Origin of the sequence: Paenibacillus sp. P13VS, assembly GCF_015143645.1 — a bacterium.
Lineage (GTDB): Bacteria > Bacillota > Bacilli > Paenibacillales > Paenibacillaceae > Paenibacillus > Paenibacillus xylanilyticus_A.
Window position 1 is genome coordinate 1 of sequence record NZ_WYEV01000008.1, and the last position, 115,343, is coordinate 115,343.

Genomic DNA, 115,343 nt, shown 5'->3' on the forward strand with positions numbered 1-115,343 from the left:
ATTTCCCAGTATGTAAGACCCCTTGAAGACGACGAGGTAGATAGGCTGGGGGTGGAAGTGCAGTAATGCATGGAGCTGACCAGTACTAATCGGTCGAGGGCTTATCCAAATTGCAGGTTCTAGTCGCAAATTTCGTTTCGGATCTAGTTTTCAGAGAATAATCTCTGAACAATATTCCCTGATAGCTCAGTTGGTAGAGCACTCGACTGTTAATCGAGTTGTCACAGGTTCGAGTCCTGTTCGGGGAGCCATATGGAGAGGTGTCCGAGTTGGCCGAAGGAGCACGATTGGAAATCGTGTAGGCGCCACAAGCGTCTCGAGGGTTCGAATCCCTCTCTCTCCGCCATAGTAAGGCCCGTTGGTCAAGGGGTTAAGACACCTCCCTTTCACGGAGGTAACAGGGGTTCGAATCCCCTACGGGTCATTATTTTCACCTCAAAAAAGAGGTTGATTTTAACAAGTGTTTTATGTTAAGATCATAAATGTGTTGTTCGGAGGCTTAGCTCAGCTGGGAGAGCATCTGCCTTACAAGCAGAGGGTCGGGGGTTCGAGCCCCTCAGCCTCCACCATATCATTTTTATAACGACGCGGGGTGGAGCAGCCCGGTAGCTCGTCGGGCTCATAACCCGAAGGCCGCAGGTTCAAATCCTGCCCCCGCAATTATACTTTCTTCACAGAAAGTGACCTGGAACCGTGGTGTAGTTGGCCTAACATGCCTGCCTGTCACGCAGGAGATCGCGGGTTCGAATCCCGTCGGTTCCGCCATTTTTACCCTACATGAGGAATCTGTTCACTAAGTCTGTTATATGGCACCGACGCCCTGGATAAAGTGCAACATTCATGATTAGACTTTATTATGGCTCGGTAGCTCAGTCGGTAGAGCAGAGGACTGAAAATCCTCGTGTCGGCGGTTCGATTCCGTCCCGAGCCACCATTATTACTACAACTTAATACGCCGGTGTAGCTCAACTGGTAGAGCAACTGACTTGTAATCAGTAGGTTGGGGGTTCAAGTCCTCTCGCCGGCACCACTATGGAGGATTAGCGAAGTGGCCAAACGCATCAGACTGTAAATCTGCTCCCTTACGGGTTCGGTGGTTCGAATCCATCATCCTCCACCAGTTTTTAGGGGCATAGTTTAAAGGTAGAACAACGGTCTCCAAAACCGTTGGTGTGGGTTCAATTCCTGCTGCCCCTGCCAATTAAATTTCTAAGTGAATAATGAACATGGCGATTGTGGCGAAGTGGTTAACGCACCGGTTTGTGGATCCGGCATTCGGGGGTTCAATTCCCCTCAATCGCCCCATTATTTTTGGGGATTAGCCAAGCGGTAAGGCAACGGACTTTGACTCCGTCATGCATAGGTTCAAATCCTATATCCCCAGCCATTTGCGGACGTGGCTCAGCGGTAGAGCATCGCCTTGCCAAGGCGAGGGTCGCGGGTTCGATTCCCGTCGTCCGCTCCAAAAATATGGCGCCATAGCCAAGTGGTAAGGCACAGCTCTGCAAAAGCTTTATCCCCAGTTCGAATCTGGGTGGCGCCTCCAGTATATTTACTCAAAATATACTACAACATGATATGCCGGCGTGGCGGAATGGCAGACGCGCTCGACTCAAAATCGAGTGGGAAACCGTGGAGGTTCGAGTCCTCTCGCCGGTATAACGCATAACCCTGTGGATTGCTTAGACAATTCACAGGGTTATTTTTATTATTTTGGTGGTTTTCGCAATTGATGAATAGATCAATATATGAGGTTGACGTTTGAATAAATTAAATATATTGTAGATAAATAAAGTCTATAATATGGAACTGTATGGACTACTGTGATATCACTACACCGTATTGTTGAGATAACTTTTGTTGGTTTAAAAAGAGAAGATCCTTTCTGATAACTTTTAATTTTATTACATAGAACGGAGTGAAACGTAATGCTTGAGCAAAAAGTGTCTGAGGCAAACAATTCAGTTAATTATTCAGAACTATTATTTGATCTATCGATCTGGGAAGAGGCGTGGAAGCAGCGGCCGAGAAATCCAAGATATAAGAAGAAGAGTGCGCCATTCGAAACAGAAGAAGCATTTGATCGCTGGGCACGTGACTATCATCGTCAATCCTTTACAGAAGAAGGTAAGCAGCGTTCCGAGCGCATCATGAGCTGGATTGAGAATCAGGGTGTAGATTTTAGTGAGTTATCCATATTGGACATTGGTGCAGCTTCAGGCATTTTTACAATTCCTTTTGCAGAAAAGGGGGCTACTGTCACTGCAGTCGAACCTTCTGAACTGCTTATTTCTTTGATGAAAGAGACGATACCGAGCACATTAGCGTCCAAAATCGAGATTGTTCCTGAACGCTTTGAAGAAATATCGATTCAGGAGAAAGGCTGGGAACAGAAATATGACTTTGCCTTTGCATCCATGTGCCCCGCAATGTCTGATTGGGAAACCGTTGAACAGGCAATTCAAAGTGCACGCAAATACGTTTATATCAGTGCCATGGCCGGTCCGAGAGTGCATACGTTAATAGACGAGTTAAAAGAGGTACTTCATGTTAATCCGCCTTACCGTTCGGGAGATATGGGATACATACAGCAGCTGCTATTCTTGAAAGGTTACGCGTATACGTCTTTAATAACAAATGAAGTCAACAGCATTGAGATGCCTGTTCAGCAAGTTGTAGATCATCTACAGGAATGGCTAAACACCTATGGATTGCCTACGGATACAGACTCACTATACAAGGCTGAGCACTATATCCGAAGTGCCTATCCAGATGGCGTGGTTAACTTCCTACGTGGTGGCAGGTTCGGAAAAATACTAATTCAGCTGGACCAGCAGAATATGAAGATTGTTCGTAAGAAGGAAGCTAAGAAATAAAACAAGAAATAAAACAAGAAATAAAACAAGAAATAAAACCGAGCGTGAATCATTAAAAGGAGCAGATCATCTGCTCCTTTTTCATTTATCATTACAATCAATTATTTCATGGAAGAGCGAAGAGGCTTCTGTCTACGTTCCCGGTACTGACCTGGAGTAATTCCCTCCCATTTTCGAAACGAACGGATAAAGTTCTGCGGGTTATTGTAACGAAGCCGAGCAGCAATATCCTTAATGGTTAGCTCGGTTTCATCCAACCACTTTCGGGCCATCTTGAACCGATACTGTGACAAATATTCACTGAATGCGTAGCCTGTTTCTTTGCTAAACACAGTACTCAAATAGCTCGCATTATAATGGAGCCGACAAGCACACTCTTCGAGTGTTAGATCGGTATCGTATTCCTGATGGATGATGGCAATCATTCTTTCCGAGATCTGCTGATGCTGTGCATATTGCCTTTCTCTGAAAATGCCAACACCCGGCCTAATAATACGATGAATAAACCATTGCTCGATATCGGCAGCCGTTTGCAGAGCGAGCAGTTCGTTGATCAATGGGCTGTGCCCTGAAGAGATCTGTGCAAGTCGTATACCGGACTCCTGCATCATTTGTAATATATGCATCAATAATCGTGTTAAAGCAACCTGGTATTCTTCCTCGGTCCATTCCATATGATATACACGCTGAAGCAACTGTTGTAATAGTACGGAAGCTTCTGCCTCATCTGCAGATTGAATGGATTGCATAAGACGATATTCGAGTGACTCAGGGTAAGGTAGCGTCCACAAGGAAGAATAAATTGAAGCTTCTTCATTTTGTTTGACGCTAGCTCCTGGTATGGTCTGCTGCTGCAACATTTTCATAGCTTCAATATAAGCCAGGTGTATTTCTGAAAAGGAAGAGTATGGTTGACTGAAACGGATATTCAGCTGAAGATTCAAAACTTCACTCACTCGATGATGCAGCAGCTCAGTCATTTCGTAAAGTTCATTTGAAAATACAGAGTTGTCCATTTTGATAGAACCTATTACGGTTACTACAGTCTGTTCCACAATGATCGGAAGGAGTTGTCGATCCTTATCGATGGACTCCTCCACTATATTTTGAACGGCAAATAACAGGAGATCGAGATCGTGATGATCATATTTCGTTTGACTTGCCAAATCGGTCTTTAGGGTCAATACGGCTATTTGTTGCCACTGAATAAGATGATCTTTGTAACCTAGTTCGATCAAGTTTTGGTGCAGCATGCCGGGCGAGCACTTACCTAGAAATATATCTATCATATACTGAGTGCGTGTCTGCAAAACGTATTGATTTAATTTATACTCCATCTGGGACCGAGAAGCTGACAGCTGGTTAATATGGGTCTTGATCTGCTCGAATTCATTTTGAAGCGAAAAAAGGGATTGTGGCAGTTTCTTATTCGATAAAACTCTGTCAGTAATTCCTAGCTGCGATAGCAGGTTCCGTATGGGGATATGCAAACGCCTTGAACCTAACCATACGAAGAATATGGAGAGTAGAAGGAGTATTACGCCTACAGACAAAGTGTACAGTCCAATCTTGACATACTCTTGGGATAGGACATTCATGGGTGTAATTAAAATATAAGTCCAGCCCTTTAACGGTGTCTTGGCGAAGGTTAAGGAATATTCCGTATCAGCCATTCGAACCTCGTGGTATTCCTTTGAAGCAGCAGACGTATTCGGAGAGAGCAATTCGCTCAGGTCCATTTTAGATTCAATGTCTTCTATGTTCATTGCTGATAAGGGTTGTCCAATATACATAGGATCGGGGTGAACAAGAATGCGCTGTTCCCGGTTCACAATAATCAATTCTGAAGAAGACATATCCAGGTCAACGGATTCAGATACAATAGAATGATGCAATGAGCATGCAGGAATTCCACCAATTAAAGCTGAGTCAGCGGATGCATTCATAAGTGAGATGGATCTGCCGAGCACGATATGATAATTACATCCGGACGGGAAATCCTGTTCATTATGCTTAAATACAGATGATGGAATCAGCTGCCAGCCAGAGGTCAGGGTTTTGGACAACAAATCTCGCATGGGAAGAGCCAAAGGGAAGTCCGTGTTAAGATATAACCCCACATGATCGACCAGCCAATCCTGAGCTTCGTTAACTAGCGTAATATCCATTAAGGGCTCCCAGGATCGCATATGTTGAAATTCGGATTGAAGCTGGTTTGCTGTCGTTAATGTACCTGGAAGTGTGGCTGAAAGGGACTGAAGTGTAAGAGGAGACCGAGTCGCCTGATCCAGCATATAACTGATGGTGTTAAGCTTATGCTCGACGCTCGTCTGCATGTGTAAAAGAAGTTGTTTATTCGTTTGCATGCGATGCAGCTCCGTTTGATTCATGGAATACAGAATTGCCGCTATTCCGGCCAGCAGAATAGGCAAGGTACTGAGCAGAATGCCAAACAAAATCATTTTATGAAGATAACTGATGGACCGCACAGCCCCCACTCCTAACTTAAGAATTAGGATCAATACTGCTTCTATTTTAGTAAACGCTTACATTAATAACAACATTAATTTGTTTATATGGATAAAAAAGTATTTATGTTTGGGGTTTAGAAGAGCTTCTCATTCAACCGTACCTCATTCGGGGGAAACGAAATCCTTTTGTAAACGTACATAAGGCTTAAGGGAAGATCATATCAATGGCGATTGCAAGCTCAGATGAGGTTATGTCTCTCTAGTCGGATAAGGGGATATGAGGCATCCCAATCTCAAGCTCATTGTATGTCGACAGAGGTCTGATGTAAGGACAGACGGAGGTCCAACACCATCCCCGACCTGAGTCTAGGATGAAAAACCGTCCGCGGTCTGTTTTGAAAAGTCCCCGTTTCCCCTAGAATAAAGACATAAGGTTGAACAAGAAACAACAAACACAAACGAGCAAATAAACAAATCAAAATACAAACCGAAAGGGTGGTGAAAAAATTATGAGATGGAATAAGGGGAATGGCTGGGCGATTGTCCTGATTGCGCTGGGAGCTCTAATCCTTTTCGGAAAGTTAACTCCGCTTCTTGGACACCTGATGGGGTATCTGATTCCGATTCTGATGATTGCACTTGGTTACTACGGGGTTAAACGAGGAAATGTAATGCTGGGCTGGATCGTCTTGATCATCGGTATCTTGTCACTGATGGGTAAACTGGCTTGGTTGATCGGACCAATCATCGCCATCGGATTAATCATCTTCGGTGTCTCGATGCTCAGCAACAATCGCAGTCGTCGTGGCCGCTACTAAATGATCACGATCTTGAAAAGGAGGACAGAACATAATGAGTGTATTTCGTCGAATGCGGGATATTACCGTAGCTACATTAAATGAACATCTGGAGCAAAGTCAGGATCCAGTCAAACTGATTGATCAGTTTCTGGTCTCGACCCGCCAAGACATTGGCGAAGCCGAGAAGCTTCGTCATCAATATGCAAGCCATACTAGACAGATGAAGCAGCAAGCCGACCAGGCAGCAAGTATGGTGCACAAACGTGAAGAGCAGGCTTCAATGGCTCTGAAAGCAGGAGAAGAGCATCTTGCGAAACTTGCCCTGCAGGAGAAAATTCTCCATGAAGAAAAGATGGAACAATACAATGAACTGTATGCCCAGAGCAATGCAGCATTACAGGAACTTGATGAACAGATTGACCAGCTGAAAGTGGAGTATCAGAATGTGTACAGCAAACGTCAATATTACTACGCTCGTATGCAAACCATTCAATTGCAGCAACGAATGAATCAAAGAGGTCACTACAATAATCAGAATGTACCTCGAATGTTCAATCGCCTGGACGACCAAGTCTCTGATCTTGAATATGAGGCACAGAGTCTGAGAGACATTCGCCGCATGAGCCAGGATGGTTCAGGAACAGCAGGCAGCATGTCCTCCTCTACCTTGGATAAAGAGCTGGAGCGCCTGAAACAGAAGCTGAACAATGAAAGGAAGGAGTAGTCACATGAATAGATTATACCGCTCGACGCGTAACCGAAGGCTGACAGGTTTGATCGGCGGCATCTCTGAGAATCTTGGATTTAGTTCGATGCTGCTGCGTCTCATCTTCTTCATCAGTATTTTCGCTACGGGGGGTACATCATTGCTGATCTACTTCATCGCTGCATTAGTGGTGCCGAAGGAACCCTATCCTGCAGATCCATACGGATATGATTCCGTAACAGGATATAAGTAAACGAAAGGAGCAAGCACATGAGCAAATTATACCGCTCAACGCGTGACCGGATGCTAACAGGTTTGATCGGCGGGATATCCGAATCCATCGGAATGGACTCCACGCTGCTGCGGATCATCTTCGTCATCAGTATCTTTGTAACAGGCGGCACAGCGTTGTTAATCTACTTTATCGCAGCTTTGGTGGTACCGAAAGAACCGTTTCCACCTTATGACCCGTATGGTTACGGTCCCGGCCCTGGTGCAGGTCCTGGCAGAGGATACAACAGCTATGATCACGACCCGAACAGAGGACCTTTCCGGGGCAACAATCAAGGTCACGGTGGCTTCGGCCCGGGCCCAGGTTACAATAACAGACCACATTCGGGCCCACGTTCTTACGATAATAACAGCTATGGAGCAGGTGCACCTCAAGAGAGTGAACTGGATTCCATGATGAAAGATATTGAGAAAAAAGCATTGAAAAAAGAAGTTGAAGAGCTACGCCAAAAATTATCTCGTTACGAGAAGGGAGAAAAGTAAAATGGGAGTATTTAAACGGATTAAGGATATGACTAAAGCGTCGGTAAATGATATGTTGGATAAAGTGGAAGACCCGATTGTAATGTTGAACCAGTACTTGCGTGACATGGAGGCCGAGATTCATGAGGCTGAAGTAACAGTAGCCAAACAAATGGCAAATGAGCGTCGTATGAAGCAGCGTCTGGACGAAGCGGAGCGTACATCGGTACAACGCGAGTCCCAAGCTGAAGTTGCGCTGGCTAATGGTCAGGAAGAAGTAGCGCGCAAATTGCTGGAAGAGAAAATCTACTTTGATCAAAAAATTACGGAGTACAGTGAACTGCACGCACAATCTGAAGCACAAGCCAAAGACCTGCTGCAACAGCTTCATGACATGAAAGACGAGTTCTACAAAATGCGTAACAAACGCAATGAGCTCGTATCCCGTGCCCAAATGGCGAAAGCCAAAAAGCAAATGTCCTCCATCAACAGCCTGCATTCAATCGAAAGTGGTAGTGCATCGCTTGGATTCCATCGTATGGAAGAGAAAATCATGCAGCTGGAAGCTGAAGCAGACGTATCCCGTGCTCCTTACCGGAACACACAATCTACGTATACCAATCCTGTAGATGTTGAAAAACAGTTCAAAGTAGATCAACAACTGCAAGCCCTGAAAAACAAACTGGGCAACGGGTCCAAAAATGAAACAGGCGGCACTTCTAAAGAATAACTGTTCGCTCAGCAGACAATATGATATTCTATAAATCGTGAATAAAGAACGGTTTGTAGAACAAAGGTTAAGCCATACAGGTCAGTATCGCCTGGTATGGCTTTTCCAACGAATAGGGAAAATCAACTTGCAGAGGAGGTGCGGCAGAGATGAACAAAAAAGAACAATGGCTTGCATTTGCGATCATTATTATCGGTATAATCATGCTATTGAATCAGCATATTAATCTGCTGACAGCTGCCGCACTGATCCTGTTAACGATTGGAATGGTTCAGGTTCGTAAAGGAGATACGCACAAAGGTCACCGCTACTTGGCGATTGGTGGATGTCTTCTGCTGCTTGGGAACCTGATGATTGTATTTTTAATTGTACTGGCTTCACTGGCCTATTTTTATTCCAAAAACAAAAAGATGCATCTGCATGGCGATGTCATGCGCAAACAGAATTTTTTGGCCCGTTATTACTGGGACCAGGTGCCTTGGACGTTACGAAGCATGAGCTTATGGCACGCTATTGGTGAAGTTAATGCAGATCTGTCTCTCTCCATTCCGGAAGAAAAACAGACCATTGTATTGCTGCAAGGAGTTATGGGAAATGTTCGTTTGACACTGCCTGAGGATTACGGAGTAGAGATTGAGGCTTCGGTCATGTTTGGACGAATTAGTCTGAATGGGGAAAAAGACAGCGGCATGATGAACAAGTTGATATGGAGAACGCCTGGTTACGAAACCAGTGAACATAAAGCAAAATTTGTTATTTCTTATATTGTTGGCGACCTAAGCATTCTTAATCCGTAATAAATCAATAAGTGAAGAAAAGGAGGAGACCCGGTTGAAGACAAAACGACATACCGACATGGTAACCCGAAGTATGGGTGAAGGGATCCTCCTTGTTTTCATTGTGCTCGCTGTGATCTTATATGTGCTGTATACATATGGTTATCTTGCTCCGTTTGCTGGATGGAGGCATCTGATTCAGTCTGGCTTAGCGCTGGTTTTATTGCTGATAGGCATCGGAGCGTCTTTTGGCTTCTATCAGAGTTACCGGGTCAAACGCAGGCTTGAATTGCTGCGGGAAACCCTTCTACAATGGGAAAAGGGATCTCTATCGCGCACCGTACCCGATCTGGGGATCGACGATGTAGGCCGTTTAAGCGAACAGCTCGGGCGGATCGGCAAGAAGTGGGAAGATCAGGTTACCTCACTGCAACGACTATCGACCAACAATGCACAGCTCGCAGAGCAAGCCAGAATAACGGCAATTGTGGAAGAGCGGCAGCGATTGGCACGAGAGTTGCATGATGCCGTTTCTCAGCAGTTGTTTGCCATTTCGATGACTGCCACAGCGGTTGGACGAAAGATGGAGAAGGACTTTGCACGTGCCCAGCGGCAGGTGGCATTGATTGAGGAGATGGCTTCGGTAGCCCAATCCGAGATGCGCGCATTGCTTCTGCATTTGCGACCGGTTTATCTGGAAGGCAAACATTTAGAACAGGGCCTGAAAGATCTTGTCATGGAATTAAAAACCAAAGTACCCATGGACATTGTACTTGAGATGGATGAAGATATCCATTTGGTCAAAGGCATTGAGAATCATCTGTTCCGAATTATTCAGGAAGCGATGTCCAATACACTGCGCCATGCCAAGGCAGAAAAAATGGAGATTCGGCTGCAGCGCCGGACCGATGCAATTCGTGTGCTTATTCGTGATGATGGTCAGGGCTTCGATCTGGATGACCAAAAGCAGGCTTCCTATGGTCTGGCCAACATGCGGGAACGTGTTACGGAGATCGGGGGAGCCATTCAATTTGTAACGGCACCAGGTAAGGGAACACGAATTGAGATAACGATACCTTTGATGAGCGATGAAAGTGAGGAAGAACATGTCAATGGAACCGGAAGTAGAAACGGAGACGGAAACGTCGATCAAAGTGTTGCTCGTGGATGACCATGAAATGGTACGGATCGGCCTCGCGGCCGTGCTCGATACAGAGGACGGGATCGAGGTTGTGGGTGAAGCGGGAAGTGGCGAGGAAGGTATTCGACTGGCGCAGGAATATAAGCCGGACGTTGTTCTGATGGATCTAGTCATGGAAGGCATGGACGGGATCGAGGCTACACGGCAGCTGCTCAAAATGTATCCGGAATGCAAAGTCATCGTGCTAACCAGTTACCTGGATGATGAAAAAATGTATCCTGTTATTGAGGCAGGGGCCTTCAGCTATCTGTTAAAGACATCAAGAGCCAATGAAGTGGCAGATGCAATTCGTGCTGCGGCACGTGGACAATCGGTTCTGGAATCGCAGGTAGCCTCCAAAATGATGAATCGATTCCGGCAGCCACAGGCAGCAGCCCCGGCCCATGATGAGCTTACTGACCGGGAGATGGATGTGCTTCGTTTACTCGCGAAGGGCAAGTCCAATCAGGATATAGCCGATGATCTGATCATCGGTATCAAAACAGTGAAGTTCCATGTAACGAATATCCTGGCCAAACTTGGTGTGGACGACCGGACACAGGCAGCTATCTATGCCTATAAAAATGGTCTAGCAGAGTAAGAAGACTGTAATGGGAACGACTTTAATTAGTAAATTCATTAGCAAGAAAACGTACTTAACGAATTTGAATAGATAGATCGGCAAGTGGAAAGGTCTGCTCTACCATGCACATGGTGGAACGGGCCTTTTTTTGTGATGTCCAAAGAAGTTTAGCAAATGGGGAAAGGGGGCATGCTGTTGATAGATTCATAGAATGGAAGAGAGAGCGGAGGATAACCATGTTAAATCGTTGGATGTCTGCAGGTATAGTGGCTTTGGCACTTATTATTGTTATAGGTATGACGACGGCGTATGCAGAGAAAAGCGAGTCAGAAGGCGAGAAGCTGGAACAGTTGATACATACCTCGAACGCAGCGATGGACCAGGTTGAACGCATGATTATCAAATGGCAGGGACAAGGGATAGGGAGTGCAGAGGAACAAGCAGCACGTTTGTCGGAGCAATTGGGACTGCCGCGACCGGTTTTGGGAAGCCAGACAGGTCATGATGTGTATCGCAGTGAGATTCAGGCTGAAGGAAGTCGTGCAGGCATATTGGTAAATGCCGTCGTGACTGGAGAGAACGGATACTATGTTATTGTACAGTTGGCGGGGAATCATTCCACTGGATTAAGCGAACTCGTTTCTTTGCATGAACAGGTAGATCAGCTGCTTGCAAATTCTGAGGTGGAAGCGGCATGGAACCTTTCAGTTCAGGGCAGAGGAACAACCGATGTATCGGTTAGCAATCAACTAGAAGAGACAGAGGCTAAGCTGTCTGGCCAACTGAGTATGCATGCAGCTGAGCGTTATACGGATGACAACACTGCAAGCGTGTCCTACCGTGTCCCTGAACTCCCGACTGCCATCCAGAGTGGCTCGGATGTTCTGAACATGCAGATTGCTGTACATCAGGACCATGATAAGGAAAGCAATCGTGTTACGTTAGGTTTTCCGGTAATCACTATAGAGTATTGAAATGATATTAGGTGAATTTATAGGCTTGATCATGAATATTTATAGATCAATTTTTAGGGAAATGTTTGAAGGAATATGGGGCTCCTTTATCAGGAAAATTAGTGCAACCCTTCAGGCAATATGCTAAAATGGCATCACATCCAAGAGGAAGCTACTGGTAATTGTCGGTTGTATGTTGTGCATATATAACACCATTACATAGCTCGGGAAGAGCAGAGAAAAGAGTCTTCCCGGAAGGAAGAGGAGCCCATGGTCGAAAAACAAATGCGAGATGAAGTGCAGACGCCAGGCGCAGTATTTTTCATTTTTGGAGCAACGGGTGATTTGGCCCGCCGGAAGCTGTTTCCGGCAATCTATAGTCTTTACCGCGAAGGCAAGCTAGCCGAAGACTTTGCGGTTATTGGTGTAGCCAGACGTCCGAGGACACCAGAACAATTCCGGGAAGACATTCATGAATCCATTAAGGAGTTCTGCCGTTATCCGGCAGGTGAACCTGATGAGTGGAATGCGTTTGTCGAACATTTTGAGTATAAATCTCTTGATATTAATAACGTGGATGGCTTCAGAGAGTTACGGGATCAAACAGAAGGCCTGGAAGCAAAGTTTAACACGCCAGGCAACCGGCTGTTTTATCTGGCACTGGCTCCAGAGCTGTTCGGCAGTGTCTCTTATAGTTTACGTGATGGCGGAATGCTGGAGAGCCGAGGCTGGAACCGGCTTGTCATTGAGAAGCCGTTCGGGTATGATCTGCAGTCTGCCGAGCAGTTGAATGAGCAGATCCGTGAGGTGTTCCGTGAAGAGGAAATCTATCGGATTGACCATTATCTGGGCAAGGAAATGGTGCAAAATATTGAAGTGATCCGCTTTGGTAATGCATTTTTTGAGCCGCTCTGGAATAACAAACATATTGCGAATGTTCAAATCACACTTGGTGAGACCGTTGGTGTGGAGGAACGTGGGGGTTACTACGATCATTCCGGTGCGCTGCGGGATATGGGGCAGAATCATATGCTTCAGATGCTGACGATGATTGCCATGGAGCCGCCAAGCCGTTTATTTCCTGAAGATATCCGGGACGAGAAGGTTAAGGTGCTGCGTTCCTTGCGACCATTCACATCCGATGAAGAAGTGAGCCATAACGTTGTCCGTGGACAGTATACAGAAGGGGAGTACCGGGGCAAACAGCTTCCGGGGTATCGTCAGGAGGACAAGGTTAATCCAGAGTCAAATACCGAGACTTATTTTGCTGCACGTGTATTCGTGGATAACTTCCGCTGGGCGGGTGTCCCTTTCTACATTCGGACAGGCAAACGTCTGCCGGTGAAAACGACGGAGATTGTGGTTGAATTCAAGTCCATGCCGAACAATGTATATCTGGGCAAAAAATATAAACTGGAACCGAATCTGCTCGTTATTCGGGTGAATCCGATGGAAGGCATCTATATTAAAATCAATGCCAAGAAACCGGGCTCGGACTCCGAAATTCAGCCGCTCGCAATGGACTTCTGTCAGAGCTGCATGATCGGAATCAACTCGCCAGAAGCATACGAGCGTCTGCTGCATGATGCGGCAGAAGGGGATTCCACATACTTCACCCGCTGGGATGAAGTGGCGACCGCATGGTCTTTTGTCGACCGTATTGCTTCCGCATGGGCGGGGAATCATGGAGAACTGCATACGTATCCTGCAGGCACATGGGGACCGGAAGCGACAGGGAAGCTGCTGGAGCAGGATGGTTTCCACTGGTGGCCGGTGAATGGGCAGGACGAAGACAGTGTTATTTGGCAAGTGAACAACTAATCCAGTAAATCATGTGTGAAAAAGCCTTGGATGGGACGTGAGTGCGCGTTCTTCCGGGCTTTTTTTGCATAGGAGAGAGAAAGAATAATAAGGAAATAAATAAATAAATAAAAATAAGTTGTTGACAAAAAGTAAGTGAATAACTTATACTCAACTCAAGAGTTAAAGAAATTACGCAAAAGAAAAACGGACGAAAGAGTTCTAAGGAGTTCTTCGAACCGATAGATTATTCATGAGATGAAATTTGAACCAGGTGAAGGGGTTACGAACACATTCATGAAGGAACATTTTAGCATAATATCTTTAATCTAAGAATACTATTTTGTAACTATTTGAATGGAGGAAAAGGACATGTTGGATGTAGGACTTTTGTTGATTCGTTTGGTGATCGGTTTGTCGTTTATGGCTCATGGTGCACAGAAGTTGTTTGGTTGGTTCGGGGGTTATGGGATCAAGGGTACAGGCGGATGGTTTGAGTCCATGGGGATGAAGCCGGGCGCACTTGTTGCACTGCTGGCAGGTTTGGCGGAATTCGGTGGCGGCTTGCTGCTGGCTCTGGGTCTGCTGACTCCAGTAGGTGGCATTCTGATTGCACTGACCATGTTGATTGCGATTGTAAAAGTTCATGGTGCAAATGGATACTGGTCTACACAAAACGGTTTTGAGTATAATCTCGCGATCCTGGTGATCGGTGTGGCGTTGGCTCTGATCGGTGGAGGACAGTACGCACTTGATGCATTGATTTTCTAAGTAAGCTAGGAACGTGAATTAGGAGTACCTGGATGCCATTTTATTGGTTGAAAGGTGCTCTTTTTTTGTGATTGGAAAAGTGAAGAATCCTTTGCAGGTAATCGGTTATTTTCGGTAAAGATTATGGTACAATAGGAGAGTTGGGTAAGAAGCAGGTTAACGGTTTGTTAAAGCAGCACAGGAATAGGGAGGATGAACTCCGTTGTAAATGTGTAAAATTAAACCTAATGTGCAAAAATCGAAGAAAACAATCAACCGGTATTGCCGGATTGCATAAAAGATTGAGATTAGACCGGCCAGGCCGGTAATTAACGTTGAATGAACGGATGAAAGGGATAGAACCTATGAGCAAAGCAGATAACATTCTTCAACAGGAAGTGGACAAACGCCGGACGTTTGCCATTATCTCTCACCCGGATGCGGGTAAAACCACATTGACCGAGAAGCTGTTGCTGTTCGGGGGCGCGATTCGTCTCGCCGGTACGGTCAAAGCGCGGAAAGCAAGCAAGCACGCTACAAGTGACTGGATGGAAATCGAGAAACAGCGGGGGATCTCGGTTACATCTTCCGTGATGCAGTTCGATTATCTGGGTCATCGTGTAAACATTCTGGATACTCCGGGTCACCAGGACTTCAGTGAAGATACCTATCGTACACTGACAGCTGCAGATAGTGCAGTCATGCTGATTGACGTGGCCAAAGGTGTCGAGGCACAAACCATCAAGCTGTTCCAGGTTTGTGCGAAGCGCGGCATTCCGATCTTCACATTCATCAACAAGCTGGACCGTGAAGGACAAAGCCCGTTTGATCTGATGGAAGAGCTCGAAAACGTACTGGGTATTCGCTCCGTACCGATGAACTGGCCGATTGGTACAGGACGCGATCTGTGCGGCGTGTATGACCGGATGAAAAACCAGGTGGAATTGTTCCAAGGGGACGACCACTCTACGATTAAAGTGCAAAAAGTAGACGGCTACGAAGATCCGATTATCCGTGAGATGGCGGGAGAATATCTTCATGATCAGCTGTGTCAGGATCTGGAGCTTCTGGATGTAGCGGGAGATCCATTCGACATGGAGAAGGTACAGCGTGGTGAGCTGACTCCGGTATTCTTCGGCAGTGCCATCAACAACTTCGGTGTGCAGACATTCCTGGAGAACTTCCTGCAGCTCGCTCCTAAGCCGGAGCCGCGTCACAGTACCGCGGGTGAGATCGAACCGACGAATGAGAAATTCAGCGGATATGTATTCAAAATCCAGGCAAACATGAACCCGGCACACCGCGACCGTATCGCGTTCCTGCGGATCGTGTCTGGTAAATTCCAACGGGGGATGAGCGTTAAGCATAACCGTGTGGGGAAAGAGATTAAGCTGTCCCAACCACAGCAATTCCTGGCTCAGGACCGGGATATCGTAGAAGAGGCATATGCTGGCGATATCATCGGATTATTTGACCCGGGTATTTTCCGGATTGGCGATTCGCTTAGTCAGGGAAGTGAGGTTGTATTTGATGAAATGCCAACCTTCTCGCCAGAGATTTTTGCCAAAGTAACGGTCAAAAATGCATTGAAACATAAACAGTACCAAAAGGGTATCGACCAGTTGACGGAAGAAGGAACAATCCAGGTGTTCAACACGGTGAGTTTCGATGAAACACTGCTTGGTGTTGTAGGTCAGCTCCAGTTTGAGGTATTCGAATACCGGATGAAAGGCGAGTATGGGGTAGATGTACAGCTGCAGCGTATGCCTTATCAGTTTGCTCGCTGGATCGTGGATGAGAATCTGGATCCGAGCAAATTCCGGATTAACTCAACCCTGGTGAAGGATAAAAAGGGGAATTACGTTGTCCTGTTCGAGAATGAGTATGCGATGAGAACAGCAATGGACAAAAACCCGACTGCCCAATTCCTTGAGACAGCTCCATAAGTTTAGCTTAATATGAAGCCATTATAATAATGGCATTAATACAGCAACGGTAAAGATCCCTCCGCCTTCTGGCGGGGGGATCTGTTGCTTTGCACCTTACTTCGATGGCAGGTATGATCCAGCCGGATAAGGGAAAGCTTTCTTTTGCAGGCAGAACAAACGTGATGACGGTTACCGATCCCTTTCAATACCTCGATTAGCGAAGCGGTTGAACGGGGATGGTGTGCAGATGCTCCTGCGCGACTTGAATCAACTCATCCTGCTTCGCAGAATCAGTGTTCTTCCAGATCATTTCGAAAATGGCGCCAAGTCCGGGCAATGCGGCTTCCGGTCCATCGACAGAACCTTCAATCATCTCCCGGAGCTGATCATCACTCTTGTCATGAACTTTATGAACAATCGCTTCACGCAGGCTTAATGTAATTGGCATCGCAATTCCCTCCTCGTATATTCGGCTGCTCCTATACTGTTCCCTGGGAAGCGTGAGCGCATTCAAGTTTATCCGGCTTTGTGGTATACTACGAAGGATATTTAAGTAAGCATTGACATCTGAAAGGATGCGCAAGAGCTGAAGTGCAGCGGGAGGTTAAGACCCTAATGGCTAAGAAACAGTATGCCGTAATTGGCATGGGGCGGTTCGGATCAAGTGTGGCCAATGCGCTGAGTGGTATGGGATTCGACGTACTGGCAATTGATGCGGACGAGCAGCGGACTCAGGAAATGTCCAATGTGGTGACTCATGCTGTATCGGCAGATTCAACAGATGAAGAAGCGCTGCGTGCGCTGGGCATACGAAATTTCGACGTTGTCGTTGTGGCAATCGGTGAAGATATTCAGGCGAGCATTTTGACGACCCTGATTTTGAAAGATATGGGTGTTCCGGTTCTAATCGTCAAGGCACAGAATGAGCTGCACGGTAAAGTGCTGCAAAAGATTGGAGCAGACAAGGTCATCTACCCTGAGCGGGATATGGGGCTGCGTGTAGCCCATCATTTGACCTCTCCGAACATACTGGATTACATTGAGCTGTCTGAAGATTACAGCATATTGGAGATGAGAGCCTCCGAGCAGATGATCGGCAAAAACCTGTTGGAGCTCAACATTCGTGCACGCTTCGGTTGTAACGTCATGGCGATTCGCAGCGGGAATTCCATGAATATCTCTCCGTATGCGGAAGATCGGATTGAAGCTGGGGATGTATTGATCATAGTGGGCCACAAGGACCATTTGACGAAAATGGAGCTCGCCTATCCGAAGTGATGTCTCGGAGTCACCCGGAGTAAATTGAACGGCAGACGGGAAGGATGGAAAGATGGATATCGTATCACCGCAAAATACACGTGTGAAGGAATGGGCACAGCTGCTGGAGAAGAAGCACCGTACCCGTCAGCATAAATACATCATTGAAGGCATTCACCTGGTTCAGGAAGCGCTGCGTGCACAGGCTGATCTGGAATGCATCGTTTACGATGGCGAGCAAGGAGTACCTACAGAACTGGCTGGCCTCGAAGGACCCCTTCAACGTATAGAATGGATCAGCGTATCGCCTGCTGTGATTACCAAATGTACGGATACGATGACACCGCAGCCTGTTTTTGCCATTGTACGTAAAGGTCGTGAGCCGCTGGAAAGTCTGCTCTCTGGAGAGCAAGGGCTTGTTGTGGTGCTGGATGGGGTGCAGGACCCGGGGAATGTGGGAACGATCATCCGCAGTGCTGATGCAGCTGGAGCAGCCGGTGTGGTGCTAGGTGCAGGCTCTGCCGATGTGTATAATCCAAAGACGATTCGTTCAACGATGGGATCATTGTTTCATTTACCCATTGTGGAAGGGCAGCTCGAATCTATCCTTCCGCAAGCGAAAGCAGCAGGCGTGAAGCTCGTAAGTACCTCTTTGCAAGCAGAGTATTCATGTTATAGCTATGATTTTACTCAATCCGTTTGGCTAGTGATCGGCAATGAAGGCAAGGGGATATCTGAGTCTACGGCAAGGCTTGTGGATGATGCGATTACGATCCCGATGCAGGGACAAGCTGAATCGTTGAATGCCGCAATGGCCGCGACGATTCTGATGTTTGAAGCGATGAGACAGCGGATGGTTTAGTTTATAGATAGGTAAATATTAAGTACGATATAGGACAAGGATTTAAGAAAAACAAATTAAGCTTATTCCTACTTTTGTGAGAGATAGGGATAAGCTTTTTTCTTTTGAAATAGAAAGTTAATCGACCGATCAGAATAATGAATTGGATTAGAGAGAAGAAGCTCTATAGCTACCTGGAGAAGCTGGAACTTGAAATTAGGGAATCCAGTGATAGAGAATAGTGGGAAGAATCTGAACGCTGCGTGTAACCTTACTCTGACATTCTAATATGATTTGGATACAAAATATTGTTGAAAATGAGTGAGTGAAGGCGGAGGACATGTTCCTTCGCTTTTTTTGGTGTTTCTGAATTCATGCCCTCCCCTGTACGTTCAGCCGATATTGATGCGGAGTTGTACCGGTAACGGAACGGAATACTTTGCAGAAGTAGGAAGGCGTGGACATGCCTACACGATGACCAATTTCTGGCACGCTGTATGAATTACGGGCAAGTAATACGCAAGCATGACGAATACGGGTAGCTTGAGTATAGGCGACAATGGTCGTTCCCGTGGCCTTTTTGAATACATGAGACAGATGATAAAGAGACATGTGCAGTTCTGCAGCGAGATCTTTGAGTTGAAAGGGTTCATGGTAATGTTCCTCAATCCACTTCATGATGGCTTCAGCGTGAGGATGAAGGAGACTGTTGAAGGTTGGACGCACGGATTGGGAGAGGGCATGTTTGTCTTCTTCCCATATGTATTGAATCTGTACGAGCAGGTTCAGTAAAAAGAGCCGGGCAGCCTCCTCTTCTTTTTCTCCATGGAGTCCGTTGGGATGAATCTGCGCGAACTGTTCCATGAATTGCACCAGCATGGAAGAAGAAGGAAGAGTGAAAGGTGTAATAGGTGAAGGTTGTGCCAGAAGCTCCTGTACAAAATGATGAGTAGCTGTAAAATGACGCCAGGTTTCCTTCAGCACATCCAGATCATACATAAGTACACTACGGACAAAAGGATGCTCATCCGTAACCTGAATCTGTACCTGATGCAGCTGAAAAGGACGGAAAATCATCAGTGTACCCGGTTTAAGCGGAAAAGCTTGTCCTTCCGTAATTAACTGGCCATACCCATCATGAATGTAGGTCACTTCCATTTGGGCATGGGCATGAAATATTTCACGAAAAGTCGTGGTGGATGTACGTCGGCAAGCCAGATCGAATTGCTCCTTGTCTAACATGGACAATGCCTATTCCTCCCTCAACATGAGCACAAGATCCTTTTATTTTAACACAAGATACACGCATAAAAGCGCTTAATAATTGTGTATTGTGAAGGGAACAAGGGAGGTATGTTCAGATGTTAAAGGTAGCGATTATTGGAGCTGGAGCAATTAGTGGAGCACATATCTCAGCCTATTTGACCTTTCCCGATCGATGTCAGATTGTAGCTGTGGTTGATATGTACCCTGAGAAAGCACAGAAACGAATTAATGAACATGGACTGGAGAATGCACAGGCAGTAGCGGATTATAAAGAATTGCTGAGCCAGAATATTGATGTGGTCTCTGTCTGTACTCCGCCGTATACACATGCTTCCATTACGTGTGACTTTTTACTTGCCGGTGCTAACGTGCTGGTGGAAAAACCGATGGCTTCCTCACTGGAAGAAGCAGACCAGATGCTGAAAGCAGCTGAACAGAGCGGGAAACTTCTGTCGGTCGTGGCACAGAATCGGTTCACTACACCGATGATGAAGCTTAAGGGGGTGCTGGACAGTAAGCTGATGGGCCCGATCGTACACGTTCAGGTGGATTCATTCTGGTGGCGGGGTCATAACTATTATGATCTGTGGTGGCGCGGTACTTGGGAAAAGGAGGGCGGTGGCTGTACGCTTAATCATGCCGTACATCATATTGATGCCATGCTCTGGATGATGGGTCCACCCGTGGAGCTGCAGGCCATGATGGCTAATACGTCGCATGATAATGCGGAAGTGGAAGATGTGTCGATGGCCATGCTTCGGTTCCGTGAAGGGGCACTCGGCATGATCACGAGTTCCGTTGTACATCACGGAGAGGAGCAGCAGTTAATTTTTCAGGGAAAAGAAGCCCGGGTATCTGCACCGTGGAAAGTGGTTGCCTCAACGGCACGTAGTAATGGATTTCCAGAGCCAAATCCGGAGCTGGAACAGCAGATACAGCAGAAGGCTGACGCATTGCCGGATGTCCTTCACGTCGGTCACGCCGGTCAGGTCGAGAATGTGCTAAACGCCATCGAGATCGGATCACCGCTTTTGGTGGATGGACGGAGTGGGCGGAATACACTTGAACTGATTGTAGGCATATATAAGTCCGCGAGTACGGGGGAGAAAGTTACCTTTCCTCTGGAATCAGGCGATGCGTTCTACACACGCGAAGGTATAATGCAGCATGCGGTGCACTTTTATGAAAAGAAGACGGCAGTGGAGAACTTCGAGGATCTGAGCATTACGCTGGGGACCCAGTTGGAGTCAAAATGATTAAAGGAATGTATAACAAAAAGATGCCAATGTCTCAAGATAAAAATGAGGCGGCATCTTTTTTGCTAGACCACAATCTCACGCATATATGTTATCAAATTTATCATATAAATGGACGATAATTGGACTAACTACACTCCCTTGGACAATCCTATCCTACATATTGGAACAACCGAGATGACATGTAATGTAACTTTTACTGCAAGATTTACTGTGCTTTTGTAGGGATTTAACCCAAAATAATCCGGTTACCTGCCACTCTCCTCACGAAAAAGGGAAACGTATTTGCAATCGTAAGGGAACGTTATTGAGGGGTTGAACCAATTAGTGTAATAGTATTACAGCCATTTGTCCGCCCATCGCTCCACGGCACTTAATGCCCTTCCCAGCTCCGTCCCTTTGCGGGACAACATATATTCTGTCCGAACTGGTCGCTCTGTAACCACATGGCGCACGACCAGACCTTCTTCCTCCAGTTCTTTCATTCGTTCATTCAGTACGCGTTTGCTCAAGTCAGGGATATAAGCGTGAATTTCACTGAATCGTTTGGGCTCTTCCATCAACGCATGAATAATGAGGGCAACCCACTTCCGGCCAATGATCTGATAAGACTGTTCCACCTTTTCGCATATTTGCTTGGCATTCTCATCATCGCTCATAATTGTACTCCTTTGAATTAGTTATGCTTATTATAGCACTAGTATACTTATTGTAACCTGGATGTCTACAAGCGTTATGTATAAAATATCACATACCAATTGTTTATAATCTTACCACATAAAGCGTTAACAATAAACAAAAACCCTGTAAACACTGGTGTTCACACGTTAGACATGATTGTTGACGAATTGTGACGACAGGTGTAATATGGGTAACGTTAATTCAAATGGTTACAATTTATAACCTTGGTTTAAGGTTGTGGAGAGAAGGAATGTTCCATGGTTAAATTCGGGTATGGTATATAAACGGAGGCAAGGCGGGTCACGCACCCACTTATTCCGTCTTTTGTCATGCTTGGATTTGAACATTTTGCACCATCATATACTATACTGCACAGATCACAGGAGGCACTCCAATGGACGCAATGACATTTGTCCTGTTCGGGGCAACAGGCGATTTAGCCAAACGCAAGATTTACCCTGCATTATATAACTTGTACATTGATCAAAAAATGCCGAAATCCTTCTCCGTTATCGGTCTTGGACGGCGTGAATTGTCGGATGCTGACTTCCAGGCGAATGTCGAAAAGTCACTGCATGAATTCTCACGGCAAACGCCTGAAGAAGAATCCCAGGTACGTGATTTCATTGGGGCTTTCCGTTATTGTTCACTGAACAATACGAAGCTTGAAGATTACACGAAATTGCTGAAAATCGTCGAGCAGCGTGAACAGGAACTGAGCATTCCGGAAAATCGCATGTTCTACATGTCGGTTGCACCAGAATTCTTTGAGCCAATCGCACTGAATATTCAGGAAAGCGGCTTAGGTAACACCAAAGGCTGGAAGAAGCTGATTATTGAAAAACCATTCGGACACGATCTGCAATCTGCACGTGAACTGAATGAGAAACTCAGCAATACCTTTGCTGAGGAAGAAATTTATCGCATTGACCATTTCCTTGGCAAACCGATGGTGCAAAATATTGAAACCCTGACGTATGCCAACCCGGTTATTCAGGCATTGTGGTCCAACCGTTACATTGCCAATGTACAAATCACGGCTAGTGAAACAGTTGGTGTTGAAGAACGTGCTGCGTATTACGACCAAAGTGGTGCCGTTCGCGATATGTTCCAGAATCATATGCTTCAATTGCTGATGATGATTGCCCTGCATTTGCCAAAACGCTGCACACCGCAAGAAATTCAGTTTAAAAAGCAAAAAATTGCTGAAGCACTTCGACCACTGACCAAAGAAAACATCGCTTCTGAGGTGGTACGTGCTCAATACAGCGCAGGCGAGCTGCAAGGGAAATCCGTTGTCGGCTATCTGGACGAGCCTGGTATCCCGGCTGGTTCCCAGAACGATACGTATGTTGCGGCGAGATTGTGGATCGATGATCCATTCTGGAGCGATGTTCCATTCTACATTCGTACAGGTAAACGACTGGCTGAGAAATCCACACGCATCGTAGTTGAGTTTAAGGCGCCCCTCAAAACAGGTCATGAATCCGAAATTACGACCGAGCCTAACCTGCTGACGATTGAAATTGGTCCAGGGGAAAGCATCTCGCTTCAATTGAATGCGAAGAACCCATTGAACCATGGTGAAGTGGAGCCAATCAACATGACATTTGCTTCAGGCAAACGGAACATTCCGGAAGCTTACGAAAACCTGATCTTTGACGCTATGCGTGGAGATTCCACCTTCTTCGCTCACTGGAACGAAGTGGAGCTGGCATGGCAGTGGGTACAACCGATTCTGGAAGCCTTCCAAGATGGCAGTGTACCGCTGGATACGTACAGCGCAGGATCGCAAGGACCTGATTCCGCAGATCGTTTGATTGCAGAAGATGGCTATCGTTGGTGGTAAACATATTTAAGGCTAACTGATTATACCGTTCCAATTTTGCATAAGTCCTTCCGGCCAATGGCCGGAAGGCCGTAAAAATTTTTGATATAGATGTTGCTGAACATGGTTTGTTTTAAGCGGTGTAGTGCAGGTGACGGAATCGATTCTGCAGAAGCGAAGCTAAAAGCTTTCTGAAAGAAAGCTACTCCAGAAGCAAATACTTCGCCTTTGTATCCAAATTTCAACTATATATAGTGGAATTAAGAAATTAGGATACAACAGCGATCGGAAGAACGATCCGTAACCGGAACGGTTACCGCAGAATGCAAGCATGTTGGATACAGTATGAAAAAAATGCATTAATAATTGTTCATAACAGGAGGATTTATCATGAAACTTGGACTTATTGGATTGGGCAAAATGGGATTGAACCTGGGCAGAAACCTGATTGATCACAAGCATGAAGTGGTTGCTTTTGACTTGAATGCTGAAGCAGTTAACGAAATGAAAGAATACGGAGCAAAAGGCGTTTCTTCTTATAAAGAAATGGTTGAATCTCTGGAATCTCCACGTGTACTGTGGATCATGGTTCCTCACAATGTGGTTGATGCGGTACTGGCTGAAGTAAGCCCGCTGCTCTCCAAAGGCGATATCATTATTGAAGCAGGTAACTCCCACTACAAAGAGTCGATCCGTCGTTACGAGGAATTGAAACCATCCGGTATCCACTACATGGATGCAGGTACTTCCGGTGGTATGGAAGGCGCGCGTAACGGTGCATGTTACATGATCGGTGGAGACCCTGAAGCTTGGGCAATCGTTGAGCCGGCATTCAAAGACACTGCAGTAGAGAACGGTTATCTGTATGCAGGTAAAGCGGGTAGCGGTCACTTCCTCAAAATGGTGCACAACGGTATCGAGTACGGTATGATGGCATCCATCGGTGAAGGTTTTGACGTACTTGAGAAAAGTGACTTCGACTTCGACTTCGAAAAAGTGGCTCGCGTATGGAACAACGGTTCCGTTATTCGTTCTTGGCTGATGGAGCTGACTGAGCGTGCATTCTCCAAAGATGCGAACCTCGATGAAATCAAAGGTGTAATGCACTCTTCCGGTGAAGGACGCTGGACTGTGGAAACCGCATTTGACCTGCAAACTGCTACACCAGTTATCGCTTTGTCCTTGCTGATGCGTTATCGTTCCCTGGAGACAGATACATTTACAGGTAAAGTGGTAGCAGCACTGCGTAACGAATTTGGCGGCCACGCTGTAGAAAAAAAATAAGTTCATATATAACTGTTAACATATAAGGTTGTTCGGGTAATGAATATCATCGTGTTTATAAATTCATCAAGTGGAGGGAACATATCATGAAATTTTTCTTGGATACAGGGAATGTTGAGGAAATCAAACGGATTGAACGTCTTGGTCTGGTGGATGGAGTCACGACGAACCCGTCTTTGATTGCCAAAGAAGGCCGAGTATTTAAAGAAGTGATTCAGGAGATCTGTGGCGTTGTCAAAGGCCCGGTCAGTGCTGAAGTTGTCGGTCTCAAAGCCGAAGATATGTTGAAGGAAGCTTATGAAATTGCTGAATGGGCACCGAATGTAGTCATTAAACTACCGATGACCGAAGAAGGGCTGTATGCTTGTCATGAGCTTACGCAAAAAGGAATTAAAACCAATGTAACGCTGATCTTCTCGGCAGCACAAGGCCTGATGGCGGCAAAAGCAGGAGCGACTTACATCAGCCCATTCGTTGGCCGTCTGGATGATATTGCAGTGGATGGCATGAAGCTGATTCGTGATCTGCGTCTTATCCTGGATACGTACGATATGCCGTCCGAGATCATTGCAGCAAGCATCCGCAATATCAAACATGTTGAAGATGCCGCCCTTTCCGGTGCGCACATTGCGACGATTCCTGGATCGCTCCTGCCAACATTGTGGAAACATCCACTGACAGATAGTGGCATCGAGCGCTTCCTGAAGGATTGGGAAACTGTTCCTAAATAATGTTGCGAAAGATTTATGCATTGTTATAAAGCATATGGCATAAATGAATCAAAGCCTTCACCTTGCAGAGGAATCTGCAGGTGAGGGCTTTTTTTATTATGAAGAAAAAAGAATAGCTGGCCACTCTGAGCGAACCGCCCATTTAATAAACGGATGTTGTCGCTGTCACAGGGGTGCTGTCCTTCTTTTTCAGGACAACGGTGCATATGGATAACATATAACCCTAGAGCTCATCCCGCAGGGAGAGGGGGACACCCGATGAGAAAAAGATGGCGGAGCCGAAGACGACGGAAGCCGCCGAGCGGCAAACGCAAGATGTGGCTGATTATTTTACTGGTAGCGGTATTTTGCCTGATGCAGGGCTTTGCGTATGTCGATAAAAAAATGAAGCCTCCAATTATGCATTTGGCCAAAATACGGGTAAAGCAGATTGCTACGGAAGCGATCAACAAGGCCATAACGGCCCAGGTGGCGGAAGGTAAATCGACCGAAGGGCTGATTGACTGGAAAACCGATACTGCCGGTAAAGTGTCCGGTTTCATGCTAAACTATGATGAGCACATGCGCATTACGGCAAGTACGATGAACATTGTGCAGTCCACGTTACAGAACGTGCATATGTTAAAAGAGAAAATCCCCCTCGGCCAGGCTCTGGGTAGCCCGGTCCTGGCATCCTTTGGTCCGAATATTCCCGTTCGTATTGAGCCGCAGGGGGCTGTGAAGGTTGATCTGAACACCAGGCAGCAGAATGCCGGAATTAACATGATCCTAGTAGAGGTATACATTCATATTATTGCCGAAGTGGCCGTGGTGGTTCCCTTTGATATGGAGCCAGAGACGGTAGATACCGAAATACCAATATCCTACCTGCTCGTGGTCGGGGATGTGCCCATGTATTACTACGACAATCAGGGCAAGCCGGTAGGCAGTAACGGCAGCAGTGCACCATCCATTGCATTACCATCAGGCCAGGCTGGCGTATCCGGTGGTACTGGCGTGACACCGAACCCTTCCGGTCAGAATCAGCAGCAGACACCAGGCGGTCATATGCAGGGAGATGAGCTGGAGCTTGAGCCTGATCCTGATCTTACAGGAGAAAATGGTGGACTACCGCTTGAGACAGACGTGAATCATTGAATTGAAATGAGTTGAATCGAACTAAAGACGTTCAATCAACAAAAAACGGGATCCTCTCCTAAGAGGTCCCGTTTTTTTATTTGCTTTTCGCCTTGGCTTTCTTCTGCTCGCGTTCTTCCCGTTCCCAATGCTTCAAAAGCGGATAAGGGTCAAACGACCATTCCGTCAGTCCGGTATCCCGGTAGATTCCGTAATGCAAATGGGGAGGGAATTTCCCCTGTGTACCTGGTTTGCCATAACCGGAGCTGCCTACCCAGCCCAAAACTTGACCGGGGGTAACGACCTCACCTATGTGGGCATTCTTATCAAAACCGGATAGATGAGCGTAATAGTGATAGTGGTTGTTCAAATCACGGATACCAATCCGCCAGCCGCCAAAGGGATTCCAACCCTTAATCTCAACGACGCCGTAACAGGTGCTGCGCACGGGAAGCCCGTGGGGTGCGAAAATGTCTGTTCCCTCGTGGATACGATAACCGCCCCAGCTGCGTTTGGTCCCCCATGTGCTGCGATAGGAATAATTGGTGCCGAGCGGAACAGGAAACGCATGGGTGAATAAATCGATGCTGTCAAAATGCTCATATAATTTCGCAAACTGCTGAATGCGCTGAACAGCCCGGGTATTATGATAATACTCCCACAGGGCAATGCTGAAGTCATCCTGACGGGCTCCGAATCTCTGGATGACGTTCGCCATACTGTACAGCACATCCAAGTCGTTGTTGGCATCCGCCAGTCCGTCTCCCGATCCATCACGACCGTATCCATTAAAAAAAACGATGGAGCCCGGCTGTTGATCCGTCTCATCCGGGTTAAGCCAGCCTCTCCAGGCGGGAGATGTCATGAAAATCCCGGTCAGCCGCTCCGGGTGCTTGCGGTCTTTGGGATGAGCACGCGTCAGAGTTCGTTCATATTGGTCGATAGCTGCGAGTCTGAACCAGGGAATGCCGGTTATTTGTTCAATGCTCTCATATAAACTTCGGCGTGCTTTTAAAATCTCCGCTGGTTTCATTTCGGCAGGTTCCATTTTGGATGGCGCAGCCGAGGATTCACCATGAACATCAACAGGCAAGAATGGGAGAAGCAATGTGCCTGCAAGTAGGGTTTTCATCCAAAAAGAGTGAGTGAAGCGCATTTTGTTGCGATTTTGCACAGGGAAGCAGCCCCCTTTCCATTGAGATGATGCACAAGCGTGCCCGGTGAACCAAGCTATAACCTAGCGTTCTTCAAAAGCCCTTATTTTATCCGTGTAAGGGTGGATTGCACAAGATGTGACAAATGGGGGTTTTTCCAAGGCTTTCATGGTATAATATGTTCCGAGCAACAGCCTAACTTCATTAGAAAGAGGGTTTACGCATTGGCTAAACGTGTTAAGGAACCGAAACCGGACTGGATTCGGATTAAATTGACAACCGGCGATAACTATCAGGAAATGAAAACGATGATGCGTTCGAAAACGCTGCATACAGTATGTGAGGAAGCAAGATGCCCAAATATTTACGAATGCTGGGCCAATCGAACAGCTACTTTTATGATTTTGGGCGACATTTGCACACGGGCATGCCGCTTTTGCGCTGTGAATACCGGCTTGCCGACGGAACTTGATTTGCAGGAGCCAGAACGGGTCGCAGAAGCTGCGGAGCAAATGAACCTGCAGCACTGTGTTATTACCAGCGTCGCTCGTGATGACTTGAAGGATGGCGGAGCGACCATTTTTGCCGAGACGGTTAAGGCCGTTCGACGCCGCTTGCCTTTATGTAGTGTAGAAGTATTGATTCCGGACTTCCTGGGTGATCGGGATTCCCTGAAAATTGTTATGGATGCCAAACCTGACATTCTCAATCACAACATTGAGACCGTAGAGCGGCTATCGGACAAGGTCAGAGCCAAGGCCAAATACAAGCGTTCACTTGAATTGCTTGCTCGTGCCAAAGAAATGCAGCCCAACATTCCGACCAAATCCAGCATTATGCTGGGTGTAGGTGAGGAATATCAGGAAATTTTGCAAACCATGGATGATCTGCGTGCTGTGGATTGTGATATCATGACAATTGGTCAGTACCTGCAGCCATCCGAGAAACATCTGTTTGTTGAGAAATATTATCCGCCAGAAGAGTTCGCAGCATTGAAGCAGGAAGGATTGAAACGTGGATTCAGCCACGTTGAATCCGGACCGATGGTACGCAGTTCCTATCATGCACATGAACAGGTTAAATCTGCTGCAAAACATGCGGAACAGGCGGCAACACACGCATAATGGAGGACACTGGATTGGAAGAAGAAAAAAGCACTGAGCAGGTTCAGGACACGGTCCAGGATCAGCCTCAGGATAAACCGGAAGAAAAAGTACAGGAAAAGATCATCGTTCAGGTGAACGGTAAAAATTACGAAATAGTGCAGAACCATAAAGAGGGCTGGAACCCGGAAGTTTTCCGCGACCGGTACAGTGAAGTTCTGGAGCGTTACGATTACATTATCGGGGACTGGGGCTACAGTCAGCTGCGGCTCAAAGGCTTTTATCGTGATAATCATCCCAAAGCCACGAAAGATTCCACCATCTCAAGCATGGTGGATTATATCAATGAATATTGTAACTTTGGCTGTGCTTACTTTGTTCTTCAGAAGAGCAAAGAACAGCCCCAAGTCAAAACAAAAAGCGGCTCCTGAGAAGGGCCGCTTTTTTTGTGCATGTTTTTATAGCCGGGAGTATTCTTTGGTGAACACCAATCTGCTTGTTTTTGAACCAGGCTAGTCCAAAAAGGCAGTGCGAACCCGGTTCCAAAACGGATAGGGGCGATAACGGGCAAAGCTTACCTTGTGACTTGCAACCTGACAACGTACGGAGATCAGATCCTCCACCATGACATTGACATGATCGATGGTCAGCAGCAGCCTTTGGTCCTTACGCGAGAAGATGTCACAGTGATGGTGCTTGGGCAAAATAACCGGTGAACCCAGCGTCCGATAGACACGGTTATTGATTGAAGCAATTTCGGCAATTTGAATTGCCTCAATGGTTGGATGCACCATTGCACCACCCAGGGCCTTATTATAGGCTGTACTGCCTGAAGGGGTGGATACGCAGATCCCGTCACCCCGGAACATCTCGAAGGTCACGTCATTAATGTCGACTTGGGCTACGACCGTACCGTCCACACCTTTTAACGTAAATTCATTCAAGGCAATATAGGAGGTGTTACCCGATTTTTTACGAATCTCAAGCTCCAGCAGCGGGTATTCTACAATTCGGGGTTTGAGTCGTTCGGGATCCCCTTTTCCGCTCATCAATCGTACCAATTCCTGTAATTCATCCTTCTTCCAGTCGGCATAAAAACCGAGATGGCCTGTATGAACCCCAACAAAAGCAATGTCCGGGATCCGGTCGATGAAATTGTGAAATGCCTGCAGCATTGTACCATCGCCTCCGATGGAGATAACAATCTCCGGCGATTCTGCATCCAGCTTGAACCCTTCTTCTTTTGCCAGCGCATGAAACTGCTGACTCAGATCAATCGATAACTGGTCTCCGCGGTCTTGAACATAGTATCTCAAGATGAAAGCTCCTTTGTGGTCATTATATTACCGATGATAATCAATTCCAGAGCAGAACACAACGTTGGATTGATATTCATTCGAAATATAGGTACGCATTAGGGCTTATTTTTGGAACCGTCTTGGGAAAAGCAGGGCACGAAGCAGAGAAAAGAACAGCAGCAAAATCAGCACGCCGCCAAGGATCATGAATCCGAACCATATCATTTGTCCCGCATCTGGTGAGTATATAGCTGTAGCTACAGGTGAAGAGCTGGTCTCACTTATGGCGGGCCATGCGGACTGACCCATTAAAGGCACCCAAAGTAATAAAACAAGTACAGGTGCGATTAGAGCATGTATGGCTCTCGCAAACAGAAACGGCCCATATCGCATCGGTGTGTTGCTGAGTATGCTCATGATCTGGGCATGTACCGACAATCCTCCCCAGGACAACACAAATGCAGCAGCTGCTGCCTTATAAACAAGAGGGACGGCTGTACCTGCTCCTCCAGCTTCCTTGGCTCCAAGAGTCACTTCAAACAAACCACCTACAAGACTCTGTGATAAGGCAGGCGGCAAGTTCATGAAGGTCAGCAGCTGCTCTGTCATTTGATACAGCACACCAAGTGATCCGGTCTGTACAAGTAACTCCATCATGACAGAGAAGAATACAACAAGCCCACCTACGATAATAATAAGGCGAAGGGATGAGGAGACAGCCTGGCGCAGTAGTTCTCCAAATGCACGCCCATCTGCCATTCGTGCCTCATGCATGGCATGGATAGCCTGTATGAATCTGCCTCCCTTTGGCTTCACGGTTGAGCTTGAAGGCGTAGGGGATGGAGAAGATGAGCTAGCTGCCCTTCCATGGAATCGCATGAGCAGACCAACGATGAACGCAGCGGCATAGTGAGAAGCGACCAGAACCGGAGCAACGGCTACATTGTGAAAAAAACCAACGGATACCGCACCGATCATGAAGATGGGATCGGATGAAGTAGTGAACGCCACGAGCCGCTCACCCTCTTCCCGCGTGACCAGCTTTTGATCCCATAATTGAGCGGTTAATTTTGCTCCTGTCGGATAGCCGGAAGCGCAGCTGACCGCAAATACAAAACCTCCGCTTCCTGGAACACGAAACAGGGGGCGCATGAGTGGATTTAACAGGGTCCCGAGAAAATGGACGATGCCGAAACCGAGCAGCAGCTCAGAAAGAACCAGAAAGGGAAAAAGCGAAGGGAATAACACATCCCACCAGATGGAGAGCCCTCTCACACTTGCATGCCAGGTCTCTGCAGGGAACAGGACCATTAGAAAACAGAGAACGAGGAGAGCGAGTGTAATCAGAACATGGGTAAGTTTGTATGAAGCTGCCATGCATACCTCTCCTTTATATAATAATGGTCGTTATGTCTGCTGCAGTGAGTGTCGCTTGTGCCATCAATATATGAACCAAGGCGGACAAACAGTACAAATTAATATCCAGAAAGCGCTTGCAAAAATGGCTGTATTTTTAAACGATGTATGCTAAAATGATAAAAACGCCTGAACGTCACCTATTTGTCCAATAGGGTGAAATTCAAATCGGATGGAGTGATGATTATGAGTCTTGTCACCGGAATCCTGGTCTGTGCTTTTGTCTATGTGATACGTGCCTCGCTTGTACGCTCTGAAGAAGAGGACTGGCGAAGTTATTAATGGAATATATGGTGCGCCAATCTCGCGATTGGTGCTTTTTTTGTGTCTTCCGAAGTGAAGAGGCTCTAGAGGAAAAGGATCAAAGACATCTTGACTTGCCGATGTTAGATAGGACTTTTGGGATTTTTTTGATAGAATGAAGATAAAGGTGATGGCAACCTGATCTCAATTTTGTTTTCATATTTAAGCATTGATGTGTAAGATATGCCAAAATTCGACACGACTAGTGAGGGTTAGATGAATGAATCCCAATCTGAGTATTTATGAAAATCTGGGCGGAGAGCAGGGTGTTCGGGCATTAGTTGAAGCCTTTTACCCTATAGTCCAGCAAAACGAACAACTGGCTCCTCTATTTCCGGAAGATATACAGCCGGTTATGGACAAGCAATACATGTTTTTGTCGCAGTTTTTCGGTGGACCTGCGTTGTTCTCTGAAGCGTATGGTCATCCGATGATGCGTGCACGCCATATGCATTTTGAAGTGACCGTTGAACGGGCACACGCCTGGCTGGCATGCATGGATCAAGCGTTGACACAGATCGGTGTGGAAGAGCCGCTGCATTCTTTTATCCTGCAGCGTTTGTCGGGGCCGGCACATCATTTTGTGAATACGCCGTAACTCCGAATACAGGTAAAACGGGAGAGGGATGGAAACGAGTGGAATTAGAGCCTCTATATAAGGTGAAGGTCACATGTCATTATTGTGAAACCGAGTTTGAAACCTCCAGAGTCAGACCGAGCTTGAAGCGGCCCTATCGGACAGATTCCGATTTTTGTGCCTACTATAAGCTGGAGAATCCGGATTTCTATGTTGTGCGGATCTGCCCTGAATGCGGGTTTGCATCGACAGAGAACTCGACAGATAAACTGACGGACAAGCAGCGGCTTGCATTCAAGGAACAGATCGGTAATCGTTGGGAAAAACGGGATTACAGCGGTGCACGGACGCTGGACCAGGCACTGGCCACATACAAGCTCGGTCTATTCTGTGCCCAGGTGATCCAGGAGAAGGATCGCATTGTAGCAGGACTGCTGCACCATATCGCCTGGTTGTATCGTTACCGGGAAGATCATGAGCAGGAACGGCGCTTTCTGGAGTTTAGTCTGGAAGCTTATGTTAGAGTGTTCGAGCGGGAAGGCGCGGGCAGTAATGAAGCAAGGCTGCTTTACCTGCTGGGTGAGCTGAATCGCAGAGCAGGCCACTTCCACGAGGCCGTCAAATGGTTCGGGCGTGTCATTCACGATAAAAGGATCACGGATGCGGCCATGATTCGGGCATCCAGAGAGCAGTGGGCCCTGCTGAGGGAACAGATGATATCGGGCAAGATGGAACTGCCTGAAGAAATGATTGAAGCAGACAAAGAGGCTGCTAAGCGCAGCCCCATCTAATTAAACTTTGATTATTTGCGGACAGGTTTACTGGAGAGCAGATAATCACTGTCGTTATCAATAACGGTCATGCTTCCATTGCAACAAGGAAAGACCAGCAATTTCTTTTTGCCTTCACGAATGCGTACAAGCTCTCTCGGTTTGAGGGGCAGCAGCACATTGATTGCTTGGCAGAACGGGCATTGCTGTACATAAATGTCCCCCATGACAATATCATAGGGCCAGCTGTTTTCAAAAGGGATCATTCCTGCTCGCCTTCCGAAGGGGCTGGTTTCGATGCTTCTTCTTTGGCCAATTCGGCAATCTTCTGCAACAGGATGTGCTGGGGCATGTGCATCAGGTGCTCAAGCGGTACGCCAAGGGATTCTGCTAATTTGACGGCTGTGTCAGCCGATATTTGTAAAGGTTTCATCACATTTACCTCCTGAAAAAGTGGCTTAAACTATTTCTCTAGTATAGAGATAGAGCACTCATAAAACCAGTTTTTAATTGAAGTATTTTAGTTTAAATCCTTGAATTCCAAAAAGAGAGGTGCCTTATTAAATGAAAACACCATTAAAACCTGTATGGGATCTGGAGTCCATTTTTAGTGGAGGTTCTTCCTCCGAATCGTTCGCTGCGTACCTGGTAGAGCTGGAACAGGATGTACGCAAACTTCAAACCCTGTTGATTGAAACCGCTGCACCAAAGACACTTGAAGAAACTCATGCATTCGACGCCATTCTGGAATTACTGCAGAGCTGTTACATTCGTATTTCGGAAGGCTCTGCATTTGTATCTTGCCTTTCATCGCAAAATCAGCAGGATAAAAAGGCTACGCAGCTGCAAGGCTCTGTTAGTACGCTCGGGGCCATGCTGAACAGCAGCAAGTCCCGTTTTGACAACCTCCTTAGTCAGACAGCAGATGACGTATGGGAGAAGTGGATTGCTCGCGAAGATATCAAGCCTCTGGCATTTGTACTGAATGAGAGCCGGACACAGGCTCGTGAGAAGCTGTCCCCTGAACTTGAAGGACTTGCGCTGGATCTGGGTGTGGATGGTTATCATGGTTGGGGCAAGTTCTATAATACGATCGTAAGTAAAGTGAACATTCCGTTTGAACAAAACGGTGAAACGATCATGCTCTCCGCCGGACAGGCTGCCAACAAGCTGAGTGATAGTAATCGCAATGTGCGTGAAACGGTATTTGCGAGCTGGGAGAAGGCTTGGACGGATGTGGAGGACTTCTGTGCCGATACATTAAACCATCTAGCCGGATTCCGTCTGAAGTTATATGAGAACCGCGGCTGGGACGATATTCTCAAAGAACCATTAGCCATCAACCGGATGTCTCGCCAAACGCTCGATACGATGTGGGACGTTATCAACGGAGCCAAACCGGCACTCGTGAAGTATCTGGAACGTAAGGCGCAGCTGCTGGGTGTGGATAAACTCAGCTGGAGCGATATTGATGCACCTGTAGGCAAGTCGGGTGGCAAAGTGACTTATGATGAGGCGGCAATCAATATCGTTGAACAATTCGCCAAATTCAGCCCTAAGCTCTCGAAATTTGCTGAGATGGCATTTGAGAAGCGCTGGATTGAAGCGGAAGATCGCCCAGGCAAACGTCCAGGCGGATTCTGTACTTCTTTGCCGCTAAGCAAGGCTACCCGCATATTCATGACGTTCTCCGGAACGCCATCCAACGTTTCTACACTTGCGCATGAACTAGGTCATGGATACCATCAGCATATTATGGAAGAGCTGCCTGCACTGAATCAACGTTATGCCATGAATGTGGCAGAGACTGCATCCACTTTTGCCGAACTGATTGTTGCTGATGCGCTGGTACAGTCCGCGACGGATGAACAGGAGAAGCTTGCTCTGCTGGAAGATAAGATTCAGCGCAGCGTTGCCTTCTTCATGAATATTCATGCCCGTTTCCTGTTTGAGAATCGCTTCTATGAACAGCGCAAAAAAGGCTTGGTTAACGCAGATGAGTTATCCAAGTTGATGGTGGAGGCTCAGCAGGAAGCCTTCTGTGGTGTTCTTGCATCGGATCATCCTCACTTCTGGGCATCGAAGCTGCATTTCTATCTGACAGGTGTACCGTTCTACAATTTCCCTTACACCTTTGGCTACATGTTCAGTGCGGGCATCTACGCCAGAGCACAGCAGGAAGGTACGGCCTTTGCAGACAAATATGATGATTTGCTGCGGGATACCGGGCGAATGACGGTGGAAGAACTTGCACAGAAACATCTGGGTACAGATCTGACACAGCCTGACTTCTGGCAAAATGCTGCGAATCTGGTGATTGCCGATATTGAGCAATTTCTTGAAATGACGGCAACCGCGAAGTGACAAATACAGGGAGTAGTACCCAAGCATTTTGAATGAAATGCTTCGTATACTCGTTTGTGAGAAAGAGAGCTGCACCACATGTTAACCAGCATGTAGTGCAGCTCTCTTTGCTTATTCTAGTCGTAGACCTAGTTTATATAATTTGTCGGATTATCAAGAATTTACTCGTTTTAAAGCATTGGATTGGCAATTAATTGTGCAAATTATAGTAATAAATACCCAAGTTTGTTTCATTTTGTTGAATGAGTATATTTGTTGTCATATAATGAGTCGTAAGTCCTTGTTTTAAAGGATGAAGTGCATAAAGGAGGAGCAATAATGGTAAATATTGACCAGCTTTCATTAGCAAGACAGTTGGATTTGGTGTTTAAAGAACTTGATAAGGAACTGTCAGGGTTAGACTCGGGTGTAGTTTTTGTGCAAATACGCAATAATGTAATTGGAAAGTTCGGTATTCGACATAATCCGATTTCTGGACGGAATGGACAAATGGAAACAGAGGATCAGGGGTTAACTGGAAGTCAGCGCTCCTCATTCCGCGCTATGGCACTTGAGACTTTAAAGTTTAAGCAGAACTGGACGCATGGAGAAATTTCGTATGACTTTACCGTAAGACAAGGCGTGATTTTGGTGGACGCCACGATGGAATCCAATTACAACATGGCTAACCTTATGATTCGCTACCCTAGAACAAATACATACAAGGATTCAGGAATGGAGTCGACATCTTAATTGTGTAGACATGCACAAAAGCGGCGCTTCCGGAGAAGGCCGCTTTTTGGCTCTAAATCATCCAAGCATTAGTCCGAACTTAAGAACGACCAGACAATTGTTGCTCAGCGATTTGTACCAGACGTTTAGTAATGTATCCACCCAGAGAACCTGTCTCACGGGAAGTGTAGTTACCGTAGTAACCGTCTTGTGGAATTGTTACACCCAGCTCTTGCGCAGCTTCCATTTTCAATTGTTGCAATGCTGCGTTTGCTTGAGGAACAACCAGATTGTTGGAACGGCTTCCGCTACCTCTGTTTTGACCTCCGTACATGTGTGTCACCTCCTTATGGCTTGGTGATGTTAGTATGGTTAGAGAATGAGGAAATATACGTGATATGGCGTAAGGAAATAATTGGGATTTAATCGTGAGGAAACACATGAAAAAAGCCGATCCAGACAGGATCGGCCTCTTTGTTAATAAGGTAAATATTATAGGTGTGTTGTACTACCCGTACAAGATTGAAAGGGACTACTCCTTGGTAGGAGCAACAACCTCAATCCGGGTGAGAAGTTCAACGGGTTGTTCAGGTTCCAAACGAATTAACCCGGTTTGTTCATCCGTCAGAGGCAGGTTCGGGGCATCGGAGAGCCAGGTGTAGGGCTCAATGCACAGAAACTGATCGGATTCACCCTTGGTAAAGAGCACCCAGTGTTTAAAATACTGTTCATCTGCTGAGTACTTCAGCATATATCCATCCTGACGACGGAGCTGTGCAGTCGCTGCCTGACCTTCCGTAGCTTTGAGAATGGTATCCCAGTTGCGTCCCTGCATATTTACACCTTGATTTAAGGCGTCCCAATCTCCAAGAGGCTCAAGCTCACCCGTAGGCAGCTGTTCCTCGTTCTGAGCATAAACGCCAGAGACAGGTAGTTGAAGTGTCCAATCGGCAGGCTTGCCGTCTAGCAGGAACCATGTATGATATCCCATTCCAAACGGAGCGGGAGTCGAACCCAGGTTGGTAACACGAAGACGCTGGCTCAGCACGGAGTTTTGCAGCCTAAACGTCATTTCGAGCTTCAGAGGCACCGGAAATTGTTCCATCCAATGCTCTTCATTTGCAGTCAGCAATTCGGTTGTAATGGCACAGCCTTCTTCATCTTCTTCAATGTCGCTGACACACCAGGATTGGGTGCGATGGAGACCGTGAATATGGTTGTCATTTGCCGTATTCTGATCGAACTGGTATTTAACCCCTTCGTATTCGAAGCGCCCACGATGTATGCGTCCTGGCGGAACCAAAAGAGGTACACCGAAGTGATAAGGTTTCTGCAAATAAAATGCTAAATCATCTTCTTCTGGACTGCGGACGACATCACGATCCTGCACCAGATCACGAATCGAGATGATATTGTTTCCTAGACGCGGCAGCAGGGTGATCTCCAATTCACGGCTATGTAGGATATACGTGTCGTAACCATTCCATTGGCCTTTGGTCACTTGTTTCATATCGATGCTCCTTTTCCCACTTGAAATCTGTCTGCAAGCGGCTTATCATGCTCCGCTGCAGGCGTGTCATTGAGTACATGCCAGCAATCCCATACAGCCTTCCGAGGTAGGGCTAATACAGGATAAGCAATTCCATCATAACAGATTTCGGCTTGGCGGGTAAAAAAAGCTGATTCCATTTTTGACAATCTGCGTGAAGCGGATTAAGATGGAATGCAGAAGGAAATAACATATGAATTGAATCAAAGCGATGACAGGGACAAGTAAGTTAGGAGAAAACCCTTCAGAAAGCCGGTGGGTGATGCGAACCGGTGTGAACTCTTTACCGAATGGACCCTTGAGTGCCGATTGGAACAGGTGCCTTGCAGAAATGCAAAACTTACCTCAGTAGAATTGGACGTCTATTCCACGTTACGGGAAAATGAAGGTGTTTTTCGCATGATTGAAAAACACGAATAAGGGTGGCACCACGGTCTCACGTCCCTTGCGGATGTGAGGCTTTTTTGCGTCCGCGGAGAAGAAACAGGCGAACAAAACATGAGGAGGCGCGAGTGACTTATGAAAACTGTATTATCTGGAATCCAGCCGAGCGGTAAACTTACCCTGGGCAACTATATTGGTGCAATCAAGAATTTTGTGAAGCTGCAGCATGATTACCAATGCCATTTTATGGTGGTAGATCTCCACGCAGTAACCGTGGCTCAGGAGCCAGCTGCACTGCGTGAACAGTCTGAAGCCGTGGCTGCACTGTTTCTAGCAGCTGGGATCGATCCAACAAAATCAAATGTGTTCCTGCAATCCCATGTTCCTCAGCACGCTGAGCTTGGATGGTTGATGACGACACTGACATCGATGGGTGAACTGGAACGGATGACCCAGTTCAAAGATAAATCTTCAGGCAAGGACTCGGTTGGGGCGGGCTTGTTTGTATATCCTTCATTGATGGCAGCCGACATTTTGCTGTACAATGCGGACCTCGTTCCTGTAGGGGAGGATCAAAAACAGCATTTGGAACTCACCCGTGATCTGGCAGGCCGTTTCAATCATCGTTATGGAGAATACTTTACGATTCCGGATCCATATATTCCGCAGGTGGGCGCACGCGTGATGTCCCTGGACGATGCTTCCTCTAAAATGAGTAAAAGTAATCCAAATGCGGGCAGCTACATTGCCCTGTTGGACCCGCCGGATGTAATCCGCAAAAAAATTAGCCGTGCCACGACGGACTCCGGACGTGAAGTGGTTTACGACCCGGCCAACAAGCCAGAGGTCAGCAATCTGATGAGCATCTATGCAGAGTGTGCAGGCATTACGCTGAATGAAGTAGCAGAACGTTACGAGGGTAAAATGTATGGTCCGTTCAAAAAAGAGTTGGCCGAAGTGGTTGTCTCTGTTATTGAACCGTTACAGGAACGATATCGGGAAATTCGTGAATCTGGCGAATTGGCCGAGATTTTGGAGACTTCAGCACGTCGTGCTGAAACAGTCGCTGCCAAAACGCTTCATGATGTGAAAGAACGCATGGGGTTTGTTCCTAGACGTACAGTATAGGCCATCACGGACATCGTTCAACAATGTTAAAACTTCACGATATAAAGTGATGAAAAAAGAGAGGAGCCAACTGCTCCTCTCTTTTTTTGTTCAAATAGAAATCTGGAACCTTCTAGGTCAGGATGTCGATTCGGTTGTAGAACGCAATTCCTGGCGCTCTTTCTTGGCACGAATGACGAAACCCCAGCCGATATTGGCAATGGATAGGATGAACAGCAGCGAGGCTAACCAGCCGTTATAAGAAATCGATATGGCTGAAACCGTTAACAAAACAATCGACGAAAATGCGAACCATAAGGACAAACCTTTACTCATTGGGAAAAACCTCCATCACAAATTTAATGAATCTCCGTATAACTTGAAGCGTGCGAGCCATAATAATCTTGCAAGCTTGCAATACATTACAGACACAGATTGAAAGGAGATTTTAAATATGGCTCAAGGATCTCGTTCTAACAACTTGGTGGTACCTCAAGCAACTGCAGCACTGCAACAATTGAAAATGGAAGCTGCACAGGAACTGGGTGTAACAATCCCGCAAGACGGTTACTACGGTAACTACACTTCCCGTGAGACAGGATCTCTTGGTGGTTACATCACCAAACGTCTGGTACAAATCGCTGAGCAACAATTGTCTGGGTCTGGCAAATAATTTATCATAAAAAGCAAGCAACAAAACAAAGGCCCGGAGCGGAAACGCTCCGGGCTTTTCATCGCGCAACAGTTCCTTACTTGATTGTGCCTTTCCCGGTCCTTCTCGTCAAGACCGGGCGGATAAAAGTTTTTTATCCATTTTCTCATCGCTTAACCAGCCGACATACGTATCAATCGTTTCAAAATTGCGGTCCATCACGACCACGGCGACAAACGGATACTGCTTGCGGTGTCGATACCGCACATCCGCCCAGCGAACCTTGTACCCTGCAGGCAGCTCCTCTACCTCGGCAACCGCATAGGAGGTGAAGTAGAGAAAGGCATTTACCTCTGGTGATTTCCGTGAGGCGGCGACAGCCGCATGAGTGGAAGACGAGGCATGCAGATGCCAGGTCAGCTCTGCTCCATCCATTTTTCCGATTTCGTAACTGTTATCCGCAAAATGCTTCACTACATGCCAGCGGTTCCAGGATATCGTTGGAATGACGATATAGCGAAGCGCCGGTTTGTTGTTATCCAGCCTTTTCACTTTGGCTACAGCTTGGGCATGGGCAATGATTCTCCATACATAATAAAGCGCTATAACGATATACAGTGTGACAAACAACGGAGCAGGAGCGATCAGATCAAAGGCCCACAGCAGGATTGCCACTACGTGCGAAGCGAACAGAAACGGATCGAAAATATGAATGATATTCCAGGCAATCCATCGTTCCGAGAATGGCCTTGCTGCCTGGGTTCCATAGGTGTTGAACAGATCGGTAAACACGTGAACGCCCACAGCGACAGCTGTCCAGGTAGCGACGTGTCCAATGGGAACATCCGGGAAAATCAGTGCAATGACGCCCGTGATGAGCAGAACCCATAATAGAAGAAAGGGCGGCGAGTGGGACATACCCCGATGATTTCGAATGTACAATGAGTTGCTTTTGAGACGCAGCGCCGTATCAATGTCAGGGGCCTGCGAGCCAGCAATGGTACCCACCATCACCGCAGCCGCGAGCATGGGATTGGAAGCCACGACAGGATCGACATAAGCCAGACCTGCCAGACCAATACCCATGACAAAATGTGTAGAAGTATCCATAAACGTCTCCTTTGTGGTGTAGCTCGATTTCATCCTATTAATGATTCTCTATCTAGGTGATACCCATATATAGTGTATATTATCCGCCTGTCTTGAAGCAAAACAGCCAAAACCCGAAAAAGATGTCATAAGAAGTTCATTTCATCCAACATTTGTACGAGCATTGTCATACTCTTGGCGATTTACCTATGATAAACTTTATATCGGAGACAAAGAGAGAAACCTCCAAACCGAGAATTAAGGGGGGATTAACCAAGCGTGGACAATCAGTTGGGATACCAGGCTTCTTCCGATTCTGCAACATTGACCTCGCCTCCGACCAAGTCGGGATCGTGGAAAGACTTTATTCATATCACCAAACCGGGAATACTTCGGACCAATCTTATTGCTGTTTTTGGAGGGTTTTGGCTGGCATCCCAGTGGGATATCAACTGGGTAAAGATGCTGCTGACCCTACTTGGGACTGCGCTTGTTATGGCTTCTTCCTGCGTATTTAACAATTATTTTGATCGTGAACTTGATTTGAAAATGGAACGTACCCGCAACCGCTCCTTACCGACAGGAAGGCTAACACCGAAGGTGGTTTTGTCGTATGCCATTAGTTTAGGCGTGCTGGGCTTAACTGTTCTTTTTGCTTTTTCGGGTATACTTGCCGGATTATGCGGCATTTTTGGCATGTTTGTCTATGTTGTTATTTACACGCTTTGGTTAAAACGATCTTCAACATGGAGCACATCCATCGGTGGACTGTCAGGTGCCATGCCGCCAGTTATTGGCTATGTCGCTGTAACGGGACGTTTGGACCTGGGTGCTTGGCTGCTTCTTGCCATGTTGTTCCTGTGGCAGCCTCCGCATTTCTGGGCGCTCGCCATCCGCCGGGTAGAGGATTATCGGGCCGGTGGTTTTCCGCTGCTGCCCGTAGTGAAGGGCATTGAACGGACCAAGATTCAAATGATTCCTTATCTTGTTCTGCAGATTTTTGTTCCCATTCTAATGTATGCATACGGGTATGCTGGTATTTTTTATCTGACGGTGTCACTGGTGCTGTCTGTACTGTGGCTATATTATGCACTCAAAGGGTTTCGTGCGCAGGATACGGACGCCTGGGCCAAAAAGGTGTTTCTTTATTCCATTAATTATCTGTCTCTGAGCTTCATACTGATGATTCTGGATACGGTTCATAAATAATGGGATGGAGTGCGGTGAAGGTGCAAAATAACTTGGGCATCTGCATCAAGAACGGTTACAATAAGGAAGGGTCCCATCCAGAGTGGGGTTCTTCGTATACATATGCACTTTCAAGCAAAAGAAGTTACTTATTTCCTCATAACGTGACATCCCGGGCAAGAAACGATAGCCAAGTAATCCAAAGTAAGATATGTATGCGCCTTCATATCGTAATTACAAGAAAGGACGAGGATGATGCTGAAAAAGTACAAATGGACCTGGATGCTGCTGGGTCTCGCACTGATTATGGCTGTATACCTTATGTGGGGCACCGTCTTTGCCAGCAAGGAGAAATTACCCGAGATTCGGGAGATCCAATCCTTCTCCATGGAAAATGTGGATGGGACAACCGTTTCGCTCGACGATACCAAAGGCAAGGTTAGGCTGTTCTATTTTTATTTCACCAGTTGTCCTGATGTATGCCCAATTACGACGTTTACATTGTCCCAGGTGCAGGATTTGTTGAAGGAAGATGGCACATTCGGCAAGGATGCTTCCTTTGTTTCGATTTCATTTGATCCGGAAGTCGATACCAAGGAGAAAATTAAGGAATTCGCGGACCGTTTCCACGCGGATTATGACGGGTGGTATTTCCTGCGAGGGGATATGGACAAAACAAAGCAGCTCGCCAGGGATTCATTTCAGATTCTGATTGAAGGCGAGAGCAAGGATGATTTTGCACATATGAACATGATTGGTCTCGTAGACCAGAACAATCAGCTGCGCAAGGTGTATAATGCATTTAATACAGAAGATGTCGAGCCTGCAGTCATCGCAGAGGATATCCGCAATCTGATCAATGAATAATCTGTTCTAATTATATTTGAATCATATTAGTATCCGTAAAAAGGCTGCTTGCCGGTTGGAAAATAACCGGTAAGCAGCCTTTTGCAATGTTTTACGTTTAGAAAGACGGGTACTCGGGGTATTGAATATACTCTTCCAATCCGGCCTTCTCCAACTGGGCAATGATGTACTCATCAGGGGTTCCTTCCACACCCGCATAACCACGTCTGGTATACATTTGCACTGCATCGGGGAAGGCGTCCCGCAGCACACCTCTGATTTTTTTGCCCGAACTGTCATTATCCATAAACAGATATACTTCATCATAACCAACCTGTTTGCGCAGGGATTCCAGCTTGAGCGAATTCAGAGTGCCGAATGTACATAAAATGTTGATTTCCGGCCCAACGAGACGTTTTAGCTTGCTGCGATCATTCTTACCTTCCACAATGACATGAATAGGCATGATATTCACCTCTTGTTCGAGAGCTAGTGTCGACATTCCCCGGGAAATGTTGCAGCGAAAATCGACTGGATTATATATAGTTTAGCTGTAAATGGGGGAATGATGCAAAGCAAAGGTAAATACAAGCCATTTTAATAAAAAAAGGACTTACATCATGGATAACGTCTATCCCAGTACGCTATTCGGATCGGTCGAAGAGAGGGATGCCTCACGTCTGCTGGTGAAGTAAGGAAGGAGCAGAATACCGACCATTAATAGAATAAACGCGATAAAATACGGCGAGACACCTACACGCAGCTGACCTGCGGCGATGGGACCAATGAAGGATCCGATGGAGGTAGCTATGGATTGCAGTGAAAAAATACGACCCAGCTTGCTTCCGCCGCTTAAACGAATGAACAGGGTCGCCATGGCTGGAAAAGTGATCCCTTTGGACATGCCCAGTACAAAGAGTACAGCAGCCAGAGGGATGTCCGGGAAGGCAGCCAGCGTGAAGAAACAGAGAGACATTAGCAGGACCCCAGCAGTTAAACGCAGCTTGGGCGAATAGCGATTAAGAAAAAGCATGCTGAGCGTAAGCAGTGCCCCGATACTAATGACTGAAAACAATAACCCCGTAGACATCATGGACGAATGCCCTCCGCCCCGAAGAGGTAATTCAAAAAACAGAATCCCTTGTGCACAAGCAATAACCAGCGGCAACGCAAAATACCGCCAGGAGACTGGAATAAAAGTATTGGTATTGCCTCCGAGGTTAGCAGGCTTGGGAGGTACGGTTTCTTTCTCACGCTGAACATCGACAAGCCCCTTCGGCATGGATAACCAGGCAATCATGCCTGACAGAATGAGCAGGTATCCAAGACTCGCAAATGTAGCAGAGAACCCCAAAGCACCAACAATCAGTGCTCCGGCAGCCGGAGATACAACAGACGCCAGCGTGTGTACGACACCATGTCCGGACATATACTTGCCCTGAGTGACCGGGTTGGTCGACAGCTGTGCAAGCAGGGCAAGACAGGCCGGAGACAGAAAAGCGAGCACAAAGCCGCTGATGGAACGAAGTGCAAGCAGCTGCCATGGCGTGTGAATGTGGGCTTGCAGCAGCAGAATAATGCCTGCCCCCAGTAAACTGAACACGATATAACGCCGACTGCCATGTTTATCGATTTGTGTGCCGGCAATTAAATTGCCGGGAAGATGAGTCAAGGAGTAGATACCCATCATCCACCCGATGAAGGTGGGTGCAGCCCCGAGCGAGATGGCAAAGGGGGTCAGGATGGGATATTGGGCGTGCAGGTCAAAAACAGCAAGAAACAAAAATAGATAGAGCCAGATGGCCGTTTTCACAAAAGCCCCTCCTTGTTAAACGATGCATGTTCATGCCAGGTCGTCAAAATGCGTTCCCGATTTTTCATGCAAAACCTCATGGTACTACTTGTACGTTCAACTGGACGAACTTAGACCTTTATTTTTACGAGAGAGTGCTTAGCTGACAGCGGGTTCGGAAATCATGTATAATATTCGGGAAGTGTGATTTCTTAACTCTAATACGGAAGGTGTAATCATGAACATAGAAGTGATCAAAGAGTTTGTGATGCAGAACTGGCTGGTGATCGTCGTTGCACTGATCATTTTGTTCTTTGTTCTGAATGTGGTCAAAACCGTATTGAAATGGGCGATTGCCATCATCATTATTGCGGCTCTGTTGATATACAGCGGCATCTCCATCGATCAGATTAAACAGACAGTTTCGGATGTGCAGTCCAGTACGATGGACACATTGAAAAAGGAAGCGACCAATATCATGGTGAAGGAAGCCTCCAAGGCCACCTATGCCAAAGGACAGGATGGACAATTTACCATTACGAGTCCCAATGTGGAAATTAAGGGGACAGCCGGGTCGAACAAAGTCAATGTGACCTTGCGCGGAATTTCACTTGGCGAATGGAATCTCGACAATGAAACGATACGGACGTTTGTCGAACAGGCCAGAGGAAATGGAACTGTACCAGCTTCTTAGCAAAGGGGGAATGAATACGTGTTGCAGAATTGGCTGGACAGCCTGAAGGAATTCAATGGCATCACGATCATGCTGTTATTGATTGTGGCAGCTTCATTGCTTCAGGGATGGTCCAGAGGCGCTTCGCGTTCGGCAGGAAGACTATTTGGATTCCTGATGGATGGCATTATGGCGGTCATTGGCATTCTGCTGTCCATTGGTTTGACCCTTTGGCTGGCACCGTATGTGCAGCAGTGGTTGTCTGCGCATGCTTCAGCCATGCCGAATCGGGATCTGAACCGATGGGAGCAGATGTATTATACGTTGGTTACGGCGATTGCTGATTTTCCATTGATGCGGTTTGCCGTGTTGTTTGTGCTTAGCTATGGAATTATTCGTATGGTGCTTGGCTTGTTCTCTTCCCTTTTCTTCAGAAGGAGATATCATTCGGCAGAGCAAGAGAGTACTCCCAAGGGTATTATTAGCCGCTTCATGGGTGCAATCATAGGCGCGGTCATTGGATCTGCCCGCGGGATGATTGTCATCGCCGTTCTTTTCATGATTGTCAGCCTATATCCTGGAAGCATGTTTAGCCGATATGTAGAGGCTTCGCCGATCTACATGCAGGGAGCAAAGTCCGTTATTGAACCGTTATCCGGCAACCTGATCAAGGACAAGCTGCCAGTATTTACCCAAGCAGTTCAGAAGGAACTGGGCGGAATTTTGCAGCGGAAGTATGAGGTCATTGACCACAATATTCCTGCAGATATTGAATCTGCAGCCAGTGAAATTGTGAAAGGTCAAACGACGGATGAAGCGAAAGCACGGGCCTTGTATGATTGGGTTGGTTCCCGCATTCAATATGATTACGGGAAAGTGGATGATTATGAGCAAAAAGGCATATGGCATGAACAGACACCACAGAACACGTTTGATACGCGTAAAGGGGTATGCATTGATTACGCACGTCTTTATGCAGTCATGGCCCGTTCACAAGGTCTGGATGTTAAGGTCGTTACAGGACTTGGATACAACGGCCAGGGCGGATATGGCCCACATGCATGGAATGAAATTTATTTGAGTGATTCCCAGAGCTGGATTCCGCTTGATCCGACATGGGCGGTGAGCGGTGACTGGTTCAATCCTCCGAATTTTGCCGATACCCATCTGAAAGATCAGACAGCATAACATTACACCGGACAGGGTTCCGGATTATGACGACGTTGCCAGGTTATCATGCCGCGGCTGGACTTATAAGAGCGGTATGCATCAAGTCATGAAAGAGGTAGGATGAATGAACAATCATTCAAAAGAGAAGGATGAACTTACCGACAAACGGCGCTTCAGTTACCGGATGAACGTATTTTTCTTCGCTTCCTTTGTTATTTTTAGCGTTATTATTGTACGGCTGGCGTTTCTGCAATTCGTGGAAGGGCCTGAGCTCAGTCAGGAAGAGGCCAGTAACATAACCAAGGATGTGCCGCTCGCTCCGGTGAGAGGAACAATCTATGATTCAACTGGTGAGGTGAAACTCGCGTATTCCAAACCGATTCAGTCTCTATACCTGACGCTCTATAAAAACTATGGTGATGTAAACGGACAACCAAGTCCAAACTTCCCGGAAGCTCAGGATATTGCGACAAGGCTGCATGATGTATTCGAACAATACAAAACCAAGGAGTCGGAGTCTCTTACTGTAGATCAGATCATTGAAGCAATGGACCTGAATTCCCGCAAGGCGAATGGTTTCATGCCTCGACTTATCAAGAGCGATCTGTCGGAGGAAGAAGTGGCTTATTTCCTTCAGCATAAGGATGAATTCACGGGAATTCAGATAGTTGAAGAAAGTGTGCGTTATTATGATCCGGACACCGTGGCTGTTCAGACCATCGGATATTTGAAAAAATTCAAAAGTTCCAAAACGTTGAACAAATACAAAGAGGTTGATGAAGCCAACAAAACACAAACGGATCCTGGGCTGGTATATACGGAAAATGAGTTTGTTGGATTTGATGGACTTGAATTGCAATATCAAGATGTCCTGCGCGGTAAAAGCGGTTATAACTCTGTCGACGTGGATTTACGGAATTTGCCTGAAGGTGTGGCAGGCTCCACTCCACCTGAGAAGGGTTATGACCTGATTACGAGCATCAACAAAAACGTGCAGGTGAAGACAGAGCAGGCGATCACAGATCAACTGAGCTGGCTGCATACGCACCCAGTTTCCGGCAAGCTGCATCCTAATGCCAAGACAGGTTTTGCGGTAGCGATGGAAGTGGATACAGGGAAAATTGTTGCTTCTGCCAGTATGCCTGACTATGACACGAACGTATGGAAAACCGGTGGTATCAGCACTGAAGATTACGATAAAATCAAATATATTTACCAGAATGGTACGATTCGTGGCTTCCCGCCAGATGACTCCGGTAAACGGGCAGAATCCGTTGTATTGCTTGGTTCCACGATCAAACCTCTGAGTGTATTGATCGGTCTAAAGGAAGGTTTCTTTACTACTAATACCGTATATCCAGACAGGGGTTCTACAACTTTCGGTGGGGATAACCGCAGAGTACAGAACTCTTCCGGTCACGTATACGGTCTGTTGACTCCACATGATGCGATTCGTCATTCCTCAAACGTGTTTATGATTGATGAAATCGGTAAGAAGTTATACACGACGTATGGTGCAAAGGGCGTTGATGTATGGGATGAATACATGGAGCAATTCGGCCTTGGTGTACTTACAGAGGTAGATTTGCCTAATGAGCGGCCCGGTCTCAAAGAATACAAGGAAAGCTCCGAGAGTTCCTTGACCAAGTTGGTATATGCCTCCTTTGGTCAGCAAGGGAAATATACAACGATGCAGTTAGCACAGTACACTACAATGCTGGCCAACAAGGGTAAACGGATGCAGCCGCAATTGGTAAATGAGATCCGAGATTCCGAGGGTAATGTTGTTGAGAAAGTGAAACCAAAAGTGCTAAGTACGGTCGATTTCAATGACGCTTATTGGAAAGAGGTACAACGAGGCATGGCTACGGAGGTTACGGCATTTAGCGGCTTCCCTTATGATTTTGCGAGAAAAACAGGAACATCGACGCAGCTAGTCGGCGGGAAATTGGTCGACAACGGGGTATTTATCGCTTATGCGCCGCGGGAAAATCCAAAACTGGCTGTAGCCGTGGTTATCCCTGAAGGGGGCTTCGGTTCCAACAGTGCGGCTCCAGTTGCACGTGCGATCTTCGATGCGTATGACGAGGAGTTCGGCTTGGACGGTGTTCCGAAGAAAGATAAAACGGAAGAAACAGATGAAACAGCAGCGCAGTAAATTCATATGGTTAAAGAGAGGGCCCTTTGAGGGCCTTCTTTTTTTGTGTATGGAGCTAAGAGTGGACCAGACATTTACATATTCCCTGTAACTTCATAGGGAGTTAACACGTTTAATTAAATGACTGAATCAATATACAAATATTCCAGATCAACAACGGAGAAGGGGCTCTCTCTAGTTTACGAAAATGTAACCAAAATTAGGAAGACGTGTCAATCAACCTTTGATAGACTTATATAGGGAAAATATCTGAGCTGTACGTTAATTAATTTAGACTGTTAACCATTATTTATAGAGAACGGAGAGGCTTATACATGTTTAACCGATGGAGGAGCAAGAAAGCATCCGATGAAGACACAGCTGTCAACAAGCCGTCTGCAGCAAGAATCAACCTGTTCTTTTTCGCTGCATTTGTCATCTTCAGTATCCTTATTTTTCGATTAGCTTTTGTGCAGTTTGTCGAGGGACCTGAATTGACGTATATGGAAACGACACGTAATACAAAAGACATTCCGCTGGCACCTGTGCGTGGACCGATCTATGATGCCACGGGAAAAGTGGCGTTAGCATACTCTGAGCCTGTACAGTCTCTGTATGTATTGTTGTATGAAGATTATAGTAACGGTTCCCGGCAGGAAGAAGCTCAAAAACTGGCAGATGATCTTGCGGCAGTGTTCAAGGAGTTTAACCCTGGAGACAAGGAACAGCCGGATGCAGCAGAGATCATGAAACGCCTCGATCTGGATTACCAAAAGACACACGGGTACACACCAAGGTTGGTAAAATCCGATCTGAATACGAAAGAAATTGCTTATTTCATGGAGAAAAAGGCTGAATATCCAGGGGCTATGGTACTGGAGGAAAATGTAAGAAAGTATGACCCTGATCGGGTTGCTGTCCAGGTCATTGGCTACACTAGAGAGTTCAAGGGTCAACAAAATAACTTGGATAAGTATAAAGAAATTAGTAAGTCGCTGGCAACGGAAAGGGATCCGGGCCTTCGCTACACTCAGCAAGAAATGGTTGGAGTAGGAGGGCTGGAGTTTCAATATCAGGAGGAACTTCGTGGAAGAAGCGGCTATCAATCTATCGATATTAATGCTCGTAATCTTCCTGAAGGAACAATCATGCAGACTCCGCCTGAGAAAGGCTACAGCATCGTCTCCACAATCAATAAGGAAATTCAGCTAGCAGCTCAGGAAGCGATTACAGATGAACTGCGCAAGCTGCCCAAGGCCATTACGGGGTATGCAGTGGCGATGGAGGTAGATACCGGAAATGTGGTGGCCATGGCAAGCATGCCGGACTACGACCCGAATGATTGGGATTATGAGAAAATCAAATACGTGTATCGGAATGGGACAATCGCTTCCTTTCCGCCGAATGATTCCAAGCCTAGGCATGCCGAATCCGTGGTATTGCTAGGTTCCGTCATCAAACCTCTTAGTGTGCTTATCGGCCTGAAAGAAGGCTTGTTTACAGCAGGGCAGACTTATCACGATCAGGGATATGCGATTCTCGGGAAAGATGGGCGACAGGTGAGAAATTCCCACTCTGCTTATAATGGTCATATCACTGCAAGACGGGCCATTGAGAAGTCTTCCAATGCGTTTATGATTGATATGGTGGGCAAACGTTTGCTGAATAAATATGGTTCAGAAAAAGGAATCAAAGTTTGGGATGAATACATGAAAGACTTCGGCTTGGGTGTTTCTACAGGCGTGGATCTTCCGGGGGAGTACCTGGGTACACTTGAATACAACGAGGATCATGAATCGGCCTTGACACGTCTGGCGTTTGCCTCGTTTGGTCAACAAGCGAAGTACACGACACTTCAGCTCGCACAATATACCACGATGCTTGCCAATAAGGGTAAACGGATGGAGCCTCATTTGGTGAAAGAAATCCGTGACGCCGAAGGCAATGTCGTTAAAAAAATCAAACCTAAAGTTTTAAATGAAGTGGATTTTGCGGATGCATATTGGAATGAAGTACACCGCGGCATGGTCACCAAAGTAAGCTCGTTTGATGGATTCCCGTACGACTATGCCCGTAAAACAGGTACGTCCGAGCAGGGAACCGGACCGAATAAAAAGGAGAACGGTGTGTTTATCGCATTTGCACCGCGTGAGAATCCAAAACTGGCCATCGCGGTTGTTGTACCGGAAGGTGGATTCGGGTCTGTCAGTGCGTCGCCGATTGCACGCAAAATCTTCGATGCATACGATGAGGTCTACGGTCTGGATGGGACGCCAAAAGGGAAAAAGGGTCAGGAGAAGGACAAAGAGTAAAGCAAGATTTTTGAGGAGAGGTACCAAAGTAACGGAGATTAACACACATGTGCAGTGGGTTATTCCATATCATGATCCCGCAAAACAACCAGTGAAAAGGCTAATATACGTTACCGGACAGGCAAGGGAAATTATCCCTTGCCTTTTTATTTTGCATCGGATAAAATTTGCGCAAGGGAAACATTATTAGTCGTGTATAAATTTTAATACCTTGTACAAAAAAATTAGATGTGGACAATTATGTTAGGAGAGGGAAAGGAGAGGTTGGAATTGTTAATGGTGAAAATGAGGAGTATTCAAAGAGGGTTCATGACGCTATCAGCCCTTGTCTTGATTGTGGTTTTGACTGCGTGTTCCAGCACAGCTGAATCGGGAAGCACGGAAGGGAAGATGCAGGTTACAGCAACCACAGGCATGATTGCAGATGTAGCACGTGAGATCGGAGGGGCATACGTTGACGTTACCGGGCTAATGGGTCCAGGCGTAGACCCCCATCTGTACAAGGCTTCGCAAGGGGATATCCGCAAGCTGGAGCAAGCTGAAGTCATTTTTTATAACGGGCTGCACCTGGAAGGGAAAATGACTGATATTTTGGAGAAGATGTCCAAGAGCAAAACAGTAACTGCCGTCACAGACGGCATCCCAGTAGAAGAATTGCATTCGGGTCAGGAGACCGGAGGTACGGAATATGATCCACATGTCTGGTTTGATGTGAGCCACTGGATGCATGCAGCAGAAGCTGTACGCGATACACTTGTCGAGGCAGATCCGGATCATGCTGAGGCATATCAGGCTCAAGCGGAAGCGTATTTGGCAAAGCTTGAAGAGCTGGATAACGAAGTGCGCACAAAAATCCAGGAGATCCCTGAAGCGAGCCGGGTACTTGTGACCGCACACGATGCTTTTGGGTATTTTGGTGAGGCCTACGGCATGAAAGTGATGGGACTTCAGGGTATCAGCACAGCAGCCGAATATGGTGCGAAGGATGTCAGTGAACTTCGGGATTACCTCGTGGATAACAATATTAAGGCTGTATTTGTGGAATCGAGTGTGCCAGCAAAAGCGATGGAAGCCATTATTGCCGGAGCCGCTGAAAAAGGTCATACGGTCAGCATTGGCGGGGAACTCTTCTCGGATGCTATGGGTGCTGAAGGAACAGAAGAAGGTACCTATATTGGCATGATCCGTCACAATACCGAGATGATTGTAGAGGCGTTGAAATAATGATTTTATCCAGAAAGGAGTGGAAAAAGCATGAGCAAGACAACGTTATCTGAGAACATGCTTACGTCCGTGTATCCGAATGAATTGCAGGGAATGCAGCCTACAATGGCCCCTCTTAGTGTACGGGATCTGGCTGTAGCCTATCATAAAAAGCCAGTCCTCAGCGGGGTTTCCTTTGATATACCGGAAGGACAGCTCATCGGCATTCTCGGTCCAAACGGGGCCGGGAAGTCTACTCTAATCAAGGCTGTACTCGGACTGGTGCCGAAAATGCACGGTGAGGTGCGGATATTTGGTCAGTCCTACCGTGAGCAGCGGCGCCGGATCGGCTACGTTCCCCAGCGGGAATCAGTCGATTGGGATTTCCCAACCCATGCGCTGGATGTGGTGATGATGGGCAGGTACGGTCACCTGGGCTGGTTCCGTCGTCCAGGCAAGAAGGAGCGTGATCTGGCTGCACACTGCCTTGAGCAAGTGGGTATGGGAGACTATATGCATCGCCAGATTAGCCAGCTGTCCGGCGGACAGCAGCAGCGGGTCTTTTTGGCTCGTGCACTGGTTCAGGATGCAGATCTGTATTTCATGGATGAACCGTTTGCAGGCGTGGATGCCACGACGGAAAAGGCCATCATTTCTCTTTTGGAACAGTTGAAAAAGCAAGGGAAGACGGTACTTGTTGTTCATCACGATCTTGCGACGGTGGAGGAATATTTTGACCATGTGCTGCTGCTCAATGGGCGACTGGTTGCAGGCGGACCGACAAGCGAAGTGTTTGTACCGGATACGCTGCAGGAAACTTACGGAGGACGGATTGCGATGATCGGAAGCCGGACGGAGAAGGGCCAGGTGTAATGATGGGGAACTGGATCTTTTCCATTCTGTCTGACCCCAACACACGCTGGATTTTGCTTGGCTGTTTGTTGCTCGGGTTCAGTAGTGGCATTATTGGTTCATTTACCTTTTTGCGCCGCCAGAGTCTGATGGGCGATACATTGGCACATGCGGCATTGCCAGGGATCTGTATTGCTTTTATGTTAACGGAAACCAAGTCCGTAGGTCTCTTTCTGTTTGGTGCACTCGCTGCAGGAATCATTGCGACCTTCGGGATATCCTGGATTACCCGGTATTCACGGATTAAGCAGGATGCAGCGATGGGGATTGTGCTGACGGTATTCTTCGGCATCGGTGTAGTCATGCTGACCCGCATCCAGCATGGGGCTAGCGGAAGCCAAAGTGGGCTAGATAAATATTTGTTTGGTCAGGCGGCCTCGATGGTGATGACGGATGTATACGTCATGGGCGGTGTCTGTCTCGTTTTGCTCATTGCCTGTCTGGTCTGGTTCAAGGAATTCAAGCTTGTGAGCTTTGATCCCGGATTCGCCCGGGGCATGGGGCTGCCTGTAGCCATGCTGGAACAGCTGATCTTGCTGCTGACAGTCATCGCGGTTGTAGCGGGAATTCAGGCGGTCGGAGTTGTTCTTGTTGCTGCCTTGCTTGTGACTCCTGCGGCAGCAGCGCGCTGCTGGACCGATTCACTTGCACTTATGGTGCTGCTCGCAGGCATATTTGGTGCTCTGAGTGGTGCCACGGGTACCATCTTCAGTACGCTCGTTCCTAATCTGCCGACAGGACCCGTGACGGTCCTCGCGGCTACGGTATTGTTTGCCGGCTCGGCGCTGCTTGCTCCGCGTCGGGGGTTACTGGCTCGCCGTTTGCGAAGCATGCAGGCCAAATCGGCTTATCTTCGAGAAGAGCGTGCTACGCTTCAGACACTTTCCGCCCAAGGAACACAGCAGGAACGGAGGGAGCTGTAATGGCTACATTTTGGATCATATTAACGGCTGTATTGGTTTCGTCCGCATGTGCCATCCTTGGATGTTTCCTTATCTTGCGGCGAATGGCATTGGTTGGGGATGCCATCAGCCATGCTGTGCTTCCCGGGATTGCCATTGCTTTTCTATGGAGCGGTTCCAGGGATTCCTTATGGATGCTGCTTGGAGCCACTATTTTCGGTCTATTAACGGTATTCTTCATTCAAAGCCTGCAGGCCGGGGGACTGTCTTCCGATGCATCCATTGGCATTGTATTTACGGCACTGTTTGCCGTCGGTGTTATTCTGATCAGTCTGAACGCCCAGCATATCGATCTGGATCTGGACTGTGTGCTCTTTGGTGAGATTGCCTACGTACAGTGGGATACGTTAACACTTGGAGGTACGGATGTTGGGCCAAGGGCCGTTTGGATGCTGGGTATTACGCTCCTGGTCATCCTGATTGTTATCGGACTGTTCTATAAACAGTTCAAACTGTGCGCCTTCGATCCGGCGCTGGCAGCTGCCTGCGGTATTCCGGTCGTATTGTTCCATTACCTGCTCATGGGGCTTGTTTCCATGACATCCGTGGCTTCCTTTGAAAGTGTGGGGTCCATCCTCGTGGTAGGTATGTTGATTGTTCCTGCGGCGACAGCTTATCTGCTCACGGATCGATTGGGTAAAATGATTCTGTACAGCGTACTAGTAGGGGCCGCTTCCTCTGTTGGAGGCTATATGATGGCTTATGCATTGGATGCTTCCATTGCAGGCTGCATGGTGGCGGTAGCTGGAATTCTCTTTGTTTTGGCACTCTTGCTGTCTCCGAAACATGGCATTATCCTCCGCTACGCTCGTCGTAAATTCGCGACACGGTAAGAAATAGATAACAACCGTCTGCATACGCAGGCGGTTTTTGCTGTTTGGAAGGTGTGATATCGGGTATGACATCCATATAGATGAGGATTTCCCTTGATCTGCTCCAGCAGATAAGTGCATATGATCTTGTCTGCCTTCATATCGTTATTTGGATTGACCGTTATTTTGTTGCATCTGGATGATCTGTGGTAAAATGTCGTTAGCTGTGACGTCCGGAGCGTCCGCCCCTGCGGATACCGGGCGGTCTTTTTGTGAGAGAATCGATGGATAGAGAGAAGTAGAGAGATAACCGAGGAGGAATACTGCATGAGTGAACTTAAATACAAATTGCTGGCGCTGGATATGGACGGGACATTGCTCAACGATAATCATGAAATTACCCAGGAAACCGCCAAGTGGATACAGATCGCCATCCGGCGCGGGGTGCATGTGTGCCTGTCCACAGGAAGAGCCGTATTCCATGCAATGCCGTACGCTGTACAGCTTGGTCTGGAAACGCCGATGGTTACGGTGAATGGAAGTGAAGTCTGGAAAGCTCCACATGACCTGCACATTCGTCATCTGATGGACCCAGCTTTAATTCGTACCATGCAGGAGATTGGTGAGAAATATAACAGCTGGTACTGGGCATATTCGGTAGAGGAGCTGTTCAACCGTGAGCGTTGGACAGAGAATATTGAAGATCTGGAATGGCTGAAGTTTGGTTTCAATACGGAGGATGATGAAGTTCGTCATCAGATCATGATGGAACTGCAGCAGCTGGGAGGCCTTCAAATGACGAATTCCTCACCTGTTAATATCGAGATTAACCCGGCTGGCATTTCAAAAGCGAGTGGCGTGGCTGAGGTCTGCAAACTGCTGGGCATAGAAATGTCCGAAGTCGTCGCAGTGGGAGATAGCCTGAACGATCTGGCCGTGATCGAGGCGGTAGGTCTGGGTGTTGCCATGGGGAACGCACAGGAACAAGTGAAGGAAGCCGCTGACTTGATTGTGGCGAGCAACAATGAAGATGGAATTGTCGAAGTCATTCGTGAACACATTTTGAAGGGGGAATAACCTTTGCTTGCAACCGTTGGCTGGATTTTAATTGTGCTTTTGTTTGCAGTGGGAATGGCCGGAACGGTATACCCGATACTGCCTGGAGCTATAGCGATCTTTTTCGCGTTTCTGGTCTATGGCTGGTTCTTCAGCTTCGATCCGTTTGGTGTATGGTTCTGGATTTTCCAGATTCTAATCGTGGTGGTCCTGTTCGTAGCGGATTATGTGGTTAGTGCATGGGGGGTCAAGAAGTTCGGAGGCTCCAAGCTATCTACAACCCTGAGTACGATTGGTGTCATTATTGGTCCATTTGTCATCCCTGCATTCGGGTTGGTACTGGGACCGTTTATCGGTGCATTTATCGGGGAATTAATCGGCGGATCATCACCTTCCAAGGCTACAAAGGTTGGGTTTGGTTCCGTCGTTGGCCTGTTCACCAGTACGGTAATGAAAATTATTTTGCAAATTGTCATGATTGTTCTGTTTATTATCTGGGTAGCAAGATTCGCATAGACGTTCGGGATGGGCTTCAACCAGATGCACGTCCGTGTGGGGGAAAGAAGGGGAATTAGTTTGTCTAAGAAGGAAACATTCATTAAGGGTACGCTCATCCTGGCGGCCGCAGCACTCATTGCCAGAGTACTTGGTCTCGTGCAGCGGGTACCGCTGGAGCATATCCTTGGCGATATCGGTAACGCATCGTTTACCATCTCCAATACGGTATACTTAATGCTGTTAACCGTCGCAACAGCGGGAATTCCCAGCACGCTCAGCAAGATGGTGTCTGAACGCTACGCGCTGGGGCGCGCGGGAGAAGCACAGCAAATTTATAAGGCTGCCTTGATCTTTGCCGCGGTAGCCGGGGTTGTCATGTCAGCCTTACTGTGGTTTGCAGCGCCTTATTATGCAACGTATGTATCCAAGGTACCGGAGGCTGTTAGTGCGATTCGGGCTCTTGCTCCGGCGCTGCTGCTCTTCCCGGCTATTGCCATGATGCGTGGTTACTTCCAGGGACGCGGCAATATGACGGCAGGCGGTATATCTCAGATCGTAGAGCAGTTCGCCCGGGTGGGTACCGCCATTATCGTGGCATATGTCATGCTGCAATGGAATTATGATGACAGAACGATTGCTGCAGGAGCTTCATTCGGTGGGGTGCTAGGCAGTATCGGTGCGTTTGCAGTCATGCTCTACTTCACCTTGAAGCTGCGCCGTAGTGATCGTGCAGCCCAGCTGGAGGTTGTTCGTGCAGAGCAGCTGCCAATGCGAGGGATATACAGTGATATCTTCAAACTGTCGATTCCCATTGTGTTATCGTCCCTTGCGGTTCCGGCGATTAACTTTATCGATTCATCACTTGTGGTTCCGCTGCTCAGCGGCCGTATTGGGCTGGAAGAGGCAACAGGAGTGCTGGCGATCCTCGGTGCGAAGGCGCAAAGTATTGCGGGAATCCCGCCAATTCTGGCCATTGCGCTTAGCCAATCGCTTGTACCAGTCATTTCGGCAGCCTTTGCACGCAAAGATGAAGCCCATCTCCAGAATCAAATTACGCTGGCCATGCGCATTTCGATTTTGACAGGCATGCCAATCGTCATTGCCCTATGTGCGGCAGCCTATTCGGTGAATGGATTACTGTTCAGTACGCCAGATGGGACTCCGATTATTACCTTGCTGACCTTCGGTACCATTTTCCAAATTACGATGATGACGACAAACTCCATTCTGCTTGGAGTAGGTAAACCGCGGATTACAATGATTAGTGTAGCTGCAGGAATTATCGTTAAATTGGTAGCAAGCTTGATCCTGGCTCCGATCTTCGGCATCTATGGGATCATTATTGCAACAGCATTATGTTTCCTGGTGATTACGTATCTGAACCTGCGCGTACTGAGAAAAATCGTAACCTTCTCGATCATGGGTGATCGCTGGGTTGGTTTCGGGGTAACTGTTCTACTTGCTGCAGGTATTGGTTTCGGTGCAAACTGGGCTGGCAATTGGATCTTTAGTTTATTCCTGCCAACACGTGTATCCTTCCTCATGACCTGTCTGGTTGTCGGTGCTCTCGTTGTGGTCGTATACCTGGTCATGCTCGTCATTCTTCGCGTATTGCGCAGAGATGAACTTGGCAGCTACCCGCGTATTTTGCAAAAGGTACTGCGGCCGCTCATGCGTCTTCAGCGTAGTTCGGGTCAGCGGGCATAGGTTGATGCCAAACATTCTTATAATAAGTACAAGCTCTGTCTGCTGCTTAAGCGGGCAGGGCTTTTTTATTCTGAAATCGTACAAGATGAACAGCTGACAGCCGATTCGAGAAAACCGTACTCTAGGTCGCTTAATGCAGCAATGTCTTGGCATCATGGGCAACTGCCGTTTTGAGCATTCCATATCGGTGTTCATGGCTCATTTCAAATAACCAGGGACGACGCGGTGCACTGAGGTGGCCAAGACTATCCCGATTTTGCAGCCAGTCCTGTCTGGTGATCGGTTCATATGGTGTGTCTTTCCATACGGCGAGCAGCTCTGGGCTGTATAATCGCCTACCTTCTGGCATCCATTCGTGTTCCAGCAGTTCCTGAGTATAGAATTTCGAATCAGCTGAGCCCTCCAAGCTCGTTGTGAATAGACCCGGCCAATATTCGGCACGTGAGCCTCTGTGGGGAACGGAACGTGCAAACTCGAGCACTTGTGTGTACACCTGCTCGGTGCCAAACAGCATGGCGTACAGGCCTTTGCCAAACATGATTCGTTCATCCAGCTTGCCAAAATGTTCGATTACCCTCCCGGCGAGTCCTTTTCCGCGCCCAAGTGGAAACACAATATGATTAAGCCCCGCGAGGTTGTGCAGGTGAAATGCAGGCTTGGAGAGTACTTCTTTTTGAAAATAAGGATGCTGTACGACCCGGCTCTCAATATAGTTCTGCTCATTAATAATTAATGCCACACTAAGCAGGGAGCTGCATCGTTCCAACCAAAACCGCTCCCAGATGGGTGTCATGAACGCCGATACGTGAAAATGGGATAGCAGGTGGAAGCAGCTTCGCCCGATTCGCCTGCTGTTCATGTAGAGCAGAAGCTGAGGATAGGCGTCCTGGAAAATGAGTGCATTACAACGCTCGAGCAACCGATACATATGCTCCCGATCTGTCTGGTTTTGCAGATTATGCATGAGGTTGCTTTGCAGATCGGTCATGTGATAACCCCCGTTGCGGGAAACCATATGGGCAAGCAGGGCCCAATGCAGTTCGGGATATTGGTCATAACATGCCAAATAGGCTGCTGTGCGCGTAATATTGCTTCGATTATTTTCCACCGTTAGCATTTTAATTTCTTCCAGAATGATGCAATCCTCTTCACATAATGGGGCGCTTTTGGCATGGCGGGCAGAAGCCGTCTCCGTACCGGGTAACAGACGTTCTATTTCTCCCTTTAGCGTCTCAGCCATTTCAGCTTCCCAAGCCAAATCTCGTGAAGGATGACGAAGCTGCGCCGAAGCCTTCCAAGCGGCCTGTTTACCACGCCATACTTCTCTGGCTGCTCCAGGAATGGAACGAACAATACGAAAGAGAGAATCAGGGGATACAGCTTCGTTTCGGGTGGAAGTCATCGCCTGTCATCCTTTCATCAGGGTTGGTTTTAAAATAAGTATGTGCTGAATATTTGACTTCCACTCGGCAATTTGCTTCACTAAGGATAAGACAAGGTACAGAAAGGAAGATGTTGTCATGGAACAGATTACATCCAAGCCTGCGTTTGATGTGGCCATTCAATCTCCTCGGCTTACCGTAGCGGTATTTAAGGCAGATTGGTGCGGAGACTGCAAGTACATTGATCCGTTTATGCCTGAGGTCGAGGAAAAATTTGCTCGTGATTTGACACTGATTGAGGTCGATGTGGATCAGGTGGGTACCGTTAGTGAGGAACAAAATATTTTGGGTATTCCAAGCTTTGTTGCATACACCGATGGTCGCGAACTTGTTCGCTACGTGAACAAACTTCGCAAGTCGAGAGAAGAGATTGAACAATTTTTGCAGCGTGCGGTTGAAGTGTACAATACGATTCATAAATAAAGGAAGGCACGGGCGAATCGTCTGTGAATTCTAATTGGCGCCGTTCCTCTTCAAAAGGGGAAATGGCGTTTTTATTTTTGCTTTTTCAGGGGACAATATAAAGGTACATATAAGGTGATGACTTATTGGTCATTCTGTCGACAGACGTTAACATTTTGTCACAAAGCGAGGCGTCAATGACACTTTTATCCGGTATAATGAATTTAGTTGTGTTAGTTGTGAAATAAGTGTCAAAGTATCGAAACAAGCGGAGAGATCATTCTTCGCCATCTTAAACCAACAGCGGGTGAGAAAAAATTGAAGCACTTAACCTTGTTTAAATGGTTAACCGTATTAACTTGTCTTGTTATGTTCCTGGCTACGTTCGGCGGTGGGGTCGTTACCAAGACGGAATCCGGACTGGGGTGCGGCACGGAGTGGCCTCTATGTAACGGTAAACTCGTTCCTGCACATACTGTAGCCTCACTGATTGAATATTCGCATCGCGCGGTCAGCGCATTGGCTGGATTACTTTCCATTGCCTCTTTTGTTGCATTTCTACGATATGGCAAATCACGTCGTGATCTGCAGTTGTTTTCCTTCTTAACGTTGATCTTTGTCATTATCCAGGGGATTATGGGGGCCTTTGCCGTCGTGTTCTCCCAATCATCGGCGGTTATGGCGCTGCACTTCGGATTTGCCCTGATTGCCTTTGCCAGTTCCCTGATGATGGCTCTCGGGATTAGGCAGGAGGCTCGTCATGGTGGTCTCGAAAGATTGAACAAATACCCGCGGGTCAGCAAAAGCTTCCGCAACCTGGTATGGTTCTCAACCATCTACACGTATCTTGTGGTATACACAGGGGCCTTTGTAAGCCATACCGACTCAGCTGGGGGATGCTCAGGCTTCCCGCTCTGTAACGGACAGATTATACCTGAACTGTCTGGTGGCGTGGCCGTAGCGTTTGCTCACCGTGTAGCCGCTGCTTCCCTTGTTATTGTGATTGCGATCCTGGGGCATTATGCCTATCGCAAACATCCGGATAATACGGAACTTCGGGCATTGGGCGTTGTATCTGTGGTGCTCATTCTGCTCCAAGTCCTGATCGGTTTTGGCATGATGCTTACCATCAGCCGTCCGGAAGTGTACATGTTCGTGGCTCTGGCTCACATGCTTGATATCGCCATTTTGTTCGGGATATTAACCTATATGAGTTTCCTGGTGTACAAGCTTCATCGGCCAGCTGATCGTTTCTAACATTTCATTACACAGAGTCGTTCATGGTTTCCAAATGCAAAGTCCGCCATCCAATGATGCACATCATTGGGCAGGTGGGCTTTGTTTGATGTCAGGCGGGGCAGGGCAACCTAATGTAAGCAGCGATCATACGTTTACTCTGATTCCGATTAGGTTTAATATTATAAATCATCTTATTGATCAGCAGAGTGGAAAGAGGAGGCTGTATATGCTGCGAACGTTGCTGGGTGAATTGCCGCGTCAGAATGAGGGCGTATTGGAAGAAGCGATCGAGTCCATGGTGGAGACACTCGGACTGTTACAACGACAGCTGGATTTGAATCAGGACCCGACTCACGATTATCGCAAACTGTACGTATGGACGCAGGGATTAATTTCTTCACTGGACGAGCTGGAGCAGGCCTGCTTCGCTGCTTCCCACTTCCGCCAGAAGGTCAAGGCTGGCTCCACCGATGACATGACCATTGAGGAGAAGGCCGAGTACGCCCGATACGTGTACTTCTACAAGGATGGGTTCATTCGTTGTTTTGCAATTCTTGATAAGACAGGCACGGTATTAAATGAAATTTTTAATCTGAACACCTCCAAGGTGAAATCCCATTTTTCGTATTTTACCGTGATGAGACAGTTTGGCTATTCGAAAATGCATAATGATCTTGCTGTAGAATTAATCAAAATTAAGGATGCATATCGGGAACCGATGAGCAAACTGCGTAAACGTCGGAATATGGAGATTCACTACATGAATTCCGAGATGCAGGATGATCTGTGGCAGCTTCATCAAACGTTGCAGGGGAAAGTGAAGCTTGAAGATCTGGATCAGCACCTGGAGGAATTGCGTCAGGGCGTGGATATGGTTTGCGAAACGCTAAAAGCATCGTATGGTTACATCAATAAAATGTGGCACAAGCAGGGCATGTCAGAAGTGGCAAAATAATTGTGTAATATTTACCTTTGACAAAGCGGAATACTTGGATTATACTGAGTTTCTAATTAAGCGTTACATGACATTAACATGCATACCATTTACATTTTACCACTGAACTTATAAATTTAATATTTCTTATCGAGAGCGGCGGAGGGACAGGCCCGATGAAGCCCGGCAACCGATTTATAACGACATGACAACCAGTCATACTTTATAGATGTTAGGTGCTAATTCCTACAAAATGGTGCACAGCACGATTTTGGCAGATGAGAAGGTATATTCTTTCGCGTGAAGAGCCCTTTTTGTTTCTGCAAAAGGGCTCTTTTTTATATGTCAGAGGGGAGTTTTCCTTTCATTCGGGTAAAGATACATGTAGGCGGTGGGAAGGAGAAGTCATATTGATCGAATTAAAAGGATTAACCAAGACGTATGGCAGAGGTTCAAAACAAACGACAGCCCTAGCCGATTTGGATCTAAAGATCGGTAAAGGTGAAATATTCGGAGTGATTGGACACTCCGGTGCAGGCAAAAGTACATTAATCCGTTGTATCAACCTGCTCGAAAGACCAACATCCGGTGAGGTATGGGTAGATGGAGTCAACCTAACCGGTCTCCATAAGACAGAGCTGCAGAAGCAGCGACGCAAGATTGGCATGATATTTCAGCACTTTAATCTGTTATCCTCGGCTACAGTATATGACAATGTAGCTTTTCCACTAAAGCTCGTGAATACACCTAAAGCTGATATTGACCGCAAGGTGAAGGAGATGCTGACTCTCGTTGGATTGGAGCATCATAGCAGCAAATATCCGGCTCAGCTGTCAGGTGGACAGAAACAAAGAGTTGGTATCGCCCGTGCACTTGCCAGTGATCCTTCCGTTCTGCTGTGTGACGAAGCAACATCTGCCCTAGATCCGCAGACGACAGCTTCGATTCTGAAGCTGCTGCTGGACATCAATCAGAAATACAATCTCACGATTGTTTTGATCACGCATGAGATGCATGTTATTCAGAGCATTTGTGATCAAGTTGCTGTCATTCATCAGGGGGGAATTGTGGAGCAAGGCCCTGTAACGGATGTCTTCCTTAAACCACAGCATGCCATTACGCGTGACTTCATGCAGCGTGATCACGATTCTGAGCTTCTCCTAGAAGAAGCAGCAATGGCACATGCGGGAGGAACAGTACAGCAGGATGGCCGATCACAATTGGTCAAAATTTCGTTCTTGGGTGAGAAGACGTATGAAGCCATTCTGTCGAGAACCGTTCGTCAGACCGGAGTGGACTTCGCCATTCTGCAAGGAACGATCTCAAGGATCAAACAGATCCCATATGGCCAGTTGACCGTGCGGTTTGAAGGCGATGCAGATGCGATCAGCCGGACTGTGCAGGAATTGAAAGAGCAAGGGCTTGATGTGGAGGTGCTTCGTTAATATGGATTTTTCAACTGTACGTTGGGAAGAGATCGGTAAGGCCTCCATTGAAACACTGCAAATTCTGGGAGCTTCCGGTTTGTTCACCATCATTATCGGGTTGCCGCTGGGTGTGCTGCTATTCATGACAGCAAGATCGGCTTCCATCCAGTCACGTACAATCTACACCGTGTTATCCATTATTGTTAATATACTGAGATCAGTACCATTTATCATTCTGATTGTTGCCCTCATTCCGTTTACACGTTCACTCGTGGGTACCGCCACTGGGGTGCTTGGCGTCATACCGCCGCTCGTCATCGCAGCTGCTCCTTACTTTGCAAGGTTGGTTGAGACAACGCTGCGTGAAGTAGACCGTGGCGTCATCGAGGCGGCTCAGGCCATGGGTGCATCCACCGGACAGATTGTAAGACGTGTACTGCTTCCCGAGGCACTGCCTGGTCTGCTCGCGGGAATTACAATCACAATTGTAACGCTGGTTTCGTATACAGCCATGGCGGGTATGGTTGGCGGAGGCGGACTCGGAACGCTTGCAATTAACTATGGGTACTTCAGATACCAATATGAAATTATGATTATTTCTGTTGCATTTATGGTTATTCTCGTACAATTTCTGCAAATGTTTGGCGATCAACTGGTTAAACTGTTCACCCGGAAATAACACATATATAGCATACTGCATCCATTCCATATCGAATGAATGCAAAGATGCAACAAAAAAATTTATTGGAGAAGGGGTTTTACACATGAAAAAATGGTCTTTTGCACTGCTAAGCTTGATGCTGATTGCAGTACTGGCTGCATGCGGAAACAACAAGGATTCCGACAGTGGCGCAGATAATGAGGCAGGTGCACCGCGTACGGTGGAACTGAAAGTGGGAGCTTCACCTACACCTCATGCTGAAATTCTGGAGAGCATCAAACCTGAGCTGGAAGCTCAAGGCATTCGTTTGCAGGTTGTAACATTCAACGACTATGTTCAACCAAATCAACAGCTTGCCGATAAACAATTGGATGCAAACTTTTTCCAACACCAGCCTTACCTGGACACAGAAAACAAAGAACGTGGTTTTAACCTCGTTTCGGTAACGCCTGTTCATGTTGAGCCTTTTGCTGGATACTCCAAAAAGATCAAATCCTTGGATGAACTCCAAGACGGCGCCAAAGTAGCCATTCCTAATGACCCATCAAACGGTGGTCGTGCACTTCTGCTGCTTGCAAAAGAAGGAATCATTACGCTGAAAGACAATACCAATATTGCATCCACCATTCAGGATATTACAGCTAATCCGAAAAACCTGGATATTATTGAGCTCGATGCAGCCATGATGCCTCGTCAGCTGGATGAAGCCGATCTGGTATTCATCAATGCCAACTATGCCCTTGAAGCTAACTTGAATCCGGAGAAGGATTCCTTGCTTATCGAGGATCTGCAAGGCAACCCTTACGCAAACATTCTCGTTGCCCGTGAAGACAACAAGGATGCAGATGCGATCAAGAAGCTGGCTGCTGCCCTGAATTCCGAAGCAGTTAAAACCTTCATCAAGGAACGTTATCAAGGTGCAGTTGAACCTGCATTCTAAATAGTTCTGTATTTTCATACTAAAAAGCATGTTAAAAGCCCCGCAATCTATCAAAGATTGCGGGGCTTTTATGTGCAAAACGTTATGAATGTCTATTAGGATCATGCTCTGAATTTCGATCAGATGTTGTACCTGTTTGCCTCGGGGACTCTTGTCCAGCGGCATGTTGCTGATAGGATTCCTCTATAGGTGATATGATATCCCGTTCGTTTGAATGGGAATCAGACTTATTTTTTCTTCCTGTCAGTTTTCGGCGTAACCAACTGAATGCGCCAACAATAGCAGCGACGATCACGAACCAACCCTTTTTGAGCAGAAGCAGCAGACCGACTTTCTTTGCCACGGCTACTCCAGCGCCTCCCAAAATAAGTCCAGTCAAACCAAGCTCCGATTTTTTATCAACAGATGCATCAAATTCTTCATATTTGTACCCCTTATTTACGGTAAGGTTGCTGAGTACACTATCTTCGAATTGCTGGCGATTTTGTTCAAAATTCGCGCTGTCTGTTACCAGGATAACTCCGACATATCCTTCACGCGTCAGGACATTAACATTGTAATTCACAAGCTCTTCTTGCTGGGCATCCTTAAGGCCAAGGGAATACAGCAGTTGATGTGTATTATTGTCGTACGCAGGTTCGATATCCCATCCGGTTACAAATAGCTGATTGTCCGGAGTGGTTTTCTCATTCTGATCTTCAGTACCTCGTTTGTAGCTATCCAGAAGTTCGTCGGCATCCAGATCATCTTGATCACCGTCGTCGATATGTCCGGTATTATTATATTCAAACACGACATACCAGTTCGATTGTTCTCCAGCTCCATATATACTACCGATTTCAGTACCATTTGGGAAAGAGTCACTGTCTTCCATAAAACGCTTGGTGTTGGAAGCGTCAAGATAAGTTAGATTTTCGGCAACTTGTAGTGTGGCCTTATCATCCAGGGAAACTGACGCTGGTCCATCAATCCATTCGTAATCTTGTGAGTTGCCATCATTGCTGCTTTCTGCGAATGCTTGTGGAGTAAAGGGGAGATGGAGCGCAGTTACGAGAAACATTGTCAAAAGTGCAGGTAACCATCTTTTCATTATGCTATTCCTTTCGAATGCATCATATAACGTGGAAATTACATGATTATATGTATTATGTCGTTATCATCATAAGAAAATAATGACTTATCGACATTACCATATGCGGTTACCACTGACAAGGTATTTATGGTTAATAAGGTTTATTTTTACTTCTTAGGACCTAGGCCAGATCATTTTGGTTGATTTTAAAATTAAGTATATAGTCCTCAATTTACACTTTTTTGCACATGGAACAGATTGGCGGGGTGTTGCAAGTTGTGAGGGGATGATAAATCTTTTATACTGAATGAGTGACTGCACTTTGAAGAGGGGGATGGACGTGAAGGGGAAGATTGCCCTCATAACGGGAAGTGCCAAAGGTCTTGGAAAAATGACGGCCCTCCGTCTGGCAGATCAGGGATGCCATATTGCCTTGAATTACGTGCACAGCCGTATCGAAGCTGAAGCACTTCAGGCCCAGATCACAGCAAAAGGTGTACAGTGCATCGCCATTCAAGCAGACATTTCCAAAACGGAAGACATCGCCAAGTTGGTAGAACAGGTTGAAGTCGAGCTGGGCAGTATTGATATACTGGTGAATAATGCGGGACCTTTCGTTCGCGAACGCCGATTGTTTGCAAACTATACCGAGGCCGAGATTCAAATGTTGGTACAGGGGAACCTGCTGGGCCCCATGCTTCTCGACCAACGCGTGCTTCCGGAGATGCGACGCAAAAAGTGGGGCCGAATTATTCATTTTGGTTTCAGTCATGCGGGAGAGGCACGATCCTGGCCTCATCGTGCAGTTTACGCTGCTGCGAAGGTAGGTCTGGTATCCTTTACGAAGACGCTTGCTGTGGAGGAGGCTCCTTACGGCATTACGGTGAATATGGTGTGTCCCGGTGATATCCGGGGGGCCAATAAGGAAAAAACGATTGATGAATTAGCTGGCATAACCGATCAGGAGACGCCGAGAGGCCGTCCTGGGAGCGGTGAAGATATTGCGCGGGTGATTACGTATTTGTGCCTGGATCACTCCGATTTTATTACAGGCAACATTATGGATGTTTCGGGCGGGCTCGATCCTATACGTCCAACCATCCAGCGTGAAGAGGGACATTAGAGGAACGCACAAAAAAGAGCCCTCCGCTTCGATTGAAGCGAAAGGCTCTTGAGGTTTATTTCGTGAAGGATTGATTAGAATACTTGTACGACTTCTTCGACACCGTCAACTTCTTCAAGAAGGGCGCGTTCAATCCCGGCTTTTAAGGTAATGGTGGAGCTTGGGCAGCTGCCGCAGGCACCGACCAGTTTCAGCTTAACGATGCCGTCCTCCACGTCGACCAGTTCCACGTCACCGCCATCGCGTTGCAGGAACGGACGAAGTTTGTCAAGCACGTCAGATACCTCATCATACATGGTGCTTTGTGCGTTTTCGCTCATATTTTTCAACTCCTTTCCTCTATATATTATATTACAATTGGCCGTAAATTAAAATGGTCAAACAAAGCAGGTGAACCTACATGAGACCGATTATTGAATTTTGTGCCAACAATATGCATTTTGGCACAGATGAAGTCATGGAGCAACTCGAAGAGAATCCAGACTATGATGTGATAGAATACGGCTGCCTCAGCAACTGTGGCCAATGTTATATGACTCCTTTTGCACTGGTCAATGGTGAAGTTGTCATCACGGACAAAGTGGAAGATCTATATAACGCCATTTTGGCCAAAATTGCCGAAGCCGATGCCTGGGATGAGCTGGATCTCGGCTAACCGAGATGACGCTTGGACATCCAGAGCACGCCGCTTTTCAAGATACGAGGTACACGTCCCATCATGGACGTTTTGCCCATCAGCCCAAACCCAGCCTTCTTGCCGAGTGCACCTAACGTGCCGCGGAGCTTGAGCGGCTGCGGGTTGGGCTTTTCGCCTTTCCAGAGGGCATGCTGAATATGAGCGATCTGTTCACCCTGTACTTCTGCAGCCTGACCACTTGGTGCATAAGGTACACTGGCACAGTCACCGACCACATAAACATCTGTGTATTCAGGAATTTGGTAATATTCATTCAGTACAACCCGGCCCTGAGGGTCTTTTGTAACGTCGAGATCCTGCACGACTTTAACGGGCTGAATGCCGGCAGTCCATACTACAGCATCCGTCAGGATTTCTTCATCCCGGTTATAGATAGCGTTCCCTTCAAGACGAGAGATGGCGACATGTCCGCGTGTCTCTACCTGATGTTCGTTAAACCACTCATGCACGTAAGCGGACAATCGCTGCGGGAATGCGGATAATACGCGCTCACCACGGTCCAGAATACTAATGTTGAGATCTGGTCTGCTCTCTCTCAGTTCAGCAGCCATCTCGACACCGCTCAAGCCACCGCCAACAATATGCACGTGTCCGTAAGCTTTCACTTCGTTCAGACGGAGGTAGGTTTCCCGGGTTTTGCTAAAACTTTGAATGGTACAGCTGTATTCTTCAGCTCCCGGAGTATTGTGGAAACGGTCTGTACAGCCAAGTCCGATGACAAGCTTGTCATACTCCAAAGGATCCTGGCCTGCAAATTCAATCTGACGCTGTTCCAGATCAATCGAAGTGACTTCTCCATAACGGTAAGTGACTTTCTCATGGACTGGAAATTGGATGCGCAGGTCATAGTCGGATACTGTACCTGCTGCGAGTGCGTAATATTCAGTCTTCAATCCCTGAAATGGGCTTCGGTCCACCAACACAATTTGTGTATCTGACGGTATTTTGCCTTCCAGAAGTTCCTTGATGATCGTGAGGCCGCCATAGCCGCCCCCGAGAATGACGAAATTTTTCATGACTCGGCTTCCTTTCTGCATCAGTCCCGTATGATCGGGGCTGTAACCTGTGGAGCAGCTATGCTTTCACATAGCTGCTCCTTTTGTTTTATTGTAATTATTATATCGAAAATTGTGGAGTCTAAAATTAGAGGTATTATACAAACTTGATGCATCGATTCGAGTGGTCGTTCTCCTGTTATGGATGAAAGAGGCTATCGAGACGATGCAGCAGGTTTATTCGTATACTTGAATTTCGTTGTAGAAGGTATCGCGTTCAACAGGAATGCGACCAGCTCCCTTAATCAGCCATATGAGCTCTTTGCGGGTGAGTCCTTCAGGCGTTAAGGCTCCTGCGGCATGACTAATCCGTTCGCGAACGATGGTGCCGTGTGCATCCGAAGCACCGAATCCAAGAGCGACTTGAGCCAGCTGCGGGCCGATATTGATGAAGTATGCTTTAATGTGGTCAATGTTATCCAGCATGAGGCGGCTAATCGCAATGGTTTTAAGATCCTCGTACGCCGAGTTACGGCGCATAATGCTGGCATTTTTGCTCTTAGGCTGCATGGAAAGTGGAATAAATACCATAAAACCGTTGGTTTCATCCTGCAGTTCGCGAATTTGTGCCATGTGGTTAACGCGGTCCTCGTAAGATTCAATCGATCCATACAGCATTGTAGTATGCGTACGCATGCCCAAATTATGAGCGGTACGGTGTACCTCAAGGTAGCGATCGACGTTTGCTTTGTCGACACGCATTTTTTTGCGGTATTCATCAGACAGAATCTCTGCTCCGCCGCCCGTCAGTGATTTCAGGCCTGCTTTTTGCAGCTCCTGCAGCACTTCCTTAATGCTGAGTCCGCTGATGCGAGTGAAGAAATCAATCTCTGCCGCCGTATAAGCTTTCAATGTTACATTCGGATATTTTTCGTTTAAAGCACGCAGGGAATCGACATAATATTGAAAAGGCACATGGTTATTATGTCCGCCTACAATATGGAACTCACGTACGCCCGGGTGAATATGCTGCTCTACGTACTCGATCATTTCCTCTCCCGACAACGTGTAGGAACCTTCTTCGCCCTGGTCTTTGCGGAAGTTACAAAAAGCGCAGTGTGCTTCGCAAACGTTAGTGAAGTAAAGACTCATGTTTTCAATAAAATACACTTTCTTGCCGTTCTTGCGCAGGTTGGCCTCATTGGCCAGTTGGCCGAGAGTCAGCAAATCATCCGTTTGATACAGATAGACGCCGTCTTCTACGCTCAGCCTTACGCCGTTCTGCACTTTCTCAACGATTTCCGCCATTCTTTTGTCTGTGAATGGTGTTACCAATGTAGACATTTGGTTTCCTCCTGTTCTTAACCGGATTTGAGTTAAATGTAGGTCTTGTTTACAGAACTACATAAAAAAGATGCGGTCATCTGCCGCCTCTTTAGAGGACTAACCCTCCATTACCCGGTGCAGCATATGCTGCATGTGTAAAGCTGAATTTTTCTTTAAGTTTTTGGCCGAATGGTTGTAAAATCTAAAAGTGAGTCTGATGACTCTATATGCATTGGGGACTGCGTGGCAGTCTCGAAATGTGAAAAAAATTACAACTCCATATATGATCATCATTTGAATAAGTCATGACAAAATATTGACATTTCAGAGCGATCACCTATCCATTATAAACCTCGTGTCCCGGGGGTTCAATACACTGGCAAGAAAAAGGAGCCAGGACAGACACAGAATAGGGATAAACATGGCTTGAGCCTCTTGACGGGGTGGAGTATAATTTAAAGAGAGTTAACGAAAAGGAGAGTGACCTGGCATGATTAGCATCAGCGAAACAGCTGCCGAGCGATTGAAAGAGATGCTTTCACAGCAAGAGACACCTGACATGTTCCTGCGTCTGGGCGTTGCACCGGGAGGTTGTACCGGATTTTCGTACGCCATGGGCTTTGATGATAAAGAATCCGATGAGGATATTTATATGGATATTCACGATATGAAGGTTGTAGTCGAGAAAGAAAACCTGAAATATCTGAATGGTCTTGAAATTGATTTTGAAGAGTCCGGTATGTCCGGCGGCTTCACCATCCATAATCCGAATGCGGTTGCGACTTGCGGCTGCGGATCTTCTTTCCGTACGAGAGAAGAAGCTGGGGTACCGGATAAGGATTGTTAGGACTTCAACCGTTCGGCGTTATTTTTTAAACATAAAATGAACTATTGAAATCAGGCCTCTATAGCGTGTTAGTCTCGGACTAATTACGTTGTAGAGGTCTTTTTGTCATGTTCTCTGAGTTCTCGCAAAAGTTCAGACTTTAGAAAATAACAAAAAATTCAATATTTACTAAATCAATTCATAAGTGATACAATTTGTATCAAATTGAAACGGAAGGGGAATTTTGCATTGAAAAAAGAACTGGTCCCTGAAGTTATTTGGCTTAGGTGTCTTGCCTGTCTCACTGTTGTCGCCATCCATTGTATTAATATGACCTTTACAAACTATGAGGGAGTACTTTCTAACCTATCCCTAACATCCCTAGAGGTAGTAAAACTTGCTCTCTTGTTTGGGACACCCACGTTTGTTTTTATTTCTGAATTTCTTTTGGCGAAATCATATCCTAATCACATTCCTAATCAATTCCTATGGAGACGTGTTAGGTACATCCTGATTCCCTACATAACGATGGCAGTGGTTTACGCATTATATAGTTTAAGCAGATCAGGGGACTTAACAACTACAGCCTTGCTTGTTAAAATTGTTAGAAACATTGTTGCAGCAGATTATATCGCCTACTTCATTATTGTTATTTTTCAATTCTATGTCCTGCACATCATATTTACGAAGTATTTCCAAAAGATATCACCGAAGCTCATGATTTTTCTGTGCTTAGTGGTTAATCTAATTTACCTCGGCTTCTTCAATTTTGTCCCCCCGCTTTTCTTAATCCCTGGTGCGGAGTATTTATGGAACCGTTTCTACTGGATACCTTTCCCTGGATGGTTATTTTATTTCTCGGTAGCTTACTATGGTGGTAAAAATCATACTGCTTTTCGGGAATTCCTGGCTCGATACATCAAATGGTTCGTTTTATCCTCAATTGTCAGTTTCCTTGTCATATTGAGTTTTCGTTTTTCAGATTTGTTACCTGAAGGGAACTCCAAGCGAATAGACATGTTGTTGTATACGATAAGCGTAATCTTTGTTGCCTTTTATCTTACATCCAAAATAAAACAGATACCTTGGATTATTGATCTGGTAAGCAGGTATTCCTTTGGTATCTACTTATTACATTTGATATTCGTGCAGAACTTTAGCGAAATTTTCGACGGGCTGAATCCATGGATCAATATATCTATAACTTTTGTTCTGAGTATTGGGGTATCCATATTGCTCACTTTTGTGCTTCATAAATTGAAGATTGGAAATTATTTTGTGGGTAAGCTAGGGGTCAGGTTTAGTACGAAAACAAAAAATATACAGAATGAAAATTGGGTTGAGAAGGAAGTAAAGGTTTGAGGTCATCCTGACATCCCTGACAGTTGTTAAACACCATGGTTCCATAAATTGGAGTGAACGTAATAAAGGAAGACTAAGGAGCCATGCCAAGACTAATCATAGAAATGGAATAATGCGCAGTTTTCAGTTGGGAGGTACCTCTGGAGCTGCGTATTATTATGTTTTAATCACCAGAGAGGAATAGTTGACAAAGTTAGTTGTAACTAATATAGTTACAATATAAGTTATCCCACAAAACAAACTTAAAGGAGAGATGATGATGAAAATCGGAATTATTGGCGCAACAGGCAAAGCAGGTAATCTGATCCTGAAAGAAGCAGCGAGCAGAGGCCATGAAGTAACTGCAATTGTACGTAACGCATCGAAGGTGGAAGACAAAAGCCTGAACGTGTTGGAGAAGGATGTATTTGATCTTACTTCGCAGGATGCTCAAGCATTTGATGTTATCGTCAATGCATTCGGCGCACCTGCTGGAAAAGAACATCTGCATGTGGAAGTGGGACAGGCTCTGATCAACATCCTGAAAGATGCTCCTCAAACTCGCCTGATCGTGATAGGCGGGGCTGGCAGTCTATTCACCGATGAGTCGCACTCCCTGCGTGTCGTTGATGCGCCAGGATTCCCTGATGCATACAAACCAACAGCGACAAACCAAGGGAAAAATCTGCAGGACCTGCAAGCATCCTCCGGAATTCAATGGACATTCCTTAGCCCGGCAAGCTTCTTCAATCCAGAAGGTGCGCGCACTGGAAAATATCAAACGGGTAAAGATCACATCATTCTGAACAGTGAAGGCAAAAGTTATATCAGCTATGCAGATTATGCCATTGCCTTAGTGGACGAAATTGAAAATGCAAAACACAAAAACGAACGCTTTACTGTCGTAGGCGAAGCGAAGTAACCCTGTTTAGCCATAAAACTAAAACGGACGCCGATCATTTCAATAGATCAGCGTCCGTTTCATTTATAATAGAGTTAGGGATGTAGCTAATGCTGCAAAAGAGTTAAGTATACGTTTTACCGAATTTTCGGCGGATTAGGTGATATCTGTGGGCTCCGCAATGCTCGCTGTATCCATACCATCAGCACCATCAACGGCATCGATGACACCCACAGCAAGAGTAGTCACTGCGGCCGCCGCCAGAAGATGCTTGGCGCCAAGCTTCACTCGGTCCATATCTTCTTCTTTCATGCCTACGACCACATCCTTGCCGCCGTTATATACATATTTGGCTGAAAGGGCAACGCCCTTTGCCGTATTGGTCACGGCATCTCCCAAATCGGCAAGTCCTGCCTCGACCGCAGCATCATCTTTTCGAATTGCACCGCTGGCCAGATCATATGTACCACTTGCTAATTGTCCTACCGTTTTCCCCGTGTTTATCGTAGCTTTCTCTACGCCGTTGCCAACCTCCTTAATGAAGGGGCTGCCTGCGATCTCACCGACAACCCTTACGCTGCCGCCAAGTACTTTTCCGGTAACTTCCCCTGCGAACTGCCCTAATCCTTTTAAAAAGCTCATCCCTAACCCTCCTCTAGAAACGATAAGTTCTCTTGTAACTTATTATATTCGTATGCATGCCAAAAAACCAACGGTGTCAGCCCAGGCATCGTAAAAAAGACACTGCCCCACGGGGATCAGTGCCTTATTTGCATACTCGACCGGGTCTAGTCGATAAATCCTTCCATGACTACTGTCGGCATCATATTGGATTGCCAAGCGCCTTTGCCGTAACCACCGTTATACCCTGGAGTAGCTTGCGGCTCCCAGTAAAATACGCCTTTTCCTTTGCCGTTTGGCAGGTTGCGGATTTGATTTTTCATGGCGGCCACGAAGCTTTTGCCTGCAGCAGCCTGGTTGTTGTCCATGCCGATCTCGGAGATGATGATTTCTTTGCCGTAGCGATTGATCAGGTCTTTCGCATTGTTCACCGTGTTCGTCACCGCTGTGTTCCAACCGGAGGCTGAAGGATAGAGGGACATGGCGATCATATCGAAGTTAGCCCCATTATTGATTAACCCACCAATATTCCATACATACAGTGCGTTATCGTCTCCACCTGCCAGATGCACGATTGTTTTGGTTCCAGTGCTCATGGACTTGACGGCATTATGGCCTGTGTTCACCAGCCAAGCGTAATTTTTCATGTTCGTGGAAGCTTTGCCATCCTCCCATAACATGCCGTTGCTGGTTTCGTTTCCGATCTGCACCCAGTCAGGCGTTACCCCTTTGCTCTGCATGGTCGTCATCACGTCACGTGTATGATTCCATACCGCATCCATTAGCTGTTGGAAGGTGTAATTTTTCCAGGCAGCTGGTTTGGTTTGTTGACCAGGGTCAGCCCAAGAATCACTATAGTGTAAAGTCAACATGACGCTCATGCCCGCATTCTTGGCCCGCTGTGCCAACGCTGCGGCGCGATCCTTATTCATATATCCGTTACCATAATCATTGGACGGATTAACGAACACTCGAATACGAACGGAATTGATCTGATAATCATTTTTCAAAATATCAATAATGTCACGCTGCACACCATTTTTGTCCTTCCACTTGTAACCTTGCGCTTCCATGCCCGGTACCCAGCTGATATCTGCCCCTTTGGCGAAGCTGGGAGCTGCGCTGGCATGCTGACCTGCAGGCAGCATAATCGAAGTGAACAGCAAAATGAGAACAAGGACAATTGAAGTTTTGTAACCCCTTACAAATCTGACCATTAAAATATTCCTCCCTGAATATTAGAATGAGTTGCAATCTAATTATAGGCGGGAGAACTGTACCGCTACAGGGTTCATTTCCAATATTTTGGTTGTTTTTTAAACCACTCCTTGATGGATTTATCAGTAATATGCAAGGGGGCTGCCCCTGCATGGGGACAGCCTCTTGATATGTTCTGTAAGAACCTAAGTAAGCATGGTTGTTCATAAGCAGCAGCTTCTGCTTCAGCTAACCGGAGTTGTCTGTGGGGCTGGAGTGGGTACATGAGGTGTAACAGGACGTTTTTTGCGTTTGAGATAACGATTAGTAAAGCGATTTTCTATGACTTCATAAGAAATATGAGAGATTAAGGTTGCGATAATCAGACCAGCCACAAATGTGATGGTTACCGATACATAATCAGGCAGATTGAAGCGTGCCATTACACGCTGGAAGGGAAATAGGGCAAAGGGATGCAGGAGATAAAAGCTGTAGCTTATCGTTCCGAAGTACTGGAAAAAGCGAGTACTCAACAGATTCGATAAAACCCCATGTTCCTTGATGATCAGATAGAAGAAATACACGCCGAAGATGATGGGAAAATAAATATCCCCGAAGTATGTAGCCAGATAAATGATGATTAAGGCTAAGAGCGAGTGCAGCTTGGAGGGGAGAAAATTAAACCTTTCACTAGCGTAATAGGCCAGAACTCCTGTGAGAAAGAACAGTGCTCGCGGCATGCGAATGACGACAGCCAAGGTGATGGCAAGACCCAGTATGATTAAAAACCACTTCATGTATTTATTGTTTAGGGGTCTGAGCGATACGAAGAAAATGACGCTGACCAGGTAAAAAGCAAATTCATAACTGAGTGTTCTTGCATTACGAACAGCTTCTTCAAGTGGAAAAACACCTGGAAGCATGAACAATCCATAAATGAAATTCAGAATGTATTCCGAAGCCGTCAAGTTGGCCAACCAATCAAATTGAATTACAGGCCCTGCCACAAACATAATAACCAGCAAGGGGAGGTACACAGGATAGATTCGTATGATGCGATTATAGACAAACTGTCCAATCTTCCCGTGTTTCACTAAACTTTGCACAATAAGATAACCACTAATCATGAAGAAAACATCAACACCGATTTCTGCCAAGACCAAGGTAGCGTGCTCGTTCATGGTAAGGTAACCGCCGTTAATCGACATGGATATAACATGTCCGACAAAAACCATTAGAGCACATAATCCACGCAGTCCGTGAATTGTATGGTTCTTACTCACGTCTACACCATCTCCAATTTATAAAATGATTATTTGTCTATTGAGGCAAGCGTATCGTGTATGTATTCACAACCCACCTTTCGTTACAGCCTTTGAAATAAAACCAAGGTTAACAGCCAGTGTGCTCCGATTTATGATACAAAATGTATCATTGTGTTATTTGAATCATAACACTTGATAAATTAATTGACAATAAGTTAAGAAAAATTTGAAAATTTCATTTTCTTTTCATTTCATTCTATTCAATCTTACCCAAAAAAGGACAAATAAAAAAAGCCGTCCGAAGACGGCTTTTCTACCCGTGGCGCTTATTAAAACCTTGATCCGTATCCCGCGCCTCCACCAGTCTCATTTAATTTGAGCTAGTGGATCGGGTAAGGGACACGTTCAACATGTGATTAGAAATGTTGACGCACCTCCTTTCCTTGTGGCAAGAGTATACAACACATGGTTTCGGAAAGCTAGTCTTTTTTTCATATTAATGCAAATTATTTTTCGGTCTGGAACATCGTAATATCTCGTGCATAATGACTCTTCGTTCCGTTCTCGTTACGAATACGCACGCTGTCTTCGCTGATCCGCTCCACAATCCCGCGACCCACTTCGCAATACACACCAGCCGGGTCTTCTTGCCATGCCGTTACGACACATTGGGACAGGGCGGCGGTGAAAAATTCTATATTTTTTTGTAACGTTCTAGGTTTATTCGATTTCATTATATACTCCTTTAATAACGACGTATTTGGAAGAAGAACAGCAACCGGACCAAATCGCACTGTACCTCACTTTACTCTGTCTATAGCACTTTGTAAAGGGATGGAAAAAGTTATCGTCATGAGGTATCATTTACATAAATTTTACACTGCTTTTACACTGCGATGACGCTTGTATCCAATCACGGATAGTACAATTAAAGTAGGACCAACTAAACAAGGATTGATATGCAACACATTCGGAGGCCATACATGCATAGAGATATTAAAACAGGCAACTATGTTAACCGTGACTTAAGCTGGGTTGAATTTAATCGGCGTGTGCTTCAGGAGGCGCAGGATTCTACCACACCTCTATTGGAACGGTTGAGATTTCTCGGAATTGTAGCCAGTAATCTGGACGAGTTCATGAGTGTAAGGGTAGCAGAGACAAAAGAGAAAATTAAAGCAGGATTTACCCAAAAGGACTTTTCAGGATACACCCCGTCCGGTTTATATCGGAGATTAATCAAACGAACAGGTGCCATGGTGGCTGAGCAATATAAAACGTATCGGGAATTGATTCGCCTGCTCGCCAAAAAGGGAGTTGTTCTACAAGAGTATAACGAGCTTAATGGAACACAGCAACGGGCAATGGATCAATATTTTCATGATATTATTTTCCCTGTATTGACACCCATGGCTGTGGATCAGAGCCGACCATTTCCGCTGGTGCATAATAAATCGGTCTATCTCGCCGTGATGCTTCAGAAGGAAGAGGAGCAGGAGGATGAGCCGTTTTTTGCAATTGTTCAGGTCCCCTCGAATCTGCCGCGCGTCGTTCCCGTACCTCTGCGTGCAAACAGCAAAAAGAAAACATTCATATTAATAGAAGATTTGATTAAACATCATACACATACCCTGTTTAGCGGATATATTCCGCTGGCTGTGCAGGAATTCAGGCTGACCCGTAACGCGGACCTTTCCATTAATGAAGAGGAAGCGGAGGATTTGCTGGAAGCCATCGAGAAGGAATTGCGTCGTCGTCGCCGGGGAGCTCCCGTCCGGCTGGAAGTGCGTAAGGATTTTCGTTCAGATGCACTGCTTGAATTGCAGGAGGAATTCGAGATTCAGGATCCGGTATATGAAATTGATGGTCCGCTGGATCTGAGTTTCCTGGCTGGATTTGTAGACAGCATCGAAGGCTTCTCTCATTTGAAATATAGCCCGGTTCAGCCGGTGTATCCACCGGAATTTTTACCGAGGGAGAGCCATTTTGAACTGCTGCGCAAACGGGACGTTCTCGTTCATCATCCATATGAATCGTTTGAACCCGTCACAGATTTTGTCCTTGAGGCATCGGAAGATCCACGAGTCATGGCGATCAAGATGACATTGTACCGGGTCAACGGGGATTCACGTCTCATTCCGGCTCTGGCTCATGCAGCAGAGAGCGGCAAACAAGTGACCGTTGTGGTGGAGTTGAAGGCACGCTTTGATGAAGAACGCAACATTGCGTGGGCGCGCAAGCTGGAAAAGGCAGGCTGTCACGTTGTATATGGTTTGGTTGGTTTGAAGACCCATGCAAAAATCATTCTTGTTGTGCGCAGGGAACAGAATGGCTTAAGACGCTATGTGCACGTTGGAACAGGCAACTATAACGAAAGTACGGCGAAGGTCTACACTGACGTAGGACTGTTCACCTCCAATCCGATCATTGGTGAAGATGCATCGGAACTCTTTAATGAAATAACCGGTTATTCGGGACCGAAGGCCATGCAGGCATTCCGCGTTGCTCCCGATGGCATGAAGGATGAACTGTTTTCACTCATACGGAGGGAGACAGAGCATGCGCTTAAGGGGAAACGGGCTCGCATTATTGCCAAAATCAACTCGTTATCTCACCAGGATATGATTGATGAGTTATATGTTGCATCCCAGGCTGGTGTACAGATCGATTTAATTGTCCGCGGGGTGTGCTGCCTTCGCCCAGGTGTAGAGGGACTCAGTGAAAATATTCGGGTGATCAGCATCGTGGATCGATTTTTGGAGCACTCTCGCCTGTTTTACTTTGAGAACAGCGGGAACCCGGATGTATATATCTCCAGCGCAGACTGGATGACCCGGAATCTGAAACGAAGAATTGAGCTGATGTGCCCGGTATTTGATCCGTCACTCAAGAAGATGCTTGTCGACATCCTGAATCTGTCCCTGAATGACAATGTGAAGGCAAGGGAATTGATGCCTGGCGGCAATTATGTTTTTGTGGAAAACGAAAAGCCCCCGCTGAGAAGTCAGACGGAGGCAATGGGCATTATTCCTTGGAAGCCTGCAGAGTGGAGTATGTCAACTTAACGTCCCATGCTTCTTCCAGATCCTTGGCGGCCTCTTCCAGGCCATGCATTTCCAGTAACGGCTCGGCTGAGCAGATTAGTTTGATCTGCAGCGAGCCGTTTTCTTTGGTTACACGTATCGCAGAGATTCGCTCCGAACGATGAATGGCCTCGGCTATGCGCAAGATGGAGCCCAATCGGTGAGCGTGCCGTTCATCCGAATCCTTCAGAATGTCCCGGTGCTTATTCAGCAGCTGGGGCGTTCTTTTTTTTGGATGATAGTCGGCTGCAATAGCTGTCAGCACGGTCTCCCGGTGGGAAAGTCCGTATATGCCCGCATTCATAATCCAATACGCCGAGTGCTGGGGATAACGGAAATAATTGATCTGTTTTCCTGCCCCATAAAGCATGCAGGCGGTATACAGGATTCTTGAATCTGCTGGTTTGGGTGTGTCCCCATCCAATGCCTCATAGATCACCGTTGCATCCTGATGGATTCGTTTCAGCTTCTTCTCGGGAACTGGCGGGCCAAAATGAATGAAGTTGCGGATGCTGTCCTCCAGTGCAGTAGGAGAGGCTGGCCGGTGCGGGGCCATCAGATCACGCAAAATTCCGTCACGCAATCCTGCTCCACTTACGACATAACGATCTCCCTGAAGAATGTCGAAGACCGTTCTGAGAATCAGAACACCAGGCACAATGATGTCAGCACGATCCTTCGCCAGACCAGGCACCTTTTTACGCTGACCTGAAGTGAGATAAGGCAGTGATTTGGCCAGGTTCTCCATGGCTGAAGCACTGATCTCGTAGTGGTGGGTTACGGGTAACGAGTATTGTGTTCTTTTTTGCTCAATTTTGGCCAGAGTACGCATGGTACCTCCAAGACCGATGAGCGGAAGACCTGGATGCTGACGGACCCACTCCTGATCTTTCAGTGCCTGAATGACATCATTGCACAGCGCAGCAACATTTGCTTCAGACCAGGAATCCTCCCCGCCATACCTGGCATGCGAGTTTACGGCGCCAATGGGCAGAGAAATACTGTGAAGTCTTTTGCGATCCCGGAATACGGTTACCTCCGTACTGCCGCCACCGATATCCACGACATAGCCATCCTGCAGATCAATGGACTGAATAACCCCAAGAAAGCCGTAATACGCTTCCTGATCTCCGGAGGCACATTCAATCTCAAGTCCGGTCTCCTCTTCAAGCCAGCCTATGATTTGAGCAGCGTTGCGAGCATTGCGAATGGCAGCTGTAGCTGCAGCGCGAATGACTTTTGTTTGGAATGCGTCACAAGTAGCCTTGAACTGCTGCAAGACGGTGATGGCTTGTTCCAGCGAGTGAGGCAGGATCTGCCCATCCTCTTCAACCACGTTGCTGAGTCGCGCAGCATATTTATCTTCATGAATAATCCGGTAGGCTCCTTCATGATCCAGTTCGTAAATGACGAGACGAATGGAGTTGGAGCCAATATCGATAATGCCGAGAGTTCCTTTTGAGTTCATATGCATCTCCTTCTAGACAGGTATTCTACCCGAGTTGCAGCAGCGCAGCCATGGCTTCCGGTGAACCTGGAGGGGTGGAGGAGAAGGGCGTGGTCAGCATTACCACAATAATAAAGACAATGAAACAGGCAAACAGTATGCAGCTTACGGCAAAACCGCGATTGCGTTTCTTCATAAACAGCCGAATACCTGTAACAAAAAGAAGTACTGTGACGGCGACCAGGACAATGGACATTGCGAAATAGGCTACGCCATACAGTGATTTGAAAAATGCTTCCATATTTTTTGAACGCTCCTTAGATCCTCATATTTAAGCCTTTCCATTACATTCCTTAGTAGCATACGACAGATTGATGCGTTTGAAAAGTGAACCAGGCGTGTGTGCCTTTCTATAAACAAGCCTATAGACACTTCTTACGGAAAAGGGGCAACCGCCTTGGACAGACATCCAAGAGGGGACGGCTTCTGTTGAGTATGTATATGGAAGGACCATTGTTCAGGAAAGGAGATTAACCCATGTCAAGACAGCTTGCAAGCAAATGGCTGAAGACGGCAGCGCTATTGAAATATCCGGTAGCTGCTGTCCATATCCCGCAGACGATGGCATTTAATTCTAGAAATCTGCTGCACATGCTCAGCCGTTATGGAATGGTGTATATCAAACCTGTAGTCGGTGGCGGAGGTTATGGTGTTATCAGGGTATCCACGAGCGGAGGGAACTACCGCTATACGCATATGAAAGTTACACGTACATTTACCAACTATGGCCAGATGTATCGATCGCTGGTACGGATTAAAGTCAGACGGAGATACCTGATCCAACAGGGAATTCATTTGGCAACGATACAAGGCAGGCCTGTGGATTACAGGGTAAAAGTCGTCAAAACCGAGCGAGGCTGGGTTTTCCGTTCCATGGTAGGGCGTTTGGCTCGTCCCGGTTTGTGTGTAACCAATCTGAGCAAAGGCGGGACGATGCTGCAGGGCAGAAGGGCCCTTGGTTTATCCCTCCCTCATATATCTACCAGACACAAACGTCGAGAGATGCGTTCATTGACGTTGACATGCACTCAGATTATGGAAAGGCAGTTTCCAGGTGTAGGTCAACTCGGGTTCGATTATGGGCTCGATCACTCCGGGAAGATATGGATTTTGGAAGTGAACACCAGACCCCAATAAAAATAGTGGAAAAATATAAAAAAAACCAAGATTACGCCGATAAATATTATAGAGAAAATATTTTTGGAAAACGTTTGAAATGAAAATAAAATGGGTAATTTACACGGAAACGTCTTAAAACTATGAGTTGAAGCTAAAAAAAAATTTCTAGCATTCGTTCTAATAGAAACGTTACGATCCTGTGCATAAGTAATGTCCACATTATCCACGTTGCTTAATCAACATTTTTACCATTTATCAACAACCTATGCACAGGATTTCCACAAAACCTTGTGGATAACAGAACGCTTGTTCTCTTTATAAATCTCTGATATGATAGTTTTGAGGAAAAAAAAGGAAAGGTTGTGGCGGGAAATGGCTATGTTATCCGATGAGATGTTATTGGATTCCTACCATAAGGCGATTGAGCTTAATCTCGAGAGAGATTTCATCGCACTGCTATTGGCAGAAATCCATAAGCGCAAACTGGGTACCGACGTATCTGCCATTCTTCACTAGAGATCCTCATTGCAGGCAATGTTACAGGTTTCCGGACATGTCCCATTGTGCTACAGACCAGAGGGTGCTTGTATGACAATGGTGACAGTACAACATATGCATGCAACCGTTTTCGTTTCCGTCTTCCTCTATCATGGAAGTCTGTAACGAATAGGGGCTGTACGGTCCGGTGTAATCTTCCAATTTGCCGCATTCTGACAGTCCCTGAAGGCAGTGGGGACAAGCCTGCTCCGGTACAACCAGACCGTTACACAGCGGGCATATATAAGACAAGGGTATCCCTCCTGATATTGAATGTTCAGGAGTAAGATACCCTTTTTTGTACCTTTTATGTGATTCGCTTAAAACTATCGTTTCATGTTACTGCTGTGTCCTGGGGACAACTTCGCATCCGGGTCGAAGTATACCTTCGCATTGTTAACAGCGGTTGGTGCTTCACCGAATCCAACAGCAATCAGCTTCAGCTTGCCTGGGTATGTTGTAATATCTCCGGCAGCAAAAATGCCTGGAATGGATGTTTCCATACGGGAGTCAACAACGATGGAGTTGCTATCAATTTCAATACCCCACTCGGCAATAGGCCCGAGCGATGATACGAATCCAAAGTTGACGATCACGGCATCGACGTCAATTTCTTGTGTTTCTTTGGTTTTGACGTGTGACAGCGTGACTTTGGTAATAGCGTCATCCCCGTGCAGCTCCGTAATCTCCGTAGGTGTAACCACGTTGACTTTGGAATTCATCAGGTTCTCCACACTGTGCTCATGTGCACGGAATTTGTCACGACGGTGGATCAGGGTTACTTGTTCTGCGATTGGCTCGAGCATAAGTGCCCAGTCTACGGCAGAGTCACCGCCACCACTGATGAGTACTTTTTTGCCAGCAAAGGCGTTCAGATCACTGATGAAGTAATGCAGGTTCGATTTTTCGAACTTGGCTGCACCTTCAAGTTCCAGGCGACGTGGTTCGAAGGCACCAACACCGGCAGTAATGATTACGGCTTTGGCATGATATTCGTTCACATCGGTTTTGACGATGAAATGACGCTCGTCCAGTTTTTCAACGGATACGACTTTTTCCTCCAGACGAATATTCGGGTTAAAGTGGCTCATCTGCTCAATCAGGTTGTTTACCAATTCCTGAGCCGTCACTTTGGGGAACCCTGCAACGTCATAAATATATTTTTCAGGATACAGCGCAGCCAATTGTCCACCAAGCTGTGGCATGCTTTCAACCAGAGTAACGGATGCCTGACGCATCCCTCCGTAAAATGCGGCAAACAGACCCGCAGGGCCGCCACCAATAATAAGTAAATCGGTCATGTCATGACCGGCAGTTTGTGCAGTCAAGAATCAACAACACCTTTCTTATTTTAATAGGTAGTTAACAGAAATAATGTAGCCGGATACCTCATGTAGCCAGCGTTTGTTGCTGAACTGTCTTTCTCATTATAAACGGTGTAAACTGGGTTGCAAAGTTGGTAACCGGACTAACTTGGGAACAATTGATGAAGATCAGGTGAGAATAGGATGAAATTGGAAATGAAAGGTTATGAAAAATAACAAAAAAAACCTTGATATTTACCAGAAATACAGATATTCTTGACCTGTACTATGTGTTTTTTTGTCTAAATAAAAGCCAATTTGTAAAACCAAGACAAGACCTGTAATTTGTTGATTCTTGTGTATAATTTCACAACTTTAATTGGACATGTACATACAAAATATTCAAATAAATTCGTGAAGTTAACATTTGTCGTCATATGGATAAGACCTCATCCATATTTTGTAGTAAGTACAGCTGAAGTATGCTACCCGAATGAAGATAATAAATGTTGTAAAAGTAGATGATGTGAGTGAAACCGGAAGGGGTTAAGACATGAGCAGCATTCCCAAAATCGTCATTCTCGGCGCGGGCTATGGCGGGATTTTAACAGCCCAGCGGCTGCAGAAGGAATTAAATTATAATGAAGCCGACGTCACATTGGTGAATCGGCATGATTATCACTATATTACAACACACCTACATATGCCAGCAGCCGGTACGGATTCGATTGAGCATGCGAGGGTGCCGATTTCCAAGCTGATTGATGAATTCAAGATTGATTTGGTCAAGTCGTCGGTGAAGGAGATTCGTCTTCAGGACCGTAAGGTCATTCTGGAAGATGGAACGTTATCCTACGACTATCTTATTATTGGACTTGGCGGTGAACCGGAAACCTTCGGTATTCCGGGCATGCTGGATCATGCCATGACCATTCGCAGCATCAACTCGGTACGACTCATTCGTGAGCATATCGAATATCAGTTTGCCATGTACAAAAACGATAATAAACGTAACCGCATACGCTTTGTAGTGGGCGGGGCAGGTTTTAGCGGAGTTGAGTTTGTGGCGGAGCTTGCTGACCGCATTCCGCAGTTGTGCAAGGAATTCGACGTAAATCCGAAAAATGTGCATATCTACAATGTAGAGGCAGCGCCTTCAGCCCTGCCAGGCTTCGATCCGGAGCTGGTAGAGCATGCAATGAATGTGCTGAAGAAGAAAGGCGTAACTTTCAAAATCGGTGTTCCGATCAAGCAATGTTTGCCGGATGGTGTCATTGTGGGTGAAGGTGAAAAAATTGATGCTGCCACGGTGGTATGGACCGGTGGGATCCGCGGTAACGCGCTGCTTGAACAGGCTGGACTTGAAGTGATGCGCGGCCGGGTAAAAGTGGACGAATATCTGCGAGCTCCGGGACATGAGCATGTCTATGTTATTGGTGACAATTCACTCGTATTTAACGGGGAAGGACGTCCATATCCACCAACAGCCCAGATTGCCATGCAGCAAGGTGTGAACTGCGCCAAAAACGTTGTCGCTGCCATTCGCAAAAAACAGCCACAGCCCTTTGTGTTTACCAGCAAGGGAACGGTTGCTTCGCTCGGTAAAGGGGAGGCCATTGCTGTCGTTGGCGGTAAAAAATACAAGGGCTGGAAAGCTGCCCAGCTGAAGAAACTGGTGGATCTCCGGTATTTGTTCATCATTGGTGGAATACCGCTAGTGCTGAAGAAGGGGCGGTTTTTTGGATGAGACATTGCAGTGTTCAAGTTCGCGGCCTGCTTACACGTGATGAGCTGGATCGTTATAACGCCCTGATGCAGGTAGGTGGTTATCTGGAGGAGCAGAACCAGTATGACCTGGCTTATATTGTGCAAAAGGAAGTGGACATTCTTATCCTGCCTGCAATTGAGCGATTGAAGGAAAAGGGACGGGATCGTGACCGGGCCACGGCCGAGTTTCTGGAATCGCTCAAGGCATTGGAAGAAGAAGAGGACCGGGACTAATTCGGAGTTTGAACATTTCTGAATAAAATGAATACCATAAAAAAAGCACCGGTGACGTTCCCCTTGGGGAATGTCATCGGTGCTTTGTGTTTAACTTTACAGTTTCAACATGTCTTCCAGCGAACCTTCGCCCAGCAGGCTTCCCACATAGAACGAACCGAATTCGCCATAACGTGCGCTAACTTCATCAAACCGCATTTCGTAAACCAGTTTTTTGAACTGGAGTGCATCGTCTGCAAACAGGGTAACGCCCCATTCCCAATCGTCGAAACCTACGGATCCGGTAATGATCTGTTTCACTTTACCGGCATAGCTGCGACCAATCATGCCGTGGCTGCGCATCATGCTGCGGCGTTCATCCATGGACAGCATGTACCAATTGTCGGCGAGGTCGCGTTTTTTGTTCATTGGGTAGAAGCAGATGTACTGACGCTGTGGCAGAACCGGCTTAAGACGTGCGACGATTTCCGGGTTTTGCATCGGATCTTCGCCTTCTTTGCCAAGATAGTTGCTCAGTTCCACGACGCTGACGTAGGAATACGACTTGGTCGTGTATTGGGCAAACATCGTTTTGTTGAATGCGTTCTCTACGGCCTTGAGGTCCTCAAGGGTTTCGCGCAGGTGCATCATGACAAGGTCAGCTTTTTGGCCAACTACAGTATAGACCACAGTGCTTCCTTTGGAGGATTCTTCGACTTCCTTCCATTCTTTCCAAAACTCCTGAAGCTCGTCCAGTGCTACGGCACGTTCCTCGTCATCGGCTGCTTTCCAAGCGGCCCAGTTAATCGAGCGGAAGTCATGCAGGGCATACCAGCCCTCCAGTGTTGATGCGGCTTCGTTCATTGGTTTCTGTTCCTCCTGTAGTTTATATTTCCAAATCCCATGAGGGACGGTTAAGAAAAACTATATCGTTTACATTGTATCCCAACATTGAGCACAAGGGCAAATGAAGAGAAGATGAATATAGGAGGATTTATCCAGAAAGTTCGTTGCTTCGCCACATTTTTTGCGGTACACTATCTACTAGCCAGAGAAGAAAATACAGTAAGTTTTGCTAAATAAGCCCTGAGTTCATAAGAAGAGGTGAATGTCACCCGATGCAGTTTATACCTGTGCTGGTATTAATGGTGTTATTTTTCGTGATGATGTTTGGGATCGGTTTCATTCTGAATATGTTGATGAAGACGACCTGGTTTCCTTCTTACCTGTTCATCATTGTGATCCTGCCTGTCGTGGTGTATTCCTTGTGGGATCACACGGCTTCACTGATGACCCATCTGGGCTCGTTCCAGATCGTCGATTATCTGACTGGTGTGGCTGGGCTCGCAGGCGCAATCATCAGTGGTTGGACCATTCGCAAACTTCGACTGGGCGGGTATAAAATGTTTTAACCGGCTGAGCTTCATATCCTGCCCTGACTGCCATGGAATTGAAACAAAGAGTCTTGCCTTTCTCGTAACCGCTTACGCGAGCAAAGGGAGGGCTTTTTGTCATATGTAATGAAAATAGACATAATCGAACCACTGAGCTGCATACACATGTGCATAACCATTTCTAAATAGTTTCACTTGTTTTATATGGCTGGAGCTTTTATAGTATTCTAGCAACTCTGCGAAAACGTGAATGCTGTCGACCTAGGACGAAACGGAGCGAGAACAGGCCATCTTTTTACCTGTTTTTGAACATTTGAAGATCAGGCATTTATGTTAGAATAGATAAACACACTTTTGGGGAGAAGGAGATCAAGCCATGCGCATGAAGAATTTGCTGCATTATACTGAACATCATCGCTACTGCGTATACAGGGAGTTTGGACTTAGTGCTCTGGACGACCGTATGCTTACGGGAGCATATCAGCCCATGGTAGGTGCTTTCGCAATTGGCTTGTATCGGCTGTTGTTTCAGCATCTTCCCGGTGAACAGGTCGGTTACTCACCCCTTGAACAGCAGCGAAAGTTGTTCATGACACTTGGACTCGAGCCAAGTGAGAAGGGCCGCAAGTATTTGGTGGAGCAGGCTTCCAAGCTGGAAGCGGTCGGATTGCTTCAGACATCACGCCTTTACATTCCGGAGAATGATGATTATATCTATGAATATGAGCTGCAGCCACCGCTGTCACCTGCAGAATTTTTCCGCACACAGCATTTGACACTGCTGCTTCGTGACAAGATTGGCAAGTTTGCTGTTCTGTCCCTGCGTTCGGGATTTTCGGCAGTAGAGAACGGAGACGCACCTTATCCTGCAGCGAGTAAAGAAAATATTTCGGTTCCTTTTTACGATATATTCGAACTGAATACACATGTGATAGATTACGAGCTGGAGCAGGCGCTTTCGGAAGTATCCACATCCGCACAGCGGAGTGGGACAAGTGTTGCCGCGGAAGAGCTTACGTTGAACTACGCCGACATTATTTTGCGTTTTCCGCGCGAGTCCGTGAACCGCCGTCATGTGGAAAAGCTAAGATTTGATCATGAACAGCTGGGCATTGTGAATTATGTGGTGAACAAGTTCAATCTCAGTGTACAGGACGTGTGCCGTTTACTGGATGAGGATGATATCTTCAGTCCGCAAGGACAGCTGATGTTGGATGATCTTCAGCACAAGGCAAGCTTGCAGTTCCGCCAGACGAAGAAACGTCAGGAACAGCAAACCGTACAGGCAGCCAAGGTGGTGGCCCTGAGGCAGCATTTGGACGAGCCTGAGCAGCAGAGCGATTCCGGGGAACCGCCAGTGGAGCATGTGGTGCAGATGGAATACTATGTGGAGGTTCCACCGCAGTTTGCAACCAAATGCGATATTCATCAATACAATATGATGCTTCGTAACGAACCATATACACGGCTTTTGCAGACGTTTTTCCCAGGAGCCGTACCGGATAATCTGGTCGATATCTTTGAGAAAATTGATCTGAGCTATAAGCTGCCTGGTGAAGTCATTAATGTTCTTATCCATTACTTGATGCAGCTCCTTGTATCGGGCGGAGAACAGCGGATTAACCGTAATTTCGTTGAAGCGATCGCTTCCAATATGCTGCTGAAGCAGGTCAATTCATATGAGAAGGCAGTCCAATATATTCGTGACCAGGCCAAGGTAAAAGGCAAGCAGGCTGCTGGAGCAGCCGGAGCCCGTTCCCGTACATACGGCAAAGGAGCCAAAGCCAAACCCGAAATCCCGATTGTTCAGGATGTTGCCGCTGAAAGCGATGGAGTATCCGAGGAAGAGTTCGAAGAGATGATGCGATTTGCCCAGCAGATGCAGGCAAGCAAGCAAAAAGGAACTTCATAAAATTTCTTGTTATAGAAAAGACCCAAGGCGAGTCCCCTAATTAAAGGAGGCTCGCCTTTTTGCTGCTTGCGTTTATCTACGAATAGCGCCATGTACATATCTCATTCTATGAATTGAGCCCTCTCCGCCTTCTGTTGAAAGTGGAAAGGGCTGCTGCTAATTAGGGTTTAATTTTCTTACAGCATTAATCTTTCATTTGCTGAATCGTCTACCTTAAGATGGTGGTTGCTTTATTGCCGGCATAATCTTCGATCACGAGCTTGAGCGAGCTGCTGCTGGAAGCTGGTGTGAAGGTCATCTCACTCAGCTTGGTTCTTCCCCGGATAATATACGGGAATTTTTGCGTAACGTAAGTCACCCCGAATTCGCGAGGCACTTCATTTTCGTAAACATAGATCTTGTACCAGTCCTCCAGATCAGGCAGGGCAAGGGTGTATTTTCCATCATTTACCGTGACCTTTTCCTTCGCGTATGGTGTAATCTGATGATCAGCCAGTTGTCCAGTAGCTGTGACAGGTTGTTGCTTGCCTATGGCAATGTTGAGCACGTAATGTTCGCCATTCGTTGGCAATCCCGTCAAGACAGCTGAAGATTTTCCTTTCTTGACCTGAACGGTCTTTGTGAAAGGTTTATTCGTATATTCCGTTTGCAGGGTGAGCTCGATCGCTTCCTTGCCTTTGGTTTTCTTAGGGTATTTCCAGCTGACCGTGGCGTCGCCATGTTTGTTAAATTTCACTTGAATATCCTGAACGGCCGCATCCAAATTATAGGACAGGGTTGCAGGCTCGCTTTCACGGCCATCTGCGCCCACGGCACGAATAGACAGCTCACCAGATCGATTTTTCAAAGATTTGATGTAATAGGTGGAATCATATATTCCGCCAACATAGGATCCATTTTCATATAAGTCGTATTGTTTAACCTTCGAATAGTCTTCCATATCCCATTCCACCACGAGTTCATCTGTATTGGTCAGAGACTTGGCGATGTGGAAACCTGTAGGAGCATCTGGCTTGGCCGCAGATCCATCGAAGATACGGATTTCACCGATATTCATCTGATAATCTTCGATTGTTTTCCCATTTGGGTCAAATACCAGTCCGAAAGCCGCAATGTTTTGGCCCGCATAGGCACTCAAATCCAGGGAAGCTGTTGTCCAGCCTTTCGTTTGTTTGCCAGAATTCGGAACATTGACTTTGACCACATGGGAAGGATTATCTTCCAGAATTAAACCGACTTGCAGGGTGGACGTATCGCTCTTCGATGGTTTGTTATAAGTGAGTTCCAATGTAGACTTCGCATTAACGGACAGATCTGTTTTATACAGACGCAGGAAGTTCTCCGCGTTCAGATCACCGTTTACGACAAGAGAACTGCCGCCATTGAAGGCCCCAATGGAATCGTACTGGTAACGGGCGCCTTTTTCATAGGTTGGGCCATAGTCAAAATCAACACTCAGCTTATCCCCTTCGCTATCCATCCACCACTGCCAGGTGACAGGGATGTCCTGGATGTTGATGTTGGACCATTCGGTATCATTGGATACTTTTCCGTTTTCATAATATTGCAGACCATGTCCGGTATTGAAGTTCGTAGCAAAGTTTGAACCATGAACGACGGAACGTTCCGTAAGGTAGGCAGCTATGCCGTCCCAATTGGCGCCGGAAGCGTAGACATCCGACAGATCAACCGATGCATTGCGGCGGGCTTCGGTAGGGTCCTGATTCGGTCCGGACCACCACGCACGATCGCGCACAAAGGTCATCCACTGGTATTCGTCTTCAGCCCGGTGATTGGTGCTTCCATCGCCCATCTCTTCATCAAGGGCATTATGGGTAAAATCCGCACCCAGCGTTGCTATGCTGTTCATCGGCTGGCCGTTCTCATCCAGATTGTTGCGCAGGTCATAGAGCTGTTTCCACCGACCGAACCGGTCATGACCGCCTTCAACGCCGGCAAAGACCGTTTCAAGCGGATCCAGTCCAAGGCTGATGGCATGATCACGTGAATCCTGCAGCATCTCATGGTTCCAGACATAGTTCAGGAAAATGGAATCCGAAACTCTGCCCAGGGCCGTATCCTGTACGAAAGGGCTGTTGAGTTCATTGAACTTATTCTGGTATTGAATCTCTCCCGTCGTATTAATGGTTGAGTCATACCACTGAATATAGAGACCCTGATCTCTTAAATATTGCATGAATTTTTTGTAGGATGGAATATCTTCAGGGGCAACGCCCCTCGCTACCTCTTCCTGATTGAAGAAGTATCCATCATAATTGTAGTATTTGGCCATCTCGGCCAATTTGACAGCGACCGGGAAATTTCCGTCTTCATCCTGCACGAGCATCTGCTTGTACGTTTGAGGACCACGGTCATTATCGGAGAAGAAGATATTGGCAATGGAACGAACGCCGTTTTTATGCGCGGCATTGGTGTAAGCCGGGTTCGGAATGTTCAGAATACCGAACTCGAAATATCGCTCTGTCCACTCCTTATTCGGGTCATACAGCTCTTCTGGCACTCCCGCAGAAGCCATGCCATGCCAGTAGCTGTAATAGTCTGTATATTGCCAATAATTGAACAGATACTGGCTAAATTCGTTCGTATAAGGGGTACTGTCGAAGAACGCATTGCCGTAATCACCACTCATCGTAAAGAGCTGGGTATCCGGGCTAAGTTCGGGGTAGGCCTGCGTGGCGGCAAAGGCATCATTACGCGGCTGCAGTGGTACATGTGCACGAAGCAATTCTCCATAGATGTCACTCTCGGGTGTCCAATTCAGAATCTGTGCAGAGGTGTAGCCATGCTGATAGGGCTGATTGGCGCCTTTGGCACTTTCACCTGTGTAGGGAAGTGTATCTCCCGCATAGACAGATGAGGCGACCAACTGACCGACCAGAGCTGATGTAATGGCCAGTGCAGTTACCTTGGGAATGATGCCTTTCGGTTTAAGTTTGCGTGTCATGCTGTTCCTCCTTCAAGTGGACTGAATGTAAGGTATTCGTTTACACAAATATAAACTTATGGTTAACGATAGAGCATGAAAGCATTTTCAAATAGGGCGAAATTAAAGAAAGGCAGGTATAAACTAAAGAAAAGTTCAAGGTGGGAAGTTAATGTCAGAAGGCAAATGATATAATTCAGACAGGACAACCGCATCGGGGGGAACATGCGATTTGAAAATTGTTAGCGTTTACAATAATTTCTTCAAAAATAATATGTTTATGAAAATGCTGTTTATTTTCTCGATGATTTCGATTGTGACGATTATTACGCTGTCGTATATCATTTTTCTATCGGTGTCCGATTCTACGATCCGCCGTGAGCTGGCTATCCAAAAGGCTGCGATGGAAAGTGTGGACCGATATATTCATCAGCAGTATGAGTCCGTGCAAAATATGGTGAGAGATATGCATCAGAACGAGGCACTGTCAGCCAATATCTCCTATCTGATGAGCCATACCTATGCAGATTATGTCCAGCATCTGACCAATGGATATTACGCCAATCAGGATGACTATTCCGCAGATGTACTGAAACATTTCCAGAATATCATGGATCGAAATGCGGACATTCATCAGTTGATGTTATATAGTGCAGAGCGCCAGGACATGTCCATGTTCAGCCCCAATAAGCAGTTCAAGAAGCTGGACACGAGTGCTGCCCATTCCTATATTCCAGACGTGATGGCCATGGAGACGCCTAATATCAGTGCACCCAACTACTGGATTCGCAAAGAGATCAATGAATGGAGCCCGGACCTGTACGCGATTCGTGTTCCCATCAACAATACACAGACGCTGCGGAATCTGGGGCAGTTCCTCGTTTTTTTTGACTCAGCAGGCATTGGAAATGCGCTTGATAGTTATGAGAGCAACTTTAAGGGAGAAATCGTGGTACTGTCGGCCAAAGGTAACGTGTTATTTGACTCCAGCAGCAACTATTACGGCAAGAAGTATCCTTATGTTGAAGTAGCGGATTCGCTATTCGATCAGACCGATATGGACTCGATGAAAAAGGAAAAAAACATGTATGTAAACAAGTTTGTCTCCGCAGACCAGGGATATGTGATTGTAGCCACGGTTCCTGTGGAAGAGATGGCTGAGGCCTATGCAGGTATTCGGAATACCATTATTTCAATTAGCATCATAAGTACCCTGTTTGCTGTGCTTGTTCCGGCGTTTTTTATCATCAACTTTGCGAAGCGGACCCGGAGAATTATCCGATTTACGCAGAAGGTGAAGTATGGCAATCTGAGTGCACGGATTGACGATACCCGTGACGATGAGCTGGGACAGATCTCGCACAGCTTTAACGATATGCTGGATGAACTTAATTTATATATTGAGCGGGTGTACAAGGCCGAGATCAAACAAAAGGAGACGGAGCTGGTTGCTCTGCAGGCCAGAATTAATCCTCATTTTCTCTATAACACGCTTGAAGTGATTCGTATGAGAGCCATTTCCCAAGGGGCAAGGGATGTTGGGGAGATGATCTACAGCTTATCCGTGCTCTTCAAGAGCCTTGTTCAGCAGAAGAAAAACTATACATTGAAGGATGAGATGGAGGCTTGCCGTCTATATCTGGAACTCTTTCGAATCCGTTATAAAGATATCTTCACTTATACGATTCAATTGGATCCTGTGCATAACCAACATCCTGTGGTCAAGCTGTCCCTGCAGCCGATCATTGAAAACTATGTCGTGCACGGCATCCAGACGGAACGCTCGGATAACAAGTTGTCCATTGTGGTGGAGGAGATTGGCGATGTGCTGCAGGTGGAAGTCAGAGATAATGGCAAAGGCATTGATCCTGCCAGATTGGCTGAAATTCGTGAAGAGCTCGATCGTCCCGAGGAATCAGGACAAATGTTTGGACTGCGCAGTGTGCACAGTCGTCTGCGGTACCTGTATGGACCGGAGTTTGGAATGACGATAGAGAGTACGCTTGGAGAAGGAACCCTGATCAGGGTGCGTTATCCTCATACGGAAGGGACAGGTGTTTAGCATGTACAACGTGTTTATTGTGGACGATGAGCCGTTCATCATTGAAGGATTATACGACATTGTGGATTGGTCTTCATTTGGAATGGAAATTGTAAACCATGCCGGCAACGGCCAGGCGGCGCTTCAAGCGCTGTCTGCCCAACCTGTCGACATTTTGATCACGGATATTTCGATGCCCATTATGAATGGACTGGATCTGATTCGGGAAGCAAGACGTGTCCAGCCTGACCTTAAAGTGATTATTCTCAGCGGATTCAATGAGTTCGAATACTTGAAGGAAGCGATGCAGCTGGGGATCGAAAATTATCTGCTCAAGCCGATCAATGTAGAAGAGCTGGAGTCGACGCTGCGAAACACGGCCTCCAAGCTGGATCAGGCGCCAGCCAAAACAAGTTATGATGCCTACGGCATTCAAATTTTGAAGGACAACATTCTTCATCGATGGTTGACGGGACAGATCGCAACGGCGGAATTCGAAGAACGCTCTCTATTCATGAATCTTACACTCGATGGTCCATGTTATGGCATTGCCATCCTCCGTACGAAGGGAGAAGAGCCGGGCATATTTGATCAAGTGCAGCGTTTACTTGCGGACAAGCCTTATGTGAGTACTTTTCATGATTTGGATGGCGATATCGTCATGATCGCGAGTGTGGACGAGCAGCAGGTCAATAGACAGATGTTTATGGATTGCGTCACCTGTTTATCCCGGCAGATCTCTGAAGCACACCCGTCAGTTTATATTGGTATGGGGGGCATGGCGAAGGGCATTCATCAGGCACCCGCGAGTTACAAAGAAGCCAAGCGCGCCCTGCAGTATGTAATGATCTACCCGGATCTTAAAGTGATCGATCATGCGATTCTTGAAACGGGAAGCAGTGCTGGCAGTCGTTTCTCCTTCGACTGGAAGGAATATGCCAAGCTGATGTTATCCCGCAATACCGAACAGCTTTCAGAACGAATTCAAACGGATTTTGAACAGTATCGCGATGGGATGACTCCTGTGGAGCTGCAGCATACGGCGCTCGAATTGGTTATTCGTTTCAAAATGGAGCTGGAGAGCATTAAGCATACGGATGAGTCTGTCATTTACCAAAAGGGGTTAAGGCGGGTGCTGGACAGCAGTACCTTTGCCGAACTGGTGCAGGCCCTTCAGCAAGTGGGGAGCGAGACGATCGAATCTCTGCTGCAGGATCTGAAAAACCCGATTGTGAGCCAAGTGCTCCAGCATATCGAGAAGCATTACGCAGAAGAGCTTTCCCTCAAGCTGCTGGGGGCTCATTATCATCTGCATCCTGTGTATCTTGGACAGCTGTTTCATAAGGAGACAGGAGAGACCTTTGCCGAGTACATCAATAAATACCGGATCGAGCGTGCCAAGGAACAGCTGCGCAGTTCCAATCTGAAGGTGCATGAGATCGCAAGAAACGTTGGATATTGGGAGACAGGATATTTTTATAAGCAATTCCGCAAATATGTAGGCATTTCACCGACCGATTTCAAGGTTTTTAATTAATTCGGTGACGGGAAGATTCCATCTGCGGACTCAACGTATAAGAGACATTTCGGGAACAGCAGTGGCATTGGAAGAGTTCAATGCCAGATGTTACCCGGCATGTCTCTTTCATGTAAGCGATTTATTAAATCAGGGACAAAAACAAGAGTCAGGGAGAATATCTCTTTAATTTGTACCCCGAAAACTTAAGTTTATCTTCTTTTTGAAAATGCTTTCATTCGATAAGGTTATAGCAGTTAGTTCGTTAGTGCTTAAGGGAAAACGAAAAGGGAGGATCTAAACAATGCTTAAAAAAAGAAAAAGTTTTTCTCTCGTCCTGGCATTATTAATGGCCGTTACACTTGTACTTAGTGCCTGCGGTGGAAGCGAGAGTGCTTCGGAATCCGGCGGGGCTGGAGATGATTCAGTCGAACTGATCTGGTACACCATCGGTACCCCGCAAAAAGATGTGAACAAGGTCATGGAAGAAGTCAGCAAGTATACCAAGGAAAAAATCAATGCTACCGTAACCATGAAAATGGTCGATTGGGGTGACTATCCTCAAAAGATGCAGGTGAATGTGGCTTCCGGTGAGCCTATGGACATTCTGTTCACCTCTTCGGGCGGCTTCGACTATGTTCAGAATGCCAGAAAAGGTGCGTTCCTGGAGTTGGATGAGCTGCTCCCCAAATATGGCAAGGATCTGATGGACACGATTGACCCGGCATTCCTCAGCGGTTCCAAAGTCGATGGTCATAACTACGGTATTCCGGCCAACAAGGAACTGCCGCAGCAAGAAGTATGGCGCTTCAACAAAACACTGCTTGATAAGTACAACCTGGACATCTCCAATATCCGCACCTTGGACAGTCTCGAACCTCTGCTCAAAACAATCAAGGAAAATGAGCCGAGTGTGACGCCGTTTGCGATGGATAAAAACTATGTCCCTTACGTTCCTTATGACTATGTCATTCAAAATTTGCCTATGGCAATCAAACTGGATACAACGGATTACAAGCTCGTGAACATCCTGGAGACTCCTGAAATGAAGGAAGCACTCACAACGATGAACAAATATTACAAAGCTGGCTATGTGTCTGCAGAGGCAGCAACAACAGGATCAACCAACGACCTGACGACATCGGGCAACTGGTTCCTGGATCGTGCACAGACTCAACCGCTGGCTGACAATCAATGGTCTGCAAGCTATGGATATCCTGTCGTTTCCACTCCGGCAAGTGATGCAATCATCACAAACACTTCTGTACAAGGATCCATCATGGCGATCTCCGCCAACTCCGAGTACCCGGAAAAAGCAATGGAATTCCTGAACCTGCTCAATACGGATCCAGTGCTGCGCAATATGGTTGACTCCGGTATCGAGGGTACTCACTACAAAAAAGTGGACGATACACACATGGAAAACCTGGCTGAATCGAAGAACTATGACATGCCTTCGTATTCCCTTGGTAACAACATGCTGCTCTATCTGAACAACAACGATCCGGACAACAAATGGGATGAGTTCAAGAAGTTTAATGCTGAAGGCGTAAACTCACCAATCCTCAGCTTCAACTTTGATGCAAGCAACGTGTCTACTGAATTGACAGCTGTACAAAACGTGAAAGAACAATACTGGGCCGCATTGATGACTGGTACGCTGGACCCGGCGACCAACTTGGATCAGGTCATTGAGAAGTTCAATCAAGCCGGTCTTGAGAAGGTAATGGCTGAAGCCCAAAGCCAGCTTGATGCCTGGAGAGCGGAAAATAAGTAAGGTTACATTCGTAGGATCGGGCGGCTGCATGTAGCGTCCGATCCTTTTTTTCATTCAAGCTTGAAGGAGGATATCCGAATGACTGCATTTTTGAAAAATCTGATAAAAAACCGAGTCATGCTGTTCATGGTGCTGCCTGGCGCCATCTGGTTCTTCTTCTTCTCTTATCTGCCCCTGGTGGGTACTGTAGCGGCCTTCAAGGAATATCGCTTTAGTCGTGAGGGCTTCTGGGCCAGTCTTGCGAAGAGCGAATGGGTGGGCTGGGACAATTTCAAATTCCTGTTCAGCAACAATGACGCGCTGCTGATTACCCGAAATACACTTCTGTATAACATCGCCATCATATTCCTGGGGTTAGTGTTCGCCGTAGGTTTGGCCATTCTGCTCTCCGAACTTATTAATAAGCGGCTCGCCAAAATATATCAAACCGGGATGTTCCTCCCGTATTTTCTCTCCTGGGTCATTGTAGGTTACTTTGTGTTCAGTTTCCTGAGCATGGACCGGGGAATGTTGAATCAGATCATCGGCTGGTTCGGGATGGAACCCATCCAGTGGTATTCGGAAGCCAAGTATTGGCCGTACATTCTGATTTTCGTCGCACTTTGGAAAACGATCGGCTACAACAGTATCGTCTATCTGGCATCGATACTGGGCATTGACCGTTCGCTCTATGAAGCTGCAATGATTGACGGTGCGAGCAAATGGCAGCAGATTCGCAACATTACGATCCCATTGCTATCCCCAATCATCACGATTATGACACTTCTGGCTGTAGGCCGGATTTTCTACGCGGACTTTGGTCTCTTCTATCAAGTGCCGAGGGATTCGGGCACGCTCTATTCCGTTACGAATGTCATTGACACGTATGTATATCGCGGTTTGAAAACGAGCGGTGAGATTGGCATGAGTACCGCTGCCGGATTGTATCAATCGGTTGTGGGCTTTGTACTGGTTATCATCTCCAACTATGTGGTACGCAAGATCGATAAAGATAGCAGCTTATTCTAGGACAAGGGAAAGGAGTGAACCACTGTGGCTCAACTCGTAAAAAAACGCGATTTCCATCATGTATCCAGCGGCTGGAACATCATCATGAATATCATGGCCGGACTTTTCGCTCTGATCTGTGTGTTTCCTTTTATATTTGTCGTCATCATCTCGTTTACGGACGAAAAGGCATTGGCTCGTGACGGGTACCGCCTGATTCCGGCGGAATGGAGTCTCGCGGCATATCAATTTGTCTGGCAGAGCGGTGATACACTGCTGCGTGCGTATGGGGTTACCATTCTGGTCACGGTACTCGGGACAATCATCAGTTTGATCCTCATGTCCCTGTATGCCTATGCCATTTCCCGCAAGAGCTTCAGATATCGGAGATTTTTCTCCGTGTTTGCCATTTTGACGATGCTGTTCAACGGCGGGATGATCCCGACCTATATGGTTGTATCCCAGCTGCTTGGATTGAAAGATACCGTGTGGGCACTGATTCTGCCGCTGGCGATGAATGCCTTCTATATTATGATTCTGCGTACGTTCTACTCCACGAGTGTGCCGGATGCGGTTATTGAATCCGCAAGAATTGACGGCGCCGGAGAGTTTTATACCTTTATGAAAATTGTAATTCCATTGTCCCTGCCGGGGCTGGCAACCATCGGGTTGTTCAGTACACTGGGTTACTGGAATGACTGGTTCAACGCACTCTTATACATTGATAATCCCAACCTGGTACCGCTGCAATCCATGCTGATGCGGATCGAGTCCAGCATTCAGTTTATTCAGCAGAACTCCGCCAACAGCTCCATGAGTCTGGCAGCCATGCAGTCCATTCCGCAGGATACTTCCCGGATGGCGATGGTTGTGCTTGCAACGCTGCCGATTATATTTGCCTACCCGTTCTTCCAGCGCTATTTCGTACAAGGTCTAACGGTTGGAGCGGTGAAGGAGTAACCGAATTACTCTACAGGATTGGAGAGTTTCAGGATGATGACATACAAGGACAAAAGCAAGCCCGTCGAAGAACGGGTGCAGCATCTGCTTGGCCTGATGACTACGGAAGAGAAGGTAGGCCAGCTCATTCAGCCTTTTGGCTGGCAGACCTATACGAATGACAAGGGAAATATCACGCTGAATGATTCCTTCAAAGAGCAGGTGGAAAACTGCGGCGTCGGCTCACTCTATGGTGCCCTTCGGGCTGATCCCTGGACTGGCGTTACACTTGAAAATGGCCTATCCGCGAGAGAAGGTGCGGAAGCCGTCAACCTGATTCAGCGTCATGCTGTGGAGCATTCCCGACTGGGAATTCCAATCCTGATTGGGGAGGAGTGCTCTCACGGTCATATGGCCATTGACGGAACGGTATATCCGGTACCGCTGCTGCTCGGCAGCACCTGGAATGTGGACCTGTACCGAGAGATGTGCCAGGCCGTAGCCAGGGAAACGCGTGCCCAGGGTGGTGCGGTTACGTATTCTCCGGTACTCGATGTCGTGCGTGATCCGCGCTGGGGACGTACCGAGGAATGCTTTGGCGAAGATCCGTATCTCATTGGGGAAATGGCGGTAGCTTCTGTCGAAGGACTTCAGGGGGAAAGTCTTGACCGGGATGATGCGGTTGCTGCAACGCTGAAGCATTTTGTCGGTTACGGCAGTTCGGAAGGCGGACGCAATGCAGGACCTGTACACATGGGCTGGCGTGAATTGCTGGAGGTGGATCTGTATCCATTCCGAAAGGCGGTTGAAGCTGGGGCAGCATCCATTATGCCTGCGTATAACGAAATTGATGGCACACCTTGTACGGTAAATACGGAATTGCTGGATCATGTTTTACGTGAAGACTGGGGCTTTGAGGGGCTGGTCATTACGGACTGCGGCGCAATCAACATGCTGGCAGGCGGGCATGATGTTGCAGCGGATGGGCTCGATGCATCTGTGCAGGCCATTCAGGCAGGAATCGATATGGAGATGTCCGGTGAGATGTTTGGACAGTATCTGGTGCAGGCTGTATCGGAAGGCAAGCTTGATGTGCAGGTTTTGGACCAGGCTGTCAGCCGCGTACTGGCATTGAAATTCAAACTGGGCTTGTTTGAGCAGCCTTATGTGGACGCTGACCGGGCCGCAGACGTAATTGGCAGTGAGCAGCATATCCAGCTGGCACGTCAATTGGCAGCAGAAGGAGTGGTTCTGCTCAAAAATGAGCAATCGGCTCTCCCGCTATCCATTACAGGAGCTGGGCAAATTGCAGTCATTGGTCCGAATGCGGATCATGCCTACAATCAGCTCGGTGATTATACATCACCGCAGCCCAAATCCAAAGTGGCAACCGTACTGGATGGTATTCGCTCCAAGCTCACGGGGGATGAAGCTGTACCTGAGGTGCTTTATGCACCAGGTTGCCGAATCAAAGGCGATTCCAGAGAGGGTTTCGAGCATGCCATGGAGATCGCCGGCAAGGCCGATACCATCATCATGGTGGTTGGAGGCTCAAGCGCCCGTGATTTTGGCGAAGGAACGATCGACCTGAAGACAGGGGCATCCAATGTATCGGATCATTCATGGAACGACATGGAGTGCGGCGAAGGCATCGACCGTATGACGTTGGGGCTTGCGGGGGTACAGCTGGAACTCATTCAGGAGATTCACAAGCTCGGCAAAAAGCTCATCGTTGTTTACATCAATGGGCGCCCCATCACCGAACCTTGGGTAGACGAACATGCAGATGCCATTCTGGAGGCATGGTATCCGGGTCAAGAGGGCGGGCATGCCATTGCAGACATTCTATTTGGCGATGTGAATCCATCGGGCAAATTGACGATTTCCATTCCGAAGCATGTCGGTCAGCTACCTGTCTATTACAACGGTAAACGTTCCCGTGGCAAACGTTACCTCGAAGAGGATCTGGAGCCTCGTTATTCGTTCGGATATGGACTTAGCTATACGACTTTTGAATACAGCGAGCCGAAAGTCAGCAGGGCATCCATGACAGCTGGCGAATCAGTTACGGTATCGGTGGATGTGACCAATACAGGCCAGCGTAGTGGCGCAGAAGTGGTACAGATGTACATCACCGATGTGGTCAGCCAGATGACTCGGCCGGCCAAAGAGCTGAAAGGATTCACAAAAGTGAATCTGGCACCTGGTGAGACGCAAACGATAGAATTCCGTGTTGGTGCGGAGCAGCTGCAATATATCGGACGGCATTTGAAACCCGTGGTTGAACCGGGACTATTCCGTATTCATATCGGCAGCAGCGTGAACGAGACACAAATGGCCGAGCTTACGGTAAGGGAGGCGTAAAACATGGAACGTATTAGACGATTTATTCGTGAACTGTCTGAACATCAGTGGCTGGAGCAGGTGGATTTACGCAGCTGGAACATCACCCGTGCTTATTATGACGTGCCGGGAAAATATGAGAATCAAGGGCCTTATCCGGAGGGAGAAGGCCTGGATCGTTTTCCAAGCACGCAGGGGACCACCTACTTTTTTCGAACCCGTTTAGAAGTCCCCGCTTCCTGGCAGCATGCCCCATTCGGACTGTTGTTTCAATCGGGAGGAGAAGGATTGCTGCGGGTGAATGGCCGTTCCTATCAGGGTCTGGATCGCAATCATACGTACGTTACGCTGGACCCATCCAGCATTGGAATCCATCCTGAACTTGAAATCGAATTGTTCGATCCGGTACCTGAGCCTGTCGATCCGTTAAATCAGCAGGCCGTTATTCAGCCGCCAATCACAGCAATCACGAGTCGGCTGGTGAGACCGAACGAGGCGGTTCGCAGCCTGATGTATACGGTCATTATTGTACGTGATTCGGCTGTACTGCTGCCCGAAAGCGACTTCCGGCGTGTACGTCTGCTGGAAGCCATCTATCATGCGATGGATCAATTTGTCGGCATGACAGATGAAGAGATCAAGCAGGGGGACGGTATTCGCCAGATTGAAGATTGTCTAGCAAGTCAAGTGCGAGAGATTGGTGGTAACGCCGAAGGGCTTGAACATATGGTGGGACAGTCCCATATCGACATTGCCTGGCTGTGGCCTGTACGGGAGACGGTACGCAAGACAAGTCGTACATTCTCAACCGTGGATGCACTAATGAATGAGTATCCCGATTATGTGTATTCCCAGAGCCAACCTTTGTTGTACGCCTTTCTGAAGGAACATGATCCCGAATTGTATGCACGGGTGAAGCAGCGTATTGCAGAAGGACGCTGGGAACTGGTTGGCGGCATGTGGGTTGAGCCGGATCTGAACATTCCGAGCGGGGAGTCGCTGATTCGCCAAATGTTATATGGCCAGCGTTTTTACATGGAGGAGTTCGGCAAGACATCTCAGATTGAATGGCTGCCCGATACATTCGGGTACTGTGCGTCCCTGCCTCAGATTTTGAAGCATGGCAATGTGGACTATTTCATGACGACGAAGCTGGGATGGAACGATACCAATGTATTCCCGTACGATCTCTTTCACTGGGTTGGCATTGACGGCACACCGATCCTGTCTTATCTCAATCATGGTGTCAATGAACACACTTTACCGAAGGATATCCATGATCACTGGCAGTCCTACCGTGAGAAAGCAGCACATCCCGAGCACATGCTTCTATATGGGCATGGTGATGGTGGCGGCGGCGTCACCCGCGAAATGCTGGAGTACGTGGATCGCGCAGACTTAATGGTAGGGCAGCCTGCCAGTCGCTACAGTACAGCGGCAGCCTTTTTTGCAGGTATTGAAGCAGGGCAGCCTGCACTTCCGGAATGGCACGGCGATCTGTACCTGGAACTGCATCGAGGCACATACACGACACATGCACGCAACAAGCGGAACAATCGCAAGGCAGAGGTCCTGTATCGTGAAGCCGAGCTGTGGAATACACTCGCTCTGCCGGACATGGAGGCGCAGACGGAAGCTGAAGTCCGTTCTGCACTGCATGAGGGCTGGAAGCTGATTTTGCTGAATCAATTCCACGATATTATTCCAGGCTCAGCGATTACAGAGTCATATGTGACTTCGGATGAGGAATATGTACGAGTTTTTGAGTTAGGTAGAGCTGGGCTGAATCAAGGTGCTGCGGCATTGACGGCAGGTATTGACACAAAGGGTCCAGAAGGTTCAGCGACCTATGTGGTGTTCAACAGCCTTGGCTGGAAGCGTAATGCAGTTATTCAGCTCCCCGTGCTCGATGGCATGGATCGTTATGCGGTAGATGTGGAAGGTGAGCACCTGCGAATGGATCGGGAGGATCACGCGATTTCAATTCTTGTGGAGGACATTCCGGCGTTTGGGTATAAGACGATTTGGCTGGTACCTAAAAATACGAGGGAAACGAATACACGAGAAGTGACCAGCGTTGGCAGTCAACCGGTTTTTAACGATACATGGGATACTGCGTTTTATCATGTGGAGTTTAACAACCGAGGCGAGATTACTCGTCTGTGGGATAAGGCAGCAGAGCGGGAAATGCTGAAGCCGGGTGAACGGGGCAATCAATTGCACTTTTTCCATGACCGTCCAACGCTCTGGGATGCATGGGATATTGACAGCCGTTATGAAGAACAGGTTGCTGGAGAAGCCGAGCTATTGGAGAAAAAGCTGGTGCTGGCGGGTACAACGAAGGACGTCCTGCGCTTCCGGTGGAAACTCCATCAATCGGAAATTACACAAAATATCGTCTTTTACCATGATTCACGGCGAATTGACTTCCAAACGCAGGTGAGCTGGAACGAAAATCACAAGCTTTTGAAAGTCGGTTTTCCAATCGATGTCGTGACCTCCAAGGCAACATACGAAATTCCTTTTGGCGCATTGGAACGGCCAACGCACCGTAACACCAGCTGGGAACAAGCCCAGTATGAAGTTTGTGGCCACCGTTTCGCAGATGTATCCGAATATGGATACGGCGTGAGTTTGCTTAATGACTGCAAATACGGATACGACGTACAGGGAAGCACCATTCGTTTATCCCTGCTTCGTGCACCGAAATGGCCGGACCGAACCGCTGATCTGGGAGAGCATGAATTCACCTATTCCCTGTATCCGCACGAAGGGGATTGGCGTACTGCGCACACGGTACGTCATGCGGCAGAGCTGAATCATGAGGTGACGGTACAGCAGGTACAGCGGAGCACAGGGGCTGAAGTAGATTCAACGGCAACTGCAGCACCTGCACGCCCGGCAACCGGAGCATGGATTGGTTTGGATAGCGAGCATGTCATTTTGGATACGGTCAAAATGGCAGAGGATGGACACGGCACGGTACTTCGTTTCTATGAATCTTCAGGCAAGCGTGAACGTGTAACCTTGCAATGGCCACATGCCTTTGAGCAGGCCTACCTCTCCAATGCGTTGGAAGAACCGGGTGAGCCTTTGGATATGACGAATGGCCTGATTACATTGAACTTCGCCCCTTACGAAATTAAAACCGTGCTGCTGCGGTAAACCTTTTTGAAATATCTTTGAGCTATATAGGAGTGAACACATTTACACGATAACGGAGAGGGCAGAAAGTATCCGAAGAAGCGAAGCGGTCGCCTTTATCCCCGGATTTACCCTTTGAAGAAGGGAATCAAAAAAATCTGGGGATAACAGCGATCGGAGGATATTTCTGACCGCGCAGTGGTCCAGTGTAAAATTAATGTTTTTCCTAAATAGCTACACCATTCAATACGTTTAAGGAGTTGCACTCATCCATGGAACAATTCAGATTACCCAAAATACCAATGCCGCCCGTTGCTGTGCCGCAATCCATTCAGGCAGTGCTCGAAGAGGCGGAACAGAAGCTGGCTCATCGACCGAAGCTGCTTCAACTATTCAAAAATTGTTTCCCCAATACAATCGAAACAACAACAAAATTGATGGACGATGGCACGACTTTTGTTATCACCGGAGACATCCCAGCCTCGTGGCTGCGTGATTCCGTGGAGCAGGTGGTGCACTACATTCCGTTTACGAAGGAAGATGAGGACCTGCAGCGGATCATTGGCGGCCTGATCAAGCGCCACATCCAGTATGTTCATATTGATCCATATGCCAATGCCTTCAATGAGTCCGCCAATGACTGGCACTGGAACACAACGGACGAGACCGATATGTCGCCATGGGTATGGGAACGCAAATTCGAGATTGATTCGCTGTGCTTTGTTGTACGTCTGGCCTATCTATATTGGAAGGAAACGGAGCTGACCGACATTTTTGATTCCAGCTTCAAGGCTGCCATGCGCAAAATCGTGGATCTGTTCAAGGTGGAACAGCATCACATGGAGCAATCTCCATATCGCTTTACACGCAATAACGGCATTCCTACAGATTCTCTGCGTAATCATGGGAAGGGTATGCCGGTCAATTATACAGGCATGATCTGGTCTGGCTTCCGTTCCAGCGACGATGCGTGCGATTTTCACTACAACATCCCAGGCAACATGTTTGCAGTCGTAGCTTTGCGCCAGATGCAGGAGTTTGCCGAGTGGGTCTTCCGGGATATGGCGCTGCTGCAGGAGCTTAAGGATCTGGAGCAGGACGTGGATCATGGCATTCAGCTGTACGGCATTTATCGTCATCCGGAATTCGGTCCTATCTATGCGTACGAGACGGATGGCTACGGCAATTACTGTCTCATGGATGATGCCGGTACACCGGGACTGATGTCCATTCCGTATCTCGGTTACGTCACAGCGGATGATCCGATCTATCAAAATACCCGCCGATTCGCCCTGAGCAAAGAGAACCCGTTCTATTATGAGGGCAAGGTTGCCAAAGGGATCGGCAGCCCGCACACACCACCGGATTACATCTGGCATATGGGTCTATCCATGCAGGGACTGACGGCACAATCTGCCGAGGAGAAGCTGGAGATCATTCGTATGCTGGAAGCGACAGATGCGGATACAGGGTATATGCATGAAGGTTTCCATGCAGATGATCCAACCATTTTTACGAGAAAATGGTTTGCATGGTCCAACAGCCTGTTCTCCCAGTTGGTCTATAAATCCATGAAGGATGGCCTGTTATGAGTACACATGTGAAGGACAACAAGCTGATTATCTTCGCTGATCCTGATTTTCCGGCAGAAGGCCAGCGACCATCCCGTGAGGCTCTGGATACTTGGCAAGGGTTTAATGAAGTCATCGTTGTTAGCGCGCGCGAACTGGCTGAGGTGTTGAAAGCAGCAGCAGGCGAGGGCTGTCTGGTAAACCTGCATGCACCCTACTTTCCCAAATCGGCCTGGAAGGAAATTGCAGCATATCTGCATCAGGGAGGAAGCCTGATCAGTGTGGGGGGAGCACCGTTTAAGCGCCCTGTACGGGATCAGGATGGTGCTTGGGTTGTGGAGTCCGAGCAGACGGCGTATCATCAGGAGCTTTATATTCACGAGGCACTGAACGTATATTCAGGAAATATCCAAACGTACGCCTCCTCTGAACAAATTTCACTGCTTGCAGGCAAAGAGGGCTTGTTTGAGATTGCAGACACGTGGAATCTGGTCCCGCATACGACCAAGTCCAGTGATCTGCCTCACCAGATGGGTTCGGCAGGACCGATGAGCACGCAGATCTATCCGTTACTTAGCGGAGTAAGTAAGGATGAACGCAGCATTGCCGCTCCGATTGTCCTGTGGGAGAACTCCCGCAGTACATTTGCTGGTTCACGCTGGATGTTTGTGAATCTGCCGCTGACCGCTTCATTCTGGGAGCAGGACGGTGCGAACGAGATTGTGAAGTGGGCACAATTCTGTGCCAAAGGGGTAACTGAATTGTCGCTCAAGCCTAACTACGCCACATATGAACCAGGTGAACGGGCTGTACTTACCCTTCAGGGACAGATTTTACAGCGCGCGGGTGACAGACGTATGTCTTCCGAGTTGTGGACGTTTGATCTGACCGTTGAACGGGAGGACCGGACAAGCAGCACAGCTGAGAGGGTATGGAGTCATAAGCTGCAGATGGAGCTCACCGGAGAGCAGCAGTTTGTACGCCTTCCTCTTCCGGTTTCAGTAGAAAGCGGGCTGTACCGAATTGTATGTCGTGCGCAAGGACCGGACGGTGAAGTTCGGAATCTGCGTCAAGGCTTCTGGGGCCAGGATGACGCATTGCTTGCCGAAGGTGAAGTCATCACTCACAGCAGAGACTATTTTGTAAAAGAAGGACGACCTCTCCCTGTTGTGGGCATGACGTATATGACCTCCGACGTAGCCCGAAAATTTCTGTTTCTGCCGAATGCCGACGTATGGGATCGGGACATGGCACAGATGGCGAAAGCGGGCATTAACTGGATTCGGACCGGAATCTGGACGGCATATCGCAACATGATGCAGGTGGACGGACACATGGCAGAGGATGTGCTTCGCGCGATTGATGCCTTCCTGTTAACGGCGAAGCGTCACGGCCTGCAGGTTACGTTTACGTTCTTTTCCTTTACACCCGAAACGTGGGAAGGAACGAATCCGTATCTGGATCCGCAGAGTGTCGGGGCACAGAAGCGTTTCATTCGCAGCATCGTCAGCCGGCATACACACACCACTCATGTGGATTGGGATCTGATTAACGAGCCATCGATGTTTGATCCGGTGCGCATCTTCTCGGCTGGCCCGCGCTCAGCCAGGGATTTGCACGAACAGCAGGCATTTATCGCATGGCTTGAGCAGCGTCATGGAACCATTGAATCGCTGCAGGAAGCATGGAACATGTCTCCGAAGCAGCTTCCGAACTTTGCAGCAGCGGTCATTCCGGAACCGGAAGAGATTAACTTTGATGTACAGGACATGCACAAGGCGAAAAAAGGAACTCGCTGGCTCGATTATTGTCTCTTCTCCATGGAGATGCACAATGTTTGGGCAAGAGAGCTCGTAGGTACGATCAAGGATCTGGTGCCGAATCATCTCGTTACCGTAGGGCAGGACGAAGCTCTGGGTGCACAGCGTCCTTCACCGTTTTTCTATGAACGTGAAGTGGATTATACCACCGTGCATTCCTGGTGGTTGAATGATGATCTGATCTGGGACGGCATTTTTACCAAAACTCCGCATAAACCGAATCTCATCCAGGAGACGGGCATCATGTATGTGGAGACCCCGGATGGACGCGCCAAGCGCACGGAAGAAGAGCTTCGCAGCATTCTTGAACGGAAGTATGCCTATGCATTCTCCACAGGTGGTGCGGGAGCAGTGCAATGGATCTGGAATACCAACTTCTATATGGATAATGCCAATGAGTCTCATATTGGAGCCCTTCGTGCAGATGGTACAGAGAAGCCAGAGGCAGATGTATCCTATGACTTTGGCCGCTTCATGCAGAAGGTGCGTGATCTCTTCGAGGATCGTGAGCTGGAGGAGATTGCGGTCGTGTTCCCGTATTCCAATGATTTCTCCAACCGTTCCCTTGCTTATGATGCAACAACCAAGCTTACGCGTGTAATGTCCTATGATCTGAAACTGCCATTCCGTGCCGTATCTGAGTATCATTTGGAAGCACTGGAGCAGCAGCCACCCAAGCTGATTATCGTGCCGAGTCCACACAATATGGATAATGATGCATTGCTTCAGCTGCTTGCATTCACGGAGAAGGAAGGCGCATGTCTGCTGATTACTGGACCACTGGGACTGGACGCGTACTGGAAGGCCAGTGACCGGGCCGATCACATTGTGGGTAAACGCAGTTTGGGTAATGTGCAGCGTGAAGAACTGCTGAATATCAATGGGGTGAATCACCGGGTAACATATGGCCGGCGTCGTATTGCTGAGGTGGCCAAAGAGACGCTGCTTCATCAAGATCATGACACTCCAGATGAAGTGACTGTTCTGCCATGGGGGAAAGGGAAAATTATGTGGACCCCGCTGCCGCTCGAGCTAAATGGACGGGATGAGCCGCTGGCGGACCTGTATCGTTATGCGGCCGAAACGGCTGGCATCCATCAGGAGCTAGAATGGATATCTGGCGGAGAAATCGCAGGAATCTATGGCCGGAAGCTGAGTTTTCCAAAAGGAAATCTATATGTATTTGTGTCAGAGTCTTCACTCAATCATAAGGTTCATGTAAGAGATACCCGCACTGGCGTATCCTATGAGTTCAAATTGAAGAAAAATCGATCCGTGCTGTTTGCCACAGATGCTGCAGGCAAGCTGCATACGGTGTATCGCCCGGAAGAAGTTGAGATTGTACAACAAGATGGAGAGGTGGGCTAACGCATGACGGAACAAAAGAATAAACCAAAAACCAAAAGAGCCCATATCATTTCGCACACTCACTGGGATCGGGAATGGTACCTGCCCTATGAGAAGCACCATATGCGGCTCGTTCAACTGGTGGATTCACTGCTTGATGAGCTCGATGAGGGAGCAGACTACAAGAGCTTTTATCTGGATGGACAAACAATTATTATCGACGATTATCTTCAAGTTCGCCCGGAGCAAAAGGAGCGGCTGGAGAAGCACATCCGAAATGGCCGGATTGTGATTGGGCCTTGGTATATACTGCAGGATGCATTTCTTACCAGTGGTGAAGCCAATGTGCGCAATATGCAGGTTGGGCATCGGGATGCGAAGCGTTACGGCACGCCATCCAAGATCGGTTATTTTCCCGATACGTTCGGGCTGGTTGGACAGACTCCGCAGCTGATGCTGCAATCCGGCATCGACAACGTCTTTTTTGGAAGAGGCGTGAAACCTACAGGCTTCAATAATACCGTATCGGATGCAGGGTATGAATCCAGCTTCTCGGAGCTCATGTGGGAAGGGCCGGATGGATCGAAAGTGCTGGGGGTGCTGTTTGCCAACTGGTACTCCAATGGTAATGAAATTCCGGTAGATGAGGCTTCAGCCCGCAAGTTCTGGGAAACCAAACTGGCAGATGCCGAGAAATATGCGTCGACCAATGAACTGCTGTACATGAACGGATGTGATCATCAGCCTATTCAGCGGGATCTGCCTGAGGCGATTCGAATGGCCGAGCAATTACATCCCGACATTGAATTCGTTCACTCCAACTTTCCGGATTATCTGACGGCCCTGAAAGAATCAGCGGAGCATGAGCTGTCTACGGTAAAAGGAGAGCTGCGCAGCCAGCGTACCGATGGCTGGGGTACCCTGGTGAACACGGCTTCGGCACGGGTTTACCTGAAACAGATGAACCAGCTTGGTCAAGCCATGCTGGAAAAGGTGGCTGAGCCACTGGCGTCCTACGCCCATCTCCTTGGACATGTTTATCCGCATGATCAACTGACATATGCCTGGAAAACGCTGATGCAGAACCATCCGCATGACAGCATCTGCGGCTGCAGTGTGGATGAGGTTCATCGCGAGATGGTCACACGATTCGAGAAGAGCCGTCACGTCGCTGAAGCCATGATTGAAGAGAGCACAAGTCAGATTGCTGCTTTGGTGGATACCTCAATCTTTGCTGGTTACGGTGAAGATGCTCGGCCGCTGATCACGTTTAATACGACAGGCTGGGAGCGCAGCGGCGTTGTTCAGATCGAACTGGACGCAGCTCGTATCTACTTCCGTGATGGAATGTCATTAGAGGGTATGGCTGCCCAAATGAACAACGTAGACCTGTCCGGAAGTATCCTCGTTGACGAAAAGGGTGCGCACGTTCCGTGTACAGTAGAAGATCTGGGCCTGCAGTTCGGTTATGATCTGCCGGATGACCGATTCCGTCAGCCGTACAGCTGCCGCCGGGTCAGAATTACATTTGAAGCTGGGAACGTGCCAGCACTTGGATTGAAGGCATATGCCTGGGTTCGCAGTGAAGCTCAGGATGATTCTGTCTCGAATGGCACTGCATTGCGCAGTGGCGAACGCAGCATGGAAAATGAATATGTTGCCGTTACAATCGCTGACAATGGCTCGTTTACACTGAAGGATAAACGCACAGGGCGGACGTACCAAGACCTTGGCGTGTACGAAAATGTTGGGGATATCGGTAACGAGTATATGTTCAAGCAGCCGGAGAATGAAGCTGCTTTGACTACAAAAGAATTAACAGCTGGCATACAGATCATAGAAGATACGCCCTACCGTGTCTCCTACGAAATCGTACATGATTGGGAAATTCCTGCTTCGGCGGATGAGGTGCTGGATCGTGAACAGCGTGAGCTCATCTATTATCCGTATCGCAAGGCACAGCGTTCCAAACAGACTACTACACTGCGTATTCGTACGATTGTGTCGTTAAGCCGCAGCGCAAAAGGAGTTCATGTGCAAACCACCTTCAACAATCAGGCGAAGGATCACCGTGTACGTGCCCTCTTCCCAACTGATCTGGAGACTGCGGTTCACCATGTGGATTCCATGTTTGAGATTGCTACTCGTGATAATGTGACCGCGCCGGAGTGGCAAAATCCAAGCAATACGCAGCATCAGCAAAGCTTTGTGGATGTGAGTGAAGAACAGGCTGGACTGGTCGTAGCCAATCTGGGACTGAATGAATATGAAGTTCTTCAGGATGGGCGCAATACTATCGCTGTAACGCTGCTCCGTGCCGTAGGGGAGCTCGGGGACTGGGGATTGTTCCCGACGCCGGAAGCACAGTGTCTGGGAGAGCATACGTTCCAGATGGAAATCATTCCGCATGATGGTAGCGGTGCATCATCAGATGCATACATCGAGGCTTACCAGTTCCAGGTTCCATGGATGCTGGTTCAAACGGATGTTCACTCAGGAACGCTGTCATCAACGCATACCCCATTTGAATGGCAAGGGGAAGGTATAGCATTCTCCTCACTGAAAGTGAATGAGGAATCAGGTGATCTGATGATGCGCTGGTATAATATGAAGCCGGACACATCTCTGTTGAGTTTGGCTGCGAACGAATGGAATACGAATGAAGAAGCATACAAGAGCAATATTTTGGAGGAGAAGGGCGAGAAACTCATATCCTCTTCAAATGTTTCTACGAATCTATTCAGCGGCAAACAATGGTCCATCCCGGCAGGACCTTGCGAGATTGTTACGGTAGGGCTCCCTCGTTAAAGGAATAACCCTGGGAGCAGGCAGGTACTGTCTTCCACACCAATGGCGATACAATGTGTCACGAAGGAGATCGTTTTTTCCAGACGGAACATGTTGAGTTATGCCCCGAGTTTCTATAGAATGAACAATAGAATTGCAATCGATCGAAGGAACCTTTGCCGTCATCATGGTTATGGGTAAAATTCAGGTGGTTCATTCTATATTGAATACATTAAGGGGGCTTGAAGCCATGGAATCCTTGGGAGGACTGCTTCAGCAGCTTAATCCTTCCTTTCGTGAGCAGTCGCGGCGAATTGCGGCGGAGTTGATGGATGATCCGTACGTACGCGAATTCCGAGCAGGTCACCCGGAACTGAAAGATGCACAGCTCATGACCGATCTGAGCAAGCTGTATCAGTATGCCCGAGATTCGAAAAACTGTGCGAATTGTCCGGGGCTGGATAACTGTCCTAACGATTTCCAGGGTCACTTTTGCAAACTGGAAGTAGAGCATTTTAACGGTAAACCCGAAATTATAGATAAAAAAGCTCCGTGTTCCAAACACATTGCCAGGCAAAATGAGCATGTGATCAAGAAGAGGATCCGCAGCTTCTATGTGGACGAGCGTGCGCTTAGTGCAGGATATAACGATGTGGAAATTATGGGCAAGGATCGGATGCGTGCTCCGGCGGTAAACCAGGTTCTGCGTTATATTAGTGACACGAAGGAGAATGGGTTATCTCCGCAAGGACTGTTTCTCGAGGGATCATTTGGAACAGGCAAGACGTTTCTGATGTGTTATCTGTTACACGAATTAGCCGTCGCTGGACACACAGGGGTCATTATCTACATGCCTGACTTTGTGGAGGATCTGAAATCCATGATCACGGATGGGCAGAAGCTGAAGGAAACGACAGATATACTCAAAAGCTGTGACCTGCTCATCTTCGATGATATTGGCGCAGAGAATCTGAATCCTTGGGTTCGGGATCATGTAATGGGTTCCATTTTGAACTACCGCATGAATCGGAAACCGACGTTCTACACGTCCAACTACAATCTGGATGGGCTGGAGAAGCATCTCAGCTTTACGAGCAGGGATGGCGAGGAAATGAACAAAGGGCAGCGTTTGATGGACCGCATTCGTCCGTTTGTCGATGTGGTGTCCGTTCGGGGCGAGAATCAGCGTGGTAAGCGATAGGTCTTATTATTTTTATATGTAAAAGTAGTCCACAAAAAAGCCTGGTTTTTCGCGGTAGTCGCGGAAACCGGGCTTTTTTGGTCCTGCGCGGGCCTGACATCCTATTCGGTCAGGAATTTGAAGATGACCATGCCGAAGAAGATGACTGTCATCAGGCCGCCCATGCCGGCAACACCCGCAATCAGATCAAATAGATCGTTACGGGGCTCCTCGTTCACATGTTCACGCGGGTCGCTGATCCGCACATTTGCGTCCATGGTATGCCTCCTTATGTGGATCAACAGCTTGCCCTTCCAGGGAGCTGAAGCCCGGAGTAATTTTAGTATACTTGGAAAAGAAAGCGTTTGTAAAGATTTTGCAGCAATCGTGTCAAGATGACCAATTGTGAAGATTTGATGTTGGTGGGATGAACATTGCACGTTCATTTCACAAGTTTAGATGACCTGTGTTATACTGGAAGTGTCGTTCACGACGTTACAGGTTAAAATAAACCGTAAGTATATATAAGGAGGACAATTTCATGGCTATTGTTAACGTATCCGATCAATCCTTTAACGCTGAAGTCGAAGGAGAAGGAACGGTTCTTGTTGATTTCTGGGCGCCTTGGTGCGGTCCTTGCAAAATGCTCGCTCCAATCCTGGAAGAGCTGTCCACCGAAGTTGGCGATGCAGTGAAAATTGCCAAAGTCAACGTTGACGAAAATCCGGAATCTGCTTCCCGCTTCGGCGTAATGAGCATTCCGACATTGATCTTCTTCAAAGACGGCCAACCGGTTGATAAAGTGGTTGGATTGAACTCGAAAGAAGCACTCAAAGGAATCATCGAGAAACACCAATAATTCACTAGGCTAACAGATACGCCTCCGGTTTATGCGCCGGGGGCGTTTTGCGTCGAATATCTTTTTATAGGACAATATAGTGGTATACGATTATTATAAGTTGGTCTGAAAATTACATGTTTAACGGAGAGGACAGAAATGATCTGAAGAAACGAAGTGGTCGCCTTTATCACCGGATTTATACCTTTAAAAAAAGTAATCATAAGAAATCCGGGGGTAACAGCGATTGGAAGATCATTCTGGCATCGGAGTGGCACATGTAAGGAGAAGCTTTCAACTTTCTCAGAACGATCGGGAGGGAGGACCCACCGAATTATGGATGAATTCATCAATGTTCTGCAAGAACAGGAGCAGGCCCTGGAGCAGATACGGCACAAGCTTGCACTGCTGCCTGATATGCCTGGCTGTTATTTGATGAAAAACAGTGAAGGTACCATTATCTATGTAGGTAAGGCCAAAGTGCTGAAAAACCGTGTACGCTCTTATTTTATTGGCAGTCATAACGGAAAAACACAGCGTCTCGTATCTGAAA

Annotated in this window: 104 protein-coding genes, 15 tRNA genes, 1 rRNA gene, 1 riboswitch and 1 other annotated feature (1 of these 122 running past the window's edge); of the genes, 89 read left to right on the forward strand and 31 right to left on the reverse strand. The window is 47.2% G+C overall.

From position 1 onward, the window contains the following. The 17 genes from GUA98_RS19970 to GUA98_RS20050 all read left to right on the forward strand — a co-directional run. A 23S ribosomal RNA gene (locus GUA98_RS19970) occupies positions 1-109 on the forward strand; the annotation flags it as partial. A gap of 66 nt (positions 110-175) precedes the next feature. After that, positions 176-251: transfer RNA gene (locus GUA98_RS19975), tRNA-Asn, on the forward strand. A gap of 3 nt (positions 252-254) precedes the next feature. After that, positions 255-346 (forward strand) — tRNA-Ser (locus tag GUA98_RS19980). Positions 347-352: 6 nt separating this feature from the next. Next, positions 353-424, forward strand: a tRNA-Glu gene (locus GUA98_RS19985). A gap of 69 nt (positions 425-493) precedes the next feature. Beyond that, a tRNA-Val gene (locus GUA98_RS19990) sits at positions 494-569 on the forward strand. 17 nt (positions 570-586) lie between these two features. Then, positions 587-660: transfer RNA gene (locus GUA98_RS19995), tRNA-Met, on the forward strand. Positions 661-687: 27 nt separating this feature from the next. After that, positions 688-765: transfer RNA gene (locus tag GUA98_RS20000), tRNA-Asp, on the forward strand. A gap of 93 nt (positions 766-858) precedes the next feature. Beyond that, positions 859-934, forward strand: a tRNA-Phe gene (locus GUA98_RS20005). A gap of 20 nt (positions 935-954) precedes the next feature. Then, positions 955-1,030, forward strand: a tRNA-Thr gene (locus GUA98_RS20010). A 4-nt stretch (positions 1,031-1,034) separates the two neighbouring features. Further along, positions 1,035-1,120, forward strand: a tRNA-Tyr gene (locus GUA98_RS20015). 6 nt (positions 1,121-1,126) lie between these two features. Next, a tRNA-Trp gene (locus GUA98_RS20020) sits at positions 1,127-1,200 on the forward strand. 29 nt (positions 1,201-1,229) lie between these two features. Then, positions 1,230-1,305, forward strand: a tRNA-His gene (locus GUA98_RS20025). Positions 1,306-1,312: 7 nt separating this feature from the next. Beyond that, positions 1,313-1,387: transfer RNA gene (locus GUA98_RS20030), tRNA-Gln, on the forward strand. A 3-nt stretch (positions 1,388-1,390) separates the two neighbouring features. Then, a tRNA-Gly gene (locus tag GUA98_RS20035) sits at positions 1,391-1,465 on the forward strand. Positions 1,466-1,472: 7 nt separating this feature from the next. Further along, positions 1,473-1,546: transfer RNA gene (locus GUA98_RS20040), tRNA-Cys, on the forward strand. Positions 1,547-1,580: 34 nt separating this feature from the next. Beyond that, positions 1,581-1,659, forward strand: a tRNA-Leu gene (locus tag GUA98_RS20045). Between the two features lie 269 nt (positions 1,660-1,928). Beyond that, entirely contained in the window at positions 1,929-2,876 is a 948-nt protein-coding gene (locus GUA98_RS20050; RefSeq protein ID WP_193724198.1) for a class I SAM-dependent methyltransferase, read from the forward strand. A 101-nt stretch (positions 2,877-2,977) separates the two neighbouring features. Here the strand turns inward: GUA98_RS20050 and GUA98_RS30195 are convergent, their stop codons facing one another. Then, complete coding sequence (locus GUA98_RS30195; RefSeq protein WP_153979927.1) at positions 2,978-5,365, reverse strand: helix-turn-helix domain-containing protein; 2,388 nt, start codon at positions 5,363-5,365, stop codon at positions 2,978-2,980. 491 nt (positions 5,366-5,856) lie between these two features. Here GUA98_RS30195 and GUA98_RS20060 point away from each other — a divergent pair, with 491 nt between their 5' ends. From GUA98_RS20060 to GUA98_RS20115, 12 genes are all read left to right on the forward strand, one after another. Further along, positions 5,857-6,165, forward strand: coding sequence for a LiaF transmembrane domain-containing protein (locus tag GUA98_RS20060; protein ID WP_095292221.1), 309 nt, complete (start codon positions 5,857-5,859; stop codon positions 6,163-6,165). Positions 6,166-6,199: 34 nt separating this feature from the next. Further along, positions 6,200-6,871 (forward strand): PspA/IM30 family protein, encoded by a 672-nt coding sequence (locus GUA98_RS20065; RefSeq protein WP_110756943.1) that lies wholly within the window; start codon positions 6,200-6,202, stop codon positions 6,869-6,871. 4 nt (positions 6,872-6,875) lie between these two features. Then, positions 6,876-7,106 (forward strand): PspC domain-containing protein, encoded by a 231-nt coding sequence (locus GUA98_RS20070; protein WP_095292218.1) that lies wholly within the window; start codon positions 6,876-6,878, stop codon positions 7,104-7,106. Between the two features lie 17 nt (positions 7,107-7,123). After that, positions 7,124-7,627 (forward strand): PspC domain-containing protein, encoded by a 504-nt coding sequence (locus GUA98_RS20075; protein WP_193724199.1) that lies wholly within the window; start codon positions 7,124-7,126, stop codon positions 7,625-7,627. A gap of 1 nt (position 7,628) precedes the next feature. After that, positions 7,629-8,336, forward strand: a complete 708-nt coding sequence (locus tag GUA98_RS20080; protein WP_193724200.1) for a PspA/IM30 family protein — start codon at positions 7,629-7,631, stop codon at positions 8,334-8,336. Positions 8,337-8,485: 149 nt separating this feature from the next. After that, complete coding sequence (liaF, locus tag GUA98_RS20085; protein ID WP_193724201.1) at positions 8,486-9,133, forward strand: cell wall-active antibiotics response protein LiaF; 648 nt, start codon at positions 8,486-8,488, stop codon at positions 9,131-9,133. 34 nt (positions 9,134-9,167) lie between these two features. Then, positions 9,168-10,283 (forward strand): sensor histidine kinase, encoded by a 1,116-nt coding sequence (locus tag GUA98_RS20090; RefSeq protein ID WP_153979925.1) that lies wholly within the window; start codon positions 9,168-9,170, stop codon positions 10,281-10,283. Further along, positions 10,225-10,893 (forward strand): response regulator transcription factor, encoded by a 669-nt coding sequence (locus GUA98_RS20095; protein ID WP_153979924.1) that lies wholly within the window; start codon positions 10,225-10,227, stop codon positions 10,891-10,893. Before GUA98_RS20090 ends, GUA98_RS20095 begins: the two co-directional genes overlap by 59 nt. 218 nt (positions 10,894-11,111) lie before the next feature. Continuing rightward, positions 11,112-11,849 (forward strand): YwmB family TATA-box binding protein, encoded by a 738-nt coding sequence (locus GUA98_RS20100; RefSeq protein ID WP_193724202.1) that lies wholly within the window; start codon positions 11,112-11,114, stop codon positions 11,847-11,849. A 249-nt stretch (positions 11,850-12,098) separates the two neighbouring features. Further along, positions 12,099-13,649, forward strand: coding sequence for a glucose-6-phosphate dehydrogenase (gene zwf / locus GUA98_RS20105; RefSeq protein WP_193724203.1), 1,551 nt, complete (start codon positions 12,099-12,101; stop codon positions 13,647-13,649). A 351-nt stretch (positions 13,650-14,000) separates the two neighbouring features. Continuing rightward, positions 14,001-14,399 carry a DoxX family protein gene (locus GUA98_RS20110; protein WP_153979921.1) on the forward strand — a complete coding sequence of 133 codons (399 nt, stop codon included), beginning with the start codon at positions 14,001-14,003 and terminating at the stop codon, positions 14,397-14,399. 344 nt (positions 14,400-14,743) lie between these two features. Further along, positions 14,744-16,324 (forward strand): peptide chain release factor 3, encoded by a 1,581-nt coding sequence (locus GUA98_RS20115; RefSeq protein WP_153979920.1) that lies wholly within the window; start codon positions 14,744-14,746, stop codon positions 16,322-16,324. A 196-nt stretch (positions 16,325-16,520) separates the two neighbouring features. Here the strand turns inward: GUA98_RS20115 and sspI are convergent, their stop codons facing one another. Then, positions 16,521-16,754, reverse strand: coding sequence for a small acid-soluble spore protein SspI (gene sspI, locus GUA98_RS20120; protein WP_095292206.1), 234 nt, complete (start codon positions 16,752-16,754; stop codon positions 16,521-16,523). 167 nt (positions 16,755-16,921) lie between these two features. Between sspI and GUA98_RS20125 the strand changes: the two genes are divergently transcribed. Then, positions 16,922-17,584 carry a potassium channel family protein gene (locus GUA98_RS20125; protein ID WP_127538885.1) on the forward strand — a complete coding sequence of 221 codons (663 nt, stop codon included), beginning with the start codon at positions 16,922-16,924 and terminating at the stop codon, positions 17,582-17,584. 52 nt (positions 17,585-17,636) lie between these two features. Beyond that, positions 17,637-18,425 (forward strand): TrmH family RNA methyltransferase, encoded by a 789-nt coding sequence (locus GUA98_RS20130; protein WP_193724204.1) that lies wholly within the window; start codon positions 17,637-17,639, stop codon positions 18,423-18,425. Positions 18,426-18,776: 351 nt separating this feature from the next. On the opposite strand, the gene GUA98_RS20135 is transcribed toward GUA98_RS20130, so the two are convergent. Next, positions 18,777-19,646, reverse strand: a complete 870-nt coding sequence (locus GUA98_RS20135; protein WP_193724325.1) for a helix-turn-helix domain-containing protein — start codon at positions 19,644-19,646, stop codon at positions 18,777-18,779. Positions 19,647-19,765: 119 nt separating this feature from the next. Between GUA98_RS20135 and GUA98_RS20140 the strand changes: the two genes are divergently transcribed. Further along, entirely contained in the window at positions 19,766-20,926 is a 1,161-nt protein-coding gene (locus GUA98_RS20140; protein ID WP_193724205.1) for a Gfo/Idh/MocA family protein, read from the forward strand. Positions 20,927-21,264: 338 nt separating this feature from the next. On the opposite strand, the gene GUA98_RS20145 is transcribed toward GUA98_RS20140, so the two are convergent. Continuing rightward, positions 21,265-21,585 (reverse strand): winged helix-turn-helix transcriptional regulator, encoded by a 321-nt coding sequence (locus tag GUA98_RS20145; RefSeq protein ID WP_095292196.1) that lies wholly within the window; start codon positions 21,583-21,585, stop codon positions 21,265-21,267. A gap of 416 nt (positions 21,586-22,001) precedes the next feature. Between GUA98_RS20145 and zwf (GUA98_RS20150) the strand changes: the two genes are divergently transcribed. From zwf (GUA98_RS20150) to yunB, 4 genes are all read left to right on the forward strand, one after another. Beyond that, a complete protein-coding gene (gene zwf, locus GUA98_RS20150) occupies positions 22,002-23,456 on the forward strand; it encodes a glucose-6-phosphate dehydrogenase (RefSeq protein WP_193724206.1) in 1,455 nt (484 codons plus the stop codon). Between the two features lie 369 nt (positions 23,457-23,825). After that, on the forward strand, positions 23,826-24,719 hold the full coding sequence (gnd, locus tag GUA98_RS20155; protein WP_193724207.1) for a phosphogluconate dehydrogenase (NAD(+)-dependent, decarboxylating): 894 nt from the start codon (positions 23,826-23,828) through the stop codon (positions 24,717-24,719). 86 nt (positions 24,720-24,805) lie between these two features. Then, a complete protein-coding gene (gene fsa, locus GUA98_RS20160; RefSeq protein ID WP_154896431.1) occupies positions 24,806-25,450 on the forward strand; it encodes a fructose-6-phosphate aldolase in 645 nt (214 codons plus the stop codon). Between the two features lie 258 nt (positions 25,451-25,708). Continuing rightward, complete coding sequence (yunB, locus tag GUA98_RS20165; protein ID WP_193724208.1) at positions 25,709-26,587, forward strand: sporulation protein YunB; 879 nt, start codon at positions 25,709-25,711, stop codon at positions 26,585-26,587. A gap of 76 nt (positions 26,588-26,663) precedes the next feature. Here yunB and GUA98_RS20170 read toward each other — a convergent pair whose 3' ends face one another. Continuing rightward, positions 26,664-27,722, reverse strand: coding sequence for a M23 family metallopeptidase (locus GUA98_RS20170; RefSeq protein ID WP_415753046.1), 1,059 nt, complete (start codon positions 27,720-27,722; stop codon positions 26,664-26,666). Positions 27,723-27,944: 222 nt separating this feature from the next. Between GUA98_RS20170 and lipA the strand changes: the two genes are divergently transcribed. Continuing rightward, positions 27,945-28,844, forward strand: coding sequence for a lipoyl synthase (lipA, locus tag GUA98_RS20175; protein WP_110756964.1), 900 nt, complete (start codon positions 27,945-27,947; stop codon positions 28,842-28,844). Between the two features lie 14 nt (positions 28,845-28,858). Continuing rightward, positions 28,859-29,254 (forward strand): YutD family protein, encoded by a 396-nt coding sequence (locus tag GUA98_RS20180; protein ID WP_227779882.1) that lies wholly within the window; start codon positions 28,859-28,861, stop codon positions 29,252-29,254. An 81-nt stretch (positions 29,255-29,335) separates the two neighbouring features. Here the strand turns inward: GUA98_RS20180 and GUA98_RS20185 are convergent, their stop codons facing one another. After that, positions 29,336-30,139, reverse strand: a complete 804-nt coding sequence (locus GUA98_RS20185; protein ID WP_095292189.1) for an NAD kinase — start codon at positions 30,137-30,139, stop codon at positions 29,336-29,338. 105 nt (positions 30,140-30,244) lie between these two features. Continuing rightward, complete coding sequence (gene ylbJ, locus GUA98_RS20190) at positions 30,245-31,498, reverse strand: sporulation integral membrane protein YlbJ (RefSeq protein WP_193724209.1); 1,254 nt, start codon at positions 31,496-31,498, stop codon at positions 30,245-30,247. A 195-nt stretch (positions 31,499-31,693) separates the two neighbouring features. On the opposite strand from ylbJ, the gene GUA98_RS30030 reads away from it, so the two are divergent. The 3 genes from GUA98_RS30030 (at position 31,694) to GUA98_RS20200 (ending at position 33,208) form a co-directional block, all read left to right on the forward strand. Continuing rightward, positions 31,694-31,819, forward strand: coding sequence for a hypothetical protein (locus GUA98_RS30030; RefSeq protein ID WP_258377577.1), 126 nt, complete (start codon positions 31,694-31,696; stop codon positions 31,817-31,819). 241 nt (positions 31,820-32,060) lie between these two features. Then, positions 32,061-32,438, forward strand: coding sequence for a globin (locus GUA98_RS20195; RefSeq protein ID WP_153979913.1), 378 nt, complete (start codon positions 32,061-32,063; stop codon positions 32,436-32,438). A 38-nt stretch (positions 32,439-32,476) separates the two neighbouring features. Next, positions 32,477-33,208: a DUF2225 domain-containing protein gene (locus GUA98_RS20200; protein WP_127538891.1), complete on the forward strand. Its 732-nt coding sequence runs from the start codon at positions 32,477-32,479 to the stop codon at positions 33,206-33,208. Between the two features lie 11 nt (positions 33,209-33,219). Here the strand turns inward: GUA98_RS20200 and GUA98_RS20205 are convergent, their stop codons facing one another. Beyond that, the gene (locus GUA98_RS20205; RefSeq protein WP_193724210.1) at positions 33,220-33,453 is read right to left on the reverse strand and encodes a hypothetical protein; all 234 of its coding nucleotides are present in this window, start codon (positions 33,451-33,453) and stop codon (positions 33,220-33,222) included. Further along, positions 33,450-33,620, reverse strand: coding sequence for a YycC family protein (locus GUA98_RS20210; protein ID WP_095361228.1), 171 nt, complete (start codon positions 33,618-33,620; stop codon positions 33,450-33,452). Before GUA98_RS20210 ends, GUA98_RS20205 begins: the two co-directional genes overlap by 4 nt. Positions 33,621-33,751: 131 nt before the next feature. On the opposite strand from GUA98_RS20210, the gene GUA98_RS20215 reads away from it, so the two are divergent. Beyond that, positions 33,752-35,551 (forward strand): M3 family oligoendopeptidase, encoded by a 1,800-nt coding sequence (locus GUA98_RS20215; RefSeq protein ID WP_193724211.1) that lies wholly within the window; start codon positions 33,752-33,754, stop codon positions 35,549-35,551. A gap of 318 nt (positions 35,552-35,869) precedes the next feature. Continuing rightward, positions 35,870-36,283 (forward strand): O-methyltransferase, encoded by a 414-nt coding sequence (locus GUA98_RS20220; protein WP_095361230.1) that lies wholly within the window; start codon positions 35,870-35,872, stop codon positions 36,281-36,283. 79 nt (positions 36,284-36,362) lie between these two features. On the opposite strand, the gene GUA98_RS20225 is transcribed toward GUA98_RS20220, so the two are convergent. Further along, a complete protein-coding gene (locus tag GUA98_RS20225; RefSeq protein ID WP_095292177.1) occupies positions 36,363-36,596 on the reverse strand; it encodes an alpha/beta-type small acid-soluble spore protein in 234 nt (77 codons plus the stop codon). 198 nt (positions 36,597-36,794) lie between these two features. Then, complete coding sequence (locus GUA98_RS20230) at positions 36,795-37,772, reverse strand: aldose 1-epimerase (RefSeq protein WP_110756976.1); 978 nt, start codon at positions 37,770-37,772, stop codon at positions 36,795-36,797. Positions 37,773-38,013: 241 nt separating this feature from the next. After that, positions 38,014-38,260, forward strand: a binding site (T-box leader). Between the two features lie 70 nt (positions 38,261-38,330). On the opposite strand from GUA98_RS20230, the gene trpS reads away from it, so the two are divergent. Further along, positions 38,331-39,323 (forward strand): tryptophan--tRNA ligase, encoded by a 993-nt coding sequence (trpS, locus tag GUA98_RS20235; protein ID WP_095361233.1) that lies wholly within the window; start codon positions 38,331-38,333, stop codon positions 39,321-39,323. 117 nt (positions 39,324-39,440) lie between these two features. Here the strand turns inward: trpS and GUA98_RS20240 are convergent, their stop codons facing one another. After that, a complete protein-coding gene (locus GUA98_RS20240; RefSeq protein ID WP_095361234.1) occupies positions 39,441-39,638 on the reverse strand; it encodes a hypothetical protein in 198 nt (65 codons plus the stop codon). Positions 39,639-39,756: 118 nt separating this feature from the next. On the opposite strand from GUA98_RS20240, the gene GUA98_RS20245 reads away from it, so the two are divergent. Then, the gene (locus GUA98_RS20245; RefSeq protein WP_095292170.1) at positions 39,757-39,975 is read left to right on the forward strand and encodes an alpha/beta-type small acid-soluble spore protein; all 219 of its coding nucleotides are present in this window, start codon (positions 39,757-39,759) and stop codon (positions 39,973-39,975) included. Between the two features lie 108 nt (positions 39,976-40,083). On the opposite strand, the gene GUA98_RS20250 is transcribed toward GUA98_RS20245, so the two are convergent. After that, a complete protein-coding gene (locus GUA98_RS20250) occupies positions 40,084-41,064 on the reverse strand; it encodes a metal-dependent hydrolase (protein WP_193724212.1) in 981 nt (326 codons plus the stop codon). A 258-nt stretch (positions 41,065-41,322) separates the two neighbouring features. On the opposite strand from GUA98_RS20250, the gene cyoE reads away from it, so the two are divergent. Both cyoE and GUA98_RS20260 read left to right on the forward strand, forming a co-directional pair. Beyond that, the gene (gene cyoE / locus GUA98_RS20255) at positions 41,323-42,252 is read left to right on the forward strand and encodes a heme o synthase (protein WP_193724213.1); all 930 of its coding nucleotides are present in this window, start codon (positions 41,323-41,325) and stop codon (positions 42,250-42,252) included. A 234-nt stretch (positions 42,253-42,486) separates the two neighbouring features. Next, positions 42,487-43,098 (forward strand): SCO family protein, encoded by a 612-nt coding sequence (locus GUA98_RS20260; RefSeq protein ID WP_095292226.1) that lies wholly within the window; start codon positions 42,487-42,489, stop codon positions 43,096-43,098. A gap of 97 nt (positions 43,099-43,195) precedes the next feature. On the opposite strand, the gene GUA98_RS20265 is transcribed toward GUA98_RS20260, so the two are convergent. Together GUA98_RS20265 and GUA98_RS20270 are read right to left on the reverse strand one after the other, a co-directional pair. Beyond that, complete coding sequence (locus GUA98_RS20265) at positions 43,196-43,543, reverse strand: toprim domain-containing protein (RefSeq protein WP_095292165.1); 348 nt, start codon at positions 43,541-43,543, stop codon at positions 43,196-43,198. Between the two features lie 165 nt (positions 43,544-43,708). Continuing rightward, the gene (locus GUA98_RS20270) at positions 43,709-44,890 is read right to left on the reverse strand and encodes an MFS transporter (protein WP_193724214.1); all 1,182 of its coding nucleotides are present in this window, start codon (positions 44,888-44,890) and stop codon (positions 43,709-43,711) included. A gap of 217 nt (positions 44,891-45,107) precedes the next feature. Here GUA98_RS20270 and GUA98_RS20275 point away from each other — a divergent pair, with 217 nt between their 5' ends. The 11 genes from GUA98_RS20275 to GUA98_RS20325 all read left to right on the forward strand — a co-directional run bounded on the left by GUA98_RS20275 (position 45,108) and on the right by GUA98_RS20325 (position 58,311). Then, positions 45,108-45,563, forward strand: a complete 456-nt coding sequence (locus GUA98_RS20275) for an ATPase (protein ID WP_110756984.1) — start codon at positions 45,108-45,110, stop codon at positions 45,561-45,563. A gap of 18 nt (positions 45,564-45,581) precedes the next feature. Beyond that, positions 45,582-46,730: a transglutaminase domain-containing protein gene (locus tag GUA98_RS20280; protein WP_193724215.1), complete on the forward strand. Its 1,149-nt coding sequence runs from the start codon at positions 45,582-45,584 to the stop codon at positions 46,728-46,730. Between the two features lie 106 nt (positions 46,731-46,836). Beyond that, positions 46,837-48,870: a peptidoglycan D,D-transpeptidase FtsI family protein gene (locus GUA98_RS30035; RefSeq protein WP_153979905.1), complete on the forward strand. Its 2,034-nt coding sequence runs from the start codon at positions 46,837-46,839 to the stop codon at positions 48,868-48,870. Between the two features lie 314 nt (positions 48,871-49,184). After that, a complete protein-coding gene (locus GUA98_RS20290) occupies positions 49,185-51,161 on the forward strand; it encodes a peptidoglycan D,D-transpeptidase FtsI family protein (protein ID WP_153979904.1) in 1,977 nt (658 codons plus the stop codon). A 309-nt stretch (positions 51,162-51,470) separates the two neighbouring features. Beyond that, positions 51,471-52,385 (forward strand): metal ABC transporter solute-binding protein, Zn/Mn family, encoded by a 915-nt coding sequence (locus GUA98_RS20295; RefSeq protein WP_227779884.1) that lies wholly within the window; start codon positions 51,471-51,473, stop codon positions 52,383-52,385. 93 nt (positions 52,386-52,478) lie between these two features. Further along, positions 52,479-53,237 (forward strand): metal ABC transporter ATP-binding protein, encoded by a 759-nt coding sequence (locus GUA98_RS20300; protein ID WP_153980843.1) that lies wholly within the window; start codon positions 52,479-52,481, stop codon positions 53,235-53,237. Positions 53,238-53,239: 2 nt separating this feature from the next. Then, a complete protein-coding gene (locus GUA98_RS20305; protein WP_193724329.1) occupies positions 53,240-54,199 on the forward strand; it encodes a metal ABC transporter permease in 960 nt (319 codons plus the stop codon). Beyond that, positions 54,199-55,071 carry a metal ABC transporter permease gene (locus GUA98_RS20310; protein ID WP_153979903.1) on the forward strand — a complete coding sequence of 291 codons (873 nt, stop codon included), beginning with the start codon at positions 54,199-54,201 and terminating at the stop codon, positions 55,069-55,071. Before GUA98_RS20305 ends, GUA98_RS20310 begins: the two co-directional genes overlap by 1 nt. Before the next feature lie 306 nt (positions 55,072-55,377). Then, complete coding sequence (locus GUA98_RS20315) at positions 55,378-56,127, forward strand: Cof-type HAD-IIB family hydrolase (RefSeq protein WP_095361248.1); 750 nt, start codon at positions 55,378-55,380, stop codon at positions 56,125-56,127. Positions 56,128-56,181: 54 nt separating this feature from the next. Further along, positions 56,182-56,622 (forward strand): DUF456 domain-containing protein, encoded by a 441-nt coding sequence (locus GUA98_RS20320; protein ID WP_095292156.1) that lies wholly within the window; start codon positions 56,182-56,184, stop codon positions 56,620-56,622. A gap of 60 nt (positions 56,623-56,682) precedes the next feature. After that, a complete protein-coding gene (locus GUA98_RS20325) occupies positions 56,683-58,311 on the forward strand; it encodes a polysaccharide biosynthesis protein (RefSeq protein WP_193724216.1) in 1,629 nt (542 codons plus the stop codon). A gap of 130 nt (positions 58,312-58,441) precedes the next feature. Here the strand turns inward: GUA98_RS20325 and GUA98_RS20330 are convergent, their stop codons facing one another. Beyond that, the gene (locus GUA98_RS20330) at positions 58,442-59,713 is read right to left on the reverse strand and encodes a DUF2515 family protein (RefSeq protein ID WP_193724217.1); all 1,272 of its coding nucleotides are present in this window, start codon (positions 59,711-59,713) and stop codon (positions 58,442-58,444) included. A gap of 118 nt (positions 59,714-59,831) precedes the next feature. On the opposite strand from GUA98_RS20330, the gene GUA98_RS20335 reads away from it, so the two are divergent. The 6 genes from GUA98_RS20335 (at position 59,832) to GUA98_RS20360 (ending at position 65,356) form a co-directional block, all read left to right on the forward strand. Next, the gene (locus GUA98_RS20335) at positions 59,832-60,176 is read left to right on the forward strand and encodes a thioredoxin family protein (RefSeq protein WP_095292122.1); all 345 of its coding nucleotides are present in this window, start codon (positions 59,832-59,834) and stop codon (positions 60,174-60,176) included. A 312-nt stretch (positions 60,177-60,488) separates the two neighbouring features. After that, the gene (locus GUA98_RS20340) at positions 60,489-61,412 is read left to right on the forward strand and encodes a COX15/CtaA family protein (protein ID WP_260504335.1); all 924 of its coding nucleotides are present in this window, start codon (positions 60,489-60,491) and stop codon (positions 61,410-61,412) included. Positions 61,413-61,620: 208 nt separating this feature from the next. Further along, complete coding sequence (locus tag GUA98_RS20345; RefSeq protein WP_193724218.1) at positions 61,621-62,349, forward strand: Cthe_2314 family HEPN domain-containing protein; 729 nt, start codon at positions 61,621-61,623, stop codon at positions 62,347-62,349. A 123-nt stretch (positions 62,350-62,472) separates the two neighbouring features. Further along, a riboswitch (SAM riboswitch) is annotated at positions 62,473-62,613 on the forward strand. Between the two features lie 125 nt (positions 62,614-62,738). Next, positions 62,739-63,773: a methionine ABC transporter ATP-binding protein gene (locus GUA98_RS20350; RefSeq protein WP_193724219.1), complete on the forward strand. Its 1,035-nt coding sequence runs from the start codon at positions 62,739-62,741 to the stop codon at positions 63,771-63,773. 1 nt (position 63,774) lies between these two features. Next, complete coding sequence (locus GUA98_RS20355; RefSeq protein WP_193724220.1) at positions 63,775-64,434, forward strand: methionine ABC transporter permease; 660 nt, start codon at positions 63,775-63,777, stop codon at positions 64,432-64,434. A gap of 85 nt (positions 64,435-64,519) precedes the next feature. Further along, positions 64,520-65,356, forward strand: a complete 837-nt coding sequence (locus GUA98_RS20360; RefSeq protein ID WP_153979896.1) for a MetQ/NlpA family ABC transporter substrate-binding protein — start codon at positions 64,520-64,522, stop codon at positions 65,354-65,356. 82 nt (positions 65,357-65,438) lie between these two features. Here GUA98_RS20360 and GUA98_RS20365 read toward each other — a convergent pair whose 3' ends face one another. After that, positions 65,439-66,446: a DUF2167 domain-containing protein gene (locus GUA98_RS20365; protein ID WP_193724221.1), complete on the reverse strand. Its 1,008-nt coding sequence runs from the start codon at positions 66,444-66,446 to the stop codon at positions 65,439-65,441. Between the two features lie 322 nt (positions 66,447-66,768). On the opposite strand from GUA98_RS20365, the gene GUA98_RS20370 reads away from it, so the two are divergent. Next, positions 66,769-67,551, forward strand: coding sequence for an SDR family oxidoreductase (locus tag GUA98_RS20370; protein ID WP_193724222.1), 783 nt, complete (start codon positions 66,769-66,771; stop codon positions 67,549-67,551). A 74-nt stretch (positions 67,552-67,625) separates the two neighbouring features. Here GUA98_RS20370 and GUA98_RS20375 read toward each other — a convergent pair whose 3' ends face one another. Then, positions 67,626-67,871 (reverse strand): NifU family protein, encoded by a 246-nt coding sequence (locus GUA98_RS20375; protein ID WP_062324083.1) that lies wholly within the window; start codon positions 67,869-67,871, stop codon positions 67,626-67,628. A gap of 80 nt (positions 67,872-67,951) precedes the next feature. Here GUA98_RS20375 and GUA98_RS20380 point away from each other — a divergent pair, with 80 nt between their 5' ends. Then, positions 67,952-68,206 (forward strand): YuzB family protein, encoded by a 255-nt coding sequence (locus GUA98_RS20380; RefSeq protein ID WP_193724223.1) that lies wholly within the window; start codon positions 67,952-67,954, stop codon positions 68,204-68,206. Here the strand turns inward: GUA98_RS20380 and GUA98_RS20385 are convergent. Together GUA98_RS20385 and mqnE are read right to left on the reverse strand one after the other, a co-directional pair. Then, entirely contained in the window at positions 68,203-69,264 is a 1,062-nt protein-coding gene (locus GUA98_RS20385) for an NAD(P)/FAD-dependent oxidoreductase (RefSeq protein ID WP_193724224.1), read from the reverse strand. The genes GUA98_RS20380 and GUA98_RS20385 overlap by 4 nt on opposite strands. 216 nt (positions 69,265-69,480) lie before the next feature. Beyond that, positions 69,481-70,587 carry an aminofutalosine synthase MqnE gene (mqnE, locus tag GUA98_RS20390; RefSeq protein WP_153979892.1) on the reverse strand — a complete coding sequence of 369 codons (1,107 nt, stop codon included), beginning with the start codon at positions 70,585-70,587 and terminating at the stop codon, positions 69,481-69,483. Positions 70,588-71,059: 472 nt separating this feature from the next. Between mqnE and GUA98_RS20395 the strand changes: the two genes are divergently transcribed. The 3 genes from GUA98_RS20395 to GUA98_RS20405 all read left to right on the forward strand — a co-directional run bounded on the left by GUA98_RS20395 (position 71,060) and on the right by GUA98_RS20405 (position 73,658). Next, positions 71,060-71,416 carry a HesB/IscA family protein gene (locus GUA98_RS20395; RefSeq protein WP_095292107.1) on the forward strand — a complete coding sequence of 119 codons (357 nt, stop codon included), beginning with the start codon at positions 71,060-71,062 and terminating at the stop codon, positions 71,414-71,416. A 228-nt stretch (positions 71,417-71,644) separates the two neighbouring features. Beyond that, the gene (locus tag GUA98_RS20400; protein ID WP_193724225.1) at positions 71,645-72,757 is read left to right on the forward strand and encodes an acyltransferase family protein; all 1,113 of its coding nucleotides are present in this window, start codon (positions 71,645-71,647) and stop codon (positions 72,755-72,757) included. 259 nt (positions 72,758-73,016) lie between these two features. Beyond that, positions 73,017-73,658: an NAD(P)-dependent oxidoreductase gene (locus tag GUA98_RS20405; protein WP_193724226.1), complete on the forward strand. Its 642-nt coding sequence runs from the start codon at positions 73,017-73,019 to the stop codon at positions 73,656-73,658. A 135-nt stretch (positions 73,659-73,793) separates the two neighbouring features. On the opposite strand, the gene GUA98_RS20410 is transcribed toward GUA98_RS20405, so the two are convergent. The 4 genes from GUA98_RS20410 to GUA98_RS20425 all read right to left on the reverse strand — a co-directional run bounded on the left by GUA98_RS20410 (position 73,794) and on the right by GUA98_RS20425 (position 77,454). Then, entirely contained in the window at positions 73,794-74,279 is a 486-nt protein-coding gene (locus tag GUA98_RS20410) for a hypothetical protein (protein ID WP_193724227.1), read from the reverse strand. Positions 74,280-74,425: 146 nt separating this feature from the next. Further along, positions 74,426-75,406: an arabinogalactan endo-beta-1,4-galactanase gene (locus tag GUA98_RS20415; protein WP_415753047.1), complete on the reverse strand. Its 981-nt coding sequence runs from the start codon at positions 75,404-75,406 to the stop codon at positions 74,426-74,428. Between the two features lie 294 nt (positions 75,407-75,700). After that, on the reverse strand, positions 75,701-76,738 hold the full coding sequence (locus GUA98_RS20420; RefSeq protein WP_193724229.1) for an acyltransferase family protein: 1,038 nt from the start codon (positions 76,736-76,738) through the stop codon (positions 75,701-75,703). A 488-nt stretch (positions 76,739-77,226) separates the two neighbouring features. Then, positions 77,227-77,454, reverse strand: a complete 228-nt coding sequence (locus tag GUA98_RS20425) for a hypothetical protein (RefSeq protein ID WP_153979887.1) — start codon at positions 77,452-77,454, stop codon at positions 77,227-77,229. A 249-nt stretch (positions 77,455-77,703) separates the two neighbouring features. Here GUA98_RS20425 and ppk1 point away from each other — a divergent pair, with 249 nt between their 5' ends. Then, on the forward strand, positions 77,704-79,785 hold the full coding sequence (gene ppk1 / locus GUA98_RS20430) for a polyphosphate kinase 1 (protein ID WP_153979886.1): 2,082 nt from the start codon (positions 77,704-77,706) through the stop codon (positions 79,783-79,785). On the opposite strand, the gene GUA98_RS20435 is transcribed toward ppk1, so the two are convergent. Next, positions 79,745-81,271, reverse strand: a complete 1,527-nt coding sequence (locus tag GUA98_RS20435; RefSeq protein WP_153979885.1) for a Ppx/GppA phosphatase family protein — start codon at positions 81,269-81,271, stop codon at positions 79,745-79,747. The two genes, ppk1 and GUA98_RS20435, sit on opposite strands and share 41 nt — an antisense overlap. A 25-nt stretch (positions 81,272-81,296) precedes the next feature. After that, the gene (locus tag GUA98_RS20440) at positions 81,297-81,551 is read right to left on the reverse strand and encodes a hypothetical protein (protein ID WP_095292088.1); all 255 of its coding nucleotides are present in this window, start codon (positions 81,549-81,551) and stop codon (positions 81,297-81,299) included. 236 nt (positions 81,552-81,787) lie between these two features. Here GUA98_RS20440 and GUA98_RS20445 point away from each other — a divergent pair, with 236 nt between their 5' ends. Together GUA98_RS20445 and GUA98_RS20450 are read left to right on the forward strand one after the other, a co-directional pair. Continuing rightward, the gene (locus GUA98_RS20445) at positions 81,788-82,447 is read left to right on the forward strand and encodes a YheC/YheD family protein (protein ID WP_153979884.1); all 660 of its coding nucleotides are present in this window, start codon (positions 81,788-81,790) and stop codon (positions 82,445-82,447) included. 354 nt (positions 82,448-82,801) lie between these two features. Beyond that, positions 82,802-82,945 (forward strand): sporulation histidine kinase inhibitor Sda, encoded by a 144-nt coding sequence (locus tag GUA98_RS20450; protein WP_017692430.1) that lies wholly within the window; start codon positions 82,802-82,804, stop codon positions 82,943-82,945. A 21-nt stretch (positions 82,946-82,966) separates the two neighbouring features. Here GUA98_RS20450 and GUA98_RS20455 read toward each other — a convergent pair whose 3' ends face one another. Then, positions 82,967-83,218 (reverse strand): hypothetical protein, encoded by a 252-nt coding sequence (locus tag GUA98_RS20455; protein WP_153979883.1) that lies wholly within the window; start codon positions 83,216-83,218, stop codon positions 82,967-82,969. Between the two features lie 74 nt (positions 83,219-83,292). After that, complete coding sequence (locus GUA98_RS20460) at positions 83,293-84,267, reverse strand: NAD(P)/FAD-dependent oxidoreductase (protein ID WP_217990005.1); 975 nt, start codon at positions 84,265-84,267, stop codon at positions 83,293-83,295. A gap of 556 nt (positions 84,268-84,823) precedes the next feature. Here GUA98_RS20460 and GUA98_RS20465 point away from each other — a divergent pair. Continuing rightward, positions 84,824-86,017 (forward strand): NAD(P)/FAD-dependent oxidoreductase, encoded by a 1,194-nt coding sequence (locus GUA98_RS20465; RefSeq protein WP_095361277.1) that lies wholly within the window; start codon positions 84,824-84,826, stop codon positions 86,015-86,017. Beyond that, positions 86,014-86,271 (forward strand): hypothetical protein, encoded by a 258-nt coding sequence (locus tag GUA98_RS20470; RefSeq protein WP_095292082.1) that lies wholly within the window; start codon positions 86,014-86,016, stop codon positions 86,269-86,271. The genes GUA98_RS20465 and GUA98_RS20470 overlap by 4 nt, the downstream gene beginning before the upstream one ends. 96 nt (positions 86,272-86,367) lie before the next feature. Here GUA98_RS20470 and hemQ read toward each other — a convergent pair whose 3' ends face one another. Then, complete coding sequence (gene hemQ / locus GUA98_RS20475; protein WP_193724230.1) at positions 86,368-87,114, reverse strand: hydrogen peroxide-dependent heme synthase; 747 nt, start codon at positions 87,112-87,114, stop codon at positions 86,368-86,370. A 254-nt stretch (positions 87,115-87,368) separates the two neighbouring features. On the opposite strand from hemQ, the gene GUA98_RS20480 reads away from it, so the two are divergent. Continuing rightward, entirely contained in the window at positions 87,369-87,662 is a 294-nt protein-coding gene (locus GUA98_RS20480) for a YuiB family protein (protein WP_095292079.1), read from the forward strand. Between the two features lie 358 nt (positions 87,663-88,020). Next, a complete protein-coding gene (locus GUA98_RS20485) occupies positions 88,021-89,556 on the forward strand; it encodes a helicase DnaB (RefSeq protein ID WP_193724231.1) in 1,536 nt (511 codons plus the stop codon). 208 nt (positions 89,557-89,764) lie between these two features. Here the strand turns inward: GUA98_RS20485 and GUA98_RS20490 are convergent, their stop codons facing one another. Continuing rightward, positions 89,765-92,521, reverse strand: coding sequence for an endo-beta-N-acetylglucosaminidase (locus tag GUA98_RS20490; RefSeq protein ID WP_193724232.1), 2,757 nt, complete (start codon positions 92,519-92,521; stop codon positions 89,765-89,767). Positions 92,522-92,732: 211 nt separating this feature from the next. Between GUA98_RS20490 and GUA98_RS20495 the strand changes: the two genes are divergently transcribed. The 11 genes from GUA98_RS20495 to dnaI all read left to right on the forward strand — a co-directional run bounded on the left by GUA98_RS20495 (position 92,733) and on the right by dnaI (position 113,973). After that, on the forward strand, positions 92,733-94,562 hold the full coding sequence (locus GUA98_RS20495) for a histidine kinase (protein ID WP_167301710.1): 1,830 nt from the start codon (positions 92,733-92,735) through the stop codon (positions 94,560-94,562). A 1-nt stretch (position 94,563) separates the two neighbouring features. Then, positions 94,564-96,078, forward strand: a complete 1,515-nt coding sequence (locus GUA98_RS20500; protein ID WP_193724233.1) for a response regulator transcription factor — start codon at positions 94,564-94,566, stop codon at positions 96,076-96,078. Between the two features lie 283 nt (positions 96,079-96,361). Further along, on the forward strand, positions 96,362-97,834 hold the full coding sequence (locus GUA98_RS20505; protein WP_127538935.1) for an ABC transporter substrate-binding protein: 1,473 nt from the start codon (positions 96,362-96,364) through the stop codon (positions 97,832-97,834). 78 nt (positions 97,835-97,912) lie between these two features. After that, positions 97,913-98,842: an ABC transporter permease gene (locus tag GUA98_RS20510; RefSeq protein WP_095292071.1), complete on the forward strand. Its 930-nt coding sequence runs from the start codon at positions 97,913-97,915 to the stop codon at positions 98,840-98,842. A gap of 84 nt (positions 98,843-98,926) precedes the next feature. Continuing rightward, positions 98,927-99,781 (forward strand): carbohydrate ABC transporter permease, encoded by an 855-nt coding sequence (locus GUA98_RS20515; RefSeq protein ID WP_217506623.1) that lies wholly within the window; start codon positions 98,927-98,929, stop codon positions 99,779-99,781. Between the two features lie 33 nt (positions 99,782-99,814). Further along, positions 99,815-102,124: a glycoside hydrolase family 3 N-terminal domain-containing protein gene (locus GUA98_RS20520; RefSeq protein WP_193724234.1), complete on the forward strand. Its 2,310-nt coding sequence runs from the start codon at positions 99,815-99,817 to the stop codon at positions 102,122-102,124. A 3-nt stretch (positions 102,125-102,127) separates the two neighbouring features. Further along, positions 102,128-105,268: an alpha-mannosidase gene (locus GUA98_RS20525; RefSeq protein WP_193724235.1), complete on the forward strand. Its 3,141-nt coding sequence runs from the start codon at positions 102,128-102,130 to the stop codon at positions 105,266-105,268. A gap of 251 nt (positions 105,269-105,519) precedes the next feature. After that, positions 105,520-106,839, forward strand: a complete 1,320-nt coding sequence (locus GUA98_RS20530; protein WP_193724236.1) for a glycoside hydrolase family 125 protein — start codon at positions 105,520-105,522, stop codon at positions 106,837-106,839. Further along, positions 106,836-110,006, forward strand: a complete 3,171-nt coding sequence (locus tag GUA98_RS20535) for a beta-galactosidase (protein ID WP_193724237.1) — start codon at positions 106,836-106,838, stop codon at positions 110,004-110,006. The genes GUA98_RS20530 and GUA98_RS20535 overlap by 4 nt, the downstream gene beginning before the upstream one ends. Before the next feature lie 3 nt (positions 110,007-110,009). After that, on the forward strand, positions 110,010-112,793 hold the full coding sequence (locus tag GUA98_RS20540; protein ID WP_193724238.1) for an alpha-mannosidase: 2,784 nt from the start codon (positions 110,010-110,012) through the stop codon (positions 112,791-112,793). Between the two features lie 229 nt (positions 112,794-113,022). After that, complete coding sequence (gene dnaI, locus GUA98_RS20545) at positions 113,023-113,973, forward strand: primosomal protein DnaI (RefSeq protein ID WP_095292062.1); 951 nt, start codon at positions 113,023-113,025, stop codon at positions 113,971-113,973. Positions 113,974-114,074: 101 nt separating this feature from the next. Here the strand turns inward: dnaI and GUA98_RS20550 are convergent, their stop codons facing one another. Then, positions 114,075-114,230 carry a YqzM family protein gene (locus GUA98_RS20550; RefSeq protein ID WP_095292061.1) on the reverse strand — a complete coding sequence of 52 codons (156 nt, stop codon included), beginning with the start codon at positions 114,228-114,230 and terminating at the stop codon, positions 114,075-114,077. Positions 114,231-114,493: 263 nt separating this feature from the next. On the opposite strand from GUA98_RS20550, the gene trxA reads away from it, so the two are divergent. Next, positions 114,494-114,811: a thioredoxin gene (gene trxA, locus GUA98_RS20555; protein WP_095292059.1), complete on the forward strand. Its 318-nt coding sequence runs from the start codon at positions 114,494-114,496 to the stop codon at positions 114,809-114,811. A gap of 315 nt (positions 114,812-115,126) precedes the next feature. Then, positions 115,127-115,343, forward strand: the beginning of a protein-coding gene (gene uvrC, locus GUA98_RS20560; protein WP_193724239.1) for an excinuclease ABC subunit UvrC. The gene runs 1,871 nt beyond the window's last position; only the first 217 of its 2,088 coding nucleotides appear in the window; the start codon lies at positions 115,127-115,129; its stop codon lies off the right edge, out of view.

Bases quoted from the DNA above. Each gene is read 5' to 3' on its own strand.
- GUA98_RS20050 (WP_193724198.1), top strand. From the start codon at position 1,929: ATGCTTGAGCAAAAAGTGTCTGAGGCAAACAATTCAGTTAATTATTCA.
- GUA98_RS20060 (WP_095292221.1), top strand. From the start codon at position 5,857: ATGAGATGGAATAAGGGGAATGGCTGGGCGATTGTCCTGATTGCGCTG.
- GUA98_RS20065 (WP_110756943.1), top strand. From the start codon at position 6,200: ATGAGTGTATTTCGTCGAATGCGGGATATTACCGTAGCTACATTAAAT.
- GUA98_RS20070 (WP_095292218.1), top strand. From the start codon at position 6,876: ATGAATAGATTATACCGCTCGACGCGTAACCGAAGGCTGACAGGTTTG.
- GUA98_RS20075 (WP_193724199.1), top strand. From the start codon at position 7,124: ATGAGCAAATTATACCGCTCAACGCGTGACCGGATGCTAACAGGTTTG.
- GUA98_RS20080 (WP_193724200.1), top strand. From the start codon at position 7,629: ATGGGAGTATTTAAACGGATTAAGGATATGACTAAAGCGTCGGTAAAT.
- liaF (WP_193724201.1), top strand. From the start codon at position 8,486: ATGAACAAAAAAGAACAATGGCTTGCATTTGCGATCATTATTATCGGT.
- GUA98_RS20095 (WP_153979924.1), top strand. From the start codon at position 10,225: ATGGAACCGGAAGTAGAAACGGAGACGGAAACGTCGATCAAAGTGTTG.
- GUA98_RS20100 (WP_193724202.1), top strand. From the start codon at position 11,112: ATGTTAAATCGTTGGATGTCTGCAGGTATAGTGGCTTTGGCACTTATT.
- zwf (WP_193724203.1), top strand. From the start codon at position 12,099: ATGGTCGAAAAACAAATGCGAGATGAAGTGCAGACGCCAGGCGCAGTA.
- GUA98_RS20110 (WP_153979921.1), top strand. From the start codon at position 14,001: ATGTTGGATGTAGGACTTTTGTTGATTCGTTTGGTGATCGGTTTGTCG.
- GUA98_RS20115 (WP_153979920.1), top strand. From the start codon at position 14,744: ATGAGCAAAGCAGATAACATTCTTCAACAGGAAGTGGACAAACGCCGG.
- sspI (WP_095292206.1), bottom strand. From the start codon at position 16,754: ATGCCAATTACATTAAGCCTGCGTGAAGCGATTGTTCATAAAGTTCAT.
- GUA98_RS20125 (WP_127538885.1), top strand. From the start codon at position 16,922: ATGGCTAAGAAACAGTATGCCGTAATTGGCATGGGGCGGTTCGGATCA.
- GUA98_RS20130 (WP_193724204.1), top strand. From the start codon at position 17,637: ATGGATATCGTATCACCGCAAAATACACGTGTGAAGGAATGGGCACAG.
- GUA98_RS20135 (WP_193724325.1), bottom strand. From the start codon at position 19,646: ATGTTAGACAAGGAGCAATTCGATCTGGCTTGCCGACGTACATCCACC.
- GUA98_RS20140 (WP_193724205.1), top strand. From the start codon at position 19,766: ATGTTAAAGGTAGCGATTATTGGAGCTGGAGCAATTAGTGGAGCACAT.
- GUA98_RS20145 (WP_095292196.1), bottom strand. From the start codon at position 21,585: ATGAGCGATGATGAGAATGCCAAGCAAATATGCGAAAAGGTGGAACAG.
- zwf (WP_193724206.1), top strand. From the start codon at position 22,002: ATGGACGCAATGACATTTGTCCTGTTCGGGGCAACAGGCGATTTAGCC.
- gnd (WP_193724207.1), top strand. From the start codon at position 23,826: ATGAAACTTGGACTTATTGGATTGGGCAAAATGGGATTGAACCTGGGC.
- fsa (WP_154896431.1), top strand. From the start codon at position 24,806: ATGAAATTTTTCTTGGATACAGGGAATGTTGAGGAAATCAAACGGATT.
- yunB (WP_193724208.1), top strand. From the start codon at position 25,709: ATGAGAAAAAGATGGCGGAGCCGAAGACGACGGAAGCCGCCGAGCGGC.
- GUA98_RS20170 (WP_415753046.1), bottom strand. From the start codon at position 27,722: ATGCGCTTCACTCACTCTTTTTGGATGAAAACCCTACTTGCAGGCACA.
- ylbJ (WP_193724209.1), bottom strand. From the start codon at position 31,498: ATGGCAGCTTCATACAAACTTACCCATGTTCTGATTACACTCGCTCTC.
- GUA98_RS20195 (WP_153979913.1), top strand. From the start codon at position 32,061: ATGAATCCCAATCTGAGTATTTATGAAAATCTGGGCGGAGAGCAGGGT.
- GUA98_RS20205 (WP_193724210.1), bottom strand. From the start codon at position 33,453: ATGATCCCTTTTGAAAACAGCTGGCCCTATGATATTGTCATGGGGGAC.
- GUA98_RS20210 (WP_095361228.1), bottom strand. From the start codon at position 33,620: ATGAAACCTTTACAAATATCGGCTGACACAGCCGTCAAATTAGCAGAA.
- GUA98_RS20215 (WP_193724211.1), top strand. From the start codon at position 33,752: ATGAAAACACCATTAAAACCTGTATGGGATCTGGAGTCCATTTTTAGT.
- GUA98_RS20220 (WP_095361230.1), top strand. From the start codon at position 35,870: ATGGTAAATATTGACCAGCTTTCATTAGCAAGACAGTTGGATTTGGTG.
- GUA98_RS20225 (WP_095292177.1), bottom strand. From the start codon at position 36,596: ATGTACGGAGGTCAAAACAGAGGTAGCGGAAGCCGTTCCAACAATCTG.
- GUA98_RS20230 (WP_110756976.1), bottom strand. From the start codon at position 37,772: ATGAAACAAGTGACCAAAGGCCAATGGAATGGTTACGACACGTATATC.
- trpS (WP_095361233.1), top strand. From the start codon at position 38,331: ATGAAAACTGTATTATCTGGAATCCAGCCGAGCGGTAAACTTACCCTG.
- GUA98_RS20240 (WP_095361234.1), bottom strand. From the start codon at position 39,638: ATGAGTAAAGGTTTGTCCTTATGGTTCGCATTTTCGTCGATTGTTTTG.
- GUA98_RS20245 (WP_095292170.1), top strand. From the start codon at position 39,757: ATGGCTCAAGGATCTCGTTCTAACAACTTGGTGGTACCTCAAGCAACT.
- GUA98_RS20250 (WP_193724212.1), bottom strand. From the start codon at position 41,064: ATGGATACTTCTACACATTTTGTCATGGGTATTGGTCTGGCAGGTCTG.
- GUA98_RS20260 (WP_095292226.1), top strand. From the start codon at position 42,487: ATGCTGAAAAAGTACAAATGGACCTGGATGCTGCTGGGTCTCGCACTG.
- GUA98_RS20265 (WP_095292165.1), bottom strand. From the start codon at position 43,543: ATGCCTATTCATGTCATTGTGGAAGGTAAGAATGATCGCAGCAAGCTA.
- GUA98_RS20275 (WP_110756984.1), top strand. From the start codon at position 45,108: ATGAACATAGAAGTGATCAAAGAGTTTGTGATGCAGAACTGGCTGGTG.
- GUA98_RS30035 (WP_153979905.1), top strand. From the start codon at position 46,837: ATGAACAATCATTCAAAAGAGAAGGATGAACTTACCGACAAACGGCGC.
- GUA98_RS20290 (WP_153979904.1), top strand. From the start codon at position 49,185: ATGTTTAACCGATGGAGGAGCAAGAAAGCATCCGATGAAGACACAGCT.
- GUA98_RS20295 (WP_227779884.1), top strand. From the start codon at position 51,471: ATGACGCTATCAGCCCTTGTCTTGATTGTGGTTTTGACTGCGTGTTCC.
- GUA98_RS20300 (WP_153980843.1), top strand. From the start codon at position 52,479: ATGCAGCCTACAATGGCCCCTCTTAGTGTACGGGATCTGGCTGTAGCC.
- GUA98_RS20305 (WP_193724329.1), top strand. From the start codon at position 53,240: ATGGGGAACTGGATCTTTTCCATTCTGTCTGACCCCAACACACGCTGG.
- GUA98_RS20310 (WP_153979903.1), top strand. From the start codon at position 54,199: ATGGCTACATTTTGGATCATATTAACGGCTGTATTGGTTTCGTCCGCA.
- GUA98_RS20315 (WP_095361248.1), top strand. From the start codon at position 55,378: ATGAGTGAACTTAAATACAAATTGCTGGCGCTGGATATGGACGGGACA.
- GUA98_RS20320 (WP_095292156.1), top strand. From the start codon at position 56,182: ATGGCCGGAACGGTATACCCGATACTGCCTGGAGCTATAGCGATCTTT.
- GUA98_RS20330 (WP_193724217.1), bottom strand. From the start codon at position 59,713: ATGACTTCCACCCGAAACGAAGCTGTATCCCCTGATTCTCTCTTTCGT.
- GUA98_RS20335 (WP_095292122.1), top strand. From the start codon at position 59,832: ATGGAACAGATTACATCCAAGCCTGCGTTTGATGTGGCCATTCAATCT.
- GUA98_RS20345 (WP_193724218.1), top strand. From the start codon at position 61,621: ATGCTGCGAACGTTGCTGGGTGAATTGCCGCGTCAGAATGAGGGCGTA.
- GUA98_RS20355 (WP_193724220.1), top strand. From the start codon at position 63,775: ATGGATTTTTCAACTGTACGTTGGGAAGAGATCGGTAAGGCCTCCATT.
- GUA98_RS20360 (WP_153979896.1), top strand. From the start codon at position 64,520: ATGAAAAAATGGTCTTTTGCACTGCTAAGCTTGATGCTGATTGCAGTA.
- GUA98_RS20365 (WP_193724221.1), bottom strand. From the start codon at position 66,446: ATGAAAAGATGGTTACCTGCACTTTTGACAATGTTTCTCGTAACTGCG.
- GUA98_RS20375 (WP_062324083.1), bottom strand. From the start codon at position 67,871: ATGAGCGAAAACGCACAAAGCACCATGTATGATGAGGTATCTGACGTG.
- GUA98_RS20380 (WP_193724223.1), top strand. From the start codon at position 67,952: ATGAGACCGATTATTGAATTTTGTGCCAACAATATGCATTTTGGCACA.
- GUA98_RS20385 (WP_193724224.1), bottom strand. From the start codon at position 69,264: ATGAAAAATTTCGTCATTCTCGGGGGCGGCTATGGCGGCCTCACGATC.
- mqnE (WP_153979892.1), bottom strand. From the start codon at position 70,587: ATGTCTACATTGGTAACACCATTCACAGACAAAAGAATGGCGGAAATC.
- GUA98_RS20395 (WP_095292107.1), top strand. From the start codon at position 71,060: ATGATTAGCATCAGCGAAACAGCTGCCGAGCGATTGAAAGAGATGCTT.
- GUA98_RS20405 (WP_193724226.1), top strand. From the start codon at position 73,017: ATGAAAATCGGAATTATTGGCGCAACAGGCAAAGCAGGTAATCTGATC.
- GUA98_RS20410 (WP_193724227.1), bottom strand. From the start codon at position 74,279: ATGAGCTTTTTAAAAGGATTAGGGCAGTTCGCAGGGGAAGTTACCGGA.
- GUA98_RS20415 (WP_415753047.1), bottom strand. From the start codon at position 75,406: ATGCTGCCTGCAGGTCAGCATGCCAGCGCAGCTCCCAGCTTCGCCAAA.
- GUA98_RS20425 (WP_153979887.1), bottom strand. From the start codon at position 77,454: ATGAAATCGAATAAACCTAGAACGTTACAAAAAAATATAGAATTTTTC.
- ppk1 (WP_153979886.1), top strand. From the start codon at position 77,704: ATGCATAGAGATATTAAAACAGGCAACTATGTTAACCGTGACTTAAGC.
- GUA98_RS20435 (WP_153979885.1), bottom strand. From the start codon at position 81,271: ATGAACTCAAAAGGAACTCTCGGCATTATCGATATTGGCTCCAACTCC.
- GUA98_RS20440 (WP_095292088.1), bottom strand. From the start codon at position 81,551: ATGGAAGCATTTTTCAAATCACTGTATGGCGTAGCCTATTTCGCAATG.
- GUA98_RS20445 (WP_153979884.1), top strand. From the start codon at position 81,788: ATGTCAAGACAGCTTGCAAGCAAATGGCTGAAGACGGCAGCGCTATTG.
- GUA98_RS20450 (WP_017692430.1), top strand. From the start codon at position 82,802: ATGGCTATGTTATCCGATGAGATGTTATTGGATTCCTACCATAAGGCG.
- GUA98_RS20460 (WP_217990005.1), bottom strand. From the start codon at position 84,267: ATGACCGATTTACTTATTATTGGTGGCGGCCCTGCGGGTCTGTTTGCC.
- GUA98_RS20465 (WP_095361277.1), top strand. From the start codon at position 84,824: ATGAGCAGCATTCCCAAAATCGTCATTCTCGGCGCGGGCTATGGCGGG.
- GUA98_RS20470 (WP_095292082.1), top strand. From the start codon at position 86,014: ATGAGACATTGCAGTGTTCAAGTTCGCGGCCTGCTTACACGTGATGAG.
- hemQ (WP_193724230.1), bottom strand. From the start codon at position 87,114: ATGAACGAAGCCGCATCAACACTGGAGGGCTGGTATGCCCTGCATGAC.
- GUA98_RS20480 (WP_095292079.1), top strand. From the start codon at position 87,369: ATGCAGTTTATACCTGTGCTGGTATTAATGGTGTTATTTTTCGTGATG.
- GUA98_RS20485 (WP_193724231.1), top strand. From the start codon at position 88,021: ATGCGCATGAAGAATTTGCTGCATTATACTGAACATCATCGCTACTGC.
- GUA98_RS20490 (WP_193724232.1), bottom strand. From the start codon at position 92,521: ATGACACGCAAACTTAAACCGAAAGGCATCATTCCCAAGGTAACTGCA.
- GUA98_RS20500 (WP_193724233.1), top strand. From the start codon at position 94,564: ATGTACAACGTGTTTATTGTGGACGATGAGCCGTTCATCATTGAAGGA.
- GUA98_RS20505 (WP_127538935.1), top strand. From the start codon at position 96,362: ATGCTTAAAAAAAGAAAAAGTTTTTCTCTCGTCCTGGCATTATTAATG.
- GUA98_RS20510 (WP_095292071.1), top strand. From the start codon at position 97,913: ATGACTGCATTTTTGAAAAATCTGATAAAAAACCGAGTCATGCTGTTC.
- GUA98_RS20515 (WP_217506623.1), top strand. From the start codon at position 98,927: ATGAATATCATGGCCGGACTTTTCGCTCTGATCTGTGTGTTTCCTTTT.
- GUA98_RS20520 (WP_193724234.1), top strand. From the start codon at position 99,815: ATGATGACATACAAGGACAAAAGCAAGCCCGTCGAAGAACGGGTGCAG.
- GUA98_RS20525 (WP_193724235.1), top strand. From the start codon at position 102,128: ATGGAACGTATTAGACGATTTATTCGTGAACTGTCTGAACATCAGTGG.
- GUA98_RS20530 (WP_193724236.1), top strand. From the start codon at position 105,520: ATGGAACAATTCAGATTACCCAAAATACCAATGCCGCCCGTTGCTGTG.
- GUA98_RS20535 (WP_193724237.1), top strand. From the start codon at position 106,836: ATGAGTACACATGTGAAGGACAACAAGCTGATTATCTTCGCTGATCCT.
- GUA98_RS20540 (WP_193724238.1), top strand. From the start codon at position 110,010: ATGACGGAACAAAAGAATAAACCAAAAACCAAAAGAGCCCATATCATT.
- dnaI (WP_095292062.1), top strand. From the start codon at position 113,023: ATGGAATCCTTGGGAGGACTGCTTCAGCAGCTTAATCCTTCCTTTCGT.
- GUA98_RS20550 (WP_095292061.1), bottom strand. From the start codon at position 114,230: ATGGACGCAAATGTGCGGATCAGCGACCCGCGTGAACATGTGAACGAG.
- trxA (WP_095292059.1), top strand. From the start codon at position 114,494: ATGGCTATTGTTAACGTATCCGATCAATCCTTTAACGCTGAAGTCGAA.